This is a genomic window from Pseudomonas sp. MLB6B (genome assembly GCF_054508135.1).
In genome coordinates, this window is the sequence record NZ_CP199313.1 from 2,501,147 (window position 1) to 2,612,188 (window position 111,042).

The window sequence follows — 111,042 nt, forward strand, 5'->3', positions numbered from 1 at the left end:
GGCGTTCCAGCAGCGCGGCGGCGCGGGCATGGCGCACGTCGGCGGCAAGACCGGCATAGATCGCCGGCATCTCGACGTTTTCCTGGGCCGAGCCGGAGGGGATCAGGTGGTAGCCCTGGAACACGAAACCGAAGGCTTCGCGGCGCAGCCAGGCCAGCTCATCGACGTTCAGCTCGGCCACGTCCTTGCCGGCGAAGTGGTAGCTGCCCGAGGTGGGCCGGTCGAGGCAGCCGAGCACGTTCATCAGGGTCGACTTGCCCGAGCCGGAGCTGCCGACGATGGCGACGAATTCGCCGGGGTGGATGCTCAGGCTGACGCCTCGCAATACCTCGACTTCGGGGGCGTCGACGCCGCCGTAGACCTTGCGGATATCACGCAGCTCGATCAGAGGCAGGCTCATTCAACCTCCACTGGCGGTGCTGCCGATCACCAGGCGCTCACCCTCGCGCAGGCCGTCGAGCACCTGGGTGCGCAGCCGATCGCTCAGGCCCACGCGCACTTCGCGCCGCTCCAGCGTGCCGTCGTCGCGCAGTACCTGGGCCAGGCGCAGGTGTTCGTCGTCGGTGCTGTCCAGTGCCGCGGACGGCGCAGTCAGCACCTGTCGGGCCTGGCCGGCGACGAAGAACACCTGGGTGGTCATCTCGGCCATCAGCGCGCCGTCGGGGTTGTCGACGTCGAGCAACACGGTGTACTGCACCACCTGGCTGCCGGTAGTGCCCGAGCCGATGCTGGCCGGGCTGCCGCCACCCTGGCTGGTCTGTTCGAGCGGGCGCGGCGGGATCGGCAGGATCTGCCGCACGGTGCTGGTCCAACGGCGCTTGCCGCCGGCCAGGGTGGTGAAGTAGGCGCTCATGCCGGCCTTGACCTGGCCGATGTCGGCTTCGGACACCTGCGCCCACACGGTCATCGGCGACAGCCGGGCGATGCGCAGGATCAGCGGCGTCTGCTGCTGGGCGTTGAGGGTCTGGCCCAGGCGCGCATCGAGGGCGACCACGGTGCCGTCCATGGGCGCGTAGATGCGCGTGTAGCCGAGTTCGGCCTGGTCGCTGCGCAGGCTGGCTTCGGCCTGGCGGATCTGGGCCTGGAACTTGTCGATCCGCGCCTGGGTGATCTTGAGCTGGGCCTGGGCCGCCTGCACGTCTTCGGCGCGGGTGGCACCGGTGCGGGCCAGGTCCTGCTGGCGCCGGAACTGCTGCTGGGCGAGTTCGAACTGGGCGCGCTGTTCGGCCAGTTCGGCCTTGAGGTTGTCGATGGAAAAGCGCCCGGCATCGACCCGCGCCTGCTGCGTGGACGGGTCGAGCTCGACCAGCAGTTGGCCCTTGTGCACCACATCGCCGACTTCCACCGCCAAGGTGCGGATCTGCCCCGAGGCCTGGGCGCCGACGTCCACGTAGCGCCGCGGCTGCAAGGTGCCGAGCGCGGTCACGCTGCTTTCGATGTCGCCACGGGTCACCGCCACGCTGTTGGGAACCGGCTGCCCCAGCGGCAGCTTGGCCCAGGCGGCCAGGCAGGCCAGAGCCAGCAGGCCGGTGGCGGCCAGCAACAGCGTACGACGGGGGGTGGAGGAGCGTTTCATGGGGGGGCATCCAACCGAGGGCCGAAGACGCGCGCCGTGGAGTGGCGCGCGCGAGTCCCCCATTGAACGAAGTGATGCAGGGGAGATTTAGCAGGGGGGAGGGCAGGGATCCAGGGCTGATGGGCCGGCATGGCCCCCTGAAAACCTGGGGTTCGAAATCGCTGCATCGAGCGATTGGCGTTGAGTGGCGCCTGCCTGGGCGATCTCGCCCGAACGGACCCGGCTGATGCCTGCTCCCACAGACTCCGATCGGCCCGCACGACTGACGACCGTCGAGGGCACCGGCGGCCACCTCGGCCAAGGCTTTTGCTATCCTGCGGCGCTTGTCGAACCGCGGAACCTGCCCCATGCCTGCCACTGCTCCCGCCCGTGCGGCGCTCTTGAACCGCAGCGATCACCGCACCTTAGGCTTGGCGGCCTTGGGTGGCGCGCTGGAGATCTACGACTTCATCATCTTCGTGTTCTTTGCCCTGACCCTCAGCCAGCTGTTCTTCCCGCCGGACATGCCCGAATGGCTGCGCCTGCTGCAAAGCTTCGGCATCTTCGTCACCGGCTACCTGGCACGACCCCTGGGCGGCATCCTGATGGCGCACTTCGCCGACCATCTCGGGCGCAAGCGCATGTTCAACCTGAGCATCCTGCTGATGGCCTTGCCGTGCCTGCTGATCGGGTTGCTGCCGACCTACGCCGACATCGGCTATGCCGCGCCTCTGCTGCTGCTCGCTCTGCGCGTGCTGCAAGGCGCCGCCGTGGGCGGCGAGGTACCCAGCGCCTGGACCTTCGTCGCCGAGCATGCCCCAGCGCGGCGGCGCGGCTACGCCTTGGGCTTCCTCCAGGCCGGGCTGACCTTCGGCTATCTGCTGGGAGCGCTGGTGGCCACGCTGCTGGCCAGGCTCTACAGCCCGGAGCAGATTCTCGACCATGCCTGGCGCTACCCCTTCCTGCTCGGCGGGCTGTTCGGCGTGCTGGGGTTGTGGTTGCGCCGCTGGCTGAGCGAGACCCCGGTGTTTCTCGCCATGCGCGCGCGCGATGCTGCGCCTGTGGCCTTTCCGCTGCGCCAGGTGCTGAGCGAGCACCGCCGGGCGTTGATCCCCGCCGCGCTACTGACCTGTGTGCTGACCTCGGCGGTGGTGGTGCTGGTGGTGGTCACGCCTACGGTGATGCAGAAGAGCTTCGCCATCGGCGCGGGCGAGACCTTTGCCCTGAGCAGCGTCGGTATCGTCTTCCTGAACCTCGGCTGCGTACTAGCCGGCCTGCTGGTGGACCGCATCGGTGCCTGGCGCGCGCTGGCGATCTACAGCCTGTTGCTGCCGCTGGGCATCGGCGGCTTGTATGCGAGCCTGGTGGGGCAGTGGGGGCCGCTGTGGCTGGCCTATGCGTTGGCGGGATTGTCGTGCGGGGTGGTGGGGGTGGTGCCGTCGGTGATGGTCGGCCTGTTCCCGACCGCGATCCGTGTGTCCGGCATTTCCTTCACCTACAACCTCAGCTACGCGCTGTGGGCCAGCACCACGCCGCTTGCGTTGATCGCCCTGATGCCGTGGAGCCCATGGGTCGGTGTGGGGTTCTGTGCGGTGATGGGGGCGGTAGGGGTGGCGACGGCGCTGTACTTCGCCGAGCGCCAGCCACTGCGCTTCGCCACGGACTGCGCCTCGGCCTGAAGCGGGGCGGACGCCAGATACGAAAAACCCCTGACCGAAAGGCAGGGGTTTTTTGATTGCAAGGCGGGTTACATGTTCGGGTAGGTCGGCCCACCGGCCCCTTCGGGCGTCACCCAGGTGATGTTCTGCGCCGGGTCCTTGATGTCGCAGGTCTTGCAGTGCACGCAGTTCTGCGCGTTGATCTGGAAGCGCTTGCTGCCGTCTTCCTGGGTCACCACTTCGTACACCCCGGCCGGGCAATAGCGCTGTGCGGGTTCGTCGTACAGCGGCAGGTTGCTGGCGATGGGGATGTTCGGGTCGGTCAACTTGAGGTGGCAGGGCTGCTCTTCCTCGTGGTTGGTGCCGGAGATGAACACCGAGCTGAGCTTGTCGAAGCTGAGCTTGCCGTCAGGCTTGGGGTAGTCGATTTTCTTCGATTCGGCGGCGAGCTTCAGGCAGGCGTAGTCCGGCTTGGTGTCGCGCAGGGTGAAGGGCAGCTTGCCGGCGAACCAGTTCTGCTCGACGTAGTTGAAGGCGGCGCCGAACAGCGGGCCGAACTTGTGCATGGCCGGGCCGAAGTTGCGGCTGGCGTACAGCTCGTCGTAGAGCCAGCTGGCCTTGAACGACTCGACGTAACCGGTGAGCGCATCGCCGCCTTCACTGCCGGCGAGCAGCGCTTGGGCCACCGCGTCGGCGGCGAGCATGCCCGATTTCATCGCCGTGTGGCTGCCCTTGATCTTGGCCACGTTCATGGTGCCCAGGTCGCAGCCGATCAGCGCGCCACCGGCGAAGACCATCTTGGGCAGCGAGTTCAGGCCGCCTTTGGCCAGCGCACGTGCGCCGTAGCTGATGCGCTTGCCGCCTTCGAGGTACTGGCTGATGACCGGGTGGTGCTTGAGCCGCTGGAACTCGTCGAACGGCGAAAGGTAGGGGTTGGCGTAGGAAAGGTCGACGATCAGGCCGACCACCACCTGGTTGTTTTCCAGGTGATACAGGAACGAGCCACCGGTGTTGTCGTTGGCCACCACGTTCAGCGGCCAGCCGGCAGTGTGCAGCACCAGGCCTTGCTGATGCTTGCTCGGGTCGATTTCCCAGATTTCCTTGAGGCCGATGCCGTAATGCTGGACGTCGGATTCGCTGGCCAGGTCGAAGCGCTTGATCAGCTGCTTGCCGATGTGGCCGCGGCAGCCTTCGGCGAACAGCGTGTACTTGGCGCGCAGCTCCATGCCGGGGGTATAGAGCCCGTCCTTGGGTTGACCTTCGCGGTCGACCCCCAGGTCGCCGGTGACGATGCCGCGCACCACGCCGCTGTCGTCGATCAGCGCTTCCTGGGCGGCGAAGCCGGGGTAGATCTCCACGCCCAGGTTCTCGGCCTGCTGCGCCAGCCAGCGGCACAGGTTGCCCAGGGAAATGATGTAGTTGCCCTGGTTGTGCATGGTCTTGGGCACGAACAGATCGGGCACCTTGATGGCGCTTTCGGCGTCTTTGAGCACGTAGATGTCGTCGCGCTTGACGGCGGTGTTGAGCGGCGCCCCCAGGGCCTGCCAGTCGGGGAACAGCTCTTCGAGCGCCCGCGGTTCGAAGACCGCGCCGGAGAGAATGTGGGCACCGACCTCGGAGCCTTTCTCGACCACGCAGACGCTGATTTCGCTACCGGTTTCGGCGGCCTTCTGCTTCAGGCGGCAGGCGGCGGACAGCCCCGCCGGGCCAGCGCCGACGATGACGACGTCGAATTCCATGTATTCGCGTTCCACTGTTCTCTCCTACTCATCAAGGCATTTCGCGGGGCTTGTCGGGTATCGATGCAATCGACCGCAGCTATCTTGGCTGTAGCTTCTGGAATGACTGACTACATCGTTTTGTCGTGGCCGGCATTATATCTACACCACCTCGGCGGTCCAATACAAACGTTTGTTTGAATTTGCCGCAGCCCTGTAAATACCTAGGGGCAGGGCTGGAAACTGGCCGATTTGGCGTATTGACCGAAGGGGGTGTTGCAGTCAAGATACGAGCGCTTTTACGCTCGCCACGGGCTGTCCGTCGGGCGCAGGAGCACCTCTAAAAACCCGGCGCCAGGCAGGGTTTTCCGGCCATCGAGCGTGTTGTAGTGAAGTCTACACGCCACCACCGAAAATGACCCGCGGGTTTTGTCCCGCCGTTGCACGCACGCTGACCGCGTCACGCTTGATTTCGCTGGCGCCGAAACGTTTTTCAGAGGTGCCCTTGTACCCACGCGCATTCGCCGGGCCGGTCCCGAGCGACATTCTTTTCACCGGAGAGTAACGAGGAATCCATGAAGGTTCTTGTAGCTGTCAAACGAGTGGTCGACTACAACGTCAAGGTTCGCGTCAAGGCGGACAACTCCGGCGTCGACCTTGCAAACGTCAAGATGTCCATGAACCCCTTCTGCGAAATCGCCGTGGAAGAAGCCGTGCGTCTGAAAGAGAAAGGCGTGGTCACCGAGATCGTCGCCGTCGCCGTAGGCCCGACTGCAGCCCAGGAGCAGTTGCGCACCGCGCTGGCGCTGGGCGCCGACCGCGCCATCCTGGTCGAGGTGGCCGACGAGCTGAACTCGCTGGCCGTGGCCAAGACGCTCAAGGCCATCGTCGACAAGGAACAGCCCCAGCTGGTGATCCTCGGCAAGCAAGCCATCGACAGCGACAACAACCAGACCGGTCAGATGCTGGCCGCGTTGACTGGCTTCGCTCAGGGCACCTTCGCCTCCAAGGTGGAAGTGCAGGGCGACAAGCTCAACGTCATCCGTGAGATCGACGGCGGCCTGCAGACCGTTTCCCTGAGCCTGCCTGCCGTGGTCACCACCGACCTGCGCCTGAACGAGCCGCGCTACGCGTCGCTGCCCAACATCATGAAGGCCAAGAAGAAGCCGCTGGAAACCCTCACTCCGGATGCGCTGGGCGTCGCCATCACTTCCACCACCAAGACCGTCAAGGTCGAGGCCCCGGCGGCCCGCGGCGCCGGCATCATGGTCAAGTCGGTGGCCGAACTGGTCGAGAAACTGAAGAACGAGGCGAAGGTAATCTAATGACTATCCTGGTTATCGCTGAACATGAAGCCGGCGTCATCGCCCCGGCGACCCTGAACACCCTCGCTGCGGCCGGCAAGATCGGCGGCGACGTGCACCTGCTGGTGGCTGGCGAAAACGTTGGCACCCTCGCCGAAGCGGCTGCCAAGATCGCCGGCGTCGGCAAGGTGCTGGTGGCCGACAACGCCGCCTACGCCCACGCCCTGCCGGAAAACGTCGCGCCGCTGATCGTCGAACTGGCGGCCAATTACAGCCACGTGCTGGCCCCGGCCACCACCAACGGCAAGAACATCCTGCCGCGGGTCGCTGCGCTGCTGGACGTCGACCAGATCTCCGAGATCATCGCGGTGGAATCGGCCGACACCTTCAAGCGTCCGATCTACGCCGGCAACGCCATCGCCACCGTGCAGTCCACGGCGTCGGTCAAGGTCATCACCGTGCGCACCACTGGTTTCGACCCGGTCGCCAGCGAAGGCGGTTCGGCGGGCGTCGAAGCCATCTCGGCGGCGCACGATGCCGGCAAGTCGTCGTTCGTCAGCGAAGAGCTGGCCAAGTCCGACCGCCCCGAGCTGACGGCTGCCAAGATCGTCATTTCCGGCGGTCGCGGCCTGCAGAACGGCGACAACTTCAAGCACCTGTACAGCCTGGCCGACAAGCTCGGCGCAGCGGTCGGCGCTTCGCGTGCGGCCGTCGACGCGGGTTATGTGCCCAACGACATGCAGGTCGGCCAGACCGGCAAGATCGTCGCGCCACAGTTGTACATCGCCGTAGGCATCTCCGGTGCCATCCAGCACCTGGCCGGCATGAAAGACTCCAAGGTGATCGTCGCGATCAACAAGGACGAAGAGGCGCCGATCTTCCAGGTCGCTGACTATGGCCTGGCTGCGGACCTGTTCGAAGCGCTGCCCGAGTTGGAAAAGCTGGTCTGATCCAGCCGCTTCCCTTATAAAGAAGCCCGGCCCTCACCTTGAGGGCCGGGCTTTTTTTGGGACTTTTTCCGGTTCAGGAGCGGTGCATGGCGGTAAGGAGCAGGGTGAAGGGCAGCCTTCTGGCATTGATGATGTGCGCCCCTGTGGCGCTGGCCGCAGGCAAGTGCGAACGCCTGGTCGCGACCGGCAGCCCCGACGCACCGCCTTACTCCTGGCAAGACCCGGCTGACCCGCAGCACCTGATCGGCGCCAACGTCGACCTGTTGCGCCAAGCGGCCAAGGCACTCGGCATCAGCGTGCAGGTGCTGCATGCGGGCCGGCGCGAGCAGGCGCTGGAAGAAGTGCGCAGCGGCCGCATGGACCTGCTGCTCGATGCGCCGCTGCAAGTCGAACAGCTCACGGCCCTGGACTACGTGCATCCGCCCCTGCAACTGAACGAATACCGGGTCTGGACCCGTACCGATGCCGACCTCGTGTACGAAGGCGTGGCGGACTTGGCCCACTATCAGGGCAGCGTCTCGGCCAAGGCGCGCCTGACGCCGGCCTTCGAGGCCTTCGCCAAGGCCAATTTGAAACTCGCCCCTTCGCAGAACCTCACTCAGGCTTTCCAGAAGCTGGTGTTGGGCCAGGTCGACTACGTGCTGGCCGGCCACTACGCGGGCATGGCCATGGCCCAGAGCCTGGGCGTGGGTAACGACATCGAGGCCCGTGGACTGCCCGTGGACCGGCCAGGGCTTTACGTGGCGCTGTCACACAATTCGGCCTGTAATGAGCCGTGGTTGCGCGGACAGCTGGCGAAAAAACTGACAGAATTGCCCATTTCCGGCGTCTCCGAAACCGTGCTGCAACGCAATGTCGAACGTTGGAAGACGCAGATGCAGCCCATGCCGGATGCCCCCAAACCGTAGGAACCGTCGTTTGAGAATTTCCACCTTGACCTTCGCCGTGGCCGTGCTCGGCCTAGGCGGTTGCGCCAGCGATCCGGCGCCCATCGAACAGCTGCGCTTGTCCGAACAAGCGCTGGAACAGGCCAAAGCGGTCGGCGCCAGCGACGAAGTCGTCGAGTTCACCCTTGCTCAGGACAAGCTCGAAAGGGCCCGTGGCAACATGCTGGCACAACAGTTTCGCGACGCGCGTCTGCGCGCCGAGCAGGCCGAGCTCGACGCACGCCTGGCCGAAGCGCGCGTGCTGACGCAAAAGAGCGAAGCGCAACTGGCCACCGTGCAGACTCGCGTCGACCGACTGCGCAAGCAGCTGGCGGTGCAGCCATGAGCCGCGCACAGGCGATGTTGCTGGCGGTAGTGGCCGCCGCAGGCTTGCAGGGTTGCGTCAGCCAGCGCAGCGAACAGGCCTTGAGCGAGGCTTCGGCCACCTTCCAGGCGGTCAAGGACGATGCCGACGTACTGCGCAGCGCACCGCGCGACGTGATCCGCGCCGGAGAATCCCTGGGTCGGGCCGAGCGCTTGTCGAGCTATATCGGCACTGGCAGCGACGTGCGCCATTACGCCTATCTCAGCCAGCGCTACAGTGAAATCGCCCGCGAACACAGCCGTCTGGCGCTGAACCAGGAACGCCTGGCCAAGCTCGACCTGGAGCGTCAGCGGCTGCAACTGGCGCTGCGCGAAGCCAAGCTCGACAGCGTGCAGCAGCAGGGTAAATGGCTGGAAACGCAGATCGCCGCGATGGCCTCCGAGCAGGATGGCCGTGGTTTGGTCATGACCTTGAGCGACGTGCTGTTCGACACCGGCCGTGCGGAACTGAAGAACGCCGCCAGCCGTACCGTGCTCAAGCTGGTGCAGTTCCTGCAACTCAACCCGCGCCGCGTGGTGCGCATCGAGGGCTATACCGACAGCACCGGCCCGAGCGAGGACAACCTGGCGCTGTCGCGCGATCGCGCCCAGGCGGTGGCCGACATGCTGGTCGACCTCGGGGTCGACGAGCGACGCATCGAAGTGCAGGGTTATGGCGACCAGTACCCGGTCGAGGCCAATGCCTCCGAGCGCGGTCGTGCTCAGAACCGGCGGGTGGAAATCGTCTTTTCCGATGCCAAGGGCAACCTCGCTCCGGCGCGCTGAACGCCAACCCTCCCATGCCTCGGTCGCTACCGCATGCTTGCGGTACGGTGGCGACGAGGCACCGCTCAATGCCGCCGTTCGAGATCGAGCTTGTTTTCCAGCCGGTCCAGGTGCAGGTGCATCAACTCCAGCGCAGCCTCCGCATCGCCACGCTCGATGGTGTCGATGAGTGCGGCATGTTCTGCCCAGGCGCAGTGGTCGCAGCACGGTGATTCGTAGCGGGCGATGATCAACGAAGTCATGGGCACCAGTCCGTTGAGAAAGCGCGCCAGAGGCGCGTTGTCGGCCATCTGCGCCAACTTCAGGTGAAATTCGCCGCCCAGGCGAATGGCTGCGCAGCGTTCGCCGCGCTCGTGGTGCTGGCGTTCGCGCGCCACCAACTGGCGCAGTTGGCGGATCTGCGCCGGCTTGGCGCGTTGGGTGGCCAGGCCGATCAGCGTGGTTTCGGCCAGCCGCCTGGCGCTGAGCACCTGTTGCGCCTGCTGCGGATCGGGCGCGGCCAAGTGCGCCGTGTGACTGGGGCGCTGCACGATCACCTGCTGGTCGGACAGCCGACCCAAGACACGGCGGATCACCGTACGGCTGACACCGAAGGCATTGCTCAAGGCCTGCTCGGGCAGCAGGCTGCCCGCTGGCAGGCGTTGCTCGAGAATGGCATCGAACAGGCGTGGGTAGATCTGCTCGGCAGACAACCGTTTCTCATTGCCCAGCAGCAGGGTAGGCAGGCGGGGGGCGGCGTGGGCACCGGCGGGCATGGTCGCTCTCCAAGGTCAGGGGGACGGGGTGTCGTCCGGTATGTTCAGTTCGATGCCCATGCGCTGGCCTTCCTGGAGGATGTGTCGACGCATCTGGGCACTGGCCTGGGCGCTGTTCTTTTCGCGGATGGCGCGCACCACCGCTTCGTTCTCGGTCAGCCGCGCGGCCAAGTGTTCGGGCGATTTGCGCAACATGTCGGCGCTTTGTTTGAGGGCGTTGCTGGTCTGCTGCACCACGCTCTGGAAGATCGGGTTGGTGGTCAATGCGAACAGGGCCTGGTGAAACGCGATGTAGGCCGAAACGCAGGCTTCGCTGTCTTGGGCGTCCAGCGCTTCGCGCATGTCCATCAGGGTCAGGCGCAACTGGCCAATGTCCTGGCTGTTGGCCGATTGTGCCACCAGCCCGACGATGAACGGCTCGAGGGTGTAGCGCAGTTGCAGTACATCGGCCAGGCTCGCAGCGGCGACGTGTTCGCCCGCCTGGCTCAGCACGTCGGCATCGACGTCCAGCACCAGCACGCCTTTGCCCGGCAATGAGCGCAACAGGCCCAGGGTTTCGAGCACCGTCACCGCTTCGCGCAGGCTCGGCCGGCTGATGCCCAGTTGCTCGGCCAGTTCGCGCTGGCCAGGCAGCATTTCGCCACGGCGCCATTGGCCACGGGCCAGGGCCTGACGCAGTTTTTCCACTACAGCATTGACCACGGTCGATGAGCTGATCACAGGTGGCTCTCCGGGTGTGGGTGCATCTTGGCTCCTCGCACGCCGGCGCTTGACGCCGGCGGCTTTGTCGGTCGTGCTATTGATGTGCGGTACCTGGCTTGCGGGCCGCCAGCGCGAACCCGGGTTTGCCGGCGAGCACGTTGTTGGCGCGCTCCAGGTCGATGTCTTTCTCCCAGCGGGCGATGGCGACGGTGGCCACGCAGTTGCCGATCAGGTTGGTCAGCGCGCGGCCGATACCCATGAACCAGTCCACCGCCAGCACCAGCACCAGGCCCACCACCGGAATCGCCGGGACGGCGGTGAGGGTGGCGGCGAGAATCACCAGGGCCGAGCCTGGGATGCCATGGGCGCCCTTTGAGGTCACCAACGATACCAGCAGGATGGTCAGCAGGTCGGCCATGGCCAGCGGCGTGCCGGTGGCGTTGGCGATGAATACGATCGCCAGGGTCAGGTAGATCGAGAAACCATCGAGGTTGAACGAGTAACCGGTGGGGATGACCAGGCCCACGGTGGAGCTGCCGATGCCCAGGTGCTCGAGTTTACGCATGATCTGTGGCAGCACGGCATCGGACGAGGCGGTGCCGAGCACGATGGTCAGCTCTTCGCGCAGGTACTTGATCAGCGGAATCAGCTTGAGCCCCGACACGCGCATCACCGTGCCCAGGACGATCAGCACGAAGCCCGCGCAGGTCAGGTAGAACAGGGCCACCAGGCCACCCAGGTGCTGCAGCGATTCCAGACCGTATTTGCTGGTGGTGAAGGCGATGGCGCCGAACACGCCGATCGGCGCCAGGCGCACGATCATGCCCATGATGCGGAACACCACATGGCTGAGTTCGTTGATCAGGCGGGAAATGCCTGCGGCCGGCTCGCCGACCAGGTTCAGGGCGCTGCCGAACAGTACCGAGAACAGCAGCACTTGCAGGATGTTGTTGTCGGCGAAGGCGCCCACTACCGATGTGGGGATCAGGTCCATGAGGAAGGCGGCGGTGCCATGGATATGTTGCCCGCGCTCGGCCAGGCCGTTGGCGTCGGCGCTGGACAGTTGGTCCAGATGAATGTTGGCGCCGGTGCCGATGCCGCTGGTGAAGGCGAACACCAGGCCGATGATCAGCGCCAGGGTGGTCAGCACTTCGAAATAGATCACCGATTTCAGGCCGATCCGGCCGACTTTCTTCAGATCGCCCGCGCCGGAAATGCCGCTGACCACCACGCAGAAGACGATAACGCCGATCAACATCTTGATCAGCTTGATGAAGCCATCGCCCAGGGGTTTGAGTTGCAGGGAAACTTCGGGGAAGCTGAGGCCGCAGATCACGCCAAGGGCGAGGCCTAGCACGACTTGCAGGAAGATCGAGCGCGAGCACCATTTGAGCATGGGGGAAGTCTCTTGGTCGGTGTCCTTGCCTCAGGGGCGTGAAGGGCCAATGAGCGCGGACTTAATTATTGTGGTCTTACCGGTTTGTCCAGTGCGCGCCCACTCTACGCCCGATTTTTTCTGCTTTGCAAGGTGTTTCAGTGTCACCGGTCTGACCAGTTGAGGCGTCTGTTTTGGTCGATGGCTCTAGCAAAAGGGCTGGAGCGCTTTTGCCAAGACGAAAAAAAACGGCAGGCCCTAGGGCGCTGCCGTTCTTCAAGGTGCGGCTACCGCTTACTTGTGCAGCTCTTCGGCGGCGAACAGCGTGTTCTCCAGCAGGCAGGCGCGGGTCATGGGGCCTACACCACCCGGTACCGGGGTGATCCAGCCGGCGCGGGGCAGGGCAGTTTCGTACACCACATCGCCCACCAGGCGGCCGTCTTCCTGCCGGTTGATGCCGACGTCGATGACGATGGCACCGGGTTTGATCCATTCGCCCTTGACCAGGCCTGCTTTGCCTGCGGCCACCACCAGCAGATCGGCGCGGCCGACATGGCCTGGCAGGTCCTGGGTGAAACGGTGGCAAACGGTGATGGTGCAACCGGCCAACAACAATTCCATGGCCATGGGTCGGCCGACGATATTGGATGCCCCGACGATCACGGCATTCATGCCGTACAGGTTCTGACCGGTGCTTTCCAGCAGGGTCATGATGCCCTTGGGAGTGCATGGGCGCAGCAGGGGAATGCGCTGCGCCAGACGACCGACGTTGTAGGGGTGGAAGCCGTCGACGTCTTTGTCCGGACGAATGCGCTCGAGCAGTACCGAAGCATCCAAATGGGCCGGCAGCGGCAGCTGCAGCAGGATGCCGTCAATGCTGGCGTCATCGTTGAGGCGGTCGATCAGCGCGGTGAGGTCCTGCTGGTTCGTGCTGCCCGGCAAGTCGAACGCCTGGGAGATGAAGCCAACCTCTTCGCAGTCCTTGCGCTTGTGCGAGACATAGACTTGGGAGGCGGGGTCGGAGCCGACCAGGATCACCGCCAGGCCTGGCGTGCGCAGGCCCTGCTGGCGGCGCTCAACGACACGTTGGGCGATCTGCTTGCGCAAGTTGGCGGCGATCGCCTTGCCATCGATAAGGTGTGCAGTCATAGACGCGTGTTTAACCATCAAAGGAGAACATATGAGGGGCGGCATTCTCGCACGACACAAGGCAGCGGCAAAAGGCGCGTGGTCGGGCAAATGCCCTAAGCCCTTAAATAGGCTAAATTTTTTTTGAAAAAACAGTTGACGACTTTCGGGTGCGTCTATAACATTCGTCGCACTTGTCGGGCAGAGCCTAGCACTGGTTAGCAAGGTCAGGCAGAATAAGCGGATTTGTTGGCTTGTTCGGTACGGCTAAAGTTGATTTGCAATCCTACCAGAAAGCAGATTGAATATGCGCCCGTAGCTCAGCTGGATAGAGCATCCGCCTTCTAAGCGGATGGTCGCAGGTTCGAGTCCTGCCGGGTGCGCCACTAAGGCAGCTTTGGCAAGCAAGTGAAGTTCAATGCAGTAAGGTTTCAGCGTAACACCGCAATATGGTGGGCGTAGCTCAGTTGGTAGAGCGCCGGATTGTGATTCCGGTTGTCGTGGGTTCGATTCCCATCGTCCACCCCATATTCTTCGAAGGCGCCTCGATTGCATAATCCGGCGCCTTTGTTATACCTGTTGCATGCGGACGTGGTGAAATTGGTAGACACACTGGATTTAGGTTCCAGCGGCGCAAGCTGTAAGAGTTCGAGTCTCTTCGTCCGCACCATCTTTTGAATCAAGGGGTTATGAGTCGCCTCAATGGCGCTCCTCCTTGATTTTCTGCGTTGTTTTGCAAGCGAAACGTGACACTGGTGTTCACGGGCCTGCTTTGCCTCTTTAATGCGCGTCCTCTAGCTTTCCATCCCTAGTGCATCCATCGCGCCGTTATGGTCACGATCGGGTGCTCGCGCAAGCGCCTGGCTTTATTTCCTCAGAAAGCGCAATTCAGGTACTGCTCACGTGCAGCGTGCCTGTGCCATAAAGCGTGCATCGTGAAGTCGTCGATTTCTGCTTTGTCATATGCTCAGTTGCGTGCTGCCCGATCTGTAGCGAGCGACCTGAGCGCCGGTTCGCTTACGATGAGGCATCAGGGTTGGTCGATAGGGCCTAAATAAGGAGCTTGTCTTGAGAAAAGCATTGCTGGTCGTCGCGTCGCTCTTCGTTGCCTCCTCGGCATGCGCTGAAATCCTGACCCCGGAACCCTCGAGAGCGTGCGTGCTGCTAGAGGACGTAGGTTTGAAAGCTGGCGAGTGGGGGGATGAGAACGGCGATGGCTCGTCGGGCTGTGCCAGTGCATACCAAGACATCGGTAATGCTGCGGCGGGCATGGCGAATCAACTGGCGTACTACGCTGCCGGCCCAGGCGACGCTGTGATCGAGGTATGGCTGGCCATGGATTACAACCAACCCACCGATGCATCATCCGGCACGGCGGCACTTGTGGCGGCTGCGCAAAAGCTGGCACAGCGTGCGCTTGGCGCCAGCCTTTCGGACGCCGCTGCGGCGTTGATCGAAGGCGGGCAGCCTGGGATCGAGCGCGTAGGGAGGGGCTCGGTAGAGGTGGTTCGCGAAGATTGGCCGAATGACCAGGGCTATCAAGTCAACGTCGTAATGCGTTAGACGGGCCGTGGCCAGTGCGCAGTCTGCCGTAAAAGATTGTGGCGCCGACTGCTGGTCGTGCATACCTTGCGCAGGCTGTTTCGTCGCCTCCTTCTTTCTATATAGAAAGAGCGGCTCGTCAGCCCTTGAATTCCCGCAAATCCACCCCATCTTCCTCGGCTAACAAGCTGCGCTCGTTCCTTTATCTATGAGTTCGACGCACAGCGCGCCCATCTCACTGGCAGAGGAACGCTCCATGATTGCCAAGGAAGACCGTCAGACCGTAGCGCTGCAGCGCTTCGCCGAAGCCAATCCGCAATTGCTCGAAGAGATCGCTGCCCTGGATGCGCGCGAGCAGGCCCAGCAAATTCAGTGGGCGTTCGAGGATGAAGCCCAGGCCCAGGGCCTGCAAGCCTGGGAGTTGGCGTTGCAATTGGTCGCCGATTCGCCCGAAGCATTGGCCGGCATGCGCCTGGAAACCCATCAGGAAGTGGCCGAGGCGCTAGGTCTGGAGTGGGAAGAATACTGCCATTTCAACGAGCTCGACCCCGTCGCTCCCTGAAGATTGAGAGTGCTCGCCACTTGGTGAACGGTATGCGTATTCATGTGCAGGTGCGGAGCCACAGCGCGCCGCATGCTGAGGTTTAGGTGGGCCTGACGCCGGAGCGTCAGGCCTTTGTCGAGAAAACATTCGGCGCTTGTTTCCGTCGTCTGGAGTGGGGTGACTTCTAGCGCATGAGTCACTAGAATGTTCGCCCTTGATTCTGGAGTCGGGCTATCGCCGGCTAACGTCTGTGCAACGAGGAATATCCATGCAAGTTTCTGTTGAAAACACTTCTGCTCTCGAGCGCCGCATGACCATCGCCGTTCCGGCCGAGCGCGTCGAGAACGAAGTCAACAAGCGTCTGCAACAGACTGCCAAGCGCGCCAAGGTCCCAGGCTTCCGCCCTGGCAAAGTGCCAATGAGCGTCATCCGTCAGCGCTACGAAGGCTCCGCCCGCGAAGAGGCTTTCGGTCAGTTGGTCCAGTCGGCCTTCTACGAAGCCCTTACCGAGCAGAAGTTGAACCCTGCTGGCGCGCCTTCGGTAGAGCCGAAGTCGTTCGAAAAGGGCGGTAACCTCGAGTTCGTCGCTACGTTCGAAGTCTACCCAGAGTTCAACGTGGCCGGTCTGGAGTCGATCAGCGTCGAGCGCCTGAGCGCCGAAGTGGCTGACGCCGACCTGGACAACATGCTGGAAGTGCTGCGCAAGCAGAACGTGCGTTTCGAAGCGGTCGAGCGCGAAGCGCAGAACGACGACCAAGTCACCATCGACTTCGTCGGCAAGATCGACGGTGAAGAATTCCAGGGCGGTTCGGCCAAAGGCACTCAGCTGGTGCTGGGCTCGGGCCGTATGATCCCAGGCTTCGAAGACGGCCTGGTAGGCGCCAAAGCCGGTGAAGAGCGCGTCGTCAACGTGACCTTCCCAGAGGACTACCAGAACCTCGAGCTGGCCAACAAGGCTGCCGAGTTCACCATCACCGTCAATGCCGTGGCTGCACCGCAACTGCCTGAACTGAACGAAGCGTTCTTCGCTCAGTTCGGCATCAAGGAATCGTCGCTGGAAGGTTTCCGCACCGAAGTTCGCAAGAACATGGAGCGCGAACTGCGTCAGGCGATCAAGGCCAAGGTCAAAACCCAGGTCATGGACGGTCTGCTGGCCGCCAACCCGATCGAAGTGCCGAAGGCGCTGCTGGAAGATGAAGTCAACCGTCTGCGCGTGCAAGCGGTTCAGCAGTTCGGTGGCAACATCAAGCCAGACCAACTGCCGGCCGAGCTGTTCGAAGAGCAAGCCAAGCGCCGCGTGGCACTGGGTTTGATCATCGCCGAAGTGGTCAAGCAGTTCGACCTCAAGCCGGACGCCGCCAAAGTCAGCGAAATGATCGAAGAGATGGCCTCGGCCTACCAAGAGCCTGAGCAAGTCATCGCTTGGTACAACAAGAACGAGCAGCAGATGAACGAAGTGCGCTCGGTTGTGCTGGAAGAGCAAGTTGTAGATACTGTCCTGCAGAAAGCGACTGTGACCGACAAGTCGGTCTCGTACGAAGAGGCGGTAAAGCCAGCGCAGGCACCTGCGGCTGAGTAATACGGCAAGTTCGTAAGAAACCTCCACAAGCCAGCCTTCGCGCTGGCTTGTGCGTATTCAAGCCATGACTATTTGGGAGTGAGTGCAGGACATGTCCCGCAATTCTTATATTCAGCAGAGCTCTGACATCCAAGCCGCCGGTGGCTTGGTCCCGATGGTTATCGAGCAGTCCGCCCGTGGCGAGCGTGCCTATGACATCTACTCGCGCCTTTTGAAGGAGCGGGTGATCTTCCTGGTAGGTCCCGTCGAGGACTACATGGCCAATCTGGTCGTGGCGCAAATGCTGTTCCTCGAAGCGGAAAATCCTGACAAGGATATCCATCTCTACATCAACTCGCCGGGCGGCTCGGTAACGGCAGGCATGTCGATCTACGACACCATGCAGTTCGTCAAGCCCGACGTGTCCACCATCTGCATGGGGCAGGCCTGCAGCATGGGCGCCTTCCTGTTGGCCGCTGGTGCCAAGGGCAAGCGTCACTGCCTGCCGAACTCGCGTGTCATGATCCACCAGCCACTGGGCGGTTTCCAGGGGCAGGCGACCGACATCGAGATCCATGCTCAGGAAATCCTCAGCATCAAGGCGCGCCTGAACGAGTTGCTGGCCTACCACACCGGCCAAGACCTCGAAACCATCAAGCGCGATACCGAGCGTGACAACTTCATGAGCGCCTCGCGCGCTGCCGAGTACGGCCTGGTCGACTCGGTGTACGACAAGCGGCAACTGGTTTCCTGATCGTAGGGCCAGAGCAGGCAGGCGCCCCATGCGCCTGCCTGTGGACTTGAAAAAGACCGCAATTGCCTTCATCTTGTGTTGCAAGCCTACCCGGATTGGATCGATCGAATGACTGACACCCGTAACGGCGAGGACAGCGGCAAATTGCTCTATTGCTCCTTCTGCGGCAAAAGCCAGCACGAAGTGCGCAAATTGATTGCCGGGCCCTCGGTATTTATCTGCGACGAGTGCGTCGACCTGTGCAACGACATCATCCGCGAGGAGGTGCAAGAAGCCCAGGCCGAGAGCAGCGCGCACAAACTGCCTTCGCCGAAAGAAATCAGCGGCATTCTTGACCAGTACGTCATCGGTCAGGAACGTGCCAAGAAGGTGCTTGCCGTAGCGGTGTACAACCACTACAAGCGCCTGAATCAGCGCGACAAGAAGGGCGACGAGGTCGAACTCGGCAAAAGCAACATCCTGCTGATCGGGCCAACCGGCTCCGGCAAGACCCTGCTCGCCGAAACGCTCGCGCGCCTGCTGAACGTGCCGTTCACCATCGCCGACGCCACCACCCTGACCGAAGCCGGTTATGTGGGTGAGGACGTCGAGAACATTATTCAAAAGTTATTGCAGAAGTGCGATTACGATGTCGAAAAAGCCCAGATGGGCATCGTCTACATCGACGAGATCGACAAGATCTCGCGCAAATCTGATAACCCATCCATCACCCGTGATGTCTCGGGCGAGGGCGTGCAGCAGGCGCTGTTGAAGTTGATCGAAGGCACCGTGGCTTCGGTACCACCGCAAGGTGGCCGCAAGCACCCGCAGCAGGAATTCTTGCAGGTCGACACGCGCAACATCCTGTTCATCTGTGGTGGTGCGTTCTCGGGCCTTGAAAAAGTCATCCAGAATCGTTCGACCAAAGGTGGCATCGGCTTCGGTGCTCAGGTGCGCAGCAAGGAAGAAGGCAAGAAGGTTGGCGAATCCCTGCGTGAAGTCGAACCGGACGATCTCGTCAAGTTTGGCCTGATCCCCGAATTCGTAGGCCGTCTGCCCGTGCTGGCTACCCTCGACGAGCTCGACGAGGCGGCGCTGGTGCAGATTCTCACCGAGCCGAAGAACGCCCTCACCAAGCAGTATGCCAAGCTGTTCGAGATGGAAAGCGTCGACCTCGAGTTCCGCAGCGATGCGCTCAAGGCCGTGGCTCACAAGGCCCTGGAGCGCAAGACCGGTGCCCGCGGTCTGCGTTCAATCCTCGAAGGCATCCTGCTCGATACCATGTACGACATTCCTTCGCAGAAGGACGTCAGCAAGGTGGTCATCGACGAAAGCGTCATCGAAGGCAGCTCCAAGCCGTTGTTGATCTACGAGAACAACGAGCCGCAAGCTAAGGCCGCACCCGACGCTTGAGTCGAGTGCGAGTCGAATGCGACACCGGAAGGGGCCTTAGGGCCCCTTTCTGCATTTACTGGCGCGAACGCTTGTAATTTTGCGGACCTACCCCCACATTAGCCCCAAGCACTATTTCCACGGTTTCCGGCCACTGGGCCGCTGTAGAGGCGAAATCATGAAGACCACCCTCGACTTGCCTCTTTTGCCATTGCGCGATGTCGTCGTATACCCGCACATGGTCATCCCGCTGTTTGTGGGGCGCGAAAAGTCCATCGAAGCCCTCGAGGCGGCGATGGCGGGCGAAAAGCAGATCCTCCTGCTAGCCCAGAAAAATCCTGCTGACGACGATCCTGGCGAAGACGCGCTATACCGCGTCGGCACCGTCGCTACCGTATTGCAGTTGCTCAAGTTGCCCGACGGTACCGTCAAGGTGTTGGTCGAAGGGGAACAGCGCGGCGCGGTAGAACACTTCGCCGAAGTCGATGGGCACATCCGTGCCGAAGTCACCCTGATCGATGAAGTCGACGCCGCCGAGCGCGAGTCGGAAGTGTTCGTGCGCACGCTGTTGTCGCAGTTCGAGCAATACGTGCAGCTGGGCAAAAAAGTCCCGGCCGAGGTGTTGTCCTCGCTCAACAGCATCGATGAGCCGGGCCGTCTGGTCGATACCATGGCCGCCCATATGGCGCTGAAGATCGAGCAGAAGCAGGAAATTCTCGAAATCATCGATCTACCCGAGCGTGTCGAGCACGTGTTGGCACTGCTCGACGGCGAGATAGATCTGTTGCAGGTCGAAAAGCGCATCCGCGGTCGCGTCAAGAAGCAGATGGAACGCAGCCAGCGCGAGTACTACCTGAACGAGCAGATGAAGGCCATCCAGAAGGAACTCGGCGATGGCGACGAAGGGCACAACGAGGTCGAAGAGCTGAAAAAGCGCATCGAAGCGGCAGGCTTGCCCAAAGATGCCTTGACCAAGGCTCAGGCCGAGCTGAACAAGCTCAAACAGATGTCGCCGATGTCGGCCGAGGCTACCGTGGTGCGCTCGTACCTCGATTGGCTGGTGCAAGTGCCTTGGCAAGCTCAGAGCAAAGTGCGTCTGGACTTGAGCAAGGCCGAGGAAATCCTCGATGCCGACCACTACGGCCTTGAAGAGGTCAAGGAACGCATCCTCGAATACCTCGCCGTGCAGAAGCGCGTGAAGAAGATTCGCGGCCCTGTGCTGTGCCTGGTCGGGCCGCCAGGTGTGGGCAAGACTTCCCTGGCCGAGTCCATCGCCGCTGCGACCAATCGCAAGTTCGTGCGTATGGCGCTGGGTGGCGTGCGCGACGAGGCTGAGATCCGCGGCCATCGCCGTACCTACATTGGCTCGATGCCAGGCCGCCTGATCCAGAAAATGACCAAGGTGGGCGTACGTAACCCGCTGTTCTTGCTCGACGAAATCGACAAGATGGGCAGCGACATGCGTGGCGATCCGGCGTCGGCGCTGCTCGAAGTGCTCGATCCCGAGCAGAACCACAACTTCAACGACCATTACCTGGAAGTCGATTACGACCTGTCCGACGTGATGTTCCTCTGCACGTCCAACTCGATGAACATCCCGCCAGCGCTGCTGGACCGGATGGAGATCATCCGTCTGCCGGGCTACACCGAAGACGAAAAGATCAACATCGCGGTCAAGTACCTGACGGTCAAGCAGATCAAGGCCAACGGCCTGAAGAAGACCGAGCTGGAAATCGACGTCAGCGCCATCCGCGACATCATCCGCTACTACACTCGCGAAGCTGGTGTGCGTGGGCTGGAGCGGCAGATCGCCAAGGTCTGCCGCAAGGTGGTCAAGGAGCATGCCGGACAGAAGCAGTTCCACGTCAAGGTCACGGGCGAGCAGCTTGAGCATCTCTTGGGTGTACGCAAATTCCGTTATGGCCTGGCCGAGCAGCAAGATCAGATCGGTCAAGTGACGGGTCTGGCCTGGACTCAGGTCGGGGGCGAGCTGCTGACCATCGAGTCGGTGGTGATTCCAGGCAAAGGGCAGTTGATCAAGACTGGCTCGCTGGGCGATGTCATGGTCGAATCGATTACCGCCGCGCAGACCGTGGTGCGCAGCAGGGCGCGCAGTCTGGGCATTCCCGCCGACTTCCATGAAAAGCACGACGTGCACATCCACATGCCCGAGGGCGCCACGCCCAAGGACGGTCCAAGCGCCGGTATCGGCATGTGCACGGCGCTGGTGTCGGCGCTGACGCAGATTCCAGTGCGTGCCGATGTGGCCATGACGGGTGAAATCACCCTGCGCGGCCAGGTGCTTGCCATCGGTGGTTTGAAAGAGAAACTGCTGGCCGCGCATCGTGGGGGGATCAAGACCGTCATCATTCCAGAGGAAAATGTCCGCGATTTGAAAGAGATTCCTGAAAATATCAAACAGGATCTGCACATCAAACCGGTCAAATGGATTGACGAAGTGCTGCAAATTGCGCTGCAATACGCGCCCGAGCCCTTGCCAGACGTGGCTCCGGAGCCTGTCGCCAAAGATGAGAAGCGCGACAGCGATGCCAAGGAAAGAATTAGCACGCACTAGTACGTACTTCCCTGGGTGGCCTTTCTTGACAATTTTTTCGGGGCCTTGCTATAAAGCGCCTCGCGAGTGTCACCAGGCCACCCAGTGCTCGTTTATGTAAGCTTTGTTACATACTTAGAAACAAACTCAATTAGAGAAATTAAGGGGACTTACAGTGAACAAGTCGGAACTGATTGACGCTATCGCCGCTTCTGCTGACATTTCGAAAGCTACCGCTGGCAAGGCGCTGGACGCCGTCATCGAGTCGGTCACCGGTGCCCTGAAGCAAGGTGATGACGTCGTGTTGGTCGGTTTTGGCACCTTCGGTGTCAAAGAGCGTGCCGCACGCATCGGCCGTAACCCGCAGACTGGAGCCGAGATCAAGATCGCCGCTGCCAAGGTGCCAGGCTTCAAAGCTGGCAAAGGCCTGAAAGACGCCGTCAACTAAGTCGTCTTTTTCAGCCGGCCCTGGCAGTACCGGGGCCGACCGCGTGACGGCGGGAGATACAGTTCCCACCGGGCACGCCCGCTTTGAGAAGGCGCATCCACAGGATGCGCCTTTCTTATATCTGGACTCTACCCACGCTCCGCGGTTGTTTACGCAGTGGTACAACCGTTTCTGGGGGACGCATGCTGCAGAATATCAGGGACAATTCACAGGGTTGGATTGCCAAAACCATCATCGGTCTCATTGTGGTACTGATGGCGTTGACCGGCTTCGAAGCCATTTTCCAAGCGGCCAGTCACAGTCAGGATGCTGCCAAGGTCAACGGCGAGACCATCAGCCAAAACGAGCTGAGCCAAGCCGTGGACATGCAGCGCCGTCAGTTGATGCAACAGCTGGGCAAGGATTTCGATCCCGCGCGCCTGGACGAAAAGATGCTGCGCGAAGAAGCCCTCAAAGGCTTGATCGAGCGCAAGCTGCTGCTCGATGGCGCCAAAGACGCCAAGTTCGCCTTCTCCGAGGCGGCGCTGGATCAAGTGATCCTGCAAACACCCGAATTTCAGGTCGACGGCAAGTTCAGCGCCGAGCGTTTCGATCAGGTCATTCGCCAACTGGGCTACGGTCGTCTGCAATTCCGTGAAATGCTGGGTCAGGAAATGCTCATCGGCCAACTGCGCACCGGCCTTGCCGGCAGCAGTTTCGTGACTGACAAGCAGGTGGAAGCCTTCGCCCGCCTGGAGAAGCAGACCCGCGACTTCGCATCGCTGACTTTCAAGGCTGACCCGTCCGCCGTCCAGGTCAGCGACGAAGAAGTCAAGGCCCATTATGACCGGCACGCCAAAGAGTTTATGACCCCGGACCAGGTCGTCATCAACTACATCGAGCTGAACAAGTCGGACTTCTTCGCTCAGGTCGACGTCAGCGACGATGCGCTGCAAGCGCAGTACGAGAAGGAAACGGCCAACCTGGCCGAGCAGCGGCATGCCGCGCACATCCTCATCGAAGTCAACGACAAGACTACCGATGCTCAGGCCAAGGCCCGCATCGAGGAAATCCAGCAACGCCTGAGCAAAGGTGAAGACTTCGCCGCGCTGGCCAAGGAGTTCTCGCAGGATCCAGGCTCGGCCGCTACCGGTGGCGACCTCGGCTTCGCGGCGCCTGGCGTCTACGATCCGAGCTTCGAAGACGCGCTGTACAAGCTGAACCAGGACCAGGTGTCGGCACCGGTGCGCACCGAGTTCGGTTACCACTTGATCAAGCTGTTGGGTGTGCAGGCGCCTGAGGTGCCGAGCTTCGCCAGCCTCAAGCCCAAGCTGACCCGCGACTTGAAGACTCAGCAGGTCGAACAGCGCTTCGTCGAAGCGACCAAGCAGCTCGAAGACGCGGCATTCGAATCTTCCGATCTGGCGCAGCCTGCGCAAGACCTGAAGCTGAAAGTGCAGACCTCGGCACCGTTCGGCCGCGAAGGCGGCGAGGGCATCACGGCCAACCGCGCCGTCGTGCAGGCAGCCTTCAGCGAAGAGGTGCTGGAAGAGGGTGCCAACAGCACCGCGCTTGAACTCGACCCCGAAACCATCGTCGTGCTGCGCGTCAAGGAGCACCGCAAGCCTGAGCAGTTGCCGCTCGAGGCCGTGGCCCAGAGCATTCGCCAGCACCTGGCCAAAGACAAGGCGACCGCCGCGCTTAAGGCCAAGGCCGACAAGCTGGTAGCCGACCTAGAGAACGGTTCGGTTGCAGCCGATGCCGCCCATGAAGGCCAAGCCTGGAAAGTGCAGGAAGCCGTAACCCGCAGCCAGGAAGGGATCGACCCGGTCGAGTTGCAAGCCGTGTTCCGCATGGCCAAGCCCCAAGCCAAAGGCAAGCCGGTCTACGGCAGCGTGGTGCTCAAGGACGGCAGCTTGGTCGTGGTCAAGCTCAAGGGCGTCAACGAAGGCGCCGCAGCCACCGAGGAAGAGAAGCAGCAGATCGCCCGCTACCTCGCTTCGCGTGCAGGCCAGCAGGACTTCGCCGCTTACCGCAAGCAGCTGGAAGCCAATGCCGACGTAACGCGGTACTAAGCATTACCCGGTAAAACGAAACAGGCCGCGCAATGCGGCCTGTCTCGTTTCTGCCGAGGGCTCAGGGATGCTCGCGCTCATAGCTGTCCAGAGTGTCGCGGGCAATTTCCCGGCCCAAGGCGATCAGCTCCGGTGCCTTGTAGAACTCGAAGAAGCGGCAGACCCGCTTGGGCACGTTGACCAGTACATCGGGCGGATAACCGGCGATCTTGTACTGTGCCAACGAGGTCTGCATCACTTCGAAGCTCTGGTTGATCAGATCGAGCAAGGAGGCCGGCCCCACGTTGTCGATGATGAAAGACCCTGCCGCCGACTTGGGCGCACCGCTGACTTGCGGTGCGGCAGCGGGTTGTTGACCCTCCGGGTCGGCCTCGCTTAACCAAGGGTTGGCCTTGGCGGCGCGCTGGGCGGCGATCTTCCGATCGATGCGCAACAGTTTCTCGGCGGGCGTGCGGCGAAACGGCAGATGCGAGCCCAGCGAGTCGATCAGAGCGTCGAAACGCATCTTGAAGGCAGGCGGACGCTCGATCACCGGTAACTGGTAATGGCTCTGGTTGGTCGCGTTGAGATTGACCGCAACGATCAGGTCGCAGTGGCTGGAGACCACCGGCACGATGGGCAATGGATTGAGAATGCCGCCGTCGACCAGTACGCGATTGCCTTGCTGTACCGGCGTGAACAGGCTGGGAATGGCCGCCGAAGCGCGCATGGCCTGGTGCAGGCACCCTTCCTGGAACCAGATTTCCTGCTGGTGGGTAAGGTCGGCCGCTACGGCGGTGTAAGGGATCCGCAGTTGTTCGATGTTGATCTCGCCGACGAGCTTGCGGATGTGCCCGAACACTTTGTCGCCACGGATCGCGCCCAGGCGGAAACTGACATCGACCAACCGCAAGACGTCCAGGTAGTCCAGGCTTTCGATCCATCGGCGGTAATCGTCGAGTTTTCTTGCCGCATAGATGCCGCCGATCACGGCGCCCATCGAGCAGCCGGCGACGCAGGCGATCTCGTAACCGCGCCGTTCGATCTCCTCGATCACGCCAATGTGCGCATAACCACGCGCGCCACCCGAACCCAGTACCAGTGCCACTCGTTTACGCATGAGCATCCCTCGCTTGGTGTCCATGCGCGCCACAATGAACCACGGCGCGAAGGGATTCAATCGCGGCGCCGGCCACTGGCGGTAGGTACGGCACTTTCACCGTCCGTTGCCGTCGAACAGGCACTGCGTCCCCACCTATGAGGTTCACCTGATGAAAGCCTGGATCTGCCTTCCACTGATCGCTCTGGCGCTGGCCGGCTGCGCGGGCAAGACCGCCTACCGTGAAAGTTGTGGCATCCAGCTCGATGCCGCCTGGAAAGAGCTGGACCTGGCCAAGGCAGAAGGCTTTGCCGGCACCATCAGCTATTCCAAGGCGCTGTCGCTGCTGACCGGCGCCAAGACCCAGCAACAGTTCGAGCGCTTCGAAGGTTGTTCGAACAAGGCCGAGAAGGCACGTTTCTACATTCGCGAATCCCGCGCCGGCCGCTGATCGAGGAAACTGCCCATGTCCGCCATGCTCGATCACCTGGTGACCCAACTGTTTTCCCTGCACGTGCGGTTGATGGCCTGTCGGGAACGGCTGGCGGCCAACACCGACAGCGAGGCCTTGCACGATCTGCGCACCAGCACTAGACGGTTGCGCAGCTTGATTCGGCCTGTGCGCGAAGTGCCGGCGATCGCGCAATTGGAGGATGCCGCGCGTGCGCTAGGGCGCCTCACCACGCCGCTGCGTGACCGTGAAGTGTTGGCTGCGCATTTGCTTGAGCAAGGGCACTCGCTAGCCGGTCAGCCGTCGCCTGCCGAGCAGGAGCAAACCTTCGCCAAAGTGGCCGACAGCGCTGAACTGAGGCGACTGTTGACCGTACTCGATGCGGCGCCGGCACTGCTGCGCGTGGCACGGCGCGACAAGCTGTTGCCCAAGCCAGGCATGCAGGTGGAAAAGCGTCTTCGCAAGCAATGGCGCAAACTGCGTGATGCCCTCGAAGACCCGGCACACGACCGCCATCGCCTGCGTCTATTGATCAAGCGAGTGCGCTATGGCGACGAGGCCTTCCCGCAGCTCGACCATGCGGGCAGGAAACTGCGCGCGTTGCTCAAGCGCGCACAAGGCGATCTGGGCGATTGGCACGACCGATTGCAGTGGCTGTTACAGGCCGAACACGATCGGACATTGGCGCCGTTCGCCGAGCGTTGGCAGCGCGAGTTGCACCGTTTCGAAGGCAAGGCCGATGCGACCCTGGAGCAGCTCGGGGCCGCTTTGGCACGACGCCGACACTAGTGACTGGCGACACGGCGGCCCAGCAGGCGACCGCCCGCGACCATGACCAAGACGCCGATGGCCAGCTGGCTGACATCGAACGCGAACACACCCGACAGCACGAGCAGCGCGCCCGGTACCAGCAGCAACGCCGCCAGCAGTTGCAGCATGTGTTCAGGAGTAGGGTGGGCCAGGTTTGACGAGGTGCGTCGCGTCTGGTCGAGCAAAACGTTCAGGCATCTGTTCATGGGGCATTCCTCTCGGCTACCCCATGAGCCTAGTGGCCTACGGCCAAGACAGCCAATCAAGGCTGGCTATGGTGGTCATAGGGCCAACTGGCCTATCGCCTGATTCAGCTGCCCGGCCAGGGTCGCCAAGTCGCGGCTGGTGGTGGCCGAGCCCAAGGTCTGCTGCACGGTGTCTTCGGTTACGTCGCGAATGCTGACGATCGCCCGGTTCATTTCTTCTGCCACCTGGCTCTGCTGTGCGGCCGCCACAGCGATCTGCGTATTGCTTTCACGCATCTGCGCCACGGCCGTGGTGATCTCGGCCAGGGCCTCGCCGGCCTCCCGGGCCTGGCGCACGCAATCGTCGGCCTTGAGCGAGCTTTCGTGCATGAAGTCGACGGCGTCGCGTGTGCCGCTGTGCAGGGTGGAGACCATGCCGGTGATCTCGTCGGTCGAGCTTTGTACACGCTTGGCCAGGTTGCGCACCTCATCGGCCACCACGGCGAAGCCTCGACCCAGGTCGCCTGCCCGTGCCGCTTCGATGGCGGCGTTCAAGGCCAGGAGGTTGGTCTGTTCGGCGATGCTGTGGATGACACCGACCACGCCGGTGATCTTCTGACTGTCGTCGGCCAGTTGGCGGATCATTTCTGCGGTCTGCTGCACGCCACTGGACAGGCCGGCGATGGACAGTTGCACACGGCTGACCACCTGCTGCCCACTGCCCGCCAGGGTGTCGGCGGTCTGCGACAGGTCGCGGGTGGCGCCGGCGTGCTGGGCGATATGGTGCACCGTGGCGGTCATTTCGTTGATCGCGGTGGCCGCCTGGTCGGTTTCGCTCTGCTGCCCGAGCATGCCGTTGCGGACCTCGTTCATGCTGGCGGCCAACTGTGCGGCACCGGCGTCGAGCTGCGCCGCCGATTGCGCCACGGTACCGACCACACGGTGGTAGGTCGCCTGCATGGCGTTGAACGCGGCCGCCATCTGACCGACCTCGTCACCACTGGCAAGGGGCACCCGGGCCGACAAATCGCCGGTTTTCTCCACCTGCAGCATGACGTTCCTGAGCGTGTTGAGCTGACGCAGCAGGAAGCGGATCAGCAATTGCGAAGCGCCCAGCATGAGCAGCATCAGTATCAGCACGCACACGGCGTAATGGCCGAAACGATCGAAGAACACTTGGCTGAAACCGGGCGACGGGGCGAAGACGGCCAACTGGGTGTCGCCCAGACGGATCACTTGGGCGCCGTTGACCGGCATGGCATCAAGGCGCAGGCCCTCGGGCAGATCGACCCAGCCCTGGGCATCGCGCAGGCTCGGCAGCTCGTTGCCTTCGAGGCGGGGCGTCTGCCCCACTTGCCATGTCAGGAGATGGGGCGAGGCGGGTAGCGCTTGGCCTGCGGGCCAATGGGCCAGCAGCGCTGCCTGCGTCTGGGCCTGGGCGCGACTGGTGTCGCGCCTGGCCTGCTGTTCCAGACCCAGGGCATAGAGCACCAGCAGCAGGGTCGTGAAAAAGGCCACCGCGTTGACGGCCCAGAATTTGTACTTGAGTGAAACGTTGCTAAGCCAGGCACCCATGTGAGGTTTTCTCTGAAATATGCGGAAACAGCATTGGCAAGGTGCCAGCATTCTGTACGCGCGCGTCAGAGCATTCGTTGATGCTTGTCAAGGAATCTCGGGTAAACCGAAGAAGGTTCGCGCACAGGCAGTGGTGTGCGCTGCGGTGTGCTCGGGGCTTTCGCTTCGATGGCGCGCTACTTCTTCGAGCACGCTTGGCAGGTAGGCGGGCTCGTTACGTCCGCTTTTGGGTTTGGGCCGCAAAGTACGGGGCAGGAGGTAGGGTGCATCGCTTTCCAGCATCAGACGGCCTTGGGGAATGTTGCCGACCAGTTCATGCAGGTGGGTTCCGCGCCGTTCGTCGCAAATCCAGCCTGTGATGCCGATGTGCAGATCGAGATCCAAATAACTGAACAAGGCCTCGCGCTCACCCGTGAAGCAGTGCACCACGGCCGCACTCAATTGGTCGCGGAACGTCTTGAGAATGGCCAGCAGTCGCAGGTTGGCGTCACGCTCGTGAAGGAACACCGGCAGGCCGCTTTCGACCGCCAGCGCCAGCTGCGCTTCCAGGGCTTTTTCCTGCTGCGGGCGAGGCGAAAAGTCGCGGTTGAAATCCAGCCCGCATTCGCCTACGGCGCGCACCCTGGGCTGGGCCAGCAAATCGCGCAAGCGCTGCTCGCTGGAGGCCTGCCAACTGCTGGCATCGTGGGGATGCACCCCTGCCGTGGAGAACAGCACTTGGGCCTGCTGGTCGAGGGTTTCGCACAGTTCCAGGGCCTGTTCGCTGCCTTCGAGACTGGTGCCGGTCAGCACCATTTGTACCACTCCAGCCTCGCGCGCACGTTCGACGACGGCGGCCTGCTGGGCCTGGAAGCTGCTGTTGGTCAGGTTGACGCCGATGTCGATCAGTTGCATGGTGTTGCCTCGTCTCAAGGGCAGGCCAGCATAGCAAAGCCGATCGCAGAGGAAATATTCCCAGAACCTCAATGGCTTGCAAGGGTCTGTTGATGTCAGTTGTCAACCAGGCACCTCACCAGAGTGTGCCGTTCAATTGGACATACCACGTGATTGCACGCACCTTGTTCACGGTTCTGCTGCTGGCTGGGCTTCTAGGCGCGGGGCCGGCCGACGCGCGTCTGGCCGGCCCCGCGCAAGCGGGCCATACCCACCCGGCCAAGGACCTGGCGGACATCCGCAAGACCAAGGTGCTGCGGGTGCTGGTCAACCAGAGCCGCAACAGTTCGGGCACCGTGAAGGGTGAGCCGGTCGGCGTCGAGTATCACCGCCTGCGGGCGCTCGAGTACTTCCTCAATACGCAAAAGGGCGTCACCCAGCAGGTGCACGTCAAGCTGATTCCCAAAGCCAAGGGTCAACTGCCCGGTGCGTTATTGCGCGGCGAGGGCGACATCGCCGCGCCTGGGGAGTTGTTCGAAGCACAAGCCGTACGACAGTTGGCGTCCAGTGCGCCAGTGGTCGACCGGGTGGCGCTGGTGCTGGTCGGGCGCAAAGGTGCGCGCAGCGTGGCCAGGGCCGAGCAGCTGTCGGGGCGCACCGTGGCGCTGGTCAATGCCAGCGCCGCCGGGGCGGCGATCGAGGCGCTCAACCAGCAGTTGGCCCTGCGCAAGCGAGCGCCGGTCAAGATCGAGTGGGTCGACCCAACCCTGGCCGTCGAGGACGTGCTGGAAATGGTCCAGGCCGGCGTCTACCCCCTGACCGTGGTCGAACGGCCCATCGCCGAGCGTTGGGCGCGGGTACTGCCCAAGCTGCGGCTCGATACCCGCGTGCAGTTGGGCAAGCCCCAGGCGGTGCGCTGGTACGTACGGCGCGACACGCCAGCGTTGCAGGACGCCATCAACCGCTTCCTTGCCGGCTACCAGGCGCCAGCCAACCAGAATGCCGTGTTCGAGCGTATCTATCGCAGCCAGTACCGTATGCACAACCCACTGGCCAATCGGCCACGCCAACGGCTGGAGGCGGTGCGTACCGTTCTGCAGCGCCATGGCGCCAACCAGCAGATCGATTGGTTGAACCTCGCGGCACTGGCCTATAAGGAATCGACCCTCGACCCCAAAGCGCGTGGTGGCGGCGGCGCCCATGGTCTGATGCAGATCACGCCTTCGGCTGCGCAACGTGTCGGCGTCAGCAATATCCAGACGGTCGATGGCAACGTGCAGGCCGGCGCGCGCTACCTGGCGCTGATCCGCCGCAAGTTCTTCTCCAGTCCCGCACTCAACGACCGTGAACGCATGGCGTTCGTGTTGGCCGCCTACAACCTCGGCCCCGAACGGGTTCAGGCCATGCGCACCGAAGCGCGGCGGCGCGGCCTGAACCCCAATCAATGGTTCTTCCAGACCGAGCGGGTGGCGATGGAGCAAGTGGGGATGGGGCCGGTGAACTTCGTCAACAGCGTCAACAAGTACTTCCTGGCATTCGACCGCGAACGATTGGCACTGGAAGGTACGCGCAGACGCTAACGTTGTTGGCGCACGTCGTACGTAACGCAGTGCTTGTATCTTGCCGCCCAAGCCCCTAGCATGGCCCTTGCGCCGATTTAAACAGCTACTTGCGGGGCGCGCGACGGCCCTCTGCAAGGCCGCCGAAATACCGCTAAAGCGCTGGTTCGGTGACGCCTCCCACCGCTGCCCAGCGGGATTCGCGAGGCGGAGATCTACCCATGAGTTGTCCACGTACCAGTGTCTGCCTGAGCCCTTTGGCCGTCGAGCCCACGGCGCGCACTCCCCGAATTCTGCTGGGCGGTTCCCACCAGCCGACCTTGCTGCGCCATCTCGAAGGTCTGTCTCGGCGCAAAGGCCAGGCTCGGGCATTTCTCATCCAGTTCGCCGACATCCATGAGCAAGCCGACCTGGCACGCTACGGCAACGATCGTTTCGACCTGGCCGTGATCCAGGCGCCGACTGCGGCTATGGCCGACCAGGTCATTGCCCAGCTCACCCGCATTGCCCGACAAGGGCTGATCACCCGTCGCTGAGGCGCTTCCATTCCACCCAGCTTGCAACCACCGAGTGCGCCTGCGTGGCCGTTCGCGTGGCGTGAGGAGAGGGCTGTTGAGCACCAACATCATCACCACCGAAGGGCATCAGGCACTCAAGCAGGAGCTCGACCATCTGTGGCGTGTGTACCGTCCGGAGATCACCCAGAAGGTGGCATGGGCCGCTTCGCTGGGCGATCGCAGCGAAAATGCCGATTACCAATACAACAAGAAACTGTTGCGCGAAATCGACCGGCGTGTGCGCTACCTGCGAAAGCGCTTGGAAGACGTACGGGTCGTAGCCTATGCCGCCGAACAGGAGGGCAAGGTGTTTTTCGGCGCTTGGGTGGAAGTGGAGAACGACGAGGGCGACCTCATGACCTTCCGCATCGTCGGCTATGACGAGATCTACGGCCGCAACGACTACATTTCCATCGACTCACCCATGGCCCGTGCCCTGCTGAAGAAACAGGTAGGTGACGAGGCGGTGGTGCAGACGCCGACCGGCGAGGCGTCCTGGTACGTCAACAGGATCTGGTACCTGCCGGTCGGCCACTAGGCCTCAACCTTCGCGCAACACTGTCAGCGGACTGGCGTTCAGCGCGCGGCGCGTGCCTAGCATGCCGGCACCGCCTACCAGCACTGCCCCTACGACCGGCAGCACCAGCAACCAGGGGTGCGGGCTCCAGGTAAGGGCGAAGGCGTAGCGGTACAGCACCCACGTCACCAGTTCGCAGCCCAGCGCGGCCAGCACGCCGCTGGCCGCGCCAAGCAAGCCGAACTCGATGCGTCGAGTGCGCACCAGCAACGATCTGGACGCGCCCAAGGCGCGCAGCAGGGCGCCTTGGCGAATACGTTCGTCGAGTGTGGCTTGCAGCCCGGCGAAGAGCACCGCCAAGCCCGCCGCGAGCACGAACAGCAGCACGTATTCGACCGCCAGGGTCACTTGCGCGAGGATGCTGCGCAGTTGGCTCAGCAACGCATCGACTTGCAGGATGGTAGCGGCGGGGAATGCCCGCGACAGCGTCACCACGTCTTTGTCGTGCCCGGCCGGCAGGTAGAAGCTGGTCAGGTAGGTAGTTGGCAAGCCTTGCAGGGTACCCGGTCGGAAGATCATGTAGAAGTTCGGCTGGAAGCTGTCCCAGTGCACGGTACGCAAACTGCTGACCTTGGCCGAGTGCTGCTGGTCGCCGATGTCGAAGGTCAGTTCGTCGCCAAGCTTGAGGCCCAGGCTGGCGGCGAGCTCGGCTTCGACCGAGACATCGGGCGTCGTTACGTCGGGCGTCGCCACGTCGGGCGTGCCCTGCGGCGGCTGCGCACCCTGCCACCACCGGCCTTCGCTGAGCGCGTTGCCGGAGGGCAGCTCGGCGGCCCAGGTCAGGCTCAGGTCGCGCTGCACGGCGCGTTCGCCCGTGGAATCCTTGGTCACCACTTGGTTCACTGGCTGGCCGTTGATCGCAACCAAGCGGCCAGGCGTGACCGGATACAGCGGCGCCGAGTGTGCGCCGATGGCGTGCAACTGCTGGGCGAAGGGCTCGCGCTGGTCGGGCAGGATGTTCAGGGCGAAATGGTTCGGTGCGTCGGCGGGCAGTTGAGCTTGCCAGGTGTCGAGCAGCTCACCGCGCAACAGCGCCACCAAGCCCATGGCCAGCAGGATCAAGCCGAACGCCAGAGCTTGCCCGGCTGCGGCCAGCGGGTAGCGCAGCAACTGCCCCAAGCCCAGGCGCCAGGTCAGCGGCGCACCGGCCAAGGCACGGCGCAGGCTGCGTAGGCCCAGCAACAACAAGCCCCCTAGCACTGCAGCAGCGATCAGCCCGCCGCCCAGCAAGGCGAAGGTCAAGAGCAAGTCGAGGCTCAACCGCCACATGATCAAGCCAAGTGCCAGCAACGCAGCGCCATAGACCAACCAGCTGCTGGGCGGCACGGGCAACAGGTCGCGGCGCAGCACGCGAAGCGGCGGCACCCGACCAAGGGCCGCGAGCGGCGGCAAGGCGAAACCGGCCAACGCCACCAGGCCCGTAGCGATGCCGGCCAGGGCCGGCTCGATCCCGCCGGGCGGCAAGGTGCTTGGCAGCAAGCCCTCGAGCAGTTGGAACAGCCCCAGTTGTGCCAGCCAACCGAGCCCGGCGCCGACCAGTGCAGCGACCAGTCCCAGCATCGCCAGTTGCAGGCAGTACAGTCCCAACGCTTGGCGCCGCGACAAACCCAGGCAGCGCAGCAGGGCGCTGGCGTCCAGTCGGCGCGCGGCATAGCGGCTGGCCGACAAGGCCACGGCGACACCCGCCAGCAGCACCGCCACGAGGCTGGCCATGTTCAGATAACGCTCGGCCTTGCCCAGAGCACCGCCGATCTGTCGGTTGCCATCGCGGGTATCGAGCAGGCGCTGGTTGGCGGCCAGGTGTTGTTCGACGCCTTTACGGTAAGCCGCCAGCGCCTGTGGCTCGCCACGCCAGAGGTCGCGATAGCTGACCCGGCTGCCGGGCTGGATGACGCCGGTAGACGCCAGGTCCGCAAGGTTCATCAACACCCGCGGCGTAAGGCTGTAGAAATTGTTGGCACGGTCGGGCTCATAGGTGAGCACCCGTGCTAGGCGCAAGGTCTTCTGGCCGACGTCGATGCTGTCGCCGATCTGCATGCCCAGCGCGACCAACAGACGCGGCTCGACCCAGGCCTCGCCCGGTCCGGGGCCGCCACCGGGCGACTCGGCCCCGTAAGCGGCGGGCGCGCTGCGGATTTCGCCGCGCAGCGGGTATTGCGTATCGGCGGCCTTGACGCTGGATAGCTGAATGCCCTGATCGCCACCCACCACACTGGTGAATTCGACCACCCGGGCATGGGTCAGGCCCAGCGCCACGCCGTAGTCGATCTGCTCGGCGCGGGCAGGGGAGCTGCCTTGCAGCACCAGGTCCGCACCCAGAAACTCCGTGGCCCGCAATTGCATGGCACCGTTCAGCCGCGCGCCGAAATAACCGATGGCGGTACTGGCAGCCACCGCCACCAGCACCGAGAAAAATAGCACGCGCACTTCGCTGGCCCGTGCATCGCGGCGCAGTTGGCGACCGGCAAGGGCCAGCAGGGCGGAAAAATTGAGTCGGCTCATCAAGGCTCCAGCGGCGCGACCAGGCGGCCGGCATCCAGGCGGATCGAATGCCGGCAGCGTTTGGCCAGGCGGTCGTCGTGGGTCACCAGCACCAGGGTGGTGCCGCGCTCCTGATTGAGTTCGAACAGCAGGTCGCTGATGCGCTCGCCGGTCAGGCTGTCGAGGTTGCCCGTAGGCTCGTCGGCGAACAGCACCGAGGGTTGCGCTGCGAAGGCGCGGGCGATGGCCACGCGCTGCTGCTCGCCGCCCGACAGCTGGCGCGGCGTGTGGGTCAGGCGTTGGCTCAGGCCGACCCGCGCGAGCAGCTCGCTGGCCACGTCCCGCGCATCGCGCCGGCCTTCGAGTTCGAGCGGCAGCATGACGTTTTCCAAGGCATTGAGGCTGTCGAGCAACTGGAAGGATTGGAAGACGAAGCCCACGTGTTCGGCACGCACCTGCGCGCGCTGGTCTTCGTCGAGCGGGGAGAGGTCTTTGCCGGCGAGGATGACGGTGCCCGCGCTGGGACGGTCGAGCCCGGCCAGCAGGCCGAGCAGGGTCGACTTGCCCGATCCCGAGGCACCGACGATGGCCAGGCTGTCGCCAGCGTTGAGGCTCAAGGTCAGCGGATGGAGAATGGTCAGGTCGCCTTCCGCGCTGGGGACCACTTTGCTAAGGTTCTGCGCAACGAGAATGCTGGGGCCCATGGAGAATCCAATGCGAATGTGGTGGTTGAGTGCCGGTCTGGCCCTGTGTTGTCTGGCGCAGACCGCGGTAGCGGGAACGGTGCTGGTGGTGGGCGATAGTATCAGTGCCGGTTTCGGCCTGAACACTGGCCAGGGCTGGGTGAATTTGTTGCAAAAACGCCTCGAGCAAGAGGGAAATGTCACCCAAGTGGTCAACGCGTCGATCAGTGGCGATACCAGTGCTGGCGGCCGCGCGCGCCTGCCCGCGTTGCTCAAGGCCCATAAGCCGGATCTGGTGGTGGTGGAGCTGGGCGGCAATGACGGCTTGCGTGGCCAAGCACCGGATCAATTGCAACAAAATCTTGCCTCGATGATCGACCAGGCCCGCGACAGCGGCGCCAAGGTCGCGCTATTGGGCATGCGCCTGCCACCCAACTATGGCGTGCGTTACACGACGGCCTTCGCCAACGTCTATACCGACCTGGCAAAAGCCAAAGACGTTCCACTGGTGCCGTTCTTCCTCGAAGGCGTCGGCGGCGTGCCGCAACTGATGCAGGCCGACGGCATCCATCCTGCGCAGGGCGCGCAGCAACGGCTGCTGGAAAATGCCTGGCCGGTGATCGAACCCTTGCTCTGACGCTTTAATCGGGGGCGGCTTTCGGCTAATGTTGCGCCCCCCGTTTCGAGTGCCACCCATGCCACGCCCCGCCTGGTCCCTGTACGCCTACCAACTGATCGAACCCGACGAGCAACTCGATCTGTTCGCCTGCCAGGAAGTGCGTGTCCACCTCGTTACCCGTCAACTGGAGCTTGGCGCGCCTGCCGACCGCACTTTGTGTGGCGGGTTGTTGCCGGCACAGCCGCGCTGGTCGACGGTCGAGCCGGGCGTCTACCGCGATACCCGCCTGTGCCAATTGTGCCGGGCCATTCTCGATGCCCAGCGGCGCGGCACGCGGCCGGTCTGGCCGGAACTCTAAAGGCCTTTGGTCATCTACCACAGGTGCCGGCGGCACGCGCCTCCCGCTTGTAGGAACGCGCGTGTACAATCGGCGGACTTGAACCCCGTTCGTTAAGGATTCACCGGATGTCGCCGCGTTTGCCTCGCGTTACCCGTTGCCTGTCTCTGGCTGCCCTGTTGCTCGCAGGCCCGGCCGTTGCGCTGGAACTGCCGTTGCCGTCACCGGGTGAGGACGTCGTCGGCCAGGTGCGCACCATCACCGCCAAGTACGAAGACACCTTCGCCGACATCGCCACGGCCAACGACCTGGGCTATCTGGAAATGGTCGCCGCCAACCCCGGCGTCGACCCCTGGCTGCCTGGGGCCGGTACCGAAATCATCCTGCCCACCCGCTACGTACTGCCGCCAGGTCCCCGCGAAGGCGTGGTGATCAACTTGGCCGAGTACCGTCTGTACTACTACCCGAAGAACGAACCGGTGGTATACACCTTCCCACTTGGCATCGGTCGGGAAGGGTGGGGCTCTCCCATCGCCAACACCAAGATCATCGCCAAGACGCCCAACCCGACCTGGACTCCGCCAGCGTCCATCCGTGCCGAACATGCCGCCGACGGTGACATCCTGCCGGCCGTGGTGCCCGCGGGACCGGACAACCCGTTGGGGCCTTTCAAGTTCACCTTGGGTGTGCCGGGTTACCTGATTCATGGCTCGAACAAGAAATTCGGCATCGGCATGCGCACCAGCCACGGCTGTTTCCGCATGCTCAACAACAATGTGTTGCAACTGTCGGAACTGGTGCCGGTGGGCACTTCGGTGCGGATCATCAACGAGCCCTATAAGTTCGGCCTCAGCGGTGGCAAGGTCTACCTCGAAGCGCATACGCCTCTGGACGAAAGCGGCAACCCATCGGTAGTCGACAAGCACACGGCCGTGATCAATGCTTTGCTCAAGCGTGAAGATCTGGCCAACAACCTGCGTATGAACTGGGACATGGTGCGCGATGTAGTGGCCGCCGAAGACGGCATGCCTGTGGAAATCGCAGTACCCAATGCCACCTCTGGGACGGCGCCGGTGGTTTCGGGCTTGCCGCCCGAGCTGCAGTGAGCGTCCTGTAGTTGAAAGTACCCGCCTCGTGCGGGTTTTTTCATGCCAAACGCCACGTTCGTTACAGGCAACAAAAAAGCCGACCCTGGATGGGATCGGCTTAGTAATAATCCGTGAGGATTATTATTTGCGGCTGGCTTTGTCCAGCATGCGCAGAGCGCGCTCGTTGGCTTCGTCAGCGGTCTGCTGAGCCTTCTGAGCAGCGGCCAGTGCGTCGTCAGCCTTGCGGTAGGCTTCGTCGGCACGGGCTTGAGCGCGCGCTGCTGCGTCTTCGGTAGCGGTCAGACGAGCTTCGGTTTCTTTGGTGACGCTGCTGCTGCAACCGGTAGCCAGGATTGCGGCCAGGGCCAGGCCAGAGAGTTTCAGAACGTTGTTCATCGTGTTCCCCTTCAAGGACGTTATATCTATTAAGTAGCCATCTCTCGAATGAGAAACTGGCCGGCGTACATAGTACCCATTACTTGTAGTAAGTAAACTGACTGAACGCAAGAAGCTCGAAAAAATCCGTGCGCCGGCGCCTGACTTAATGGGGATGAGCCCATTGTCACGTCTCCCCTGTGACAACGCCGATCGCGCACTAGTGCAATAACTTTTTCGTGGAACTAAGAATGACTTTTTGTGTCTTCGTGCGTCTATGTCCTTTGAACATTCGCACGCTGCCATGGGAGTCTTTACCTGACACCGAACTGTCTTTTTAGTGTGCGCCGCTTGAGTAACCCGACACGCAGCGCCTACTATCGACAAGTTGCACGGTGTAGAACGATGGCACGCAGCCCAGGGGCGCACGCATAGCCGCCCGGCCAGACGATCGTTCTGCAGCTACCACCCCGATAAGGCGAGGGTCTGCCTCAAGACCTGCAAGGAGTTGTGATGAGCGAAGCGCTGACCATCCACCATGACCAAGCCGGTCATCAATTCGAGACCAATGTGGACGGTCACCGTGCCTACCTGACGTATATGGATCTGGGTAAGCAAACGCTGGACATCTATCGCACCTTCGTTCCCAACGCCCTGCGTGGGCGGGGCATCGCTGCTGCCCTGACCGAGCAGGCGCTGGCCTACGCCGCGCAAATGGGCTACACCGTCATCCCGTCGTGCTCCTATGTCGAGCGCTACATGGAGCGGCAACAGCGCCATGCCAACGAGGCCTGAAACGACTGCGGACTGAATCGCCACCATTGAAAACGCCGGGCATCGCCCGGCGTTTTCGTACACGCAATCCGTGTCAGCTGCGCTTGCGTTTAGGCAGCACGTGCTTGAGCTTCGCATGCATGCTGCGCAAGGCTTTCTCGGTGGTTTCCCAGTCGATGCAGGCGTCGGTCACCGACACGCCGTATTGCAGGTCTTCGAGGTTTTTCGGGATGGACTGCGCGCCCCAGTTCAGGTGGCTTTCCACCATCAGGCCGATGATCGACTGGTTGCCTTCCAGAATCTGGTTAGCCACGTTGTCCATCACCAGAGGTTGCAGTGCCGGGTCCTTGTTGGAGTTGGCATGGCTGCAATCGACCATGATGTTCGGCTTGATCTTGGCCTTGGCCAGATCCTGTTCGCACAGCGCGACGCTGACCGAATCGTAGTTGGGCTTGCCGTTGCCGCCGCGCAGCACCACATGCCCATAGGCGTTGCCCTTGGTGGTGACGATCGACACGCCGCCTTGCTGGTTGATACCCAGGAAGCGGTGGGGTTTGGACACCGATTGCAGGGCATTGATGGCGACGGTGAGACCGCCATCGGTACCGTTCTTGAAGCCGACCGCCGAGGACAGGCCAGAGGCCATTTCCCGGTGGGTCTGGGATTCGGTGGTACGTGCGCCGATGGCCGACCAGCTGATCAGGTCTTGCAGGTACTGCGGGGAGATCGGGTCCAGCGCTTCGGTGGCGGTGGGCAGACCTTGCTCGGCGAGGTCCAGCAGCAGTTGGCGACCGATGTGCAGGCCGTCCTGGATCTTGAACGAGTCGTCCAGGTACGGATCGTTGATCAGGCCTTTCCAGCCTACGGTGGTGCGCGGCTTCTCGAAATACACCCGCATGACCAGGTACAGCGTGTCGGACACTTCCTCGGCCAGCGCCTTCAGGCGTTCGGCGTAGGCGTGTGCGGCCTTGAGGTCATGGATGGAGCAGGGGCCGACGACGACGAACAGGCGATGGTCCTTGCCGTCGAGAATGTTGCGCACCACTTCGCGACCCTTGGTCACGGTGTCCAGGGCCTTGCTGCTGAGGGGAATCTCTTTTTTCAACTGATCGGGGGTGATCAGGGTGTCGTTGGAGGCGACGTTCAAGTCATCGATCGGTAAATCAGCCATCGTGTTACTCGTCAGGTCACGGGTGCTGGCCGCCAGCGACCCCGTGCGGCCCAGCAGCAGATTGTTCGCAACGGGGAAGGGCAGAACCTTAGCGCGTTAAAGGGGCCTGCGACAATGGGCAAACCCCGAGGCTATTGGGGTTTTTGCCCATTGGTCGGCAGCGCTGCCGGCGTTTGGCATGGGTGGACCTCGAAACTCGGCGACCGTGTGTGGCAAGATCGGTGGCCCGACACAAGCCTTCTGGAGCGCCGCATGACCTCTACCCCCGTACGCGTCGGCATCATCGGCAGCGGTGCCATCGGTGGCTTTTATGGCCTGATGCTGGCGCGTGCCGGCTTCGACGTGCATTTTCTGCTGCGCGGCGACTATGCCCACGTACGTGACCAGGGCATGACCCTCGACAGCGCCCTGCATGGCACCTTCACCCTGAAGGTGCGCGCCTATGAGGATGCCGCCGCCTTGCCGCCCTGTGACTGGTTGCTGGTCGGCGCCAAGGCCACCAGCAACGCCGAGCTGGCCCCGCTGATCGCCCAAGCGGCTGCGCCGGGTGCCAAGGTGATCCTGCTGCAGAACGGCTTGGGCGTCGAAGAGCAACTTCGCCCGATGCTGCGTGACGACATGCACCTGCTGGGCGGATTGTGCTTCGTCTGCGTCAGCCGCCAGGCACCTGGATTCGTTCGACACCAGGCGCTGGGGGCGGTGAACGTGGGCTACCACAGCGGCCCGGCCAGCGGCGACCAAGCCATGGTGGTGGTCGAAGCCGCCGCGCAATTGTTCCACGCGGCAGGTCTGGACTCCCAGGCGATGGAGGATCTGGGCCTGGCGCGCTGGCAGAAGCTGGTGTGGAACGTGCCTTACAATGGCCTGTCGGTCCTGCTGGGCGCCAGTACCACGCCGCTGATGGCTGACCCTGACAGCCGCGCCTTGATCCAGGCATTGATGCGTGAAGTCGTGCAGGGTGCCCAGGCCTGCGGGCACGACCTGGACGACAGCTTTGCCGCGCATCTGCTGCGGGTCACCGAACAGATGCCTGACTACTGGCCGAGCATGCACCACGACCACGCCCAGCAGCGCCCTCTTGAGTTGCAGGCCATCTACGGCGAACCGCTCGCCCGCGCCCGGGAAGCCGGTTGCTTGTTGCCGCGCATGGAGGCTTTGTACCAGGCCCTGGCGTTCATCGATCGCAGCAATCGCGCGGGCTGAGCCGGCGCCTGGCACGGCCGACAGCGGGGCGCTTGCACGAAGCGCTGCGACCGCGCAAGGCGCTGCTAAGCTCAACCTTGCGCTGCCGCCTGGCAGCCGAGGAGGTCGGATGATCCGTTCCCTGCTGTACGCCAGCGACCTGGGCGTGTACGCGCCATTCGTCATGCACCACGCGCTAGCCCTGGCGCGTACCTTCGATGCCGATCTGTATGTGGTCCATGCCGTCGAGCCCATGGGCCAGTTCGCCGAATCCTTGCTGCAAAGCTACCTGGACGCACGCACCCTCGACCAGTTGCACAGCCAGGGTGTCAGCGCGGTGCTGGCCAACATCGAACGACGGGTGCTGGAGAACTTTCGCGAGGAACTGGGCGAGGCGGCTGATCTGGCAGTCATCAAGGCCGTGCGCGTGCGTCAGGGCGATCCGGCGCAGGTGGTTCTCGATCAGGTCGAGTGCCTGCAAGCCGACCTGCTGGTGTTCGGCAGCCACAGTCACGGTGCGGGCGTGGATGTGCCGATTGGCCGCACGGCCGTACGGTTGCTGCAATTGGCCCAGGTGCCGGTTTATATGGTTCCGCTTTCGCCCCACTTGGGGCGTAGGAAAGTTTGAACGATGCCGGTCAGAAATTTACCTGTCGCTAGGGCGAAAAAGTTCTAGATTTATTTGCTTGACCACTCATATAGTTATAACCCGTGCCGCTCGCCGCTGACTTACGCCGATTCGAGGTATACCTATGAAGCTCCAACAACTGCGCTACATCTGGGAAGTGGCGCACCACGACCTCAACGTATCGGCTACGGCGCAGAGCCTCTATACCTCGCAGCCCGGCATCAGCAAGCAGATCCGCCTGCTCGAGGACGAACTGGGCGTCGAAGTCTTCGCCCGCAGCGGCAAGCACCTGACGCGCGTCACTCCGGCGGGCGAGCGCATCATCACCACCGCAGGCGAAATCCTGCGCAAGGTCGAAAGCATCAAGCAGATCGCCCAGGAGTTCTCCAACGAGAAAAAGGGCACGCTGTCCATCGCCACCACCCACACCCAGGCACGCTATGCCTTGCCTCCGGTCATCAGCAACTTCATCAAGCAGTACCCCGAAGTGGCCCTGCACATGCATCAGGGTTCGCCCATGCAGATCGCCGAAATGGCCGCGGACGGTACCGTCGACTTCGCCATCGCCACCGAGGCGTTGGAGCTGTTCAACGATCTGATCATGATGCCGTGCTACAAGTGGAACCGTTGCGTGGTGGTGCCCCAGGGCCACGCCTTGACCAAGCTGCCCAAGCTCACGCTCGAAGCCTTGGCCGAATACCCTATCGTCACCTATGTGTTCGGCTTCACCGGCCGTTCGAAGCTCGACGAAGCGTTCAATCACCGCGGCCTGATTCCCAAAGTGGTGTTCACCGCCGCCGACGCCGACGTCATCAAGACGTACGTACGCTTGGGGCTAGGCGTAGGTATCGTGGCCGGCATGGCGGTCGATGCCAAACTCGACAGCGACCTGGTGGCGCTCGATGCCAGCGAGCTGTTCGAACCGAGCATCACCAAGATCGGCTTCCGCCGCGGTACCTTCCTGCGCGGTTTCATGTGCGACTTCATCGAGAAGTTCGCGCCGCACCTGACTCGCGAAGTGATGGCCAAGGCTATCCAGTGCCATAACAAGCAGGAGCTCGAGGCACTGTTCGAAGGCGTGGAACTGCCGGTGCATTGAGCCGGCTTGGAGCGCCGGCCAGGCGCTCCGGTGATCGCCGGACCCTTACGAAGGTCAAGCCTTGGTGATGAGGTTGCCGGCGTGCAGCCCGCATTCCTTTTGCGTGGACTCTTCCCACCACCACCGTCCTTCACGCTCGTGCTGGCGTGGCAAGACCGGGCGGGTGCAGGGTTCGCAGCCGATGCTGATGAATCCGCGCTCGTGCAGGCTGTTGTAGGGCAGCTCAAGCATGCGGATGTAACCCCAGACTTCTTCGCTGGTCATCTGCGCCAAGGGGTTGAATTTATACAGTGGCCGCTCGGGCGTGGAAAATGCGCCGTCGATTTCCAGCACCGGCACTTGGCTACGGGTACCTGGGCTCTGATCACGGCGCTGGCCAGTGGCCCAGGCGCGCACGGTCGACAATTTGCGCCGCAGCGGTTCGATCTTGCGGATGCCGCAGCATTCGCCATGGCCGTCGCGGTAGAAGCTGAACAAGCCCTTTTCCTTGACGAAGGCGTCGAGCCGGTCACGGTCCGGGCTGAGCAGTTCGATGGGCAGGTTGTATTGCTCGCGGACCTGCTCGATGAAGCGGTAGGTCTCGGGGTGCAGGCGCCCGGTGTCGAGGCTGAATACCTTGACCTGCTTGTTGAGTTTCCAGGCCATGTCCACCAGCACCACGTCCTCGGCACCGCTGAAGGAGATCCACAGGTCGTCGCCGAAATGTTCGAAGGCGAGCTTGAGGATGTCTTGCGGGGACTTGCTGGCATAGGTCGCGGCCAGGGCGGCGACGTCGAAAGGTTGGCTCATCAGGCGGTTTCCATCGTGAAAGTGGCGCTGGGCGCTCGTAGTGGGTCGATGGTAACAAAAAACCGCAGACCGGCGAGGCGAGCGGATGCCTGGCTGCACATCGCGAGGCATTCGTGCGAGAGGGCACGAAACAGTCATTGTCGACCTTTGGGCGCTACAACCCTTGCAACGTCTCCATCAGCACCCGCACCTTGGCGATCGATTCCTCGTACTCCGCCTGCCAGTCCGAATCGGCCACCACCGCGCCGCCGCCCCAGCAACTGACCTGGCCGTCCTTGATCAGCACGCTGCGAATGGCGATGGAACTGTCCATCTCGCCGCGCACGTCCAGGTAGAGCAGGGAGCCGCAATACAACGCCCGGCGATGGGGTTCCAGCTCGTCGATGATCTGCATGGCGCGAATCTTCGGTGCGCCGGTGATCGAACCGCCGGGGAAGCTGCCCGCGATCAGGTCCAGGGCATCGTTGCCCGGCGCCAGGCGGCCGGTGACGCTGCTCACCAAGTGATGGACGTTGGGATAGCTCTCCAGGCTGAAAAGCTCCGGCACTCGCACCGAGCCGATCTCGCAGCTGCGTCCCAAGTCGTTGCGCAGCAGGTCGACGATCATCAAGTTTTCCGAGCGGTCTTTGGGGCTTGCCAGCAGCTCGCGGGCGTTGGCGGCGTCTTGCTCCGGGGCGCTGGCGCGCGGGCGGGTGCCCTTGATCGGCCGGGTTTCCACCTGTTTGCCACGCACCTGGATGAAGCGCTCGGGGGAAAAGCTCAACAGCGCCGTGCCATCGGCCAGTTGCATGAAACCCGAGAACGGCGTGGGGCACGCGCTGCGCAGCGCCTGGTAGGCGTGCCAGGGATCGCCCGCACAAGGTGCGCGAAAGCGTTGCGTCAGGTTGATCTGGTAGCAGTCACCGGCCTGGATGTAGGTCTGCACACGGTCGAAGGCCTGGCGGTACTGCTGGCGGTCGAGGTCGCCACGCATCGGTGCCAGCAGGCGAAAACCAGTATGCTGCGGCGCCGCGCCGGTGTCGAACAGGCGCACCAGGCGAGCGCGCTCGGGCGCTTCGAGCTGGGGGTGGAAGACCAGCTGGCTGGTACGCAAACGGTGGTCGCTGATCAGTGCCCAGCCATACAGGCCCAGGTGCGCATCGGGAAGGCCGAGGTCGTCCACGGCGCAGGCGGGCAGTGGCTCCAGGCGGCGGCCGAAGTCGTAGCTCAGGTAGCCGATCAGCCCGCCCGCGAAGGGCAGCTCGCAGCCCGCGGGCAGGGTCGCCTCGCCCAAGCCACGCAAGGCCTCGCGCAGGCGCCGCAGGTACGCCGTGCCGGGTTCGTCGGCAGGCGCTTGCAGCTGTTGCAGCGGCCAGGCGCTGAGCAGGTCGAAGCGGCCGCGCTCGGCGCCTGGTCGGGCGCTGTCGAGCAGGACGGCGCCAGGTGCCTCGCGCACGTGGGCGAAATACACGGCAGGGTCGGTCTGATAGGGCAGGGGGTGGAGCGTACAGGTCGGCATCAGTCAGGGCAGTGATGGCAAAGCGAGGAGGGCGATTGTAGTCCGCTGTGGGAAGGGCGCCTAGGCTCTATATGAAAAGCCTTGGGGCGACGCTTAGGCAGGGAGAATGCCGACAGTATGGGGTCAGACGCTGCGGTTGATTCGGGCGGGACGTCCCTATTGGACGTCACCCTCCCTCGACGCACGCCTGTCGAGACTTGTGCAATGCACCAAGGCGCTGGACATGCTCCCGGCGCGCTGGCGCCGCGCCCAGAGCGCGTTCCCCTTCGAGACTGCGGCCAGTGCCGGGCGAACCCGACCCTGCTCAATACGCCGGCACGTGCCCGAACAGGTTCTGCGCGACCTTCACGCGCTGCTCGGCGTCTTCGCTCACCCCGTCCTTGGCCAGGGCTTCGAGGTGGGCCTCGATGGCGTGGGTGCGCTGGGTCAGGCCGCAGTCGTTGGCGATCTGGATGTTCAGGCCCGGGCGGGCGTTGAGCTCCAGGATCAGCGGGCCTTTGTCCTGGTCCAGCACCATGTCCACGCCGATGTAGCCCAGGCCGCACAGCTCGTAGCAACTGGCGGCCAGCTTCATGAAGCCGTCCCAGGTCGGCAGTTGCACACCGTCGACCGAGTTGGTGGTGTCGGGGTGCTTGCTGATGATGCGGTTCAGCCAGGTGCCGCGCAGGGTGACGCCGGTGGCCAGGTCCACGCCCACGCCGATGGCGCCCTGGTGCAGGTTGGCCTTGCCGCCGGACTGCCGGGTCGGCAGGCGCAACATGGCCATCACCGGGTAGCCCATCAGCACGATGATGCGGATGTCCGGTACGCCTTCGTAACTGATGCTCTTGAAGATCTGGTCGGGGGTGACGCGGTACTCGATCAGCGCGCGGTCGCGGTGCCCGCCCAGCGAGTACAAGCCGGTGAGGATGCTCGACACCTGGTGCTCGATCTCTTCGTGGCTGATGATCTTGCCCGACACCGTGCGGTAGCGGTCCTCGAAGCGGTCGGCAACCACCAGGATGCCGTCGCCACCGGCGCCCTGCGCCGGCTTGATGACGAAATCGCTGCGCCCGCCGATGATCTCGTGCAGCGTGTCGATCTGCTTCTCGGTCTCGATGATGCCGTACATCTCCGGCACATGGATGCCAGCGGCCAGGGCCCGTTCCTTGGTGATGATCTTGTCGTCCACCACCGGGTACAGGCTGCGCTTGTTGTACTTGAGCACATAGTCGGCGTTGCGCCGGTTGATGCCCATGATGCCCCGCGCCTCCAGGGCCTTCCAGGTCTTGATCAGTCCGAACATCAGCCGTCAGCCTTTTTCAGGAACGCCTTGAAGCGCACGAGCTCGGTCAGGCGGTAGCCGCGGTAGCGACCCATCGCCAGCATGAAGCCCACCAGGATCAACAGCACGGCCGGGAAGGTGAAGACGAAGTACACCAGCTCCGGCACCATCATCAGCAGGTGCGCCAGGGACGCAGCGAACAGCGTGCCGATGGCGACCTTCATGGCATGGCCGCCGCCACGCTCTTCCCAGGTGATCGACAGCCGCTCGATGGTCATGGTCAGAATCACCATTGGGAACAGCGCCACGGACAGCCCGCGCTCGAGGCCCAACTTGTGGCTGAACAGACTGATGGCGGCGATCAGCACCACGACGAAGGTCAGCACCACCGACAGACGCGGCAGCATCTGCAGCTTGAGGTGCTCCAGGTACGAGCGCAGCGACAGGCCCAGCGCGGTGATCACCGTGAACAGCGCGATGCCGAAGCCCAACTGCGTTTCGCGGAAGGCCAGGGCGATCAGCACCGGGGTGAAGGTGCCCAGGGTCTGGATGCCGATCAGGTTGCGCAGCACCAGGATCACCAGCACGCCGATGGGAATCATGACCATGATCATGAAAGTCTGCTGGGTTTGCAGCGGCAGGCTGTACAGCGAGTATTCGAGGAAGTCGGCGTCGGTGTTCTCGTCGGTCAGCTTGGCCAGGCGGATGGCGTTCATCTCGCTGTTGTTCAGGCTGAAGGTGACGTTGGCGCGCTTGCCGCCATCGACGGTGACCAGGTTGTCGTCGCCGCTCCACCACATCAGGCGGTCGCTGGGCAGGCCCTGTTCGCCGGTGTCGGGGTTGAAGTACAGCCAGTCGCTGCCGTTGAAGCTGCGCAGCCACAGTTCAGGGGTTTGCGGGGTGTCCGCCACCAGGCGGATGGTGTGCACCTTTTCCATCGGCACGTGGGCGATGGACAGCAGCAGGTCGATGACCTTGGCCTTGTTCAGCGCCGAGGTGTCGCCGGCCAGCAGCAGTTTGACGTTGTCGTCGTTGAGGTTGTTGACCCGCTTGATGGTCTCGCCGACGAAGGTTTCGACGTCGGCAGAATGCTGGCGGATCGGCGCCATCAAAGCTTCGGCGGCGACCTTCTCCGGCCCTTCGACGGCCAGGCTGTCGCGGAAGGTCGGGCCTTTGATCTTGGCCTTTTCGGCGCTGTAGCGCTTGGTCAGCACCAGACGGTAATAAAGGGTCTGGTTGCCGCTGGCACGGCGTGCCGACCAGGTCACCTTGCGGTTGCCGTCGGCGCGGTTGACGCTCACGCCATAGTTGTTGGAGATGAAGCTCTCGTTGAGGCTGACGTAATCGCGATTGAGCGGCGGCACGAACATCTGCACCTTGACCGGGTCCTTGGAGCTGGCCACGAACTCGACCTTGGCGTCGATGTTCCACAGGTCGTCGGTCTCGTCTTCGGTCACCGGAATGCCGAGGAAGAAAATCTGATAGGCCGTGACCATGATGCCCAGCAGCACCAGGACGGTGATGAGGACTTTCAGGTGAAGGGTAAGAGAACGCATCGGAATTACTCTGCGGTAGGAGCTTCGGGGGCACAGGCAGGTTTGCCGGCCGCGTATTTAAGGCTTGGATCGACCACGGCGCTGAAGTGCTTGAGCGCCTCGGAGCCGATCAACAGGGGAAACTGGAACGCGCTGCGGTCGGTGAGGTTGACCTCGATGGTGCGCTGCGTGCGGCCCATGCAGATCTCGAGTTCGATGACCGGACGTGCAGTGTAGGCCTTGCCCGATTCGCCGTCATAGTCGCCGGCGCGGCGCTTGATTTTGCTGACTCTGGCCAAGGGGCGCTCGATGGGGTGTTTGTGCGCGCTGTCGATGCCCAGGTAGAAACGTACCCAACTTTCACCGTCGCGCTTGAAGCGCTTGATGTCGCGAGCGCTGAGCGAGGCGGTCTTGGCGCCAGTGTCGAGCTTGGCGGCCACTTCCAGATCGAGACCGCCCAGGCGGGCGTACTCGTTCAGACCGTACACGGTCTTGTCCGCCGCCTGGACGAAGGCGGGCAGCAGAAGCAGGCAGAGCAGCGATAGAACGGGTGTGGGTTTCATAATCCTGGCGCAGTACGGTGCGAAGTTGAGGCGGACGGCGTGCAGCGGCTGCCTGCGCATCCTCGTTCAGCTGCCATCGCGCTCGAGGCGCGGCAGGCAGGCTGGGCCTGCACCGCCAAGCGGCGCGGCAGTCTACCACGCCGAGGTGTGGACGCCAGCGGGCGGCGTTCTGACAGCGAAGCGGGAAGGGAGTTTCTCTTGAATGTGATTGTCGACAATCCCGGTTTTTTACATTGACCATTGGCTAGTTAATGGCTAGCTTTGCCGTTAACAGCTTTCAAGGTGTCGACAATAATGCAAGCGACCGCCGTATCCGCGCAGACCACCGTCGACGAGGGCGAAACCCTCTCCGAGCACGTGTTCCGGCGTATCCAAACTGCAATCATCCAGGGCGACATCGCCCCCGGCAGCAAGATCTCCGAACCCGAACTGGCCCGCACCTACGGCATCAGCCGAGGCCCGTTGCGCGAAGCCATCCACCGCCTCGAAGGCCAGCGTCTGGTGGTGCGCGTGCCGCATGTCGGTGCCCGCGTGGTGTCGCTGAGCACCCAGGAGCTGATCGAGCTGTACCAGATTCGCGAGTCCCTGGAAGGCATGGCCTGCCGGCTGGCCGCCGAACGCATGAGCGCCGAGCAGATCCAGGCCCTGCGCCAGGTGCTCGACACCCACGAGCAGGACGCCGCGTTCCAGGCGGGGCTGGGCTACTACCAGCAGGAAGGCGACTACGATTTCCACTACCGGATCATCCACGGCAGCGGCAACCAGACCTTAGTACAGATGCTCTGCGGCGAGCTGTACCAACTGGTGCGCATGTACCGCATCCAGTTCTCCACCACGCCCAACCGCCCGCATCAGGCCTTCGCCGAACACCACCGCATTCTCGATGCCATCGAAGCCGGCGACGGCGAACTGGCCGAGCTGTTGATGCGCCGCCACATCGGCGCATCGCGCCGCAACATCGAGCGCCATGCCCTGGCCGCCGAGTCTTCCAGTACCCGAGGTGATCAATGAGCAGCACACGTACCCCCGGCCAACGCTTTCGCGACGCAGTCGCCGCCGAGCATCCCCTGCAAGTAGTCGGCACCATCAACGCCAACCATGCCCTGCTGGCCAAGCGCGCCGGCTTCAAAGCCGTCTACCTGTCAGGCGGCGGCGTGGCGGCCGGCTCGCTGGGCCTGCCGGATCTGGGCATCAGCGGCCTGGACGATGTGCTGACCGACGTGCGGCGCATCACCGACGTCTGCGATTTGCCGCTGCTGGTGGACATCGACACCGGCTTCGGCGCCTCGGCCTTCAACGTGGCGCGCACCGTGCGTTCGATGCAGAAGTTCGGCGCCGCTGCGGTGCACATCGAGGACCAGGTGGGCGCCAAGCGCTGCGGCCATCGGCCGAACAAGGCCATCGTCACGCAGCAGGAGATGGTCGACCGCATCAAGGCCGCCGTGGACGCGCGTCTGGACGACAGCTTCGTGATCATGGCGCGCACCGACGCACTGGCCGTCGAAGGCCTGGACGCCGCGCTGGACCGCGCCGCCGCCTGTGTCGAAGCCGGCGCCGACATGATCTTCCCCGAGGCCATCACCGAACTGCCCATGTACCGGACCTTCGTCGACCGCGTCGGCGTGCCGGTGCTGGCCAACATCACCGAATTCGGCGCCACGCCGCTGTTCACCACCGAGCAGTTGGCCTCGGCCGACGTGTCGCTGGTGCTGTACCCGCTGTCGGCCTTCCGCGCCATGAACAAGGCCGCCGAAAACGTCTACGCCGCGCTGCGCCGCGACGGCACCCAACAGCAGGTGCTGGACACCATGCAGACACGCATGGAGCTGTACGACGCCATCGGCTACCACGCCTTCGAGCAACATCTGGACGCGCTTTTTTCCCAGGAGAAGAGCTGACACCCGCTACACCTGACAAGCCGATGACTCCCTGACAATTTCAATAAAAGGAGCAACACCATGGCCGAAGCAAAAGTATTGAGTGGCGCAGGCCTGCGTGGCCAGGTCGCCGGGCAGACCGCGCTGTCCACCGTGGGCCAGGCCGGCGCCGGGCTGACCTACCGCGGCTACGACGTGCGCGATCTCGCCGCCCATGCCGAATTCGAAGAAGTGGCCTACCTGCTGCTCTATGGCGAACTGCCCAGCGCCGCCCAGCTGGACGAATACAAGACCACGCTCAAGGGCCTGCGCAATTTGCCCCAGGCGCTCAAGGACGTACTCGAACGCATTCCCCGCGACACCCACCCCATGGATGTGATGCGCACCGGCTGCTCGATGCTCGGTACCCTGGAGCCGGAACTGACCTTCGGCGCCCAGCACGACCGCACCGACCGCCTGCTGGCGCTGTTCCCGGCCATCGTCTGCTATTGGTACCGCTTCAGCCACCATGGCGTGCGCATCGACTGTGACAGCGACCAGAGCACCCTCGGCGGCCACTTCCTGGCGTTGCTGCACGGCAAGCCGCCCAGCGAGCTGCACGTCAAGGTGATGAACGTCTCGCTGATCCTCTACGCCGAACACGAATTCAACGCCTCCACCTTCACCGCACGGGTTTGCGCCTCGACCCTCTCGGACCTGTACTCGTGCATCACCGCCGCCATCGGCTCGCTGCGCGGGCCACTGCACGGCGGCGCCAACGAGGCGGCCATGGAGCTGATCGAACGCTTCGCCAGCCCGCAGGAGGCCACCGCCGGGCTGTTGGCCATGCTCGAGCGCAAGGACAAGATCATGGGCTTCGGCCATGCCATCTACAAAGAGTCCGACCCGCGCAACGAGGTCATCAAGGGCTGGGCCGCCCAGCTCGCCGAAGAGGCGGGCGACCGCGTGCTGTATCCGGTGTCCGAAGCGATCGACAAGACCATGTGGGAACAGAAGCGCCTGTTCCCCAATGCCGACTTCTACCACGCCTCGGCGTACCACTTCATGGGCATTCCGACCAAGCTGTTCACGCCCATCTTCGTTTGCTCGCGCCTGACCGGCTGGGCCGCGCACGTGTTCGAGCAACGCGAGAACAACCGCATCATCCGCCCCAGCGCCGAATACACCGGGGTAGCGCAGCGCCCGTACGTGCCGCTCGACCAGCGTTGAATGCTGCACCGGGGGCCTGAACGCCCCCGGTGGCCGCAGGTGGCACCCGATGACCGTGATAGAGCCCATAACGATATGAACACAGCCTACCGAACCCCTTTGCCCGGCACCGAACTGGACTATTTCGATGCGCGCGCGGCCGTCGAGGCCTTGCAGCCGGGTGCCTACGCCGGTTTGCCCTACACCTCGCGGGTGCTGGCGGAAAACCTGGTGCGCCGCTGCGACCCGGCGACCCTCGACGCCTGCCTCGGGCAACTGATCGAGCGCAAGCGCGACCTCGACTTTCCCTGGTACCCGGCCCGCGTGGTGTGCCACGACATCCTCGGCCAGACCGCGCTGGTGGACCTGGCCGGCCTGCGCGACGCCATCGCCGACAAGGGCGGCGACCCGGCCCAGGTCAACCCGGTGGTGCCGGTGCAGCTGATCGTCGACCATTCGCTGGCGGTGGAATGCGGTGGCTACGACCCGCAGGCCTTCGAGAAGAACCGCGCCATCGAAGACCGCCGCAACGAAGACCGCTTCCACTTCATCGACTGGACCAAGCAGGCGTTCAAGAACGTCGAAGTGATCCCGCCGGGCAACGGCATCATGCACCAGATCAACCTGGAGAAAATGTCGCCGGTGATCCACAGCGACGCAGGCGTGGCCTACCCCGACACTTGCGTGGGCACCGACAGCCACACCCCGCACGTCGACGCCTTGGGCGTGATCGCCATCGGCGTGGGCGGCCTGGAGGCGGAGAACGTCATGCTCGGCCGCGCCTCGTGGATGCGCCTGCCGGAAATCGTCGGCGTCGAACTGCGCGGTCGCCTGGCGCCCAACATCACCGCCACCGACCTGGTCCTGGCCCTGACCGAGTTCCTGCGCCAGCAGAAGGTGGTCGGCGCCTACCTGGAATTCCACGGCGAGGGCGCCCGCGCATTGACCCTCGGCGACCGCGCGACCATTTCCAACATGGCCCCCGAATACGGCGCCACCGCCGCCATGTTCGCAATCGACGAGCAGACCCTCGACTACCTGCGCCTCACTGGCCGCGAAGCGCAGCAGGTGCAACTCGTGGAGACCTACGCCAAGGTCGCCGGCCTGTGGGCGGACGATCTGGCGGGCGCCCACTACGAGCGCGTGCTCGACTTCGACCTGGGCAGCGTGGTGCGCAACCTGGCCGGCCCCTCCAACCCCCACGCCCGTGTCGCCACCCGCGACCTCGCCGCGCGTGGCATCGCCGGCGCCTGGGACGACGTGCCGGGGCAGATGCCCGATGGCGCGGTGATCATCGCTGCCATCACCAGTTGCACCAACACCAGCAATCCACGCAACGTCATCGCCGCCGGCCTGCTGGCGCGCAACGCCAACCGCCTCGGGCTGACGCGCAAGCCCTGGGTCAAGTCGTCGCTGGCGCCGGGTTCGCGCGCGGTGCAGCTGTATTTGCAGGAGGCGGGGCTGGAGCGGGAGCTGGAGCAGTTGGGCTTCGGCATCGTCGCCTTCGCCTGCACCACCTGCAACGGCATGTCCGGCGCTCTCGACCCGCAGATCCAGCAGGAGATCATCGACCGGGACCTGTACGCCACGGCGGTGCTGTCGGGTAACCGCAACTTCGACGGGCGCATCCACCCCTACGCCAAGCAGGCGTTCCTCGCCTCGCCGCCGCTGGTGGTGGCCTATGCCCTGGCCGGCACCATCCGTTTCGATATCGAGAAGGACGTGCTGGGCGTGGTCGATGGCCGCGAGATTCGCCTGATGGACCTCTGGCCGAGCGACGCCGAGGTCGATGCCATGGTCAAGGCGGCGGTCAAGCCCGAGCAGTTCCGCCAGGTGTACATCCCCATGTTCGCCCTTGAGGCGGACAGCGGGCCGAAGGTGCCACCGCTCTACGACTGGCGCCCCATGAGCACCTACATCCGTCGCCCGCCGTATTGGGAAGGCGCCCTGGCCGGCGTCCGCAGCCTGACCGGCATGCGCCCGCTGGCGGTGCTGCCGGACAACATCACCACCGACCACCTGTCGCCGTCCAACGCGATCATGCGCGACAGCGCTGCCGGCGAATATCTGGCGCTGATGGGCGTGCCGGAAGAAGACTTCAACTCTTACGCCACCCACCGCGGCGACCATCTGACCGCGCAGCGCGCCACCTTCGCCAACCCCAAGCTGTTCAACGAGATGGTCCGCGATGCCGACGGCAAGGTGCGCCAGGGCTCGTTGGCGCGCCTGGAGCCGGAAGGGCAGGTGGTGCGCATGTGGGAGGCCATCGAAACCTACATGGCGCGCAAGCAGCCGCTGATTATCGTCGCCGGTGGCGACTACGGCCAGGGCTCGTCCCGCGATTGGGCGGCCAAAGGCGTGCGCCTGGCGGGGGTGGAAGCCATCGTCGCCGAGGGTTTCGAGCGCATCCACCGCACCAACCTGGTGGGCATGGGCGTGCTGCCGCTGGAGTTCCACCCCGGCACCACCCGCCACACCCTGGCGCTCGACGGCAGCGAAACCTACGACGTGGTCGGCCCGCGCACGCCGCGCGCCACCCTGACGTTGGTCATCACCCGGCGCGACGGCGAGCGCGTGGAAGTGCCGGTGACCTGCCGGTTGGACACCGGCGAGGAAGCGTCGATCTACGAGGCCGGTGGCGTACTGCAGCGCTTTGCCCAGGATTTCCTGGAGGCGGCTGTCTGATTCGACGGGTCGGCCCTGTGTCCCCGCAGGGCTGGCCGTAGACAACCAGTGGTCAGGCGGGCCGGCGATAGGTTGGTGTGTCGCTCAGGATTTGGCAGAACGGTGCCTGACGCGATTGGCCCGTCGCCACAACGGGGTCGATCGATTGGCAATCCCGATCTGATACGCCGGCAGGCTGTAGCTCCGCTTGGTCCAGGGTTGCCAGCCTCCGCATGACTCAACCTGCCAGCGCCCCTACGGCAGCGCTGGCCCACAGGAATCCACCATGGCACATGCAGCACAACTTAAGATCGCCGCCACCTACATGCGTGGCGGCACCAGCAAGGGCGTGTTCTTCCGCCTGGCCGACCTGCCGGAAGCTGCGCGGGTGCCTGGCGCCGCGCGCGACGCCTTGCTGCTGCGCGTCATCGGCAGCCCCGACCCTTACGGCAAGCAGATCGACGGCATGGGCGGTGCCACGTCCAGCACCAGCAAGGCGGTGATCCTGGCGCCCAGCCAGCGCGAAGGCCACGATGTCGACTACCTGTTCGGCCAGGTGGCCATCGACCGGGCGTTCGTCGACTGGAGCGGCAATTGCGGGAATCTGTCGGCGGCGGTCGGCGCGTTCGCCATCGCCAGCGGTTTCGTCGAAGCGGCGCGCATTCCCCAGGATGGCGTGGCCATCGTGCGCATCTGGCAGGCCAACATCGGCAAGACCATCGTCGCCCATGTGCCGATCAGCGCGGGCGAGGTGCAGGAAACCGGCGACTTCGAACTCGACGGTGTGACGTTCCCGGCGGCCGAAGTGCAACTGGAGTTTCTCGACCCGGCGGCCGACGAAGAAGGCGAGGGCGGAGCGATGTTCCCGACCGGCAATCTGGTCGACACCCTTGAAGTGCCAGGCATAGGCAGCCTGCAGGCGACGCTGATCGACGCCGGCATTCCGACCATCTTCGTCAACGCCGCCGACCTCGGCTACACCGGCAGCGAACTGCAGGACGCGATCAACGGCGACCCTGCCGCGCTGGCGCGCTTCGAAACCTTGCGCGCCCACGGCGCCTTGCGCATGGGGCTGATCGGCCAGCTGGAGGAGGCCGCGAACCGTCAGCACACGCCCAAGGTGGCTTTCGTTGCACCTCCTGCGAGTTATACGGCGTCCAGCGGCAAAGCCGTACAGGCCGAAGACATCGACCTGCTGGTGCGGGCCTTGTCCATGGGTAAACTGCACCACGCCATGATGGGCACCGCAGCGGTGGCCATCGGCACGGCAGCGGCGATTCCCGGCACGCTGGTCAATCGGGCGGCAGGGGGCGGCGTGCGCAGCGCGGTCCGCTTCGGCCATCCGTCCGGCAGCTTGCGCGTGGGGGCCGAAGCGCGGCAGGTGGACGGACAGTGGACCGTGACCAAGGCCCTGATGAGCCGCAGCGCACGGGTGCTGATGGAAGGGTGGGTGCGGGTGCCGGTGTAGGTGCCTACGGTCTTTCGCCTATCACTGGTCTTGACTTGGGCAATGCGCTGGTGCCGGGCCCGGGGGATTGTGGCTGTTGGGGCGGCGGTGCCGCCCATCGCGGCTAAAGCCGCTCCAACACCGAACACCGAACACCGAACACCGAACACCGAACACCGAACACCGAACACCGAACACCGAACACCGAACACTGGCCAGTAGCCCTGATTCAGGCCCGCGTTGATGCCAGGCCTAAAGGGCTGTGACTGTTGGCCGGCGTTGCCGGCCATCGCGACTAAAGTCGTTCCAACACCGAACTCTGTGGGAGCGGCTTCAGCCGCGATGGGCGGCAACGCCGCCCCAATGGGCCCTAGCACTTTCCAACAAAAATCACCCAACACCTGCATCCAAAAACGGCGTTGTCGCGCATCGCGATGGCTCGAAACACCGAACCGGCCGCGCCTATACCGGCAGCTCGATGTTCACGTGGGTCCAGCCTGCCTCGCTCTCCATCCAGATACGCCCACCGTGGGCCTGCACGATCGACCGGGTGATGGCCAGCCCCAGCCCGGCATGTTCGCGCCCCCCGTCGCTGCGCGCGGCATCGGCGCGGTAGAAGCGATCGAACAGGCGCGGCAGCACCTCAGGCGCGACGCCCGGCCCGGTATTGGCGACGCACAAGCGCACGCCGGGCGCCAGGGTCACACGGATTTCGCCACCTGCGGGGGTGAAGCGCAGGGCATTGTCGAGCAGGTTGGACAACGCCCGGCGCAGCATCTGGCGGTCCCCGTCCAGCGCTGCCTGGCCCTCGCGGCCCAGGTGCACGCCGGCGTCCTCGGCCAGCACCGCGTAGTACTCCAGCAGGGCATCGACCTCGTCTTCCAGTCGCAACGGCTGCTGCCCCGGCACCAGCAGGCCATGGTCGGCCTTGGCCAGGAACAGCATGTCGTTGACCATCTGCGCCATGCGCTGCAATTCGTCGAGGTTGCCGTGCAACGCCTCGCGATACTGCTCCAGGCTGCGCGGGCGGGTGAGGGTGACCTGGGTGTGGGTGAGCAGGTTCGACAGGGGCGTGCGCAGCTCGTGGGCGATGTCGGCGGAGAACGCCGACAGGCGTTGGAAAGCGTCGTCCAGGCGCTGCAGCATGGCGTTGACCGCGGTGGCCAGCTCGGCCAGCTCGTCCGGCAGCGCGTGGGCCGGCAGGCGCGTGGTCAGCGAGCGCGCCGACACGCTGGCGGCCACCTTGCCCATCTGCCGCAGCGGTCGCAGGCCGCGGCGCACCGCCCAGGCGCCGAGCAGCGCCGTGGCCAGGGCCGAGAGGCCGACGGTCAGCCAGATCAACTGCTGCATGCGTTGCAGAAAGTGCTGGTGGTGAGTGATGTCCAGGTACAGGGTCAGGCGCGGCGATTGCGGATCTTCGCTGCGCAGCGGCGCTTCCAGGCTGCGATAGTCGACCCCGCTCGCATGCTGGGTGGCCAGGCCCGGACCCGCAGGCGCCGGCGGCAGACCGGCGCGGCTGACGAACCAAGTGTCGCCCTGCACGCTGCGAATGCGCAGCGCCAGGTCGGCCTGATGGCCCAGCTCGGCACGCAGCTCGGTCAGGCGCGCGGGCAGGTCGCCGGCCGTTTGCAGGCCCGACAGTTGCTGGCGCCACTGCGACAATCGCCCCGCCAGCAACTGCTGGTCGAGTTCGATGAAGTGGCCGGCGCTGGCCTGGCTGAACGACAGCCCGGCGATCAACGACACCGTGGCGGTGCAGGCGGCGAACAGCAACCCAAGGCGCGTGCCGAGCGACAGGCGCAGCTTCATTCCAGGCGCTCCTCGAGCACGTAGCCCATGCCGCGGACGGTGTGGATCAGCTTGGTGGCGTGGGCGTCGTCGATCTTCAAGCGCAAGCGACGGATCGCCACTTCGATGACGTTGGTGTCGCTGTCGAAGTTCATGTCCCACACCTGCGAGGCGATCAGCGACTTGGGCAGCACCTCGCCCTGGCGGCGCAGGAGCAGTTCCAGCAGGGCGAATTCCTTGGCGGTGAGGTCGAGGCGTCGGTCGGCGCGCTCGACCCGGCGGCGGATCAGGTCCAGGCGCAGGTCGGCGACGCTCAGGGAAGTGTCTTGGGTAGCGCCACCGCCACGGCGCAGCAGGCTGCGCACCCGCGCCAGCAGCTCGGCGAAGGCGAAGGGCTTGACCAGGTAATCGTCGGCGCCTAGTTCCAGACCGCGCACGCGGTCCTGCACGTTGTCGCGGGCGGTGAGGAACAGCACCGGCGTATCGAGGCGGGCCTCGCGCACGCGCTGCACGATCTGCCAGCCATCGCGCCCTGGCAGCATCACGTCGAGCAGCAAAAGGTCGTAGTCGCCGGTCAGCGCTAGGTGCAGGCCAGTGTCGCCGTCGCTGGCAAGCTCGGTGGCGAAGCCCGCTTCGCGTAGGCCCTGGCACAGGTACTGGCCGGTCTTGGCCTGGTCTTCGACGATCAATAGTTTCATGGCGCAGGGTTTCCCGGGGCAGTCGCGGCGGGGCAAGGATACGTCAGGCGGGCGCGGCGCGGCCAAGCTGACAGCTTTGTAATCTGCGTGTCAGGTGCCCGCCAGCGTCGGGCGGGTAGGGTGGCAGCATCGCGTTCCGCCGTCATTGGAGTACCCATGAAACCGCTGTTGCTCACCGCTGCTCTGTCGTTGCTCAGCTTGCCAGCCCTGGCCGATACCTTCGCCTTCGGCCAACCGGCGCCGGCCGCCCAGGCCGACCGCACCGTCGAGGTGCTGCTCAAGGACATCGCCTTCGAACCTTCCAGCCTGCAGGTCAAGGCAGGTGAGACCGTGCGCTTCGTGCTGATCAACCAAGGCAAACTGCCCCACGAATTCAACCTGGGCGACAAGGCCATGCACGTCGAACATCAGAAAGAGATGCTGGCGATGCAGGCGCAGACCTTCTCCGGGGCCGGCCAGCAAGGCGGCGGCCACGACGCCATGCAGCATGGCCATGGCGCCCATGCGCATGGTGCGGGTAATACCGTACTGGTGCAGCCAGGCCAACGTGCAGAGTTGACCTGGACCTTCAGCGCCTCGACGCCCATCGAGTTCGCCTGCAACGTACCGGGGCATTACCAGGCAGGAATGGTGGGGCCGCTGACCATCGAGTGAGGCGCAAGGTGTGGGCAGCGCCTCGAACCCGATACAGACCTGCGTTGCCAGCAGCGATATCGGGCGTAGGCGCTGAAGTCGCCGGCCGCCAAATGGGCCGCAGGGTGGTGGGGCAGCGTTGCGAGCCAGCATGAACCTGCTGTGTCGTGCGGAGCTGCCTCAGTCACGGCCGGTCGGGCCAGCTGCCGGCCGGGATGAAACCCGGTAGAATCGCCCGCATTTGACTCTGCAGGCAGCTTCCCCCATGCACCCTTCCGCCGAACACTCGCCGCTGGGCAAGTCCAGCGAATATATCGCCACCTACACCCCCTCGCTGCTGTTCCCCATCCCGCGCCTGGCCAAATGGACCGAACTCGGCGTCAGCGCCCAGAACCTGCCGTGGCAGGGCTTGGACTACTGGAACTGCTTCGAGCTGTCGTGGCTGCTGCCCTCGGGCAAGCCGGTGGTCGCCATCGGCGAATTCGCCATTCCGGCCGACTCGCCGAACATCATCGAGTCCAAGTCGTTCAAGCTCTACCTCAACTCGCTGAACCAGACCGCCTTCACCACCAGCGATGAACTGCGTGCCTGCCTGGTGAACGACCTTTCCGCCGCCGCCGGCAAACCGGTCGCCGTGCGCGTGCGCACACTGGCCGAAGTCGAAGAGGAGGGCACCACTGCCTTGCCGGGCCGGTGCATCGACGGGTTGGACGTGACCATCGACAGCTACGACCACCCACAACCCGACCTACTGCGCTGCGACTCCGAGCGCATCGTGGAAGAGACGCTGCACAGCCACCTGCTCAAATCCAATTGCCCGGTCACCAGCCAGCCGGACTGGGGCAGCGTGGTGGTGGACTACCACGGCTCGGCCCTGGACCACGCCAGCCTGCTGACGTACCTGGTGAGTTTCCGCCAGCACTCGGACTTCCACGAGCAGTGTGTGGAGCGCATCTATCTGGACTTGAAGAAACTGCTGAACCCGCAGCGCCTGACCGTCTATGCGCGCTATGTGCGCCGCGGCGGGTTGGACATCAATCCGTACCGCAGCAGCGAGGCCATCGCGCCGCGCAACCTGCGATTGGTGCGTCAGTAACCCTTGGCCAAGGCGCTGGCTGCATAGGCTACAAGGCCTGGGTGTGGCGCCTGCGCCATTTCACCCTGGCCCTACCGATGTAGGCCGCCGGAGCGGCCGCTGCCTCAGATGCCCATGCTATGCAACGAGTTGGCGATGCTGCGCAGGGTTGCGGTGAGGTCTGGATGCTCGGCTTCGAAACGTTCGATGGCCAGGTTCACACCATCGACCACGTTGTTGTCGGCCGTCGCTTCTTCGAGTTTGAGCTGGGCTTCGACTTCGCGCGCTTCTTCGTGCAGGTTGGCGACTTCCTGCTCGGACAGCGGCACATTGCGATCCAGCTGTTCGCGCAGGCTGTTCAGACGCGCTTGCAGTTCGGGGGCGGACATGGGGGCACTCCTTCAATGACGTAAGGCATGGACCTACGCAATTGGTCAAAGGTTTCTGACCTACAGGCAAGCGTAATCCACCCAACGCCCTTTCGCCTGCCCAGGGCATCGTTGTGCACTTGATCGCAAAGCTGTTCATCGGCAGCGGAGGTCTTATACTGGCGCCTTGTCAGGCACCCGCGTTCCAGCGCGTGCCGCCGTGAACCCCTCGATGGAGAAGCATTATGCGTAGGACCGGCGTGATTGATCGCGTCACCCAGGCCTGTATCTGTGCCAGCTTGCTGCTGGCGCCGATCACGGCGACTCAGGCCGCCACCGAGGACGATCCCTGGGAAGCCGTCAACCGGCCGATCTTCAAGTTCAACGACGTGCTGGACACCTATGCCCTCAAGCCCTTGGCCAAAGGCTACCAGGCCATCACCCCGCAGTTCGTGGAAGACGGCATCCACAACGTGTTCAGCAACCTAGGCGATGTCACCAACCTGGCCAACGACGTGCTGCAGCTCAAGTACCACGCCGCCGGTGTGGACACGGCGCGCCTGATCGTCAACACCACCTTTGGCCTGGGCGGCCTGATCGACGTCGGTACCCACATGGGTCTGACCCGCAACGACGAAGACTTCGGCCAGACCTTGGGCTATTGGGGCGTGCCGAGCGGCCCGTACGTGGTCATCCCGCTGCTGGGGCCGAGCACCGTGCGCGACGGCCTGGCGCGCTACCCGGACACCTACACCAAGCCGTATCGCTACATCGACCACGTCCCGACCCGTAACACCGTCTTCGCGGCTGACGTGATCGACACCCGCGCGCAGCTGTTGTCGGCGGAGAAGCTGATCAGCGGCGACAAGTACATCTTCATCCGCAACGCCTATCTGCAGAACCGCGAGTTCCGCGTCAAGGATGGCGAAGTCGAAGACGACTTCTGATACGCCCGTGCAGCGAGCCGCCGACCTACCGTGCGGCTCAGCGCATTTCCAGGATGCGCAGCCCCAGCTTCTGCTCCCCATCGGGCTGGTCGGCGATCCACACCACTTCCGTGCTCGCTTGCAGGCCCTTGAGCGCGGCATGTTCCGATTCGATGCGCACTTCGATGCGGTCACCCACCTGAAAATGCTGCGGGGCTTGCACCTGCATGCCGCTGCTCGACAAGTCGAGGCACACGGCAGCGATCACTTCGCCCGCATGCAACAGGCTGGCGGCCGTATCGACCCGCATACGGATGAAATCGCGTTTCTCGCTGTAGTTCGGGGGCGTCTGTGACATGGGGCAACCTTCCATCCGGTAGGGCTTGGGAACTTTCTTATAACTCCCGGCGATTTCGCCTGTAAAGTGCGGGAACGTCGCGCCTGCCGTGCTTGAAACGCCTGGCGGATGGGAGTACCGTCTGCGCCTTACAGGGCACTTCTACCCTGGGCAGCCCGCGAGCCCCTCGCACCCTTGTCCAGCGTGAGTGGCCAGAGAGAATTCCAGTAGTCGACTGCCCGCCACCTTGCAGCGCTACGCCAACCTATTTCTGGCGCCGTTCGCCCACATGCAGAAAACCAGTGCAACGCTGCTGATCATCGATGACGACGACGTAGTGCGCGAGAGCCTCGCCGCCTATCTCGAAGACAGCGGCTTCCGCGTGCTCCAGGCCAACAACGGCCAGCTCGGCCTGCAAACCTTCGAACAGCAGACCCCGGATCTCGTCATCTGCGACCTGCGCATGCCGCACATGGGCGGGCTGGAGCTGATCCGCACGCTCAACGAACGCGCGCCACAGTTGCCGGTCATCGTGGTCTCCGGGGCAGGTGTGATGAGCGATGCCGTCGAGGCCCTGCGCCTGGGCGCCGCCGACTACCTGATCAAGCCGCTGGAAGACCTCGCCGTGCTCGAGCACTCGGTGCACCGTGCCCTGGAGCGTGCGCGCCTGCAGCAGGAAAACCAGCGCTATCGGGAAAAGCTGGAAGCGACCAACCGCGAACTTCAAGCCAGCCTGAGCCTGTTGCAGGAAGACCAGACCGCCGGCCGCCAAGTGCAGATGAACATGCTGCCGCACAGCCCGTGGAGCGCGTCGGATTTCGCCTTCGAACACCAGATCATTCCGTCGCTGTATTTGTCGGGCGATTTCGTCGACTACTTCCGTGTCGACGAAAAGCGCATCGCCTTCTACCTGGCCGACGTGTCCGGGCATGGCGCTTCGTCGGCCTTCGTCACCGTGCTGCTCAAGTTCATGACCACGCGCCTGTTGTTCGAATTCAAGCGCAACAGCGCCTTGCGCGACTTCAAGCCGTCCGACGTGCTGGGCCACATCAACCGTGGCCTGATCAACTGCAAGCTGGGCAAGCACGTGACCATGGTCGGCGGCGTGATCGACGAAGACACGGGCCTGCTGACCTACGCCGTCGGCGGCCACCTGCCGCTGCCGGTGTTGTACACCCCTGGCCAGGCGCGCTATCTGGCAGGGCGCGGTCTGCCGGTGGGCCTGTTCGAAGAGGCGAGCTATCAGGACCACGTCGTGGAGCTGCCGCCGCAGTTCAGCCTTACCCTGCTGTCGGACGGCATCCTGGACCTGTTGCCAGGAAGTACCCTGAAAGAGAAAGAAGCTGGCTTGCCCGAGGTGGTCAAGGCAGCGGGCGGCAGCCTGGATGGCCTGCGCCGACGATTCGGATTGTCTACGCTTGGGGAGATGCCGGATGATATCGCCCTCTTGGTGCTGAGCAGGAACCTGCAATGAGTACTGGAAGAATCCAGTTTGCCGAAGAAACCGGCACCTTCGTGCTGAAGTTCGTCGGTGAAGTGCGTCTGACCTTGTGCACGGCCTTGGATGCCACCATCGAGAAAATCTTCAGTTCGTTGAGTTTCTCCAACATCGTCATCGACCTGACCGAAACCGAAAGCATGGACAGCACCACCCTGGGGTTGCTGGCCAAGCTGTCGATTCTCTCGCGCCAGAAGGTCGGCCTTCTGCCGACCGTGGTCACCACGCACCCTGACATTTCGCGGCTGTTGCAGTCGATGGGTTTCGATCAGGTGTTCAACATTGTCGATCACCCACTGCCGTGCCCGGAATGCCTGGACGAGCTGCCGCCGCAGGACCAGAGCGAAGACCTGGTGCGCGCCAAGGTGCTCGAAGCGCACCGCATCCTGATGGGCTTGAACGACTCCAACCGCGAGGCGTTCCGCGACCTGGTCAATGCGCTGGAGCGTAGCTGACCGGCGCCTGGCGCTCGGTTTTCAGTCCTTTCAACACTTGGTTCACCTGGCTGGACACGATAAACGCCCACCGGTGTACGCCCCCGTACCCTCCAGTTTTCCGTAGACGGCGTCTACTCACGCTGAGATTCACCTCGCGCGCGTCTTGCTCGAAGTCCCGCTAGCCCCTGGCGACGTGCTATCGGCCGCAGGTCTTCGAGCACTGCGGCCCATGTCCTGGCGCTCAGGCACTCGAAGCGACGGCGCCGCTGCCCGAGAGGGCGCGAGCAACGCGTGGCATGCTGGAAAAACCACTCACACAGGTTGAAGGATTTTGCCATTGCTCCGCTGCGGGGCCACGGCCGATCCTCTTGCGCGACACGCCCAACAACAATAAACAGGTGCCGTGATGCGTGACTATCAATCCGCAGTACTGGACTTCGACTATCGACGCGCCGCCGAGGCTGACTTGCAGGGCACGCTCGACGCGCTCAATGCCTGCGTCGAATGTTGCGATCGCCATGCCGAGCAGAACACCATCGCGCTGTACTACGAAGCCCAGGACGGCAGCGCGGCGCAGTACACCTATGCCGAGCTCGAGGAACAGGCCGCCCGCTTCGGCAACCTGCTGCGCGAGCAGGGGGTAAAGCCGGGCGACCGGGTGGCGGGCCTGCTGCCGCGCACGGTCGAACTGCTGGTGGTAGTGCTCGGCACCTGGCGCGTTGGCGCGGTCTACCAGCCGCTGTTCACCGCCTTCGGGCCCAAGGCGATCGAGCAGCGCCTGGCCTGCTCGGGCGCCCGCTGGATCGTCACCGACCTGCACAACCGCCCCAAGCTCGATGAGATCGCTGCCTTGCCTGGGGTATTGCTGGTGGGCGGCACGGACGCCGATCCGCATCTGGACTTCTGGGCCAGTCTCTCCCGGCAAAGCACGACGTGCGAGCCTCTGTTGCAGCCAGCCACCGCGCCGTTCCTGCTGATGTGCACCTCCGGCACCACGGGGCCGGCCAAGCCGCTGGAAGTACCGCTGAGCGCCATCCTGTCGTTCAAACGCTACATGCGCGATGCCATCGGCCTTGAGCCCGGCGAGCCGTTCTGGAACCTGGCCGACCCCGGCTGGGCGTATGGCCTTTACTACGCCGTCATTGGGCCATTGGCCTGCGGGCACGCCACGCTGTTTTACAACGGGTCGTTCTCGGTGGAGAGCACCTGCCGGGTGATCGACAAATATGCCATCGGCAACCTGGCCGGCTCGCCCACCGCGTATCGCCTGTTGATCGCGGCGCAGTCGCAGTTCGCCGAGGGCGTGCGCGGGCGTCTGAGACGGGTCAGCAGCGCGGGCGAGCCGCTCAATCCGCAGGTGATCCGCTGGTTCGCCGAACAGCTGGGGGTGGTCATCCACGACCACTACGGGCAAACCGAACTCGGCATGGTGCTGTGCAACCACCATGGCCTGGATCATCCTGTGCGCGAAGGCTCGGCCGGCTACGCCTCGCCGGGCTACCGCGTGGTGGTGCTGGACGACGCCCAGCGCGAGCTGCCCGCCGGCCAGCCGGGCACACTGGCCATCGACCGCGAACGCTCGCCGGCATGCTGGTTTCGCGGCTACTTCGGCATGGCCACCAAGGCCTTCGCCGGGCGTTATTACCTCAGCGGTGACGTGGTCGAGCTCAACGACGACGGCAGTATCAGTTTCGTCGGGCGCGACGACGATGTGATCACCACCTCCGGTTACCGAGTGGGCCCGTTCGATGTGGAGAGCGCGCTCATCGAACACCCCGCCGTGGTCGAAGCGGCCGTCGTCGGCAAGCCCGATCCGCAGCGCACGGAAATCATCAAAGCCTTCGTGGTCCTCGCCCCGGACCACTTGCCCAGCCCCGAGCTGGCCGAAGCGCTCCGCCTGCATGTGCGGCATCGTCTCGCCGCCCATGCCTATCCACGGGAGATCGAGTTCACCGAGCAGTTGCCCAAGACCCCCAGCGGCAAAGTGCAGCGCTTCATCCTGCGCAACCAGGAAATTGCCAAGCAGCGTGTTGTCGATGCGTGAGGGGCGCGCATTGGAGGTGAGATGGGTTTCAGGAAGCTACTTGCCCCTGCCGGAGGGGCTGGATCTGCATGTTCAGCCAGCAGTGCCGGTGCCGTGCCTCAAACGCCACTCTTGCCCACGAACTCCGTCTTCGCCGTGCCATCCGCATTCAACTGGTACACCCGCGCCGGCCGGCCATTCTCATCGAAGAACACCTGCCCCAGCCCTGCGCTGTTCCACAGCCTTTCCCCCGCCTGACGATTGCTCGGCGTACGCGGCTCGACCTGCATCTTGCGCCGCTTGGTGAGACCGTTCAGCGGCGAGTTCGGTGCATACAACCAGCGATTCAACCGATCCAGCACATCCAGCAAGCGCTTGGGAAACTGGTTCTTGATGCCGCTGCTGGTCACCTGCCACAAATGCGGGCTGCGCTGGCGATCGCGGATCAGCACCTCGTAGACGAACGAGTAATGCACGTCGCCCGACAGAATCACGTAATGCCCCGGCGTGCGCGAATGGCGAAAGATGTTGAGGATGGTCTGCGCGCCTTCGCGGTGCGCCATCCAGTTCTCCGCATCGACCAGCAGCGGATAGCCCAGCCAGCTGAATACCCGCTGCACCGTCTCGATCAGCTTCACCCCGAAGATCGGCGCGGGCGAGACGATTACCGCCGAGGGGTGGTCCAGCAGCGCCTGCTGCAACTCGCATAAACCTTCCCAATCCAGCAGACCCGAGGGTTTGTGCGGGTGGTCCTCGTTGCGCCAGCGCCGCGTGCGGGTGTCGAGCACCAGCAGCGGCGGGTCGCTGGCGATCTGGTAGTGCCAGCCCTGGAAGTGCAGCAGGCGGTCGATCAATGCATCGTGCAGCGCAGCGTCGAGGGTCGAGCCACTGTGCAGCAACTTGTTGGCGCCTTCGACCAACGGCCCGCAACGCTGCGGATCATTGCCCCAGCCTTGGCACAGCAGGTAGCCCAGCAGCGCATTGCCGATGATCCGCCGTGAGAACGGGTGGCCGTAAGCGGTCTGCTCCCACAGCGCCGACAGGTTCCAGTCGTCGGTGATGTCGTGGTCGTCGAAGATCATCAGGCAGCTCAGGTGCGCCATGACCCGCGCCACCCGGTCGAGCCCGCGGCTGAAGGCGTGCACGTGCGGCAGCTCGTCGCTGTAGCGCTGCCGATGCTCTTCGCTGAGGCCTGCCGGCATGCGCAATTCGATCAACGACCACGGCACTGGCGACCACACCAGCAAATACATCGCCATCACCTCGGCGAAGCTGACCAGGTGGTTGTCGGCGTTGCTGGACGAAAAGATCGGCTTGCGCTTGCCGCCGAAGAAGCGTCGCTTCAGGCCCTCGTTGCCAGGGGTGCTCGGCAGCAGCTCCGCACGCCGGTAGTAGCTGGAAACATCGCCATGCAGCGCCTGGCTGTGCTCGATCCGCGCGCCATCCAGCACTTCATCGAACAGCCCCAGGCGCTCGATCAGCTGATGGATGGCCTGCAACATCGGCCCGGCCACATCGTCCACGTACACCTGGTCCCCGGTCATCAACAGCGCGGCTGGACGTTGCTGCGGCTCGGTGCAGGCCAGCAGCAGATCGTCGGCGCACAGCAGACCGTCGTTGGCCGGGTGGTGCGGCTTGCGGCACGAGCCGTGCAGCAACTGGTCGAAACGCCCGCGTAGCACCAGGTTCGGCATCGACTGGCCGGGGTAGAGCAAGTGCGCCGCCCAGTCCCGCACGCCCCCCAGGCCCGGCACCTGCACGTCGTAGGCGAGCAGGGTGTCGACCGGCAGCGGCGTGTCGAAGGTGACCTCCAGCAAATGCACGAACGCGTGCTGCCCGATTGGCACCAGGGTGCAGATGGTCTCGCAGGGGTATCCCGGCAGGTGGACGACAGGCGCCAGCGCACGGGTCGCCACCAGCCAGATCGCCAGGCGCCGAGGTTCCAGCCGCCGCAGCACGGGGCCGGCGAGGATGCATGGGAGGGGAGGAGTCATTGCGCTATCGACTGCGGGGAGAAAGAAGAAGGGCGCTTACGCGCTGGAGGCCAAAAGTGCGCCGACGCCGCATGAGGGCACCGGCGCACCCTAACCATCACTGCGCCATGAGCGCTTCGAGTTTTTCCTGATCGCGGGCGAACTGACGAATACCTTCGGCAAGCTTCTCGGTGCTCATCGCGTCTTCGTTCAAGGCCCAGCGGAACTGGCTTTCGCTCAGTTGCTGCTTGGCTTCGCCGGCATTGCCCGGCTTGAGCACGCGCGGCAGTTCGCCTTCGTCTTCGCTGAGCTTTTGCAACAGTTCCGGGCTGATGGTCAGGCGATCGCAGCCGGCCAGTTGCTCGATCTGATTGATGTTGCGGAAGCTCGCGCCCATGACCACGGTGTCGTAGCCATTGGTCTTGTAGTAGTCGTAGATACGCGCCACCGACTGCACGCCCGGATCGTCGGCGCCGGTGTATTCCTTGCCGGTGCTCTTCTTGTACCAGTCGTAGATACGGCCCACGAACGGCGAGATCAGGAACACCCCGGCATCGGCACAGGCTTGCGCCTGGGCAAAGGAGAACAGCAGGGTGAGGTTGGTCTGGATGCCATCCTTCTCCAGCTTCTCGGCGGCACGAATGCCTTCCCAGGTGGAGGCCAGCTTGATCAGCACGCGTTCGCGGCCCACACCGGCCTTGTCGTACAGATCGATCAGGTGGTGCGCTTTCTTCAACAGCGCCGGCTCGTCGAACGACAGGCGGGCATCCACTTCAGTGGAGATGCGCCCTGGGATCTCTTTGAGCAGCCCGCTGCCCACGCTGACCGAAAACTGATCGCAGGCCGCTTGGACGTTGCCTTTCGCGTCGCTTTTGACCTTGCCCAGCAGCTCCGCATAGCCTTCCAGGCCGGAGGCCTTGAGCAGCAGCGAAGGGTTGGTGGTGGCATCTTCCGGCTTGAGCCGAATGATGGCTTCCAGGTCGCCGGTGTCGGCGACCACGGTGGTGAACTGTTTGAGTTGTTCCAGCTTGGAGGTCATGACGTGCTCTTTCCTTTGCGAGTTCTCGACAGTACCCGACGGTCGGGCTCCGCTCAAGGCGGGTAGGACAAGTCGGATCGGACTGTAGGCTTCGAGTCGGCGCCTCCCCGCTGGTTCAGTTCAACGCCCCTGCAACAGCTCAGCGGCCTGATCCAGCACCGCCAACGGCTCGGGATGCTTGTGGATGTCCGACGACAGCAACTGACGGAATCGCCGTGCGCCCGGGAAACCTTGGCCCAGCCCAAGGATGTGCCGCGTCACGTGATGCATGGCACCGCCGCTTTCCAGATGCGCGACGATGTACGGCCGCAACTGCGCCAAGGCTTCGGCGCGGCTGATCACCGGCGCGGTGCTGCCGAACAGCTGCTGGTCGACCTCGGCCAGCAGGTAGGGGTTGTGGTACGCCTCGCGACCCAGCATCACCCCGTCGAAGGTCTGCAAGTGCGCCTGGCATTCTTCCAGCGTCTTGATCCCGCCGTTGAGCACGATCTCCAGGTCCGGGAAGTCGGCCTTGAGCTGTGCGGCGACGTCATAGCGCAGCGGCGGCACCTCACGGTTCTCCTTGGGCGACAGGCCTTCGAGGATGGCGATGCGCGCATGCACGGTGAAGCTGCGGCAACCGGCATCGCGCACCTGACCGACGAAGTCGCACAGCTCGGCGTAGCTGTCGCGGCCGTTGATGCCGATGCGGTGCTTGACGGTGATCGGCGTTGAGACGGCGTCGCGCATGGCTTTGACGCAGTCGGCCACCAGGGCCGGATGTGCCATGAGGCAGGCGCCGATCATGTTGTTCTGCACGCGGTCGCTGGGGCAGCCGACGTTGAGGTTGACCTCGTCGTAGTGGGCGGCTTGGGCGAGTTTGGCGCAGGCGGCGAGGTCGGCGGGGACGCTGCCGCCGAGTTGGAGGGCCAGGGGGTGTTCGGTGGGGTCGTGGCGCAGGAAACGGTCGGGGTCGCTGTGGAGGAGGGCACCGGTGGTGACCATTTCGGTGTAGAGGAGGGTGTGTTTGGAGAGGATGCGCAGGAAGAAGCGGCAGTGGCGGTCTGTCCAGTCCATCATGGGGGCGACGCTGAAGCGGCGGGAGGGTTCAGGGCTTTGGGCTTCTGGGTTTGAAGCTGGTTTTGCAGGAGATTCGTTCAACGTGTTCTGTACCGATTTTCGTGGGATAAGGCGTTTTTGAATGGGATTGGTGCGATGTACCAATCTTAAAAGGACGTGTACCAATTCCCTATAGCAACCATTCGGACGCGCAAAAAGGCTGATGGTATACCCAGTTATCTGGTCCAGATTCGTATCAGCCGCGACAAGACGACAGTCTACCAAGAGAGCCAGGTCTTCGCCCGCAAGCAGGGGGCGCAGCCGTGGGCCAAGCGTCGGGAAACTGAGCTGTCAGAGCCAGGCGCAATCGAGCGTGCTAAGCGTCAGGGGCTGACGGTCAGGCACATGATCGAGCGCTATCTGATGAAAGCTGAGAAGGCCGGCTTCTTGGTGAGAGCAACCGGCGCATGCCAACGCTACCAGCGCGGTCCATTGGGCAAGGTGGTCGATGCAGGTATCTCGCAGAAGTGCAGGTCGACTATGCGTGGTGGCGCATGAGTTTCAAGGGTGGAGCAGTTAGGCCGAAAGCTGCTGGCAATGTCTTCGATATACCGAGGGTAGCGAGCGTGTCAGAGCATCGAGACTGGAACTCGATGCGGCGGTACGCGCATTGGCGCGGGCGCAGAAATCGTCATATAGGGTGGGCTTAGTTGGAGTATTGTCCAGGCGCTAGTCAAGCTGGAAGGACAGTAAGCGTCTGGCCGACGCACCTTGCGGATAGAAAAATTTTGCCTTCCGCTTGGGTGATGGAGCCTACTTACCGGGGTAGGCTCCACCCTCTTGATATCCTACGATTCGACACCGCTATCCAGTAGCGTCGTTCCGTAGGAGTTGTCCACCACGCATAGCCACTTTTCTGAAAATTGACGAAACACGTAGGTCGCCCTACGCAAAATCTCAGTTTTCACTCCCGTCTTGTCCGTGGCTTGTAGCCGGGTCTCCATGATAACGAGAGCTACATCACCCCCTTGTATAACCTGCATCTCCCCCTGTGTGACAACGATGCTGTTATTGAAATGCTCCGCAATGGCGACAAAAGCTCGGCGGATGCTTTCTTTGCCTGCGACGGTCAATCCTGGTTTGACCACGAGACTGGCATCATCCGCATAAAACTTCATTAGCTCGTCGAAGTCTTCGGCTGTGATGGCTCGATCAGCGGCCTCGATTGTCTCTTTGAGGGTTCGGGTAAGTGCGTCCATTCCTGCGCTCCTGAAGTAGCCTCAGAGGAGGAATGAAAAGCCCCGCTGCTGAGGCGGGGTTTGGCAAATCGTGCGCAGTCCCACCACCTAGGTGAAGGTGGTAATAATTGAATTTGCGCACTGGAAACGGTAACTGTTCATGGCATGAATCTGCCGCATAAAGACAAGAAAATCAACTGATACGATGCTGTGTTGACACCGTTCACCACTATGCTGGTCGCCACTGATCGGGTAACAATTGATCAATCTCATTGGCTCGCTGCGTCGGTAGGCGCGTCAACACATCCTTGAGATAGGCATACGGATCATGCCCATTCATGCGCGCCGACTGGATCAGGCTCATGATTGCAGCCGCCCGCTTGCCACTGCGCAGCGACCCGGCAAACAACCAGTTCGAGCGACCGAGTGCCCATGGCCGTATCTGGTTCTCGACTTGGTTGTTGTCGATGGGCACGGCCCCATCCTCCAGGTAGCGCGTCAGCGCTACCCAGCGTTTCAGGCTGTAATCGAGGGCTTGGCCGTGGCTGATCCGTTGGGCACCAGATCGCGCTGGGCCAACATCCAGTCATGCAGTGTCTTGCTGATCGGTACCGCCATTTCCTAACGTATTCGCCAACGGTCTTCGTCGCTCATATCCCGAGCCTGGCGTTCAACCTCGTACAAACCGCCAATCGAGTGCAGCGCCTGTTCGGCCAGCTGACTTTTGTTCGCGACATGCAGGTCGAAGAACTTGCGGCGAGCATGAGCCATACAGCCGATTTCAGTGATGCCTTGCTCAAAACCGGCTTTGTAGCCAGCGAAGTCATCGCAAGCCAGCTTGCCGTTCCAGTCGCCCAGGAAGTTGCGCGCATGTTCGCCTGCACGGCTTGGACTGAAGTCGTAAACCACCGCATTAAGCGCCGGAAACGGCGTCGTGCTGTAGGCCCAGACATAGGCTCGGTGAGTTTTCTTCTCGCCCGGCGCAAGCATTTGCACCGGTGTTTCATCGGCATGAATCACGCCCTGGCTCAGCACCGCTTCACGCAGTGCATCGACCAGTGGTTGGAGTCGCACACCAGTTTGTCCAACCCACTGGGCCAAGGTCGAGCGAGCGATGGCCAGCCCGGCGCGCCCAAAGATTTTCTCCTGCCGGTACAGCGGCAAGTGATCGGCAAACTTGGCCACCATGACGTGGGCCAGCAGGCCTGCGGTCGGGATACCTTTGTCGATAACCTGCGCCGGCACAGGCGCCTGGATCAGTGTTTCGCACTGACGGCAGGCCCATTTGCCACGCACATGTTGCTCGACGGTAAATACACCCGGTGTGTAATCCAGCTTCTCACTGACGTCTTCGCCGATGCGTTGAAGTTGGCAGCCACAGGCGCACTGGGTGTTTTCGGGTTCGTGACGAATCACCGTGCGTGGAAACTGCGGCGGCAATGGCGCACGTTTCGGGGATCGCCGTGGTTCGGCCTGTGGCGCAGCTGGAAGGAGCTGTTTTAGCTCGGCTTCGATAGCCTCAAGGTCTGTGTCGAGCAAGTCATCCAGCAAGCTGCTTTGCGCCGGGCTGATTTGCTCGCTGCGCTTGGCAAACTTGTGGCGTTTGAGCAGGGCGATTTCGTAAGTGAGCTGTTCAATGACAGTTTGATCGTTCTGGATCTTCCTGCTCATCGCCTCGACCTGGGACTGCAACTGCAACGCCTGCGCCGCCAAGGCACGAAGCTGTTCCGTGGTCATTTGGTCGAGGTTGGGCGAGAAAGTCATGTCACCGATTGTGCCAGAGCAGGCACGTGACGACGACACGTAGACCGGCCAAATGCACGGCGGTTACAGCATGCTGATCACACCGCCTGCACCGACGCGCTGCCACGGCAGGCCGAGCACCAACGCCTGAAGTTGTTCGCTGTCGAGTTCGACCTCGCCGCCGTGGCGAATGCCGGGCCAGTAGAACTTGCCTTGGTTCAGTCGTCGCGCTGCAAGCCAGACGCCCACGCCGTCGTGCACCAGCACTTTCATTCGATTAGCCCGGCGATTGGCGAACAGATAGGCGCAGTGCGGCTTCGCCGCACCGAACACCGCGATCACTCGGGCTAATGCGGTTTCGGTACCAGCGCGCATGTCCATCGGCTCGGTAGCCAGCCAGATCGTATCGATGCGGATCATTGAGCGACAGCCCGGATAAATTGCGCACAGCCCTCGGGATCTGAGGTCGGCCATTTCACCGTGATCACTTGCCCGGCCATGGCTAACTCAATGATCACTGACGCTTCAGTTGGCCGTTTACGGGCAGCCTTCAGTGGCACAAAGGCCGGTAGCGAAGTTGTCGCGGACTGGTCTCGATAGAGCGGCAGCCATTTGCGGATGACGTTGGCGTTGATGCCGTGGCTGATGGCGACACTGGACACGGTTGCGCCAGGTTGCAGGCATTCCTGAACGACCTGGGCTTTGAAAGGCTTCGGATAAGAGCTTCGTTGGCGCATGGAGATCCTGGCGATAAGGGTGATCGCGTCCGCTTAAAAATACGCGGACACCATCGCCCTTAAAGCTGGAGTTCGGAAGGTGAGTTCGCCGGACGCTTACGAAGGACAGACTGCATAGCGGGCTTATTCAGGCGTGCGCCATCATGGCTGGCAGCTTTCGGCCAAAAAAAGCCATTAGACTGGGCCTTTCGGCTTTTTCCGGCCCCCTATGTCCAAGAGCAAAACTTTTCTTAGCGGGCGGATGAGGGCGGCCGATGCAGCTTGGTTTCCCAGTCTTCTAGAGGCGGCGTCACTTCGAAAGAGGGGTCGCAGTATGACCTTAAGTAGTCAGTGGCTCTCGCTTGGGCGTAAGTGAAATTTAACACGTTGCCTTCACTGTCCATTTCTATGACATTCGCGAATATCGCAAAAACCATCTCAATCGCACTCGGCTCAGCGCCATAGAGGTCGAGGTATTCCACGTTTTTAAGCATGTGGTGGCTTCCACTTGCCATAAAATACGCGAATGTTCGAAGTGCTCCACTGAAATCATTACTTAGCTTTTTCATGTGCATGCTCTTTTAAAAATGTCCTGAATTCAACGGTTTCACATGCGGACATCTGCATTTTTCCCGTGTTATCGTAGCTGGGAAAGTCTCAAATCTGCCAGAGTTGTACTTTTAATTTTGCACAAATACCTGCTCACTGAATCACCCAGAGTTTCGTATGTACAGTCCCGGAATGAGGCGGTGCGGACTGACAGTGAATCGCCCTGGGCTTTTCGTCCAGGCTTCCCAGATCACCTTGAACGGCGTGCGCCATCGCAAAGCCTTGAGTGCCTGGCGAAGTTGTACACCATTATGGAAGCCTGTGCATGTGCCTTTAGTGGGGCGAAGCCTGGGTAGTGGAAGGACTGGATAGTGGCGTCTTTGATCGTACGGTTCATGTGCTCGACTTGGCCGTTGGTCCATGCGTGGTAGCCCCTCCGAGCATCCTGCTTAATGGTTCTTATCCGCCACTTGGCGACAGTTTTCACGTTCAACCGGTAACGGACGGCAAGCCTTCGATTCGACTATTTCGACGCTTGGAGTTCGGCTCGAATTCGTGGCGTCGTGCGCGCTGAATCATGGAGACGTCCCTCCAAAATGCATCCTGCTACTGGGGGTTAAAGATGCACCATGACTTTCTGGGACTGAACGCCTAGCACGTTCTGCCCCTATCGCCGCCTCAATGAGAGAAACTCAAGCTCAAGTCCGAAACCGCGCCACCATCTGATTCAAATTAATCGCCAACTGAGACAACTCCCCACTGGCAATCAACGTCTGCCGCGTCCCCTCGCTGCTCTGCAGCGCCAGGTCACGAATGCTGACCAAAGCCCGATCCACCTCACGCGCAACATAAGCCTGCTCTTCAGAAGCCGTCGCAATCTGCTGATTCCGGTCATCGATCATCTGCGCAGCGTGGGTAATCACCTGCAACGACTGCCCAGCATCGTCTGTCGTGCCTTGAGTGGTGCTCACCTCACGCAAGCTGTCACCCATGGCCGTCACCACAGCGGTACTGCGCGCCTGGATCGAAGCGATCATCCCCTCAATCTCGCCTGTAGAAGTTTGTGTACGGTGCGCCAACGCACGCACTTCATCGGCCACCACCGCAAAGCCGCGGCCTTGCTCGCCCGCACGCGCAGCTTCAATGGCAGCATTCAAGGCCAACAGATTGGTCTGTTCGGCAATGGCGCCGATCACACCCAACACCTTGCTGATCTCCTGGGTTTGCCCGGCCAATTGCTGCACCTGCTCAGCGGTGAGGTCGACGCGGTCTTTGAGGCTGCGCATGGCCACCAGGGTTTGCGTGACCTTCTGGTTACCCATCTCAGCCGCGATGGTCGATTCTTTGGCCGCTTGCGAGGTGGAAGTGGCGTTGCGCGCCACCTCGTCGACGGCCGTGCTCATCTGGTTCACTGCTGTCGCGGCTTGTTCGATCTCGCCGTTCTGCTGGTGCAGGGTGCGATTGGCGCTTTCGGTGATGGCGGTCATCTCGACGGCGGCGGCGCTCAACTGCGTCGAGGCGTCCGAAATTTCGCTTATGGTCGTGCGCAAGTTGCCCTGCATAGCGTTCAGCGCCGTCATCAGCCGGCTGGCCTCGTCGACACCCACTACCGTCACCGCCGCACGCAAATCAGCTCTGACAATGTTTTCGGCCATCGATAGCGACGCGGCAAGCGGTACCACGATGCTGCGGGTGAGCAGCACGGCCAGCACGATGGTGAGCAACAGCGCTGCGGCCACCATTACGGCGATCACTTCGGTGCTGTTGATGTACACGTCAGTCGTCTGGGCGCCCGCAGCGGCAGCGCCTTCCGCATTGTGTTCGCGCAGGCGGGTAAGCTCGGTCTGGTAGGCCTCGGCATGCGCCTTTTGCTCGTTGTTGGCGTAGGCTACCGCTTGGTCATGGTCAGTGGCTTCCACGGTCACGATGTGCGCCAAGCCATCCAGAAACGTCGCCATACGCGCGGCAGCCGCTTCGAAGGTTTGTCGTTCCTGTTTGTCGGAGACCAGAGGTTGGCGATAGCAGTTTGTGCGGTCGTTGAGGATGTCGCGGGCGTTGTTCAGTTGGTCGATGGCGGTTGTACGGTCCTCTGGCCGGGTAGCGGCCAGCAGGCGAATGCCCTCCAGCCGCGCCTTCAGCACCGCGATCTGGATATCGTCAGTGGTTTGGGTGCTGGCCAGCCAGTTACTTCGATGTCCTGTTCGGTGACGCGCAACTTGCCAAGTTGCAGGTAAATGAACCCACCCAAGGCGACTAGCAGCAGGGTGATCAGGCCGAAACGCAGAGAGGCCCGAGGAGCGATGTTGAGTGAGAGAAGATTCATGGGCGCGGTTCCGGCAGTGGGCTCGCTTACGGAGCCTATACCGGGTTACCGGCGGATCGAGCGGGAGCATGATAGGAGGGAATGGGAGTTTGTTCGGAGGCCTCAGTTGGGCTTGGATCAAATGAGAAACTTGGGTTAGGAGCACGATGGCATGCGACGTTTACCAGCATACCTAGAATCGTTGATCTGCAAAATTTAGGAATTTTCCGACAAGGAGGACACGGCAATGAGCTCATCTGTCACCGAGTTTGAAAACGTCATAAGGTGGGCAAGAATGCTTGCAGATGATGCAAATCGGGAGGGTCTTGAGGATCTCATCAAGATAGTACTGAGGCCTGTACAAGCCGATCATATGCGCGCAGCGTTGATTCGACCCAAGCATTGTGCTCCCGAATCTCTCTCATGGATCCGCAGCATGGGCGGCCTCTGGCAAATACCGACAGCTGAGGGCACGTTGCTTTCGCATGTAACCAAGTATGGGCGCCAAACCGTCGATAAAAGCCATACGGTGCGTCTCTGGCGAGATGTGGTGCTTCCAACGATATGGAGTAGCTCAAGCATCGAGAGCAGCTTGGGCGCCATCGGTCCTGGCCGTTCCTGTGGCCGATTCACTCAGGACTCGAACCACCGCGTCACGCTTATGATCCCGCTCGGCATCGGCTGGGTGTCTGGAGGCAACCACTCTATCACTCAGGGTATTCTGTCGGGCGAGGGTGAGATTGTTCCCGATGAAGTTATCGATGTGTCATCTGCCATAGACGCAGTTCGATATGACGGTGAATGCTGGGTCTGTATGAGTTCCGGTCTACGTACCGAGGGGCCACTTTATCGCGAATTCGGATGGGTATGGGAGATCGCCCGCTTGCTCAGCAAACGCCCTAACGCTTCTGCTGATTGAGTGTCGGTATCGATGCAGTCTGTGCGATAGCAGCGGTGCTTTTAGATGATCAATCTCTAGCGATCCTGACGACTTTTAGAAGCCAGTGCCTGCATCAGCCTCAGCGAATCTCCAACTGGCATTTCACTATTAGCAGCGTTCTGCAAGAGGATGAAAAAGTGAACCACGAACTCTGGCAAGAACCTGACGGCTGCCAGACTTTTTGCCTGGCGGGTGCTCGCGGTGAGCGCGCGCGAGCGCTGATGCAGCCTGGAGCGAAGCTGATCTGGGAGGTCGAAGCTGAAAGCTATTTCGAGGCCATGACTCTCTACTATGCGTATATGCAATGGGGCGAGTACCTGAGTGATTTTCCTGAGCAAGACATGATCCCCTACGAAGAGCGGGGCTGGGATTGAATACCTGACCGCGTCCACAGCCTTTTCCGCATCATTGGAAAGTCAGAATTTTCCTATTCCTTGTAGTCCATTTCCCAAAGATACTCCTCCAGCCATCAATCTCTTGCGGTCAATTTCCATAGGTCCTAGTCTCCCGCCCCGTCGCCTCCTATAGGCGACCGGTTGTGACAGGCCGAGAGAAAAAGGACCGTACGAGCCATGTGTTATGGTGGCTGTGCGTGGGGCACCTCGTGTGCGCCGGTTTTTCCTTATTTCTCCGGTCTGTCAACCCGCGTACAGCCGCCACCCTTTTGTTTGACAGCGAAAGCGTGGCGGGTCCGTTAAAGAATAAGGAGCTCGCATGCTGAAAATTGTCCCAGACCCGCCGCCCACTATCTCGTTAGCCATTCAGCGCACTGCCCTGTTGTGCAGACCTTTCCCAGCTTCTTTCTCTCGTTACACCCCCCAATGTCCACCTGAATCTCGAAGCTCGCAAACGTTTGCCAAGCGATAGGCATCGAACGCTGATCGGCTGGTAACCGAAAACGCCACCGTGCATTCAGAGCGTGGCGCCCTGATGGCCGGCTTGGCGCAGGCCATCAAGGCATGGAGGAGGGGGAGTCATTTGTGAGCAGTCATTCTTCGAAGTGTGCCAAAGCAAAAACCGAATCTATTGGATCAGCCACCTTCGGCGAAGGAGCCAAGGGCAACAGCAGCCACCGGCTTTTCCGAGTCGAACCAGGCCATGACCAGGATTATTTGCTGGAACAAGCCAATGTGCTGATGAACTGCGTGTACAAACTCACACGTGAAGCGAGCCTGGAGCCGGATGAATCCTTGATCGTTGCCGCTCACTTTTTGAGTGGGATGACGAAGGCTTTGGTCGAGGACATCGCGATAGCGCGGATGATTGCTCCGGCTGACTGCAGTTAGCAGGTAGTACCGACCTGAGGTGCTTACAGGTGATGCCGGCTTGCCTAATGTTCACTGCACGCCTTTGGCAAAGCCGAAACGAAACCGAGAAAGGCTCACGGGCAAAACGGGCAATACAGGTTATCCAGGAAGTCCTCAGTCTCGATCCCTTTATCCAACACTTGCACCACCACCGTTCCATGCCGTTTGCATTCCAGCATCTGGCCCGCGCCGCTGTGGGTGGGCGGTTGGTCGTTGAATTCGTTGTTACCGCACCATGGGCATTTGCTGATGGGAGCGTCGGTTTGGGCGAGGATGGCGAGGGTCCAGCCGCAGCCGGGGCAGGTGAGGCGGTTGAGGGGTTGGGCGGGGGTGGGGGTTGGCATGGGGGAGGGCCTGGTTGGGGGAGGTTTTGGATTTGGTCATATCTCGGCTTGTGGGGGAAGTGCGGGTTATGTGAGTTGCGGATTTGTGGGCATATGGGCTGGTTTGCTGAGGGTTTGTAGTGTTGGTGGTGGCGTTGTTTATTAACAGGTGATGGGATGGTGGCTGGGGTGGGGCTGCATTGCAGCCCATCGCGGCTGAAGCCGCTCCCACAGGGTCCAGCGTAAGACGGGGCGCTTTGGCTGAACTTCGTGGGTAGAGTATCTATCCGAAGTTGAACCCTCTAGGCCACGCCCCGCGATAGCAAATCGAAGGAGATCTCGATGTCCAGCAACCGCGCCGACAGCAACACCCAACTCGCAGCCATCTTCGATCAGCTCCTGGCGCTGCGCGAAAGCGTTCATGAACTGCATGTCACGGAGCAAGAGCGCGCTATCACTTTGCGCGGCCATCAGACTGTGGACGACAACGAAGCCCTGGACCTCGCATTCGCCAAGCTGCAAACCGACATCGCGGGTATCGAAGAAGGTCTGGCAACCATTGCGGAGGCTATGGGCGATATCCCAAAGCTCTGAGCTATCGGCACCCGTCAACGCACCCGTCCGTCAGCTCCTCCGTACATCCTTCGGCATTAACCACCGCTCCCACCGTCCCAACCACCTGACCTCGAAACCCGAACGCTAGGCTCCAATCAAAACGCTCAAGGCTCAAGGCTCAAGGCTCAAGGCTCAAGGCTCAAGGCTCGAAGCTCAAAGTCCCATCCCACCCCCCGACAGGAGTCGACCGTGCCCACCACCGCCGCCAAGCCCTCCCTACGCCGCGCCATCACCGGCCCCATGCTGTACCTCTTCATCCTCGGCGACGTCCTCGGCGCAGGTGTCTACGCTCTCGCCGGTACCATCGCAGGCGAAGTGGGTGGGGCAATCTGGGTACCGCTGCTGATCGCGCTGTTCTTCGCCATGCTCACCGCCGGCTCCTACGCCGAGCTGGTGACCAAATACCCGCACGCCGGTGCGGCGTCGGTGTTCGCGGAGAAGGCCTTCAAGTCGCCGCTGCTGTCGTTCCTGGTCGGCTTCAGCATGCTCGCGGCGGCCGTCACCAGCGCGGCGGGGTTGTCGCTGGCGTTCGCCGGGGATTACCTGAGCGCCTTCATCGATGTCTCGCCGTACCTGGCCGCCACCGTCTTCCTCGTCGCCATCGCCGCGCTCAATGCGCGGGGCATCAAGGAGTCCCTGGGGGCGAACCTGGTGATGACGCTCATCGAGCTGTCGGGCCTGCTGCTGGTGGTGGTCGCCGCGGCCTGGTATTTCCGCACGGGCGATGCGGACCTGGGCCGCACCCTGACGTTCAAACCGGGCATCAACCCGATGCTCGCCGTACTCGGCGCAGCGTTGCTGGCGTTCTATTCCTTCGTGGGTTTCGAGACGTCCGCCAACCTGGCCGAGGAAATCAAGGACGTGCGCACCATCTACCCACGCGCCTTGTTCGCCGCGCTGCTCACGGCGGGCGTGGTGTACATGGCGGTGGGGGTGGCGGCGTCGAGCGTATTGCCGACCGACAAACTCGTCGCCACCTCGGCGCCGCTGCTGGAAGTGGTGCGCGAGTCGGGGCTGAACATTCCGCCCATGCTGTTCGCCTTCATCGCCTTGGTGGCGGTCGCCAACGGCGCGCTGCTGTCCATGATCATGGCCAGCCGGCTCACCTATGGCATGGCCAACCTGCGACTGCTGCCGGGCGTGCTGGGCGCGGTGCTGCCAGGGCGGCGCACACCGTGGATGGCAATCGTCGCGACCACGCTGGTGGCGATTGCACTGACGCTCACCGGCACCTTGGCCACTTTGGCGCAGACGGTGGTGCTGCTGTTGCTGTTCGTGTTCCTCAGCACCAACGTCGCGGTGTTGGTGCTGCGCCGTGATGCCGTGGCGGAGGAGCACTTCCGCGTACCGACCTTGGTGCCGGTGCTCGCAATTCTGTCGTGTCTGTTGCTGCTCAGCCAACAAGGCTGGGATACCTGGCTGCGGGCGGGTGGGTTGATGGTGCTGGGGGTGTTGCTTTATCTGTGCACGCGGGGTCAGCGGCGATTGACAGGCAGCACTGACTGAAGGGGCTCGCCAACGGTCGATCCGTTGGCGTCGAGCGAGTCGGCCCGTCGACAATGATCGGTATGAGGCAAAGTCCCTTTCCTACAGACCGACTCGCTCGGCATCCGCCTTCCGCTAGGCACGACGGCAAACGCATTACGCGTCAGTAGCCTGCCAGTACGGTTGTGATCACCCCGGTCGCGATCGCCACCAGCACATAGTCGCCATTGACGTGCAGCCAGCGATGCTCGGGTGGCGGGGCGGAGAGGTGGCGGGCGCGCCAATCGGTGACCCAGTAGCGGTCGTCGCGGAAGCGCGGCTCCACGACATGCCCGCGCCGCCATTCCTGATGTGGGATCGGCAGGCCGGCTTGCGGGCGGAAGTTGGCGTCGCGGTAGGCCGGGTGGCCGCCACGGCCAGGGTGTGGCTGGGCGCGGTCGGGGTGGGCCTGCGGGTGTCCCGGCTGCGGGCCAGGCGGTTGCGCACGGCCTTGCTGCGGCCCCCCACGATGATCGCCCGGACCACCTTCCGGCCCGCCGCCCGGTTGGGCGAAGCTGGCCAGCGGCATGCCCAGCATCAGCACTGCGCACAATGCAGTCAGGTTCTTTTTCATCGGATGTTCCTTTCATAGTTCAAGGGCGCCGCCTGGGTCCGGCTCGTTGCCTGGCGGCGAGCGAAGCACGGTGGGGGCTCGGGAAATATGACCACGGCTTTGCGTCAGCTGCCGACAGCAAGAGGTAAAGAACGGGTAAAGCCCAGGCAGAAGGCACCTTGCAGCCGCGTTGAACTTTCCGCCCGCGCAAGCTCCAAAAATGGATCTGACCAGGCACGTCGGCGATGGCCGTTCCAGGCCATGTCCGCTATCCGAAAACTTCTCAAGGATGTCCCCCATGAGCGACCGCCCCATCTACTCCGCCGACGGCCAGAGCGCCGCGTTCCAGACCGCCGTCAGCAACGCCCAAGCCACTTTCAGGTTCTTCTGGCGCGAATTGTCGTGGGAGGCGCGGCGTATCGTTCCGGCGCTGGAAGTGGCTGCCGTGAAGATGTCCTTCCCGGTCGACAGCGACGATCCGGAGGCGCCCAGCGTCGAGAACATGTGGCTGAGCGAAGTCGATTTCGACGGTACGTCCATCAGTGGCGTGCTGCTCAATGCCTCGGAATGGATCACCGAGTACGCCGAATCGGAGTGGGTGACGCTGCCGTTCTCGAGCCTCAACGACTGGATGTACGTGAGCCAGGGCGAAGTCTGTGGCGGCTTCACAATCGATGTGCTGCGCAGCGAGATGTCCGACCAGGAACGCGCCGAGCACGATGCGGCCTGGGGCCTGGATTTCGGCGAGCCTGGCTCGGTCCGTTTAGTGCCGGCCGCCGAGGGCCAGGCGGAGGCCGTCGTGTCTCGCGGGCTCGACACGCCCTACGACCATCAGGTGCTCGAAGCGCTGGACGCAGGTGACCATCCCATGGCGGTGAACATGCAGGAGAAGGTGGAAGAAGGCCTGCGCCAGTACCCCAGCATGATCACCGAAGCCGACGAAGCCGGCTGGCTGTTGCTGCACCACCAGGCATTGGCAGGCAATTACCCGGTGGTACGCAGCCTGTTGCAGCACGGCGCCGACGCCTCGGCACGCACCGACGGCGGACAGACGGCGGCGCAGTTGGCGCAGGAGGCCGGGTGGGGCAGGGTGGCGCGCCTGTTGCGCGGCGAGGCCTGAGGCACGGCCCGTGGGCGGTCATGCCCTGGCGCAGGATACCCCCTGCGCTGACTAGACCGCTCCAACGCAAGACCCTCAGCCCTGCGGCGCCCGCTCGAACAACTGCGTCGCCAAGTCCCGAATCCGCTGCGACCAGGCCACCTTCGCCACCCACTCGGGCGGCATGCCCGACACGCCATACAGCGCACCGGCCAGTTGCCCGGCCGTGGCCGCCACGCTGTCGGCGTCGTCGGCGAGGTTGGCGGCCAGCAGCACCGCGTCGCGGAAGTTGTCCGTGTGCCACACCGCCCACAGGGCTGCTTCCAAGGTGTCGATCACATACCCGGACGAGCGGATCTGCTCGCGGGCCTTGTCTTTGTACTCACCGGCATTGATCAGCAACGGGCGCGCCGACAGCGCACAGACCAGAGGTGTCAGTGCTTCGTGCTTGTCCGCGCCGTTCAAGGCCAAGTGCAACTGAGCGCCGAACAACTGGCAGCACTGCACTGCTTCTTCGGCGCGATGGGTGACTTCGCTCTGCGCCGCGCTGCCCTGCCAGGTGGCCGGCAGCGAGTGGCGGTGGAAGATCGCGGTGGGCGCCAGGCGGATCAACGAGCCGTTGCCGGCGCTGGAGGCTTCGCGGTTGCCGGGCCAATCGCGGCCCTGTGCCTGCCAGCCGTGCAAGGCGTCGCGGGTGGCGTTGCCGATGTCGAAGCAGCGGCCGTTGGCGCTGTTTTCGCCGCGTTGGTACCAGCGCAGCAGGCCTTCGGCGTAGGTGGCGTAATCGAAGCGGCCTTGGCTGAGGTAGGTATCGGCCAGGGCCAGGGCCATGCTGGTGTCGTCGGTCCATTCGCCCGGCTTGAGCTGGAAGGGGCCGCCGCCGACCATGTCCTGCACATGGCCGCGGTCGCGGGGCTGGAACTCAAGCGTGGTGCCCACGGCATCGGCGATGGCCAGGCCCAGCAGGGCACCCTGGGCACGGTCCAGGGCCTGGGCGTCGTTCAGCGTGCAACGGCGGGTGGCAAGGTTGTGATGAGCATCGCTGGGGAGCAAGTGCTGGTAGCGTGAAACGTGAGCGTTCAAGGTGTCTTGAGGGCTGCGCAGATCGATCATGGGCGTCCTTTCCTGGCGGGTGATTGCAGATTCGCCGCGGCATTGGGTAGGCCAGGGCGGCGCAAAGTGTCGGTGTCGAGTGAGTTTCGCATCGACCGATGCCAGGAGAGGTGGGGGCGATGGGTGAGCTTTTCCAGGTCAACGCCGTCCCATGCCGTTTTTCGCCCCCATTATCCTCACCCTGACATGCTGCGGCCATTGGGTCGTTGAAGCGTTCGTAGACGGCCGGATAAACGCCACTACGCTCGGCGAAGCACGACGGCTTGACCTGTCCCACCTGGGTTTCATCGCGCTCACGCTCGGCCTGCAAGGTCACTCGCCCTGGCGCGCTGCGGCCATCTGGTCGTTGAAGCGTGCGAAGAACGCCGGGTAATCCTCCCCCCGCTCGGCGTAGCGCAATGGCTTGACCCGCTCCACCAGAATTTCGTCCGCCTCGGGTGCGTGCTGGAAGATGCCCATCACCTCGTCGATGAACTCGCGCAGCGCCATCGCCTGCGGGTCGTTGGCCTGGCGTTCGCCCATCAGCCCGGTCTGCACGTAGGGCGGCGCCAGCTCGTGCACGCGCACGGCGGTGTCCTTGAGCTGATAGCGCAGCGACTGGCTGTAGGAATGCACGGCCGCCTTGGTCGCGCAGTAGCTCGGCGTCAGCGCCAGGGGCATGAAGGCCAGCCCCGACGAGACCGTGACGATGGCGGCGTGGGGCTGCTTGAGAAAGTGCGGCAGCAGCCAGCTATCCAGGCGGATCGGCCCTAGCAAGTTGGTGGCCACCGTGGCCTCCAGTTCGCTGGCGCCGCCTGTGGTCAGCGATTCGCCGCGCATGATGCCGGCGGCGTGGATCACGGCATTGAGCCGGGGGTAGTCGGCGATCAGGCGTTCGGCCACGCGCTGGGTGTCGTGCGCGTCGCTGACGTCGAGCACCTGGTAGCGCAGTCCGGGGTTGGCCGCGACCTCGCGCTGCAGCAGCGCTTCGCGGCGCCCGGCGATGATCACCTCGTTGCCCAGCGCCAGGAAGGCTTTCGCCAGTTCCAGGCCGATGCCGCTGCCGCCGCCTGTGACCAGAAGGGTATTGCCTGTGGTGTGCATGTCGAGCCTCGCGATGTGGAGTGGGTCGCTCGTCGTCAAGCGACATGCATTACCCTAGGCCGCTGGCGCGCCGTACGGAAGTAGGCGCCGGAAAGTGCCGTACTTACCCCGAGGAAACCATGGCCATCGACGATCCCACCCAGCCCGCCCGGCGCAGCCCCACCTGGCCCCACGGCGACGACAAGGTCGACCCGGAACTGGACCGCCTGGTGCGCGAGATCATCGGCCGAGTCGCCGACAAGTGGACCATGCTGGTGATCGAGGCGCTCGCCGAACGGGGCTGCCTGCGCTTCACCCAACTGGCGGCGCAGGTCGGCAACGTCAGCCAGAAGATGCTGACCAAGACCGTACGGCAGATGGAGGCCGATGGGCTGCTGGTGCGTACCGTCTACCCGGTGGTGCCGCCGAAGGTGGAATACCGCCTGACGGAAATGGGCATGAGCCTGGGGGAAGCGTTTTGCGGGGTGTGGCTGTGGGCCGAGCGCCATCGGCAGACGATCGAGGCGTCGCGGGCGGCCTACGAGGCGCAGGCCAAGGCGCAGGACGATGGGCTGGAGGGATAGGCCCCTCGACCCGCGCCTTGCGTGAGCTAATCCAGGCGATCTCAGTCTTCGCCGCGCAACTCCCGTTCGACGTCCGTCAGCGTCTGGTTCAAGGCATCGGCCTCGGTCCGCGTGACCGTGCCGTTGCGCGCTTGCAGATTGCCCGCGCGGGTCTGCACTTCGCCTACCGAAACGTGCAGTCGCTCGGCCTGTTGCGGGGACAGGGCGTTGGCTCGCGCCTGCTTGTCGATCCACAGGTTGAGCGATACGGCCCGGTCTTGCAGGTAGTCGTTGTCGCTCTGCAGGGCATCGTGCGTGCAGGCGGGGAGGGCCAGGCAGCAGAGGGTGAGCAGGGTAGCGGGCATGAGCGCTTTGCGCATGGCAAGATCCTGTAAAAAAGGGAGCGTCGGTGAGCGCGGTGATGAGCAGCAGGTCATGATCCCTGCCAGCCTGGTGATGAAGCAGCGTCCTTATAGGCATTGGCTAGGCGTAATGCCAGTGCCGTCCATCGGTGTGCTGCCTCGTCAGGTCATGGCGTGTTGATCGCCCGCCGAGTGCTACTTGCCAAGTTTCCCTCAGCACGTCTGCGCGCAAGGCCTTGCCCTCAGCTTCCAGCCACTGAGCAGCGCCAGCCCGAGCAGCCCGGCCAGGTAAAGCTGCGCAGCGCCCACCAGCCCCATCCTCGGCACCAGCACACTGAGCAACAGCGCCGGCACGCAGAACGCCAGGTAGCTGAGCACATAGAAGGCCGCCAGCAAGCCGGCGCGCTGGTCAGGCTCGGCCAGGGGCAGCAGGCTGCGCGTGGCGCCCAGAAAGCCGCTGCCAAAGCCGATGCCGGTCACCACCGTGCCGACCATCAACAGCGTCAGTTGCCCACTGAGCACCGCCAGCCAAAGCAGGATCGGCCCCACTGCCAAGGCCAGGCTGCCCAGCCGCAGCAAGCGCTCGGCGGGCCAGTGCCGCAGGCCATGCAGGCAAGCGGCACCGCTGAGGGTCAGGCCTGCCACCGCCACGGCGCCCAGCAGCACCGACGTCGTGCCGCTTACCGCCTTGGCCAGGCCCGGCATCAACGACAGATAGAACCCACCCGTGGCCCACACGGCCAACTCCAGCGGCAACACGCGCCAGAGCATGGTGCGGGCCTGGGGCGGCACCGACAGTCGCGGTCGCAGCGCCGCCAGGGTACCGGGCCGACGCGGCAACAGGTCCGGTACGCCGAGCAGGCACAGGGCAAGCAGCCCGAACGTTCCGAGAAACACCTCATAGGTCAGCTGCAACGGCAGCGGCGCATAGGTGACCAACAGGCCGCAACCCACTGCGCCCGCGGCCATGCCGAGCAAGGGGGCAAGGCTGTTGAGCCAAGGACCGCGTTGTTGATCGCTGTCCAACAGCGCCGCGCCCAAGGCGCTGGTGGCAAGACCGGTCGCGACCCCTTGCACGGCCCTGGCAGCGATCAAGTCGTTGAGCCCGTGGGCCTGGTGGAACAGTAGCAGCGAACCGATCTCCATCAGCACGGCGCCCAGCACCACCGAGCGCCGCCCCAAGTGATCTGACAGACGACCGCCGACCAACAGCGCGGCAAGCAGTCCGAAGGCGTAGATGGCGAAGACCCAGGTCAGCCAGAAGGTGGAGAACCCCCAGGCCTGCTGGTAGCTGGCGTACAGCGGCGTCGGCGCGCTGGAGGCGGCCATGAAGGTGAAGAGCAGGGCACCGAACACGCCCAGGCGGGCCTGGGTGCCGAATGGAGAAGGTTTCAAAGTCAGGGCTCACTAAAGCTAATTTATTGCGTTAGAGCTTATAGCGAGCTTTTCATAAAAGCAATTTCTTAGCTTTTGTATTCGGTTATGATGCGCGCCATGACCATCAAACACTCCCGACCCGGTGGCCGTAGCGCCCGGGTGCAGCAGGCCATTCATGAGGCCGTCCAAGCGCTGCTCGACGAGCAACCGCGCGATTCGCTGACCGTTCCGCTGATCGCGGCGCGCGCCGGTGTCACCCCTTCGACCCTCTACCGCCGCTGGGGCAAGCTGTCCAACCTGCTGGCCGACGTCGACCTGCAACGCCTCCAGCCCGACGAGCCGCCCGAAGACACCGGCAGCCTGGCAGGCGACCTGGCCTGCTGGCTGGAACGCTATGTCGACGACCTGGTGTCGTTGCCCGGCCAGACCATGCTCCGCGACGCGATCATGGCCACCGAAGTGGGCTGCACCGTGCGTTGCACCGAGCCCACGCGCGAGCGACTCGAGATGCTGCGCGAACGCGCCCTGGTGCGCAACGAGCCTACGCCGTCGATCGACACGCTCATGGACGGGCTGGTGGCGCCGCTGATCTTCAGAACGCTGTTCGGCGGGGAGCGGCCCGATGCCGAGCTTCAGCGGCAGTTGCTCGACCAGGTCCTGGCACGTGCGCATGGGGCCTGAGGCGAGCGTTGCGTAGGGACGACATGCTGACGTGCCAAGGCTCTGCTGCCGTCCTGGCGCACGCAGGGTTGAGACGCATACATATCTAGCCACTGCGTGATACCTGCGTCCTTACAGTCGAGTGCGGCAAGCGGCAGAACCGCCGCCCATGCCGAGCACCCACCGTCTCTCGACTGGAGCACAGCCCATGCACATCACCGAACGGCAATTGCAACGCATCCTCCCCAACGCCGGCCCTCGTGCCGGCGTTTTCGTGTCTGGCATAGACACCACGCTAGGCACCTATTCCATCACCACACCCCTGCGCATCGCCGCCTTTCTCGCCCAGGTCGGGCATGAGTCCGGGCAACTGCGCTACGTGCGCGAACTGGGCAACGACGCCTATTGCGCCAAGTACGACACCGGTCGCCTGGCCGAGCGCCTGGGCAATACCCCCGAGGCCGACGGCGACGGGCAACTGTACCGCGGTCGCGGGCTGATCCAGGTCACCGGCCGCGCCAATTACCAGGCCTGCAGCAAAGCCCTGTTCGGTGACGGACGCCTGCTCGAGGCCCCCGACGCGCTGGAGCAACCGCTCTACGCCGCGCTGTCGGCCGGTTGGTTCTGGCACCGCGCCGGGCTCAATGAGCTGGCCGACCAGGTGACCTGCGCCGAGGATGCCATGTTCGAGAAGATCACCCGCAAGATCAACGGCGGCACCAATGGCCTGGCGGACCGCCAGGCGTTGTACCGGCGTGCGCTCGACGTGCTGGGTTGATGCCGCCCACCGCTCGCGCACAGGCCGCCCGTGGGGCGTCCTGGCGAGCGGTATCCACCAGCGCGGTCAGCAGGCGGTCCGGCCTTCGGCGCGCGTGGGAAACCCCTGCTGTAGACACATATTGCAACCGAGTCACTGTTGCCCGCCGAACAGTCGATCAACAACGTTGTGCCTGAAACGGCATCCATACTGTTCGAAAAAAATCCAAGTCATTGATTCATAGCGCTATTCCACCTGGCACGAATCCTGTTGCAAGCCTTGCACCCGCACCCACCAAGGGTGCCCGGCTAACCGACCAGGAGCTGCCATGCCCCGCGAAATCTGTTTGAACGCCTTCGAGATGAACTGCGTGGGCCACCAGTCGCCCGGCCTGTGGCGCCACCCCAAGGACCGCGCTTGGCAGTACAAGGACCTCGACTACTGGACCGACCTGGCCAAGCTGCTGGAGCGCGGCAAGTTCGACGGTCTGTTCATCGCCGACGTGATCGGCATCTACGACGTGCTCGGCGGCAATGGCGACGCCGCCATCCGCCAGGCCACCCAGGTGCCGGTCAACGACCCACTGGCGCTGATCACGCCCATGGCGCTGGTGACCGAGCACCTGGGCTTCGGTCTCACCGCCTCGCTGACCTTCGAGCACCCGTACCCCTTCGCCCGCCGCCTCTCGACCCTGGACCACCTGACCAAGGGCCGCATCGGTTGGAACATCGTCACCTCCTACCTCGACAGCGGCGCGCGCAACCTCGGGCAGAAGGCCCTGAGCGACCACGACGCACGCTATGACTTCGCCGACGAATACCTGGAAGTCCTGTACAAGCTGTTCGAGGGCAGTTGGGAGGAGGGCGCGGTGCTGCGCGACCGCGAGCGCGGCATCTTCAGCGACCCGAGCAAGGTTCACGAGATCCGCCACCACGGCAAACACTTCCAGGTGCCCGACATCCACCTGTGCGAGCCGTCGCCGCAACGCACCCCGGTGCTGTACCAGGCCGGTGCCTCCAGCCGCGGCAAGGATTTCGCCGCCGGCCACGCCGAATGCGTGTTCGTCGCCGCGCCCTCGAAGGTGACCCTGAAAAAGACCGTGGCCGACATTCGTCGCCGCGCCGCCGAGGGCGGGCGCGATCCGCGCAAGGTGCTGATCTTCAACCTGCAGACGGTGATCGTCGACGAGACCGACGCCAAGGCCCAGGCCAAGTGGCAGGAACTGAAGGGCTACAGCAGCTACGAAGGCGCGCTGGCGCTGATCTCCGGCTGGACCGGGATCGACTTCGCGCAGTACCGGCCCGACCAGGTGCTCAAGCACATCCACACCAACGCCATTCAGTCAGCGGTGGAAACCTTTTCCACGGCCGATCCGGACAAGCAGTGGACGGTGCAGGAGCTGGCCGACTGGGTTGGCATCGGCGGCTTCGGCCCGCTCATCGTCGGCAGCCCGCAGACCGTTGCCGACGAGTTGCAGGCCTGGGTCGAGGACACCGATGTGAACGGTTTCAACTTCGCCTATGCCCTGGCCCACGAAACCTTCCGCGACGTGGTCGAGCTGCTGGTGCCCGAGTTGCAGAAGCGTGGCGTGTACAAGACCGAATACCGCGCTGGCACGCTGCGCGAGAAGCTGTTCGGCGACGGCCCGCGCCTGCCCGATAGCCACCCGGCGGCCGGCTATCGCGACCTCGGCCGGCACCGTGCCGCCACCCGCCCCAGCCAGGCCGAGCCGGCCTGAGCCGGAGCGCACCTGCGATGGGCGGCAAAGCCGCCCTGTTCACGACAGTGCTCCGAACCGCCTGAAGCTGATCGAAGCCTGCCGCCTCACCCCTGCTTGGCACCCCCACCGATCTGCCACACGTACGGCGGCTCGGCACCGTTGACGTGCCAGTCGCCGACGATGCGTTCCTTGTAGACCACCGGGTTGTGCGACGCCGCAGTGCGCGCATTGCGCCAATGGCGGTCGAGCTGCTTGCCGGTGCTGGTGGTCGAGGCGCCCAGCGCATTGAACAGGTCGCTGGTGGCGCGCAGCACCAGGTCCACGACCGCCACCTGGGCCTGCGCCGATTCCAGCTCGGCGGTGACGTTGGCCTCGCGCTCGGCCGCTGCGTCGTGGCCCAGGCGCGCCAGGTACGCCTGCTGCAAGGCCTCGGCGGCGCGCAGCGTGGCGGCCTCGGCGGCATACACCAGACCGCTGGCCTTGCCGATCACCTGCAACACCTGGGCGTCCTGGCTCACCGCTTCGGCGTTGCCATGGCTGAACACGCGCTTGCGGGTGCGGGTTTCGGTGCTGAAGTCGCGCACCGCCGCACGCCCCGAGCCGACGATGACCGCCAGCAGCACCAGTTGGTAGAAGGCGGTCTGGTATTTGAAGCGGGTAGAGAAGTCGATGATGTTGTCTTCCTCCACCACTGCGTTGGTCAGTACCGAGGTGCCGCTGCCGGTGGTGCGCTGGCCGAAGCCGTCCCAATCGTCGCTCAAGGTGATGCCCGGCTGCTTGGCGCGGACCGCAGCGATGACGTCGGCGCCGGTGTCGTCGCGGCGGGCGAAGAGGTCGATCCAGTCCGAGAAGATACTGCCGGTGCTGTAGTACTTGGTGCCGTTGACCACCCATTGCTCACCCTGGCGCGATACCCGGGTGATGACGTCGCCGATTTTCACTGCGCCGATTTCGGTCCAGGCGCAGCCCACCAGATCGCCCGCGACGAAACGTTCGAACCAGACGTCCTGGGCGCTGCTGGCGTGGGCGTTGAGACGGTCTTCGACGAAGGCGAAATGCCCGCGCAGGGCTTGCGGCAGGTTGGAATCGGCTTCGGCCAGCTCGATCAGCAACTGGAACAACTGCTCTAGCGAAGCGCCGGCACCGCCATGCTCCACGGGCACGCGCACGGCGCCAAAGCCGGCCTCCTTCAGCCAGCGGATCGGCTCGAAGGGCAGGGTGCGCGTGCGCTCGCGCTCGAGGCTGCCTTCGGCGATACGTGCGAACAGCGGCCGAAAGCGTGCGGCAAGGGCGTGGTAGTCAGTGCCGGTGGACAGGTGGGGGACATGGGCTTGAGCGGTCATCGTGGTGTTCCTCGAGTAGATGCGAATGCAGACGGCAACTGCTTCGCAAACTCCGTGCCTCACCAAAAAAACCATATGGATCAGAGGCTTGCATATTTTTGGCAGGTGCCTGCTGTGGCACCTCCAACAACCTGTTGAACGGCTGTTGGTGGCGGGACACCAGCGCCGCGTCGCTTGGCTGTTGCTCGGCGGTCAGCGCTTCGACAATCTGCGGCCTACGAAGCAGTCGACACGTCGTTCCTTCTCGTAAGCCATTGATTCAGAAGACCTCCATCGCTTGGCACGGTTGCTGCTCCTACCCCTGGCACAGCCCACAAGGGCAGGAGGAGCACGCATGAGCACAAACGCAATCAAGGTCGTGGTGGTGTCGGGCAGCCTGCGCTCGCCGTCGCGCACCCATGGGCTGCTCGAGGCCCTGGTGCAGCGATTGCGCGGCAGGCGCACGCACCTGACGGTGCACTGGGTGCGCATCGCCGAACTGTCCGCCAGCCTGGCCGGTTCCCTGGAGCGCGACAGCGCCGCCCCGGCGTTGCAGCTGCACCTGCAAGCCATCGAGCAGGCCGACTTGCTGCTGGTCGGCTCGCCGGTCTACCGCGCTTCCTACACCGGCCTGTTCAAGCACTTGTTCGACCTGGTCGACCATCAGTCGCTCAAAGGCGTGCCGGTAGTGCTGGCCGCCACCGGCGGCAGCGAGCGCCATGCGCTGATGGTCGACCACCAACTGCGCCCGCTGTTCGCCTTCTTCCAGGCTCACACCTTGCCCTACGGCCTGTACGCCAACGTCGAGGCCTTCGACGACCAGCACCGCCTGGTCGATTCCGCACAGTTCGAACGCATCGAGCGGGTGCTCGACACCGTCGAGGCGTTCTTTCCCCTTCCGGTCGCCAGCGCGGCCTGACCCTACCGAGTGACAGGAGACTTCCTCATGAGCCAAGCGATCAGATTCGCCTACTGGGTGCCCAACGTCAGCGGCGGCCTGGTGGTCAGCAAGATCGAGCAACGCACCAGCTGGGACATCGACTACAACCGCAAGCTGGCGCAGATCGCCGAACGGGCGGGCTTCGACTACGCCCTGTCGCAGATCCGCTTCACCGCAGGCTATGGCGCCGACAACCAGCACGAGTCGGTGACCATCAGCCATGCGCTGCTGGCCGCCACCGAGAAGCTCAAGGTCATCGCCGCGATCCTGCCCGGTCCCTGGAGCCCGGCCTTGGCCGCCAAGCAGTTGGCGACCATCGACCAGTTCACCGCCGGGCGGGTGGCGGTCAACGTGGTGTCCGGCTGGTTCAAGGGCGAGTTCCGCGCCATCGGCGAACCGTGGCTGGACCACGACGAGCGCTACCGCCGTTCCGAAGAGTTCATCCGCGCCCTCAAGGGCATCTGGACCCAGGACAACTTCAGCTTCCACGGCGACTTCTACCGCTTCCACGACTACACCCTCAAACCCAAGCCGGTGCAGCGCCCGCACCCGGAAATCTTCCAGGGCGGCAGCTCGCGCGCCGCGCGCGACATGGCCTCGCGGGTGTCGGACTGGTATTTCACCAACGGCAACAGCGTCGAAGGGATCAAGGCCCAGGTCGACGACCTGCGGGCCAAAGCCGCCGCCAACGGCCATTCGGTAAAAGTGGGGGTGAACGCCTTCATCATCGCCCGCGACAGCGAAGAAGAGGCACGCGCGGTGCTGGCCGAGATCATCGCCAAGGCCGACCCCGAGGCAGTCAACGGCTTTGGCAGCGAAGCGAAGAACGCCGGCGCTTCCAGCCCGGAGGGCGAAGGCAATTGGGCCAAATCGACGTTCGAAGACCTGGTGCAATACAACGACGGCTTCAAGACCGACCTGATCGGCACGCCACGGCAGATCGCCGAGCGCATCGTCGCGCTCAAGGCCGTGGGCGTGGACCTGATCCTGTCGGGCTTCCTGCATTTTCAGGAAGAAGTGGCGTACTTCGGCGAGCACGTGCTGCCGCTGGTGCGCGAGCTGGAGCAGGCCCAGGCCGTCACCCAGGCGGCGTGACGCAAGCAGGCCTGCGTGGGGCGTGGCGACAGCGTCGGGCTGGCTTGCGGCACGGCGGCCCGCCTGCTTGACGCTCCAGCCCGGCGCCGAGCGCTGCGGGCCGGCTCAGTGGCTGGGGGCTGTGTCCATAAGGGGCACGTTCATAACGACGCGTTCATATCGAAAGCTGCAAGGCCCGTTCCGCATGCGCCTGGTCCTGCACGCGACGGCGGTTGACCACCAGCTCGCCAATGGCGATCAGCCGCGCACGGGTGATGTTGCGGCTCAGACCCAGCAAGCTGGCGGTATGCACCTGATTGCAGTGGCAGAAACGGTAGGCGCTGCGCAGCAGGCTGTCTTCGACTTTCTCGTGCAGGCCGCCGGCCTGTTCTTCGAACAGCCGCTGGAAGGCGCGCAGCAGCTGTTCTTCGGCGTTTTCCGCAGGGGCCGCCGGCGCCTGGGCCTGGCGCTCGATGCGCAGGTGCGACAGGCGCAGGTCGTCGTCCTGCACCAAGCCGTTGCGGCACACCAGCAGGGTGTGGTGGATGACGTTTTCCAGTTCGCGGATGTTGCCCGGCCAGTCGTAGCTCAACAGCTTGCGCTCGGCCTCGCCGCTCAGGCGCACGTCGCCGTAGCCCAGGCGATTGCAATAGGTTTTGATGAAGTGGCGGGTCAGCGGCAGGATGTCGCCCGGCCGTTCGCGCAGCGGATAGAGCTGCAGGCTGACCACGTTGAGGCGGTAGTAGAGGTCTTCGCGGAAGTTGCCGGCGCCGATGGCCTTGTCCAGTTGCACGTTGGTGGCGGCGACCACGCGCACGTCGATGGGCAGGCTCTTGCGCGAGCCCAGGCGCACCACTTCGCGTTCCTGTAGCACGCGCAACAGCTTGACCTGGATGGCCATGGGCAGGTCGCCGATCTCGTCGAGGAACAGCGTGCCGCCGTTGGCCTCTTCGAACCAGCCGGCCTTGGCCCCCAACGCGCCGGTGAAGGCGCCTTTCTCATGGCCGAACAGCTCGGCCTCGACCAGCGATTCGGAGAATGCGCCGCAGTTGACCGCAATGAACGGTCCGTTGCGCCGCGCGCTCAGGTTGTGGATGTGGCGTGCGACCAGCTCCTTGCCCGTGCCGGTCTCGCCGATGATCAGGACACTGGCCTCGCTGGGGGCGACCTGTTGCAAATGGGCGAGCAGCGCCTGTGAGCGCGGGTCTTCGAACACCTGTGCGGTGGCCCGGATCGAGGTGGCCAGGGAGGGGGACGGGGGCAGGGTCAGCAGTTGCATGGGAATCCCTATGAGTAGAAGGAAGGGGTAGGCCGTGTCTGGTTCAGCGCCCAGTCGCCCAGCTCGTGGAGCTTGTAGTCCAGCGGGTCGTGCAGGCTCTGGGTGCGCAGGTTGCGCCAGTAGCGGTCCAGGCGCAGCGAGGCGTGGGTAGCGCGGGCGCCGGTGACCTCGAACAGGCGGTTGCAGATGTCCAGCCCGGTGCGCGCCGCCGCGACCTTGGCCGTGGCGATGGCCAGCGCCAGTTGCGCACGTTCTTCGACGCCCAGCGCCTGCTCCTTGTGCCAGGCCTGGTCGAGCAGGGCGGCGGCGCGTTCCACCAGCAAGCGCACGCCTTCCAGGGCCACCCAGAATTCGCCGTAGTGGCGCAGGATGTACGGGTCTTCGCTGGCGTGCCGGGCGTTGGAACGAAACCACGGGCGGCCTTCCTTGAGGGTGTATTGCCGCGCTTCCTCCAGGGCGCCTTCGGTGATGCCGAGGAAGATGTGCGCGAAGTGCAGCTGGGCGATCAGCGGGCGCAGGCCGGCGAAGGGCGTACTCAAGGGGCCCGGGTCGAGGAGCATTTCGTTTTCTTCCACGCGCACCCGCTCGAAGGTGGCGCTGCCGCTGTCGGTCTGGCGCTGACCGATGTTGTTCCAGTCACCGTGCAGGGTGATGCCGGTGCGGCCCGTAGGGATGGCGGCGATCAGCAACTTGCCGCCGGCGCTCTCATCCACCGCCGAGGCGATCAGCATCTGTGAGTCGCTGGCCCCGGAGCAGAAGCTTTTCTTGCCGGAAAATTCGTACCAGCCGTCGAAGCGCTTGAGCACCGTGCGGGTGTCCAGCGGGTTGAGGGCGTTGCCCCAGAACCAGTGCTGGCGGGCGGACTGCTCGAACCAGGGCTGCCACTGGTCTGGGCGCGAGAACAGGCGCACGGTGGCCAGCATCAGGTGGTGGAAGCCGAAGACGTGGGCGACCGAGCTGTCCACCTTGGCGAACTCGCGCACCACGCCCAAGGTTTCGCTCCAGCTGGCGCCCAACCCACCGAAGCGGGTGGGAATGCTCAGCGCCAGCAGGCCGCTGTGGCGGATGGCGTCGCGTTGCGCCTTGGGCGTGCCGCCCGCTTCGTCGCGCTCCACGGCGGTTTCGGCGAAGGTTACGGCCAGGCGGCGCGCGGTCTGCATCGGGTCGAGCACGGTGGGCTGGGTGTGGGTCTTCATGCGATGTCCTTCGCGGGCGGGGCGTCCTGGCAATGGCCAATGGTGCTCATGTGTGCTTCGCGCACTGCGGCGTGCGGGGGCGGCGCCAGAGTGGGCGAAGGGCGAGCGGTGGGGTGCTGTGACGAGCTGTTCATGCGGGATTTCCCTGCGGCAGGGTGAAGTGCGTGGGGTATCGCTTGGTTGGCTGCGTACCGAGGGCTATGTCGTCGGGTTGGCTTTCGTGGAATTCGCGTTGCTGCAGCGACGACGGCCCAAGTGTTTGCGAATGGGCAGTAAGCGGCTGTGTGCTGTTGGGCAACGGCTCACCCGGCAAACGGCGGGGCACATGGGATGAATTTGAGGCGTGGTACATCGGCGAACCGCAACACAGTGGGTGTCGGGACTTTATAGAGGCATGAGGAATATTTAAAAAATAATAAAAAATCCTATTTATATTTCTTTAAAGAATAAAAAAGCGATTGTGGTGTTGTTCGTGCAACAGTCGTCCGCTTAGACATGCCGACAGGCACAGGTAGATTCGCGACCCATGCCCGTCATTGGCGTGCATTTCACCGCTTCGTTGCGCTCTGCCACAGCACGGGCCAGTCCCGCTCATTCAGCCCCGTGCAAGCGGACATCTGCGCCGCGCGGCTCAACACGAAGCGAGCGCCGTCGTAGCGCCAGCGTGCCGCAACCCCGCAGCCGCCCATGCCCGAGGCCAGGGCCAGACTCGTCAACTCGCCGGTCGCCGGGTCGAATGCCACGCTGCCGTTGGGCGCGAGGTCGGGCAGGTTGGCGACGCGCTCGAACGGCGCGGCATACGCCTGCTCGGGGTGCGCCAGCGGCGTCAGGTACAGGTTGTAGGCGCAGTTGTAGGCGCCGCACCCTGTGCGCACGATGAGCAGCGCTTCACGGGTGCTCAACCCATGCACTTCGCCCTTGGGTTCGTCGCCGTCCACCAGGCCCTGTCGCCAGTCCGCGCGCGTGGCGGCCATCGCCGTCTTGAGCACCTGCTCGGCCTGTGTCTCGTCCAGTGCCGCAGGAGCGCTCCAAACGGGTATCGCGGGGGCCACAGGTGCCGCAGGCACTTTGCTGGCGGGCGCGTCACCCGGCTTGGCGAGGGCGGTGACGGTGCCCACTCGGCCTTGGACGTCGTCGATCAGCAACAGGGCTGCGCGCATGCCGTTCAGTGACGCAGACGTTGGGCCGTCCGGGGTGTCGAACGTTAGCGCACTCGCGTTGCGCATGGCCTCGATGGAGGCGAGCGCGTCGCTGCCGCTGGCGCTGCGCAGTTCGGGCACTTCCGATATGTCGTCGGCTGAGCCTTGGTGTGGCCGCAGAGGGATGGACACGGGCTTGGCGTCGATCCGCGGATCGCCGTAGATCGCGTTGTAGCTGAACACGCTGACCCGCAGCGCGCCATCCGGGCCGGCTTCGCGGACGATGCGCAACGGAAAGGACAGCGCATCGGCTTCGGCGCTGGCGGGCCGGGTGGAGATGGCGGTGCAGGTACGCAGGTTGTCACAGGTGACGTTCCAGTCCTTGAGGTCGCGCGACAGGGGCAGGGTATCGGCGGCATGGCTGGCGCAGGCGATCAGGCAGGGCAACAGGGCGAGGAGACGGCGCATGGCAGGCAGATGACCGAATGTGAAGAGGAGTGCGGATTAGCGCACGGATGGAGGGGGCAAACCCCAGTCGTGGGCGCTGTACACAATAGAAAAGCCCACACGCACAGCTAATCGATCTGTATGAGCGGTGCCGGCCCGGCGATCATCCAACGTTGCATCGACCCCAATCGCCACAAAGGAACGTTTCCGACATGCGCTCGCTGAGCAGATACTTCGCCTTCGGCACCTTGCTCTACCTGGTGTCCAGCCCAACCCTCGTAGTGGCAGCGCCCGACGCGAGCTGTGGCGATGCGCGCCCGGTGTTCGCCTGCGAGCTCAAGGGCGGCGGCACCCTGGCGCTGTGCGCCCAGCCCCTGCAAGGGCCGCTCACCGGCCTGCAATACCGCTTCGCCCGCCATGGCCGCACGGAGTTGGAGTACCCGCGCGGCGGCTACTCGCTCAAGGATTTCAAGGCCAACCACTACATCCGCTACCAGGTGGACCACCAGCAGATCAGGTTCACCTCGGGCACCTACAGCTACAACGTCTACAGCCGCTACGAGGGCGATGGCGGGCAGGGCGAGGTGAACATCGCCGGGGTGGCGGTCCTGGATTCGTCGGACCGTACGGTGGCCGACAAACAGTGCGCACGCGTTACCGTGGACCAGTTCAGCGAAGTGCTCGACCAAGTGCCCTGCGATCCGGACGATGCGCTAGGTTGCCCTTGAGGCCGCGAGCCTGCGCGCACCGATCGCTGCGACGGCGCAGTCAGTACAGGTGCGCCACGCGCGTCTCGTCCAGCGCTCCTTGCCTGACCAGGGCCTGCAATTGCGCCTTGATCGCCGAGCGCCGTTCCTGGGGCGTGACGGCGTCCCTGAGTCCGTAGGCGCAATCGCACCATGCGGCGATTGTGTCCAGCCATCGCGCCCGATGCGCGGGCTCGTCCACCCACCGGTCGAGGAGATAGCCGACCTGTTGCCAACCGGCCAACAACGCCAGGAGTCGTTGCCGGCGTCCAGGTGCGAGCAGGTGCCACTGCCGGTCCAGCAGGGCGCGGACCGCAGGCTCCAGCGTGGCCCATGGGAAGGTGTTCAGGCGGCTGACGAGCGCGTCGAACACGCGCTCGGAAGGGTCGTCCGCCGCCGCCAACCAGGTGGCCACGGGTCGCTCGCCTGGCGACTGCACCGCCGCCAGGCGCACCGACCAGCCCGCAGCATGCATTGCCGCGTGCCACCACCCGGCAGGCACTTCCATCTTCAATTCGCGCGCCAACCCCAGTACGCCCAGCCAATGCGCCTTGGCCACGGGGGGTGGCCCTTCGAACCGTTGCGCCAGCACGGCTGGCGCATCCACTGCGTAGCGCGCACACGCCCACAGCGCCAGATTGCGCACTCCGCCGGAGCTATGCAGCAACGCGTCTTGCAGCAGGCCCTGTGGGGCTGGCACCACGGGTAATACCACCCGCAACAGACGTACGCGCAGTTTGGCCGATGCCTTGGGCAAGGCGCCAAGCAGCAGTCGGTGGGCCTGCGCGGTGGCGAGCCCTGCGCAAGCATCGACCGCTGCCAGGCGCACCAGCGGCTCGCGATGGACCAAGGCCTCATGCAGCAGCGCGTACGGCTCGCTGGCCGCCTCCAGCAACACACCGAACAGGTAGCACGCCGCCTTGCCCTGTTGCGTGAGAAAGCTTGCGTGGACTTCGTCGCGTGCTTCGGGCGCCTGCAGCAGTGCGCGCAAGGCCGCCAGGGTCGCGCTGTGGTCGACCCGCTGACGCGTCGCCAGTGCCATCAGCGGTCGCAGCGCGAACAGCAGCGCTGCCAACTGCCCAGGCTCGAGGTACGTCTGCACACCGGCCCTTGCCGCGTCGCGCACCTGTGGAACCCAGTCGTTCAAACGCTCGACCAGCGCCACCAACGCCTCGCCGGACGGGCGTTCGGACAGGGCTTTCACCGCACGCTCGCGGACGTAGCCGGAGGGATGCCGGCTGGCTTCCAGCCAAGTGCCAGTCGTGGACATGGGCGGGGGTTGCTCAGGAGCGGTGTCAGGAACGGCGTGGGGCGCTGGCGCGCGTGCGGTCACCAGCAGTTTCTTGAAGGGATCGAGCCAGCTGCGCAGGGTCATCGGCAGGGGCCTCCTTGGCGCTTTTTAGAAGGATGATGCCTGGCCACGGCCAGGTTCGGACAAGCGCGAGACGTGCGCCGTTTCAGGCTTGGCGGGATGGTCCTCCAGCCTACCAGCGTACGTTGCCGGATGGCCCATCCTGGGGCGAGGGCAACTATACCCATCCATCGCCGTCACCGTGCAACGGGCGCCACCCCGCAAATAAATGAACTCCTTTTCGCGCACCTCTCTCCATTCATAAACCCCACGAGACACGCGTGCGATGCTTCCACACAGCCAGCAGGGCCACGGCCCGATCACCTTCGTTCTGATGCACTTCCTCGGCGGTTCCCACCGCACCTGGGGCCCTACGATTCCCTTTCTCGACCGCGAACACACCTGCGTCGCGTTGAACACACCCGGCTTCGGCGATGCCCACGGCATCGGCGGCTATTCGGTCGAAGCGATGGCCGACCAGGTCGACGCCAGCATCCGCGAGCTCGGCGTTCAGCGCTGCATTCTCGTTGGCCATTCGATGACCGGCAAAGTGGCCGTGGTCCTGGCCTCGCGCCGTCCCGACTACCTGCACGGTTTGGTGTTGGTGGCGCCTTCGCCGCCCGGCCCGCAGCCGATGAGCGATGAAGACCGCGCCCAGCAGCGTGCCTACACCGCGTCGCGCAAGGAAGCGGAAGCCTTCGTCGACGATTCCAGCTACCACCGCCTGCCAGAACCGCTGCGCGAAGTGGCCATCGCCGACGCGCAAGCGGTGAACCTCGACGCCTGGCGCGCCTGGGTCGACCACGGCAGCCGCGAGGACTGGCAGCCGCGCATCGGCAGCCTGCCGTACCCGGTGCTGCTGGTCTGCGGCGCAGACGATGCGCAGGTGCCGGGCGCCGCTGAACAGCAGCGCACGACGCTGTCGCACTTTTCCGACAGCGCTTTGCTGACGCTTCCGGGCGCCGGGCACCTGATGCCCTTGCAAACGCCCCTCGCATTGGCCAAGCCGATGCTCGAATTCGCTCACCGTATCGCTGCTCGTATCCCTGAAGGAGATCGTTGATGGACTTAGGCTTGAAGAACCGTGTGGCATTGATCAGTGGCGCGGGTGGGGGCATTGGTCTGGCGACTGCGCGCCTGCTGGCCGAAGAGGGCGTGAAGCTGGTGTTGACCGATCTGGATCAGGACAAGCTCAAAGAGGCCACGGCAGACGTCGCCGGCGAGCCGTTACTGGTGGCGGCGGACATGACCGATCAGGCCGCGGTCGACGACCTGGTGAAACAGGCCGAAGCCCGTTTCGGTCAGGTCGACATCGTGGTGCACACCGCCGGCGTGACTGGCGCCAAGGGTGACCCGCTGGAGGTGTCGGACGACGACTATCAAGAGGCCTGGGCCACCGACTTCTTCAGCGCCGTACGCGTCGCCCGCGCCACTGTACCGGCCATGCGCAAGCGCGGCTGGGGCCGCCTGGTGTGCATCACCTCGGAAAACGCCGTGCAACCCTATTGGGAAGAGGCCGTGTACAACGTGGCCAAGGCGGCGCTGGCGGCTTTCATCAAGAACCTGTCGTACAAGGAAGCAGCCCACGGCGTACTGTGCAACACCGTCGCGCCTGCCTTCATCGAGACCGGTATGACCAACGGCATGATGGAGCAGCGTGCGAAGGCGTTGGGCGTCAGCTTCGACGAGGCAGTGCAGAGCTTCCTGGAAGAAGAACGCCCCGGCATCGTCCAGAAGCGTCGCGGACAGCCCGAAGAAGTGGCGTCGGCCATCGCCTTGCTGGTGTCCGAGCGGGCGTCGTTCATCAACGGCAGCAACCTGCGCGTGGACGGCGGCTCGGTGCAGAGCGTGCAGAACTGACGCGGTTGGTTGGCGCCTCGCGAATGACGTGGTCTGAGCCAGTCAACGCTCGGCATTATTGAAAAGAGTGTGTCGTCGTTCGGCCCGAGCGTTCGAACGGCGACACCTCAATGCCTGTCAGCCAGCAATCGGGGCCGCTTTGCGGCCCATCGCGGCTAATCGGAGCGCCGAACCGGCCGCTCCCACAAGTTTTCGCCTCTCCTGTAGGAGCGGCTTCAGCCGCGATGGGCTGCAAAGCAGCCCTGATCAACCCGACTTCAGCTTGGCCGACCGGTACTGGCCGGCAACCCTCACTGCTTCCGATTCTGAATGTTTCAAAAGCGATTCAGCCGGTAAGCCTGCGTCATGGACGCATCCCCGTCGGCCGCCAATGCACCGATCCACTCTGCGGTAATCGCCGCCTGAGTCAGCCCCAGATGCTGATGCCCGAACGCCAGCAACACCCGGCCCTCGCACACCTTATCGATCACCGGCAACGAATCGGGCAGGGACGGTCGCATGCCCATCCATGGCGTGGCACCCTCGGCGCTCAGCCCCTGTCGGAACAGCCCTTCGCTCAGGCGATGCAGTTGCCAGGCGCGCTGCATGTTCGCCGGCGCCTGCAACCCGGCGAACTCCACCGTGCCGGCCAGGCGCAGGCCGCTATCCATGGGCGTCATGATGAATCGGCGCTCCAGCGAGGTGACGGCGAACGGCAGGCGCTGCCGTTCGTGGGGCAGCATCAAGTGGTAGCCGCGTTCGGTGTCCAGCGGCACGCGCTTGCCGGTCAGCGCAGCGGTCAGGTGCGCCGAGTGCGCGCCGCAGCAGAGCAGCACCTGGCGGGCGTGCAGCGGGCCGATGTCGCTGGTCAGGCTCACCCCGTCGCCGCGCAACTGCCCACCATCGACCCGCGCTTGGACGAAACGCACCCCTTGGGCTCGGGCCGCCTCGAACAACGCACACAGTACAACATAGGGATCGACGAAATGGCCGGTCTCGGGAAAGAACAAGCCACCGAGCAGCGCCGGATTCAACTGCGGCGCGGCGGCTTGCACGTCCTGCGCGGACCACAGCTGCACAGGCACCTGTTGCTGTTGCATCCGCGCCTTGAGCGCTAACAGCGCCTCACGCGACTGCGCCTGCTCGAACACCAGCAGCGAGCCGTCGCGATGGAACAGCCCACTGCGCCCGATCGAGGCCAGCAGGCGTTGCCAGGCCTGCAAACTGCCCTCGTTCAGCGCCCGGATACCGGCAACGCTGCGCCGGAACGGCGCGGGGCGCAGGTTGAGCAGCAGACGGGTGAACCAGGGCAGGGCCTGGGGCAGGTACTTCCAGTCCAGGCGCAGCGGCCCCATGGGGTCGAGCAACATGCGTGGCAGGCGCTTGAGGATCGACAGGTCGGCGATGGGGAACACCTGCTCGGTGGCCAGGTGCCCGGCATTGCCCCAGGACGCGCCCTGGCCGGGGGTCTGTCGGTCCACCAGCATTACCCGGCGGCCTTGCCGGGCCAATTGCAGAGCACAGGCCACGCCGATGATGCCGGCGCCGACCACGACGATATCGGTAGCAGGGGAGTGCTCCATGCTCAGTCTTCCCGCTTGCCGTCGAGCAGACGCCGCAGGCGCAGCGGGTTGCCGTGCCGGAGCGCCTGGGGCAGCAGCGTGTCGGGGAAATCCTGGTAGCACACCGGTCGCAGGAAACGCAGGATCGCCGCCGTGCCCACCGAGGTGGTGCGGGCATCGGAAGTGGCCGGGAACGGCCCGCCGTGGACCATGGCGTCGCACACTTCTACGCCGGTCGGCCAGCCGTTGATCAAGAGGCGACCGGCCTTGCGCTCGAGCGTCGGCAGCAGCGCGCGGGCCGCGTCGAGGTCGGCGTCGTCCAGATGCAGCGTGGCCGTCAGTTGGCCTTCCAAGTGCTCGGCCACTGCCTTCATCTGTGCGTCGCTGGCGCAGGCGACCACCAGCGACGCGGCGCCGAACACCTCGGCCTGCAAGGCCTTGTCGGCGAGGAAGGCCTGCGCGTCGGTAACGAACAACTGCGCCTGGCCCTGGTTGGCACTCTGCGTGGGCTGACCGCTCGCCGCCGTGGTGGCCTGGGCATGGGCGGCCAGGGTTTCGGTGCCGTGCCGGTAAGCGCTGGCGATGCCAGGGGTGAGCATGGTCTGCGCGGCGGCTTTGCCCAACCGCGCGCCGGCCGCTTCGACGAAGCGCTGCAAGGCCGGCCCCTGGCGGGCGATCACCAGCCCTGGGTTGGTGCAGAACTGGCCGGCGCCTTGGGTGAGCGAGGCGACGAAGCCCTGCGCCAGGCTTTCGCTACGCGCTTGCAGCGCCGCCTGGAACAGAAACACCGGGTTGATCGAACTCATCTCCGCATACACCGGAATCGGCTCCGGCCGCGCCTGGGCGGCTTGGCACAGCGCAAGGCCGCCGCTGCGCGAGCCGGTGAAACCGACGGCCTTGATCCGCGGGTCGCTGACCAACGCGATGCCCACCGCGTTGCCCACCCCATACAGCAGCGAGAACACGCCTTCCGGCAGGCCGCACCGCTGCACGGCGCGCGCCACCGCCTGGCCCACCAGCTCGCTGGTGCCGGGGTGGGCGCTGTGCGCCTTGACCACCACCGTACAGCCGGCGGCCAGCGCCGAGGCGGTGTCGCCGCCGGCCACCGAAAAGGCCAGCGGAAAGTTGCTGGCGCCGAACACCGCCACCGGCCCCAGGGCGATCTGCCGTTGGCGCAGGTCGGGGCGCGGCAGCGGTTGGCGTTCGGGTTGCGCCGGGTCGATGCGCACGTCGAGCCATTCGCCGGCACGCACCACGCGGGCGAAGAGGCGCAACTGGCCACAGGTGCGCGCGCGCTCGCCCTGGATGCGCGCCTGGGGCAGGCCGCTTTCGGCGACGGCGCGCTCGATCAGCGCGTCGCCGAGCGCTTCGATCTGCTCGGCGATGGCTTCGAGCAGGTGCGCGCGTTGCTCCAGTGAGGTCTCGCGCAGTGCGTCGAAGGCCGACTCGGCCAGGGCACAGGCCTGGGCCACCTGCGCCGCGTCGGCACCGGGGTAGGGCGGTTGCAGTGCCTGACCGCTAGCCGGATCGATGGCATGAAGGGGGGCTTGGGTGCCGGTGACCGATGTCTGGCCGATCAGCAGATTGCCGGTGAGGGTCATGGGGCGTCCTCGATCGTGGAAAGGGGCGATAGCGCTGCCGAGCGTGGCGCTCGCGATGCGAGGACGCGCCCGGCAGCCGCAGTCATCAGGCCAGGTTCTGCTCAGCCGACCAGCTGGCATACCAGCTGCGGAACAGCGCGTATTGCTGTTCGGCGTAGTTGCGTTGCGCATCGGTCAGGGCATCGGTCTCGTTGAAGTGCAGGGCGTATTCGCGGTCGCCGTTGAGCACCATCAGGTGCTTGTAGTACAGCACCAGGTCGCAGCCTTCATCGAACGACGAGAGCACGGCCAAGGCCGCTTCCAGCTCGCGTGCCAGACGCCGGGCGCGGGCGTCGCCCTTGGCCGCCTGCTTGCTCAGGCTCACCAGTTGCAGCACTTCGCGTGGCAGGGCGTTGCCGATGCCGGTGATGGCGCCAGTGGCGTTGCAGTTGACGAAGCCATGCACCACCTGGGTGTCGACGCCGACCATCAGCGTCACGGCGTCGTCCTGGGAGGTGATGTGCTCGGCGGCGTAGCGCAGGTCGGCGCCGCCGCCGAACTCTTTGAAGCCGATCAGGTTGGGGAATTCGCGACGCAGTTCGAAGAACAGGTCGGCACGGGTGGCGAAGCCGTAGTACGGGCTGTTGTAGATCACGGCGGGCAGGTTCGGCGCCGCGGCCAGGATCGCCGAGAAGTGGTGCTTTTGCGCGATCAGCGATGCGCCGCGGCTGAGCACCCGTGGAATCACCATCAGCCCGGCCGCGCCGACCTTGGCCGCGTGGGCGGCATGGGCCACGGCCTCACGGCTGTTCACCGCCCCGGTGCCGACGATGGTCGGAACGCCGGCCGCCACCAGCCGGGCCACGCCTTCCTGGCGTTCGGCCTCGCTCAGCAACGGCCAGTCGCCCATCGAGCCGCAGTACACCACGGCGCTCATGCCGGCATCGATCAGTTCGCGGCCCTTGCGCACCAGGGCGTCGAAGTCCGGCGTGCGGGCGGCGGTGCAGGGAGTCATGAGGGCGGGCATGGTGCCGTTGAAGATGTTGTGGGTCATGGTGTTAGCTCCTGTTCGGTTCGAGTCGAAAAACGCTGGGTTCAGATGCCCCAGGCGAAAGGGTCCTGTTCGTCGATCAGCAAGGTGCTGTCGGCGGTCATGTGGGCGCGGCCGGTGATGAATGGGCGGATGTGCTCGCCGTCGCGTTCGTAGCGGCCCTGGAATTGGCTGCCGGTGATGCTCGCCTGCACCCAGACCTCGCCCTCGGCCAGCGCGCCGTCGGCCGCCAGGCACGCCAGCTTGGCGCTGGTGCCGGTGCCGCAGGGAGAGCGGTCGTAGGCCTTGCCGGGGCACATGACGAAATTGCGGCTGTCGGCCTGGGGGTCGTCGGCGAACAGCTCGACATGGTCGATGGGCGCGCCCTGTTCGCCGGTGATGCCCTGAGCCTCCAAGGCTTTGAGCAAGGCCCAGGTGTAGTCGGTGAGGGCATCGCGGTTGTCCAGTGCGAGGCGCTGGCCATGCTCGCCGACCAGGAAGAACCAGTTGCCGCCCCAGGCGATGTCGCCGTGCACCACACCGTGGCCGGGCAGGTCGACGGCCACCTGCCGGCGGTAGCGGTAGGACGGCACGTTGCCGACGGTGACGCTGCCGTCGTCGTGCAGGGTGGCGCTGACCTGGCCGACCGGCGTGTCGATCAGGTGCACGCCGGGGGCGATCCGGCCCAGGTGCCGCAGCGAGGCGATGAGGCCGATGGTGCCGTGGCCGCACATGTTCAGATAGCCGGCGTTGTTGAAGAAGATCACGCCGCAGGTGGCGCCGGGCGAGACGGGCGGGCAGTACAGTGCGCCCACCAGCACGTCGTTGCCGCGTGGCTCCAGCAGGCAGGCGCGACGCCAGTGGTCGTGCCGTTCGCGCAGCTCGTCGCGTTGCTCGGCCATGTCGCGCCCCAGCAGCGCCGGGAAACCGTCGAGCACCAGGCGCGTGGGCTCGCCACCGGTGTGTGAATCGATGATGTGGATGGTCTTCATGGGCTTATCCGTCGGCAGAAGGTCAGGGGGCCAGCGCAGCGCTGCGCTGCCCGGTGGGGGCGTCGCTGGAGGCTTCGCTTTCGTCATCGCCTTCCAGTCGCACCAGGTGCGCCGGCACGCCGGTAGCCGCGCCCCAGTAGTAGATGCCCAGGGCACAGGCAGCCACGGCCAGGGTGTCGAGCGGATGGCCGAGCACGCCCAAGCCGCCGAAGCTGCCCAGCCACGACAGCAGAATGGTCACGGCGTAGAAGCCGATCAGCCAGGCCGACGAGCGCACCTGCTGGCCCAGCGACAGGTGCTGGGTGGGCACGAAACGGGCGCACAGCAGGTACAGCACGAACATCAGGATCTGCAGGGCCAGCAGCCACGACACGGTGTTCCAGCCCGACCAGTAGACGATCAGCGCGGCGATGATGAACGACAGCGGCCCGAGCACGCCCATGCCTTTAACTCGGAACGGGCGTGGCATGTCGGGAGCGTTGCGGCGCAGGGCGGCCACCGTCACCGGCGCCACGGCGTAGCTCAGCACCAGCGCGGCGGAGACCACGTTGATCAGCGCTTCCCACGAAGGGAACGGCAGGGTCCAGAACACCGCCAGGCCGAAGGTCAGCCACAGTGCCGGGCGCGGGATGCCCGACTGCTCGTCGATGCGGGTGAAATAGCGGAAGAAGGTGCCGGTCTGCGCCCAGCCGTAGACCACCCGCGGCGTGGCGTTCATATAGATGTTGCCGCAGCCGCTGGGCGAGATCACCGCATCGGCCACCACCAGGTAGGCCAACCAGCCCACGCCCAGTGCCAGGGCGATGTCGCGGTAGGGCAGGGCCAGTTCCTTGGACACCGCGGCCCAACCCTGGGTGAGCATTTCAGTCGGCACGCTGCCGAGAAACGCCAGTTGCAGCAGCGAATAGATCGCGGTCGACAGCAGCACCGAGAGGATCAGCGCGATGGGGATGGTGCGCTGCGGATTCTTCACTTCGCTGGCCACCGAGATGATCGGCGTCAGGCCCAGGTAGGCGAAGATCACGCCACCGGCCGACACCGCCATCTCCACGCCCGACAGGCCGAACGGGGCGAACCCTTGCACCGCGAAGTTTTCCGGTTTGAAGAAGGTGAACAGCACGCCGATCACCAGCAGCGGCACGATGAACTTGAACACGCTGACCAGGTTGTTGGCCTTGGCGAAGGTCTTCACGCTGCGGTAGTTGAGCACGAAGAACAGCCCGAGCAGCGCGAACTGCACCAGCCAGCCGAGCACCGTGGGGTCGCTGGAGCCGACCTTGGTCAGTTGCGGAAACCAGGCAGCCGCGTATTGGCGCGAGGCGACCACCTCGATGGCGATCAGGCTGGAAAAGGCGATCAGGGTGATGAAGCCCATCAGGTAGCCCAGCAGCGGGCCGTGGGAGTAGACCGGGTAGCGCACCACGCCACCGGCCCGCGGCAGCGCGGCGCCCAGTTCGCAGTAGACGATGCCGAGCAGCAGCACGGCGAAGCCGCCGAGAAACCATGAGAGAATGCCCGCCGGCCCGGCGATGGCCGACACATGGCTGGCCGCGAACAGCCAGCCCGAGCCGAAGATGGCGCCGAGGCCGATGAAGGTGAGGTCGAGCAACGACAGCTGTTTCTTGAATTTGCCTGACATGGGTTCGCCTTGTTGTTGGTTATTGGGTAGGCAGGTCTGATGTCACGAAAGGTGGCGCAGGGGCCGCGTTGTTGTAGGCGGTGGGCGGCTTGCGTAGGGCATAGCCTGAACCGATCAGGACGAGGGTTCTTGATGGTTTTCTGCAAGGGCCATGACGAAATCGGCACAGTCGCCACAAAGCGCTGGCGTGCGGCGAGGCCGCAGGGCTAGGCTCCAGGCCTCTTCGCACAAGGGTTCGAGAGATGACCGATACCCCCCTGGGCAGCCTGTTTCCCTACTTGGAGCACTGCCGCCCGGCCAGCCTCGAAGCCCTGCTCGCCGGGGTCTCGCTGCTGCTGCCGATCCTCGATGCCATCCCTAACGCGGCGATCTTCATCAAGGACCCCGCCGCCCGCTACGTGCTGGCCAACACCACCCTGGTGCAGCGCTGCGGGCTCAAGCGTTTGCAGCCGTTGCTGGGCAAGACCAGCGCCGAGGTCTTTCCGGCGCAACTCGGCCCCGGCTACACCGAGCAGGATCGCCGTGTGCTCAAGGACGGGCGGGTGCTGGAAGACCAACTGGAGCTGCACCTGTACGGCAGCCGCGAGCCCGGCTGGTGCCTGACCCACAAGCGACCGCTGTACGGCCAGGGCGGCGACATCATCGGCCTGGTGGGGATTTCCGTGGATCTGCAGTCGGCCGCCCACACCCACCCGGCCTACCAGCGGCTGGCGGCAGTGGACGAACACATCCGCCAGCACTTCCACCAGCCGATCAGCCTCAGCGAGCTGACCCGCATCGCCGGCATCTCGGTGGCCCAGCTGGAGCGCTACTGCAAACGCGTGTTCCATCTCACGCCGCGGCAGATGATCCACAAGGCGCGGCTGGAACAGGCCCACCGGCTGTTGCATTCGGACTTGCCGATCACCGAGGTGGCCTTGCGCTGCGGTTACACTGACCACAGCGCGTTCAGCCGGCAGTTCAAGCAATTGACGGGGTTTACGCCGCGCGAGTATCGCAAGGCGACGGAGGGGTGAAGGAGCGTAGCTGTGTAGACGCCCGGTTATTTGATTCTTAGCAGCAGCGGATTCTGGTAACGACTGCGGTACAGGTGTCTGTCGGCGTTGGCTTTGTAAAAAGACAATGCACTGCTGACAAGGCAACAGCACAGCAGCATCCCGCATAGCGTCTTGTAATGGGCGGAAGTAAGAGCCGGCGTTGTCTCGATGGAAAGCGCCAGAATGCCCATGGCCACACCCGAACCGGCCCGCAGGATTGCCCAAAGGCTGCTGCTGGCTTCCATCATCACGTTGTACAGGCGATCAAAACAAGCGTTGCGCTCATCGGTGTTGGAGCGGAAACAGCGCCTGACGATCGGCAGCAGTAAAAAGACCGGCAAGGTCCAAAAGGCGTATTTGATCAATGCCTCATTTGCCAGCAATGCGCTAACAATGGTGTCTAAGCCCTGTGGTGTCTTGCCGAATAGGTAAGTCGGTATTCCGACTATAAAGCAGGCTATTAACGCCTCTCTAGGAACGATCTTCAGTAAATCGACAGTGTCTATTCTGAAGTTTCTCGCGCGGTGCTGCATGACCATTCTCCTACCCCTGTCTTGGTGTCCATTGAGGTAGGAAAGCCTGCAGCATTCCTCAGCCCGCTGCCATCGGTTCGATGAGCATCGCATTGTCATTGCGCACATTGCCTACCGCACTCTCCACCGCATGCCAACGAAAATCCGTCGCCCGCCGACACCCGTCGCGCACGATCGCTTCGGCGCGCGCGGCCGAGGTGCTCGGGTCCAGCCATTCCCGGGCCAGGGTCGGGGTAAGGACCAGCGGCTTGCGGTCGTGCACGTCGAGCAGGCCTTCGTCGGCGGCGCCGGTGAGGATGACGAAACCGTCCCGCCCGCTGTGCTCGGCATCGTCCGAGACCTGTGCCAGCGCCGCGAAGAACAGCGGCTCGTCGTTGGCCGCATGGATGTAGTACGGCTGCTTGCGCTTGCCGCCGTCCGGGGCGGCGACCCATTCGAACCAGCCGTTGGCCGGCGCCAGCGCACGGCCGTGGGGCCAGAGCGATCTGAAGAAGCGCCCGGTAAGCACCGTTTCGCCGCGCGCGTTGATCGGCACCGGGCCTTTGCCGTTGGCCCAGTGCGGTGCCCAGCCCCAGGTCACGCGGTCGATGCTCAGGCCGTTTTCCACTTGGCGGATCAACTCGACCTTGCTGTGTGGTGCGACGTTGTAGCGGTCGATGGGCGCTTGGTCATAGCCGTTGACCACCGGCAGGTCGAGGTCGAGCTGGCGCAGGTAATGGTCCATGTCTTCGTACAGCGAGTAGCGTCCACACATCCTTCACCTCGGTGCGTTGGTCGGCGATGCCCGGCAGGGATCGACGGGGCAGGGGGGCACACGTATTTCTGTGCATGTGCAGTCTGTGCTGGCGCGCACGCCATGACCATCGCCTTGCGCAGCCCCCTGACAGGCGGCCTGCCGCGCCTGCCTCAAACCGGGCGACTCGCAGGTGTCCAGACGTGCGCCCTTCACTTGGCATATCGCTTCGCCCCGGCCACGCACGCCACCGCACCCAGCGTGACCGCCAACATCGCCCAACTGACATGCTCGTGCAGCAACACCGCCGCCAGTCCAAGGCCCATGAACGGTTGCAGCAGTTGCAGTTGGCCAACCGCCGCGATGCCACCTTGGACCAGCCCCCGGTACCAGAACACGAACCCGAGCAGCATGCTGAACAGCGACACGTAGGCAAAGCTGAACCACGCTGGCGCGCTGACCTCGGCGAAGCTGCCCAGCGCCGGAAAAGTAGCGAGGGTCAGCAGCAGCATCAGCGGCGCCGCCACCAACAGCGCCCAGCTGATCACCTGCCAGCCGCCCAGGGTGCGCGACAGACGCGCCCCCTCCGCATAGCCCAATCCGCACACGACCACTGCGGCCAGCATCAGCAGGTCGCCCACAACCGACGCTTGCGCGCCGTTGCTCGACGCATAGCCGACCACCAGCCCGGCACCGATCAGCGAGAACACCCAGAAGAGCGGCCGCGGTCGCTCGCCGCCGCGCAGCACGGCGAAGCCTGCGGTGCACAGCGGCAGCAGCCCGACGAAGACGATGGAGTGGGCGGAGGTGACATGCTGCAAGGCCAACGCCGTCAGCAACGGGAAACCGATCACCACGCCCAGCGCCGTCACCACCAATGACCCCACATCAGCGCGCCGGGGCAGCGGTTGCCGCAGCGCGAGCAGGAACAGCGCGCTGACCAGCGCGGCGATCGTCGCCCTGGCGCAGGTCAGGAAAGTGGGTTCGAAGGTGGCCACCGCCACCCGTGTGGCCGGCAGGGAGCCTGCGAAAATAGCCACGCCGATGAAGCCGTTGATCCATCCGCTCGTCGATTTTTCCATTGGCACGTCCTCGTTCAGGGCGGGCAGTACATCATCGGCAGGCTTACCAGGGCTAGGCACAGTCCACTACAATTCGGCCGAACTGTTATGCCTATCCATCCAAGACAGTTAGGGGTTCGATGAAACGTAGCGGCACGCGCATTCAAGCGGTCATGGGCGAAATCCAGTCCAAAGTCGCTTCCCGCACCTACAC

At 63.9% G+C, this 111,042-nt stretch carries 106 protein-coding genes, 3 tRNA genes and 4 pseudogenes (2 of these 113 only partly in view); 58 read left to right on the forward strand and 55 right to left on the reverse strand.

Translation table 11 applies throughout. The annotated features are described in order from the left end of the window. Together ACSMEV_RS11065 and ACSMEV_RS11070 are read right to left on the reverse strand one after the other, a co-directional pair. Positions 1–400, reverse strand: the beginning of a protein-coding gene (locus ACSMEV_RS11065) for a MacB family efflux pump subunit (protein ID WP_459205200.1). It extends 1,577 nt beyond the left edge of the window; the window shows 400 of its 1,977 coding nt (coding positions 1–400); the start codon lies at positions 398–400; its stop codon lies beyond the left edge, outside the window. Further along, positions 401–1,576 (reverse strand): efflux RND transporter periplasmic adaptor subunit, encoded by a 1,176-nt coding sequence (locus ACSMEV_RS11070; protein ID WP_459205201.1) that lies wholly within the window; start codon positions 1,574–1,576, stop codon positions 401–403. It abuts the gene before it with no gap. A 347-nt stretch (positions 1,577–1,923) separates the two neighbouring features. Between ACSMEV_RS11070 and ACSMEV_RS11075 the strand changes: the two genes are divergently transcribed. Beyond that, entirely contained in the window at positions 1,924–3,234 is a 1,311-nt protein-coding gene (locus ACSMEV_RS11075) for an MFS transporter (RefSeq protein ID WP_459205202.1), read from the forward strand. A 68-nt stretch (positions 3,235–3,302) separates the two neighbouring features. Here ACSMEV_RS11075 and ACSMEV_RS11080 read toward each other — a convergent pair whose 3' ends face one another. Then, positions 3,303–4,967 (reverse strand): electron transfer flavoprotein-ubiquinone oxidoreductase, encoded by a 1,665-nt coding sequence (locus ACSMEV_RS11080; RefSeq protein ID WP_459205203.1) that lies wholly within the window; start codon positions 4,965–4,967, stop codon positions 3,303–3,305. A 539-nt stretch (positions 4,968–5,506) separates the two neighbouring features. Between ACSMEV_RS11080 and ACSMEV_RS11085 the strand changes: the two genes are divergently transcribed. The 5 genes from ACSMEV_RS11085 (at position 5,507) to ACSMEV_RS11105 (ending at position 9,260) form a co-directional block, all read left to right on the forward strand. After that, the gene (locus tag ACSMEV_RS11085; protein WP_459205204.1) at positions 5,507–6,256 is read left to right on the forward strand and encodes an electron transfer flavoprotein subunit beta/FixA family protein; all 750 of its coding nucleotides are present in this window, start codon (positions 5,507–5,509) and stop codon (positions 6,254–6,256) included. Continuing rightward, complete coding sequence (locus tag ACSMEV_RS11090; protein WP_459205205.1) at positions 6,256–7,185, forward strand: electron transfer flavoprotein subunit alpha/FixB family protein; 930 nt, start codon at positions 6,256–6,258, stop codon at positions 7,183–7,185. The genes ACSMEV_RS11085 and ACSMEV_RS11090 overlap by 1 nt, the downstream gene beginning before the upstream one ends. Positions 7,186–7,271: 86 nt before the next feature. Continuing rightward, positions 7,272–8,093, forward strand: a complete 822-nt coding sequence (locus ACSMEV_RS11095) for a substrate-binding periplasmic protein (RefSeq protein WP_459205206.1) — start codon at positions 7,272–7,274, stop codon at positions 8,091–8,093. Then, a complete protein-coding gene (locus ACSMEV_RS11100) occupies positions 8,077–8,457 on the forward strand; it encodes a DUF4398 domain-containing protein (RefSeq protein ID WP_459205207.1) in 381 nt (126 codons plus the stop codon). Before ACSMEV_RS11095 ends, ACSMEV_RS11100 begins: the two co-directional genes overlap by 17 nt. After that, positions 8,454–9,260, forward strand: a complete 807-nt coding sequence (locus tag ACSMEV_RS11105) for an OmpA family protein (protein ID WP_459205208.1) — start codon at positions 8,454–8,456, stop codon at positions 9,258–9,260. The genes ACSMEV_RS11100 and ACSMEV_RS11105 overlap by 4 nt, the downstream gene beginning before the upstream one ends. Positions 9,261–9,325: 65 nt before the next feature. Here ACSMEV_RS11105 and ACSMEV_RS11110 read toward each other — a convergent pair whose 3' ends face one another. From ACSMEV_RS11110 to folD, 4 genes are all read right to left on the reverse strand, one after another. Further along, the gene (locus ACSMEV_RS11110; RefSeq protein WP_459205209.1) at positions 9,326–10,015 is read right to left on the reverse strand and encodes a GntR family transcriptional regulator; all 690 of its coding nucleotides are present in this window, start codon (positions 10,013–10,015) and stop codon (positions 9,326–9,328) included. A 15-nt stretch (positions 10,016–10,030) separates the two neighbouring features. Further along, positions 10,031–10,735 carry a FadR/GntR family transcriptional regulator gene (locus tag ACSMEV_RS11115; protein WP_459205210.1) on the reverse strand — a complete coding sequence of 235 codons (705 nt, stop codon included), beginning with the start codon at positions 10,733–10,735 and terminating at the stop codon, positions 10,031–10,033. 76 nt (positions 10,736–10,811) lie between these two features. Beyond that, complete coding sequence (locus ACSMEV_RS11120; RefSeq protein WP_459205211.1) at positions 10,812–12,113, reverse strand: C4-dicarboxylate transporter DctA; 1,302 nt, start codon at positions 12,111–12,113, stop codon at positions 10,812–10,814. A gap of 273 nt (positions 12,114–12,386) precedes the next feature. Next, positions 12,387–13,241: a bifunctional methylenetetrahydrofolate dehydrogenase/methenyltetrahydrofolate cyclohydrolase FolD gene (gene folD / locus ACSMEV_RS11125; protein ID WP_296264082.1), complete on the reverse strand. Its 855-nt coding sequence runs from the start codon at positions 13,239–13,241 to the stop codon at positions 12,387–12,389. 288 nt (positions 13,242–13,529) lie between these two features. On the opposite strand from folD, the gene ACSMEV_RS11130 reads away from it, so the two are divergent. The 11 genes from ACSMEV_RS11130 (at position 13,530) to ACSMEV_RS11180 (ending at position 24,045) form a co-directional block, all read left to right on the forward strand. Next, positions 13,530–13,606 (forward strand) — tRNA-Arg (locus ACSMEV_RS11130). A gap of 66 nt (positions 13,607–13,672) precedes the next feature. Beyond that, positions 13,673–13,748: transfer RNA gene (locus ACSMEV_RS11135), tRNA-His, on the forward strand. A gap of 57 nt (positions 13,749–13,805) precedes the next feature. After that, positions 13,806–13,890 (forward strand) — tRNA-Leu (locus ACSMEV_RS11140). Between the two features lie 398 nt (positions 13,891–14,288). Continuing rightward, on the forward strand, positions 14,289–14,783 hold the full coding sequence (locus ACSMEV_RS11145; protein WP_459205212.1) for a hypothetical protein: 495 nt from the start codon (positions 14,289–14,291) through the stop codon (positions 14,781–14,783). A gap of 235 nt (positions 14,784–15,018) precedes the next feature. After that, positions 15,019–15,324 (forward strand): DUF6388 family protein, encoded by a 306-nt coding sequence (locus ACSMEV_RS11150; RefSeq protein WP_459205213.1) that lies wholly within the window; start codon positions 15,019–15,021, stop codon positions 15,322–15,324. 250 nt (positions 15,325–15,574) lie between these two features. Further along, a complete protein-coding gene (gene tig, locus ACSMEV_RS11155) occupies positions 15,575–16,885 on the forward strand; it encodes a trigger factor (RefSeq protein WP_459205214.1) in 1,311 nt (436 codons plus the stop codon). 91 nt (positions 16,886–16,976) lie between these two features. Then, positions 16,977–17,618, forward strand: coding sequence for an ATP-dependent Clp endopeptidase proteolytic subunit ClpP (gene clpP, locus ACSMEV_RS11160; protein ID WP_459205215.1), 642 nt, complete (start codon positions 16,977–16,979; stop codon positions 17,616–17,618). A gap of 108 nt (positions 17,619–17,726) precedes the next feature. Then, positions 17,727–19,010: an ATP-dependent Clp protease ATP-binding subunit ClpX gene (gene clpX, locus ACSMEV_RS11165; RefSeq protein WP_296264074.1), complete on the forward strand. Its 1,284-nt coding sequence runs from the start codon at positions 17,727–17,729 to the stop codon at positions 19,008–19,010. Between the two features lie 157 nt (positions 19,011–19,167). Next, the gene (gene lon, locus ACSMEV_RS11170) at positions 19,168–21,564 is read left to right on the forward strand and encodes an endopeptidase La (RefSeq protein WP_459205216.1); all 2,397 of its coding nucleotides are present in this window, start codon (positions 19,168–19,170) and stop codon (positions 21,562–21,564) included. 154 nt (positions 21,565–21,718) lie between these two features. Continuing rightward, positions 21,719–21,991, forward strand: coding sequence for a nucleoid-associated protein HU-beta (hupB, locus tag ACSMEV_RS11175; RefSeq protein WP_296264070.1), 273 nt, complete (start codon positions 21,719–21,721; stop codon positions 21,989–21,991). A gap of 182 nt (positions 21,992–22,173) precedes the next feature. After that, positions 22,174–24,045, forward strand: coding sequence for a SurA N-terminal domain-containing protein (locus tag ACSMEV_RS11180; RefSeq protein WP_459205217.1), 1,872 nt, complete (start codon positions 22,174–22,176; stop codon positions 24,043–24,045). Positions 24,046–24,106: 61 nt separating this feature from the next. Here ACSMEV_RS11180 and ACSMEV_RS11185 read toward each other — a convergent pair whose 3' ends face one another. Next, positions 24,107–25,144 carry a patatin-like phospholipase family protein gene (locus ACSMEV_RS11185; protein ID WP_459205218.1) on the reverse strand — a complete coding sequence of 346 codons (1,038 nt, stop codon included), beginning with the start codon at positions 25,142–25,144 and terminating at the stop codon, positions 24,107–24,109. 151 nt (positions 25,145–25,295) lie between these two features. Between ACSMEV_RS11185 and ACSMEV_RS11190 the strand changes: the two genes are divergently transcribed. Both ACSMEV_RS11190 and ACSMEV_RS11195 read left to right on the forward strand, forming a co-directional pair. Then, complete coding sequence (locus ACSMEV_RS11190; RefSeq protein ID WP_459205219.1) at positions 25,296–25,574, forward strand: hypothetical protein; 279 nt, start codon at positions 25,296–25,298, stop codon at positions 25,572–25,574. 15 nt (positions 25,575–25,589) lie between these two features. Then, the gene (locus ACSMEV_RS11195) at positions 25,590–26,363 is read left to right on the forward strand and encodes a CHAD domain-containing protein (protein ID WP_459205220.1); all 774 of its coding nucleotides are present in this window, start codon (positions 25,590–25,592) and stop codon (positions 26,361–26,363) included. On the opposite strand, the gene ACSMEV_RS11200 is transcribed toward ACSMEV_RS11195, so the two are convergent. The 4 genes and pseudogenes from ACSMEV_RS11200 to ACSMEV_RS11215 all read right to left on the reverse strand — a co-directional run bounded on the left by ACSMEV_RS11200 (position 26,360) and on the right by ACSMEV_RS11215 (position 29,038). Then, positions 26,360–26,590 (reverse strand): hypothetical protein, encoded by a 231-nt coding sequence (locus ACSMEV_RS11200; RefSeq protein WP_459205221.1) that lies wholly within the window; start codon positions 26,588–26,590, stop codon positions 26,360–26,362. The two genes, ACSMEV_RS11195 and ACSMEV_RS11200, sit on opposite strands and share 4 nt — an antisense overlap. Before the next feature lie 75 nt (positions 26,591–26,665). Further along, the gene (locus ACSMEV_RS11205) at positions 26,666–27,214 is read right to left on the reverse strand and encodes a methyl-accepting chemotaxis protein (RefSeq protein ID WP_409522265.1); all 549 of its coding nucleotides are present in this window, start codon (positions 27,212–27,214) and stop codon (positions 26,666–26,668) included. A gap of 318 nt (positions 27,215–27,532) precedes the next feature. Continuing rightward, positions 27,533–28,195, reverse strand: a pseudogene (locus ACSMEV_RS11210) (HAMP domain-containing protein); the annotation flags it as partial. Positions 28,196–28,231: 36 nt separating this feature from the next. Continuing rightward, positions 28,232–29,038: a TatD family hydrolase gene (locus ACSMEV_RS11215; protein ID WP_459205222.1), complete on the reverse strand. Its 807-nt coding sequence runs from the start codon at positions 29,036–29,038 to the stop codon at positions 28,232–28,234. Positions 29,039–29,190: 152 nt separating this feature from the next. Between ACSMEV_RS11215 and ACSMEV_RS11220 the strand changes: the two genes are divergently transcribed. The 3 genes from ACSMEV_RS11220 (at position 29,191) to greB (ending at position 31,671) form a co-directional block, all read left to right on the forward strand. Continuing rightward, entirely contained in the window at positions 29,191–30,597 is a 1,407-nt protein-coding gene (locus ACSMEV_RS11220) for an MltF family protein (RefSeq protein ID WP_459208328.1), read from the forward strand. 200 nt (positions 30,598–30,797) lie between these two features. After that, positions 30,798–31,112: a hypothetical protein gene (locus tag ACSMEV_RS11225; protein ID WP_459205223.1), complete on the forward strand. Its 315-nt coding sequence runs from the start codon at positions 30,798–30,800 to the stop codon at positions 31,110–31,112. Positions 31,113–31,188: 76 nt separating this feature from the next. Beyond that, positions 31,189–31,671, forward strand: a complete 483-nt coding sequence (gene greB, locus ACSMEV_RS11230) for a transcription elongation factor GreB (protein ID WP_459205224.1) — start codon at positions 31,189–31,191, stop codon at positions 31,669–31,671. Positions 31,672–31,674: 3 nt separating this feature from the next. On the opposite strand, the gene ACSMEV_RS11235 is transcribed toward greB, so the two are convergent. After that, complete coding sequence (locus tag ACSMEV_RS11235; RefSeq protein ID WP_459205225.1) at positions 31,675–34,212, reverse strand: ABC transporter permease; 2,538 nt, start codon at positions 34,210–34,212, stop codon at positions 31,675–31,677. Continuing rightward, the gene (locus ACSMEV_RS11240; protein ID WP_459205226.1) at positions 34,212–34,895 is read right to left on the reverse strand and encodes an ABC transporter ATP-binding protein; all 684 of its coding nucleotides are present in this window, start codon (positions 34,893–34,895) and stop codon (positions 34,212–34,214) included. The genes ACSMEV_RS11235 and ACSMEV_RS11240 overlap by 1 nt, the downstream gene beginning before the upstream one ends. A gap of 10 nt (positions 34,896–34,905) precedes the next feature. On the opposite strand from ACSMEV_RS11240, the gene ACSMEV_RS11245 reads away from it, so the two are divergent. The 3 genes from ACSMEV_RS11245 to ACSMEV_RS11255 all read left to right on the forward strand — a co-directional run bounded on the left by ACSMEV_RS11245 (position 34,906) and on the right by ACSMEV_RS11255 (position 36,936). Continuing rightward, on the forward strand, positions 34,906–35,511 hold the full coding sequence (locus tag ACSMEV_RS11245; RefSeq protein ID WP_459205227.1) for an arylesterase: 606 nt from the start codon (positions 34,906–34,908) through the stop codon (positions 35,509–35,511). Between the two features lie 58 nt (positions 35,512–35,569). After that, positions 35,570–35,851 carry a hypothetical protein gene (locus tag ACSMEV_RS11250; protein ID WP_296264049.1) on the forward strand — a complete coding sequence of 94 codons (282 nt, stop codon included), beginning with the start codon at positions 35,570–35,572 and terminating at the stop codon, positions 35,849–35,851. A gap of 107 nt (positions 35,852–35,958) precedes the next feature. Continuing rightward, positions 35,959–36,936: a L,D-transpeptidase family protein gene (locus ACSMEV_RS11255; protein WP_459205228.1), complete on the forward strand. Its 978-nt coding sequence runs from the start codon at positions 35,959–35,961 to the stop codon at positions 36,934–36,936. Between the two features lie 123 nt (positions 36,937–37,059). On the opposite strand, the gene ACSMEV_RS11260 is transcribed toward ACSMEV_RS11255, so the two are convergent. Then, on the reverse strand, positions 37,060–37,314 hold the full coding sequence (locus ACSMEV_RS11260) for an Lpp/OprI family alanine-zipper lipoprotein (RefSeq protein WP_459205229.1): 255 nt from the start codon (positions 37,312–37,314) through the stop codon (positions 37,060–37,062). 492 nt (positions 37,315–37,806) lie between these two features. Here ACSMEV_RS11260 and ACSMEV_RS11265 point away from each other — a divergent pair, with 492 nt between their 5' ends. Continuing rightward, positions 37,807–38,088, forward strand: a complete 282-nt coding sequence (locus ACSMEV_RS11265; RefSeq protein ID WP_459205230.1) for a GNAT family N-acetyltransferase — start codon at positions 37,807–37,809, stop codon at positions 38,086–38,088. A gap of 73 nt (positions 38,089–38,161) precedes the next feature. Here ACSMEV_RS11265 and ACSMEV_RS11270 read toward each other — a convergent pair whose 3' ends face one another. After that, positions 38,162–39,238 carry a 3-deoxy-7-phosphoheptulonate synthase gene (locus ACSMEV_RS11270; protein WP_459205231.1) on the reverse strand — a complete coding sequence of 359 codons (1,077 nt, stop codon included), beginning with the start codon at positions 39,236–39,238 and terminating at the stop codon, positions 38,162–38,164. Between the two features lie 252 nt (positions 39,239–39,490). Here ACSMEV_RS11270 and ACSMEV_RS11275 point away from each other — a divergent pair, with 252 nt between their 5' ends. The 3 genes from ACSMEV_RS11275 to cysB all read left to right on the forward strand — a co-directional run bounded on the left by ACSMEV_RS11275 (position 39,491) and on the right by cysB (position 42,147). Next, positions 39,491–40,441 carry a putative 2-dehydropantoate 2-reductase gene (locus ACSMEV_RS11275; RefSeq protein ID WP_459205232.1) on the forward strand — a complete coding sequence of 317 codons (951 nt, stop codon included), beginning with the start codon at positions 39,491–39,493 and terminating at the stop codon, positions 40,439–40,441. A gap of 109 nt (positions 40,442–40,550) precedes the next feature. Beyond that, positions 40,551–41,048, forward strand: coding sequence for a universal stress protein (locus tag ACSMEV_RS11280; RefSeq protein ID WP_459205233.1), 498 nt, complete (start codon positions 40,551–40,553; stop codon positions 41,046–41,048). 124 nt (positions 41,049–41,172) lie between these two features. Then, on the forward strand, positions 41,173–42,147 hold the full coding sequence (cysB, locus tag ACSMEV_RS11285) for an HTH-type transcriptional regulator CysB (protein WP_459205234.1): 975 nt from the start codon (positions 41,173–41,175) through the stop codon (positions 42,145–42,147). A gap of 54 nt (positions 42,148–42,201) precedes the next feature. Here cysB and ACSMEV_RS11290 read toward each other — a convergent pair whose 3' ends face one another. The 5 genes from ACSMEV_RS11290 to rloA all read right to left on the reverse strand — a co-directional run bounded on the left by ACSMEV_RS11290 (position 42,202) and on the right by rloA (position 47,796). Continuing rightward, positions 42,202–42,936 (reverse strand): phosphoadenylyl-sulfate reductase, encoded by a 735-nt coding sequence (locus tag ACSMEV_RS11290; protein ID WP_459205235.1) that lies wholly within the window; start codon positions 42,934–42,936, stop codon positions 42,202–42,204. A 154-nt stretch (positions 42,937–43,090) separates the two neighbouring features. Next, positions 43,091–44,434: an aminodeoxychorismate synthase component I gene (pabB, locus tag ACSMEV_RS11295; protein ID WP_459205236.1), complete on the reverse strand. Its 1,344-nt coding sequence runs from the start codon at positions 44,432–44,434 to the stop codon at positions 43,091–43,093. A gap of 304 nt (positions 44,435–44,738) precedes the next feature. Continuing rightward, positions 44,739–45,719: an alpha-L-glutamate ligase-like protein gene (locus ACSMEV_RS11300; protein WP_459205237.1), complete on the reverse strand. Its 981-nt coding sequence runs from the start codon at positions 45,717–45,719 to the stop codon at positions 44,739–44,741. Beyond that, positions 45,719–47,254, reverse strand: coding sequence for an osmotic stress tolerance membrane protein RloB (gene rloB / locus ACSMEV_RS11305; protein ID WP_459205238.1), 1,536 nt, complete (start codon positions 47,252–47,254; stop codon positions 45,719–45,721). The genes ACSMEV_RS11300 and rloB overlap by 1 nt, the downstream gene beginning before the upstream one ends. Positions 47,255–47,259: 5 nt before the next feature. Further along, positions 47,260–47,796: a retropepsin-like aspartic peptidase RloA gene (gene rloA / locus ACSMEV_RS11310; protein ID WP_459205239.1), complete on the reverse strand. Its 537-nt coding sequence runs from the start codon at positions 47,794–47,796 to the stop codon at positions 47,260–47,262. A 294-nt stretch (positions 47,797–48,090) separates the two neighbouring features. Here rloA and ACSMEV_RS11315 point away from each other — a divergent pair, with 294 nt between their 5' ends. The 5 genes from ACSMEV_RS11315 to prpF all read left to right on the forward strand — a co-directional run bounded on the left by ACSMEV_RS11315 (position 48,091) and on the right by prpF (position 54,993). After that, positions 48,091–48,807 (forward strand): GntR family transcriptional regulator, encoded by a 717-nt coding sequence (locus tag ACSMEV_RS11315; RefSeq protein WP_459205240.1) that lies wholly within the window; start codon positions 48,091–48,093, stop codon positions 48,805–48,807. Beyond that, positions 48,804–49,694, forward strand: coding sequence for a methylisocitrate lyase (prpB, locus tag ACSMEV_RS11320; RefSeq protein ID WP_459205241.1), 891 nt, complete (start codon positions 48,804–48,806; stop codon positions 49,692–49,694). Before ACSMEV_RS11315 ends, prpB begins: the two co-directional genes overlap by 4 nt. A 60-nt stretch (positions 49,695–49,754) precedes the next feature. Beyond that, positions 49,755–50,882, forward strand: coding sequence for a bifunctional 2-methylcitrate synthase/citrate synthase (prpC, locus tag ACSMEV_RS11325; protein WP_459205242.1), 1,128 nt, complete (start codon positions 49,755–49,757; stop codon positions 50,880–50,882). A gap of 75 nt (positions 50,883–50,957) precedes the next feature. Further along, positions 50,958–53,546 (forward strand): Fe/S-dependent 2-methylisocitrate dehydratase AcnD, encoded by a 2,589-nt coding sequence (gene acnD / locus ACSMEV_RS11330; RefSeq protein WP_459205243.1) that lies wholly within the window; start codon positions 50,958–50,960, stop codon positions 53,544–53,546. 265 nt (positions 53,547–53,811) lie between these two features. Continuing rightward, on the forward strand, positions 53,812–54,993 hold the full coding sequence (gene prpF, locus ACSMEV_RS11335) for a 2-methylaconitate cis-trans isomerase PrpF (RefSeq protein ID WP_459205244.1): 1,182 nt from the start codon (positions 53,812–53,814) through the stop codon (positions 54,991–54,993). 441 nt (positions 54,994–55,434) lie between these two features. Here the strand turns inward: prpF and ACSMEV_RS11340 are convergent, their stop codons facing one another. Then, positions 55,435–56,781 (reverse strand): heavy metal sensor histidine kinase, encoded by a 1,347-nt coding sequence (locus ACSMEV_RS11340; RefSeq protein WP_459205245.1) that lies wholly within the window; start codon positions 56,779–56,781, stop codon positions 55,435–55,437. Next, positions 56,778–57,458 (reverse strand): heavy metal response regulator transcription factor, encoded by a 681-nt coding sequence (locus tag ACSMEV_RS11345; RefSeq protein ID WP_459205246.1) that lies wholly within the window; start codon positions 57,456–57,458, stop codon positions 56,778–56,780. Before ACSMEV_RS11345 ends, ACSMEV_RS11340 begins: the two co-directional genes overlap by 4 nt. A gap of 156 nt (positions 57,459–57,614) precedes the next feature. Between ACSMEV_RS11345 and ACSMEV_RS11350 the strand changes: the two genes are divergently transcribed. Beyond that, positions 57,615–58,112 carry a cupredoxin domain-containing protein gene (locus tag ACSMEV_RS11350; protein WP_459205247.1) on the forward strand — a complete coding sequence of 166 codons (498 nt, stop codon included), beginning with the start codon at positions 57,615–57,617 and terminating at the stop codon, positions 58,110–58,112. 244 nt (positions 58,113–58,356) lie between these two features. Continuing rightward, positions 58,357–59,187, forward strand: a complete 831-nt coding sequence (queF, locus tag ACSMEV_RS11355) for an NADPH-dependent 7-cyano-7-deazaguanine reductase QueF (RefSeq protein WP_459205248.1) — start codon at positions 58,357–58,359, stop codon at positions 59,185–59,187. A gap of 104 nt (positions 59,188–59,291) precedes the next feature. On the opposite strand, the gene ACSMEV_RS11360 is transcribed toward queF, so the two are convergent. Continuing rightward, positions 59,292–59,555 (reverse strand): DUF4404 family protein, encoded by a 264-nt coding sequence (locus ACSMEV_RS11360; protein ID WP_459205249.1) that lies wholly within the window; start codon positions 59,553–59,555, stop codon positions 59,292–59,294. Positions 59,556–59,779: 224 nt separating this feature from the next. Between ACSMEV_RS11360 and ACSMEV_RS11365 the strand changes: the two genes are divergently transcribed. Continuing rightward, positions 59,780–60,481, forward strand: a complete 702-nt coding sequence (locus ACSMEV_RS11365; protein WP_459205250.1) for an MlaA family lipoprotein — start codon at positions 59,780–59,782, stop codon at positions 60,479–60,481. Between the two features lie 37 nt (positions 60,482–60,518). Here ACSMEV_RS11365 and ACSMEV_RS11370 read toward each other — a convergent pair whose 3' ends face one another. Next, positions 60,519–60,818: a PilZ domain-containing protein gene (locus ACSMEV_RS11370; RefSeq protein ID WP_459205251.1), complete on the reverse strand. Its 300-nt coding sequence runs from the start codon at positions 60,816–60,818 to the stop codon at positions 60,519–60,521. Positions 60,819–61,086: 268 nt separating this feature from the next. Here ACSMEV_RS11370 and rssB point away from each other — a divergent pair, with 268 nt between their 5' ends. From rssB to ACSMEV_RS11385, 3 genes are all read left to right on the forward strand, one after another. Continuing rightward, on the forward strand, positions 61,087–62,271 hold the full coding sequence (rssB, locus tag ACSMEV_RS11375; RefSeq protein WP_459208329.1) for a two-component system response regulator RssB: 1,185 nt from the start codon (positions 61,087–61,089) through the stop codon (positions 62,269–62,271). Further along, positions 62,268–62,750 (forward strand): anti-sigma factor antagonist RssC, encoded by a 483-nt coding sequence (gene rssC, locus ACSMEV_RS11380; protein WP_296264001.1) that lies wholly within the window; start codon positions 62,268–62,270, stop codon positions 62,748–62,750. Before rssB ends, rssC begins: the two co-directional genes overlap by 4 nt. A 388-nt stretch (positions 62,751–63,138) precedes the next feature. Beyond that, positions 63,139–64,776, forward strand: a complete 1,638-nt coding sequence (locus ACSMEV_RS11385) for an AMP-binding protein (protein WP_459205252.1) — start codon at positions 63,139–63,141, stop codon at positions 64,774–64,776. A gap of 98 nt (positions 64,777–64,874) precedes the next feature. Here the strand turns inward: ACSMEV_RS11385 and ACSMEV_RS11390 are convergent, their stop codons facing one another. From ACSMEV_RS11390 to dusA, 3 genes are all read right to left on the reverse strand, one after another. Then, positions 64,875–66,749, reverse strand: a complete 1,875-nt coding sequence (locus ACSMEV_RS11390) for an alkaline phosphatase D family protein (RefSeq protein ID WP_459205253.1) — start codon at positions 66,747–66,749, stop codon at positions 64,875–64,877. 97 nt (positions 66,750–66,846) lie between these two features. Continuing rightward, entirely contained in the window at positions 66,847–67,767 is a 921-nt protein-coding gene (gene tal, locus ACSMEV_RS11395) for a transaldolase (RefSeq protein WP_459205254.1), read from the reverse strand. Between the two features lie 120 nt (positions 67,768–67,887). Beyond that, positions 67,888–68,907 (reverse strand): tRNA dihydrouridine(20/20a) synthase DusA, encoded by a 1,020-nt coding sequence (dusA, locus tag ACSMEV_RS11400; protein ID WP_459205255.1) that lies wholly within the window; start codon positions 68,905–68,907, stop codon positions 67,888–67,890. Positions 68,908–68,982: 75 nt separating this feature from the next. Between dusA and ACSMEV_RS11405 the strand changes: the two genes are divergently transcribed. After that, positions 68,983–69,363 (forward strand): hypothetical protein, encoded by a 381-nt coding sequence (locus ACSMEV_RS11405; protein WP_459205256.1) that lies wholly within the window; start codon positions 68,983–68,985, stop codon positions 69,361–69,363. Between the two features lie 290 nt (positions 69,364–69,653). Here the strand turns inward: ACSMEV_RS11405 and ACSMEV_RS11410 are convergent, their stop codons facing one another. The 8 genes and pseudogenes from ACSMEV_RS11410 to ACSMEV_RS11445 all read right to left on the reverse strand — a co-directional run. Then, complete coding sequence (locus ACSMEV_RS11410; protein ID WP_459205257.1) at positions 69,654–70,064, reverse strand: YybH family protein; 411 nt, start codon at positions 70,062–70,064, stop codon at positions 69,654–69,656. 208 nt (positions 70,065–70,272) lie between these two features. Beyond that, a pseudogene (tnpC, locus tag ACSMEV_RS11415) lies at positions 70,273–71,807 on the reverse strand (IS66 family transposase). 63 nt (positions 71,808–71,870) lie between these two features. Then, positions 71,871–72,206: an IS66 family insertion sequence element accessory protein TnpB gene (gene tnpB / locus ACSMEV_RS11420; protein WP_459205258.1), complete on the reverse strand. Its 336-nt coding sequence runs from the start codon at positions 72,204–72,206 to the stop codon at positions 71,871–71,873. Next, positions 72,203–72,523: an IS66-like element accessory protein TnpA gene (gene tnpA, locus ACSMEV_RS11425; RefSeq protein WP_459205259.1), complete on the reverse strand. Its 321-nt coding sequence runs from the start codon at positions 72,521–72,523 to the stop codon at positions 72,203–72,205. Before tnpA ends, tnpB begins: the two co-directional genes overlap by 4 nt. 230 nt (positions 72,524–72,753) lie before the next feature. Continuing rightward, the gene (locus tag ACSMEV_RS11430; protein WP_459205260.1) at positions 72,754–73,071 is read right to left on the reverse strand and encodes a DUF7677 family protein; all 318 of its coding nucleotides are present in this window, start codon (positions 73,069–73,071) and stop codon (positions 72,754–72,756) included. Positions 73,072–73,212: 141 nt separating this feature from the next. After that, positions 73,213–73,481: pseudogene (locus ACSMEV_RS11435) on the reverse strand (integrase core domain-containing protein); the annotation flags it as partial. A gap of 268 nt (positions 73,482–73,749) precedes the next feature. Next, entirely contained in the window at positions 73,750–74,631 is an 882-nt protein-coding gene (locus ACSMEV_RS11440; RefSeq protein WP_459208330.1) for a methyl-accepting chemotaxis protein, read from the reverse strand. 21 nt (positions 74,632–74,652) lie between these two features. Then, a pseudogene (locus ACSMEV_RS11445) lies at positions 74,653–75,444 on the reverse strand (MCP four helix bundle domain-containing protein); the annotation flags it as partial. Between the two features lie 156 nt (positions 75,445–75,600). Here ACSMEV_RS11445 and ACSMEV_RS11450 point away from each other — a divergent pair. The 3 genes from ACSMEV_RS11450 (at position 75,601) to ACSMEV_RS11460 (ending at position 77,579) form a co-directional block, all read left to right on the forward strand. Next, positions 75,601–76,272, forward strand: a complete 672-nt coding sequence (locus ACSMEV_RS11450; protein ID WP_459205261.1) for a DUF6710 family protein — start codon at positions 75,601–75,603, stop codon at positions 76,270–76,272. Further along, positions 76,269–76,667 carry a hypothetical protein gene (locus tag ACSMEV_RS11455; protein WP_459205262.1) on the forward strand — a complete coding sequence of 133 codons (399 nt, stop codon included), beginning with the start codon at positions 76,269–76,271 and terminating at the stop codon, positions 76,665–76,667. The genes ACSMEV_RS11450 and ACSMEV_RS11455 overlap by 4 nt, the downstream gene beginning before the upstream one ends. 606 nt (positions 76,668–77,273) lie before the next feature. After that, positions 77,274–77,579 carry a DUF3077 domain-containing protein gene (locus ACSMEV_RS11460; protein ID WP_459205263.1) on the forward strand — a complete coding sequence of 102 codons (306 nt, stop codon included), beginning with the start codon at positions 77,274–77,276 and terminating at the stop codon, positions 77,577–77,579. A gap of 95 nt (positions 77,580–77,674) precedes the next feature. On the opposite strand, the gene ACSMEV_RS11465 is transcribed toward ACSMEV_RS11460, so the two are convergent. Then, a complete protein-coding gene (locus ACSMEV_RS11465) occupies positions 77,675–77,944 on the reverse strand; it encodes a hypothetical protein (protein ID WP_459205264.1) in 270 nt (89 codons plus the stop codon). Positions 77,945–78,265: 321 nt separating this feature from the next. Between ACSMEV_RS11465 and ACSMEV_RS11470 the strand changes: the two genes are divergently transcribed. Both ACSMEV_RS11470 and ACSMEV_RS11475 read left to right on the forward strand, forming a co-directional pair. Further along, a complete protein-coding gene (locus tag ACSMEV_RS11470; RefSeq protein ID WP_459205265.1) occupies positions 78,266–78,517 on the forward strand; it encodes a hypothetical protein in 252 nt (83 codons plus the stop codon). Between the two features lie 261 nt (positions 78,518–78,778). After that, positions 78,779–80,044, forward strand: a complete 1,266-nt coding sequence (locus tag ACSMEV_RS11475) for an APC family permease (RefSeq protein ID WP_459208331.1) — start codon at positions 78,779–78,781, stop codon at positions 80,042–80,044. Positions 80,045–80,186: 142 nt separating this feature from the next. Here the strand turns inward: ACSMEV_RS11475 and ACSMEV_RS11480 are convergent, their stop codons facing one another. Further along, entirely contained in the window at positions 80,187–80,636 is a 450-nt protein-coding gene (locus tag ACSMEV_RS11480) for an RcnB family protein (RefSeq protein WP_459205266.1), read from the reverse strand. Positions 80,637–80,913: 277 nt separating this feature from the next. Between ACSMEV_RS11480 and ACSMEV_RS11485 the strand changes: the two genes are divergently transcribed. Then, positions 80,914–81,735, forward strand: coding sequence for a DUF2314 domain-containing protein (locus ACSMEV_RS11485; RefSeq protein WP_459205267.1), 822 nt, complete (start codon positions 80,914–80,916; stop codon positions 81,733–81,735). A 75-nt stretch (positions 81,736–81,810) separates the two neighbouring features. Here ACSMEV_RS11485 and tri1 read toward each other — a convergent pair whose 3' ends face one another. Then, positions 81,811–82,827 carry an ADP-ribosylarginine hydrolase Tri1 gene (tri1, locus tag ACSMEV_RS11490; protein ID WP_459205268.1) on the reverse strand — a complete coding sequence of 339 codons (1,017 nt, stop codon included), beginning with the start codon at positions 82,825–82,827 and terminating at the stop codon, positions 81,811–81,813. 312 nt (positions 82,828–83,139) lie between these two features. Further along, positions 83,140–83,910 carry an SDR family oxidoreductase gene (locus ACSMEV_RS11495; RefSeq protein ID WP_459205269.1) on the reverse strand — a complete coding sequence of 257 codons (771 nt, stop codon included), beginning with the start codon at positions 83,908–83,910 and terminating at the stop codon, positions 83,140–83,142. 119 nt (positions 83,911–84,029) lie between these two features. Here ACSMEV_RS11495 and ACSMEV_RS11500 point away from each other — a divergent pair, with 119 nt between their 5' ends. Further along, a complete protein-coding gene (locus tag ACSMEV_RS11500) occupies positions 84,030–84,473 on the forward strand; it encodes a winged helix-turn-helix transcriptional regulator (protein WP_459205270.1) in 444 nt (147 codons plus the stop codon). A gap of 41 nt (positions 84,474–84,514) precedes the next feature. On the opposite strand, the gene ACSMEV_RS11505 is transcribed toward ACSMEV_RS11500, so the two are convergent. After that, positions 84,515–84,832, reverse strand: a complete 318-nt coding sequence (locus ACSMEV_RS11505) for a hypothetical protein (RefSeq protein WP_459205271.1) — start codon at positions 84,830–84,832, stop codon at positions 84,515–84,517. Positions 84,833–85,027: 195 nt separating this feature from the next. After that, positions 85,028–86,209 carry an MFS transporter gene (locus tag ACSMEV_RS11510; RefSeq protein ID WP_459205272.1) on the reverse strand — a complete coding sequence of 394 codons (1,182 nt, stop codon included), beginning with the start codon at positions 86,207–86,209 and terminating at the stop codon, positions 85,028–85,030. A 99-nt stretch (positions 86,210–86,308) separates the two neighbouring features. On the opposite strand from ACSMEV_RS11510, the gene ACSMEV_RS11515 reads away from it, so the two are divergent. The 3 genes from ACSMEV_RS11515 to ACSMEV_RS11525 all read left to right on the forward strand — a co-directional run bounded on the left by ACSMEV_RS11515 (position 86,309) and on the right by ACSMEV_RS11525 (position 89,346). Further along, a complete protein-coding gene (locus ACSMEV_RS11515; protein ID WP_459205273.1) occupies positions 86,309–86,872 on the forward strand; it encodes a TetR/AcrR family transcriptional regulator in 564 nt (187 codons plus the stop codon). Positions 86,873–87,059: 187 nt separating this feature from the next. Continuing rightward, the gene (locus ACSMEV_RS11520; RefSeq protein ID WP_459205274.1) at positions 87,060–87,629 is read left to right on the forward strand and encodes a glycoside hydrolase family 19 protein; all 570 of its coding nucleotides are present in this window, start codon (positions 87,060–87,062) and stop codon (positions 87,627–87,629) included. A 307-nt stretch (positions 87,630–87,936) separates the two neighbouring features. After that, positions 87,937–89,346 carry an LLM class flavin-dependent oxidoreductase gene (locus tag ACSMEV_RS11525; RefSeq protein WP_459205275.1) on the forward strand — a complete coding sequence of 470 codons (1,410 nt, stop codon included), beginning with the start codon at positions 87,937–87,939 and terminating at the stop codon, positions 89,344–89,346. 86 nt (positions 89,347–89,432) lie between these two features. Here the strand turns inward: ACSMEV_RS11525 and ACSMEV_RS11530 are convergent, their stop codons facing one another. Beyond that, positions 89,433–90,671, reverse strand: coding sequence for an acyl-CoA dehydrogenase family protein (locus ACSMEV_RS11530; protein WP_459205276.1), 1,239 nt, complete (start codon positions 90,669–90,671; stop codon positions 89,433–89,435). Positions 90,672–91,005: 334 nt separating this feature from the next. Between ACSMEV_RS11530 and msuE the strand changes: the two genes are divergently transcribed. Both msuE and sfnG read left to right on the forward strand, forming a co-directional pair. Further along, positions 91,006–91,569: an FMN reductase gene (msuE, locus tag ACSMEV_RS11535; protein ID WP_459205277.1), complete on the forward strand. Its 564-nt coding sequence runs from the start codon at positions 91,006–91,008 to the stop codon at positions 91,567–91,569. Positions 91,570–91,596: 27 nt separating this feature from the next. Beyond that, positions 91,597–92,685 (forward strand): dimethylsulfone monooxygenase SfnG, encoded by a 1,089-nt coding sequence (gene sfnG, locus ACSMEV_RS11540; protein WP_459205278.1) that lies wholly within the window; start codon positions 91,597–91,599, stop codon positions 92,683–92,685. Between the two features lie 154 nt (positions 92,686–92,839). On the opposite strand, the gene ACSMEV_RS11545 is transcribed toward sfnG, so the two are convergent. From ACSMEV_RS11545 to ACSMEV_RS11555, 3 genes are all read right to left on the reverse strand, one after another. Beyond that, a complete protein-coding gene (locus ACSMEV_RS11545; RefSeq protein ID WP_459205279.1) occupies positions 92,840–93,943 on the reverse strand; it encodes a sigma-54 interaction domain-containing protein in 1,104 nt (367 codons plus the stop codon). 8 nt (positions 93,944–93,951) lie between these two features. Then, positions 93,952–95,139 carry an acyl-CoA dehydrogenase family protein gene (locus tag ACSMEV_RS11550; RefSeq protein ID WP_459205280.1) on the reverse strand — a complete coding sequence of 396 codons (1,188 nt, stop codon included), beginning with the start codon at positions 95,137–95,139 and terminating at the stop codon, positions 93,952–93,954. 548 nt (positions 95,140–95,687) lie between these two features. Continuing rightward, positions 95,688–96,746: a DUF1176 domain-containing protein gene (locus ACSMEV_RS11555; protein WP_459205281.1), complete on the reverse strand. Its 1,059-nt coding sequence runs from the start codon at positions 96,744–96,746 to the stop codon at positions 95,688–95,690. Positions 96,747–96,937: 191 nt separating this feature from the next. Here ACSMEV_RS11555 and ACSMEV_RS11560 point away from each other — a divergent pair, with 191 nt between their 5' ends. Further along, positions 96,938–97,453, forward strand: coding sequence for a hypothetical protein (locus ACSMEV_RS11560; RefSeq protein ID WP_459205282.1), 516 nt, complete (start codon positions 96,938–96,940; stop codon positions 97,451–97,453). Positions 97,454–97,493: 40 nt separating this feature from the next. On the opposite strand, the gene ACSMEV_RS11565 is transcribed toward ACSMEV_RS11560, so the two are convergent. Continuing rightward, on the reverse strand, positions 97,494–98,846 hold the full coding sequence (locus ACSMEV_RS11565) for a PBS lyase (RefSeq protein ID WP_459205283.1): 1,353 nt from the start codon (positions 98,844–98,846) through the stop codon (positions 97,494–97,496). A gap of 262 nt (positions 98,847–99,108) precedes the next feature. Here ACSMEV_RS11565 and ACSMEV_RS11570 point away from each other — a divergent pair, with 262 nt between their 5' ends. Together ACSMEV_RS11570 and ACSMEV_RS11575 are read left to right on the forward strand one after the other, a co-directional pair. Then, positions 99,109–99,885, forward strand: a complete 777-nt coding sequence (locus ACSMEV_RS11570) for an alpha/beta fold hydrolase (RefSeq protein ID WP_459205284.1) — start codon at positions 99,109–99,111, stop codon at positions 99,883–99,885. Then, on the forward strand, positions 99,885–100,682 hold the full coding sequence (locus tag ACSMEV_RS11575; RefSeq protein ID WP_459205285.1) for an SDR family NAD(P)-dependent oxidoreductase: 798 nt from the start codon (positions 99,885–99,887) through the stop codon (positions 100,680–100,682). Before ACSMEV_RS11570 ends, ACSMEV_RS11575 begins: the two co-directional genes overlap by 1 nt. Before the next feature lie 314 nt (positions 100,683–100,996). Here ACSMEV_RS11575 and ACSMEV_RS11580 read toward each other — a convergent pair whose 3' ends face one another. The 5 genes from ACSMEV_RS11580 to ACSMEV_RS11600 form a co-directional block, all read right to left on the reverse strand. Then, positions 100,997–102,346 carry an NAD(P)/FAD-dependent oxidoreductase gene (locus tag ACSMEV_RS11580; protein WP_459205286.1) on the reverse strand — a complete coding sequence of 450 codons (1,350 nt, stop codon included), beginning with the start codon at positions 102,344–102,346 and terminating at the stop codon, positions 100,997–100,999. Continuing rightward, positions 102,247–103,824, reverse strand: a complete 1,578-nt coding sequence (locus ACSMEV_RS11585) for an aldehyde dehydrogenase (NADP(+)) (RefSeq protein WP_459205287.1) — start codon at positions 103,822–103,824, stop codon at positions 102,247–102,249. Before ACSMEV_RS11585 ends, ACSMEV_RS11580 begins: the two co-directional genes overlap by 100 nt. A gap of 85 nt (positions 103,825–103,909) precedes the next feature. Next, positions 103,910–104,857, reverse strand: coding sequence for a dihydrodipicolinate synthase family protein (locus tag ACSMEV_RS11590; RefSeq protein ID WP_459205288.1), 948 nt, complete (start codon positions 104,855–104,857; stop codon positions 103,910–103,912). Positions 104,858–104,898: 41 nt separating this feature from the next. Further along, on the reverse strand, positions 104,899–105,825 hold the full coding sequence (locus ACSMEV_RS11595; protein ID WP_459205289.1) for a 4-hydroxyproline epimerase: 927 nt from the start codon (positions 105,823–105,825) through the stop codon (positions 104,899–104,901). A gap of 22 nt (positions 105,826–105,847) precedes the next feature. Next, entirely contained in the window at positions 105,848–107,464 is a 1,617-nt protein-coding gene (locus ACSMEV_RS11600) for an APC family permease (protein WP_459205290.1), read from the reverse strand. Between the two features lie 242 nt (positions 107,465–107,706). Here ACSMEV_RS11600 and ACSMEV_RS11605 point away from each other — a divergent pair, with 242 nt between their 5' ends. Further along, positions 107,707–108,480 carry a PAS domain-containing protein gene (locus ACSMEV_RS11605; RefSeq protein ID WP_459205291.1) on the forward strand — a complete coding sequence of 258 codons (774 nt, stop codon included), beginning with the start codon at positions 107,707–107,709 and terminating at the stop codon, positions 108,478–108,480. 26 nt (positions 108,481–108,506) lie between these two features. On the opposite strand, the gene ACSMEV_RS11610 is transcribed toward ACSMEV_RS11605, so the two are convergent. The 3 genes from ACSMEV_RS11610 to ACSMEV_RS11620 all read right to left on the reverse strand — a co-directional run bounded on the left by ACSMEV_RS11610 (position 108,507) and on the right by ACSMEV_RS11620 (position 110,849). Further along, positions 108,507–109,034: a hypothetical protein gene (locus tag ACSMEV_RS11610; RefSeq protein WP_459205292.1), complete on the reverse strand. Its 528-nt coding sequence runs from the start codon at positions 109,032–109,034 to the stop codon at positions 108,507–108,509. Between the two features lie 58 nt (positions 109,035–109,092). Further along, entirely contained in the window at positions 109,093–109,788 is a 696-nt protein-coding gene (locus ACSMEV_RS11615; protein WP_459205293.1) for an SOS response-associated peptidase family protein, read from the reverse strand. 191 nt (positions 109,789–109,979) lie between these two features. Further along, positions 109,980–110,849, reverse strand: a complete 870-nt coding sequence (locus ACSMEV_RS11620; protein WP_459205294.1) for a DMT family transporter — start codon at positions 110,847–110,849, stop codon at positions 109,980–109,982. A 119-nt stretch (positions 110,850–110,968) separates the two neighbouring features. On the opposite strand from ACSMEV_RS11620, the gene ACSMEV_RS11625 reads away from it, so the two are divergent. Then, positions 110,969–111,042, forward strand: partial view of an aminotransferase-like domain-containing protein gene (locus ACSMEV_RS11625; RefSeq protein ID WP_459205295.1) — the beginning only. It continues 1,309 nt past the right edge of the window; the window shows 74 of its 1,383 coding nt (coding positions 1–74); its start codon is at positions 110,969–110,971; its stop codon lies off the right edge, out of view.

Coding starts and splice junctions, on each gene's coding strand:
- ACSMEV_RS11070 (WP_459205201.1), bottom strand. CDS start 1,576: ATGAAACGCTCCTCCACCCCCCGTCGTACGCTGTTGCTGGCCGCCACC.
- ACSMEV_RS11075 (WP_459205202.1), top strand. CDS start 1,924: ATGCCTGCCACTGCTCCCGCCCGTGCGGCGCTCTTGAACCGCAGCGAT.
- ACSMEV_RS11085 (WP_459205204.1), top strand. CDS start 5,507: ATGAAGGTTCTTGTAGCTGTCAAACGAGTGGTCGACTACAACGTCAAG.
- ACSMEV_RS11090 (WP_459205205.1), top strand. CDS start 6,256: ATGACTATCCTGGTTATCGCTGAACATGAAGCCGGCGTCATCGCCCCG.
- ACSMEV_RS11095 (WP_459205206.1), top strand. CDS start 7,272: ATGGCGGTAAGGAGCAGGGTGAAGGGCAGCCTTCTGGCATTGATGATG.
- ACSMEV_RS11100 (WP_459205207.1), top strand. CDS start 8,077: ATGCCCCCAAACCGTAGGAACCGTCGTTTGAGAATTTCCACCTTGACC.
- ACSMEV_RS11105 (WP_459205208.1), top strand. CDS start 8,454: ATGAGCCGCGCACAGGCGATGTTGCTGGCGGTAGTGGCCGCCGCAGGC.
- ACSMEV_RS11110 (WP_459205209.1), bottom strand. CDS start 10,015: ATGCCCGCCGGTGCCCACGCCGCCCCCCGCCTGCCTACCCTGCTGCTG.
- ACSMEV_RS11120 (WP_459205211.1), bottom strand. CDS start 12,113: ATGCTCAAATGGTGCTCGCGCTCGATCTTCCTGCAAGTCGTGCTAGGC.
- folD (WP_296264082.1), bottom strand. CDS start 13,241: ATGACTGCACACCTTATCGATGGCAAGGCGATCGCCGCCAACTTGCGC.
- ACSMEV_RS11150 (WP_459205213.1), top strand. CDS start 15,019: ATGATTGCCAAGGAAGACCGTCAGACCGTAGCGCTGCAGCGCTTCGCC.
- tig (WP_459205214.1), top strand. CDS start 15,575: ATGCAAGTTTCTGTTGAAAACACTTCTGCTCTCGAGCGCCGCATGACC.
- clpP (WP_459205215.1), top strand. CDS start 16,977: ATGTCCCGCAATTCTTATATTCAGCAGAGCTCTGACATCCAAGCCGCC.
- clpX (WP_296264074.1), top strand. CDS start 17,727: ATGACTGACACCCGTAACGGCGAGGACAGCGGCAAATTGCTCTATTGC.
- lon (WP_459205216.1), top strand. CDS start 19,168: ATGAAGACCACCCTCGACTTGCCTCTTTTGCCATTGCGCGATGTCGTC.
- ACSMEV_RS11180 (WP_459205217.1), top strand. CDS start 22,174: ATGCTGCAGAATATCAGGGACAATTCACAGGGTTGGATTGCCAAAACC.
- ACSMEV_RS11185 (WP_459205218.1), bottom strand. CDS start 25,144: ATGCGTAAACGAGTGGCACTGGTACTGGGTTCGGGTGGCGCGCGTGGT.
- ACSMEV_RS11190 (WP_459205219.1), top strand. CDS start 25,296: ATGAAAGCCTGGATCTGCCTTCCACTGATCGCTCTGGCGCTGGCCGGC.
- ACSMEV_RS11195 (WP_459205220.1), top strand. CDS start 25,590: ATGTCCGCCATGCTCGATCACCTGGTGACCCAACTGTTTTCCCTGCAC.
- ACSMEV_RS11200 (WP_459205221.1), bottom strand. CDS start 26,590: ATGAACAGATGCCTGAACGTTTTGCTCGACCAGACGCGACGCACCTCG.
- ACSMEV_RS11205 (WP_409522265.1), bottom strand. CDS start 27,214: ATGATCCGCCAACTGGCCGACGACAGTCAGAAGATCACCGGCGTGGTC.
- ACSMEV_RS11215 (WP_459205222.1), bottom strand. CDS start 29,038: ATGCAACTGATCGACATCGGCGTCAACCTGACCAACAGCAGCTTCCAG.
- ACSMEV_RS11225 (WP_459205223.1), top strand. CDS start 30,798: ATGAGTTGTCCACGTACCAGTGTCTGCCTGAGCCCTTTGGCCGTCGAG.
- ACSMEV_RS11235 (WP_459205225.1), bottom strand. CDS start 34,212: ATGAGCCGACTCAATTTTTCCGCCCTGCTGGCCCTTGCCGGTCGCCAA.
- ACSMEV_RS11240 (WP_459205226.1), bottom strand. CDS start 34,895: ATGGGCCCCAGCATTCTCGTTGCGCAGAACCTTAGCAAAGTGGTCCCC.
- ACSMEV_RS11245 (WP_459205227.1), top strand. CDS start 34,906: ATGCGAATGTGGTGGTTGAGTGCCGGTCTGGCCCTGTGTTGTCTGGCG.
- ACSMEV_RS11250 (WP_296264049.1), top strand. CDS start 35,570: ATGCCACGCCCCGCCTGGTCCCTGTACGCCTACCAACTGATCGAACCC.
- ACSMEV_RS11255 (WP_459205228.1), top strand. CDS start 35,959: ATGTCGCCGCGTTTGCCTCGCGTTACCCGTTGCCTGTCTCTGGCTGCC.
- ACSMEV_RS11260 (WP_459205229.1), bottom strand. CDS start 37,314: ATGAACAACGTTCTGAAACTCTCTGGCCTGGCCCTGGCCGCAATCCTG.
- ACSMEV_RS11265 (WP_459205230.1), top strand. CDS start 37,807: ATGAGCGAAGCGCTGACCATCCACCATGACCAAGCCGGTCATCAATTC.
- ACSMEV_RS11270 (WP_459205231.1), bottom strand. CDS start 39,238: ATGGCTGATTTACCGATCGATGACTTGAACGTCGCCTCCAACGACACC.
- ACSMEV_RS11275 (WP_459205232.1), top strand. CDS start 39,491: ATGACCTCTACCCCCGTACGCGTCGGCATCATCGGCAGCGGTGCCATC.
- ACSMEV_RS11280 (WP_459205233.1), top strand. CDS start 40,551: ATGATCCGTTCCCTGCTGTACGCCAGCGACCTGGGCGTGTACGCGCCA.
- cysB (WP_459205234.1), top strand. CDS start 41,173: ATGAAGCTCCAACAACTGCGCTACATCTGGGAAGTGGCGCACCACGAC.
- ACSMEV_RS11290 (WP_459205235.1), bottom strand. CDS start 42,936: ATGAGCCAACCTTTCGACGTCGCCGCCCTGGCCGCGACCTATGCCAGC.
- pabB (WP_459205236.1), bottom strand. CDS start 44,434: ATGCCGACCTGTACGCTCCACCCCCTGCCCTATCAGACCGACCCTGCC.
- ACSMEV_RS11300 (WP_459205237.1), bottom strand. CDS start 45,719: ATGTTCGGACTGATCAAGACCTGGAAGGCCCTGGAGGCGCGGGGCATC.
- rloB (WP_459205238.1), bottom strand. CDS start 47,254: ATGCGTTCTCTTACCCTTCACCTGAAAGTCCTCATCACCGTCCTGGTG.
- rloA (WP_459205239.1), bottom strand. CDS start 47,796: ATGAAACCCACACCCGTTCTATCGCTGCTCTGCCTGCTTCTGCTGCCC.
- ACSMEV_RS11315 (WP_459205240.1), top strand. CDS start 48,091: ATGCAAGCGACCGCCGTATCCGCGCAGACCACCGTCGACGAGGGCGAA.
- prpB (WP_459205241.1), top strand. CDS start 48,804: ATGAGCAGCACACGTACCCCCGGCCAACGCTTTCGCGACGCAGTCGCC.
- prpC (WP_459205242.1), top strand. CDS start 49,755: ATGGCCGAAGCAAAAGTATTGAGTGGCGCAGGCCTGCGTGGCCAGGTC.
- acnD (WP_459205243.1), top strand. CDS start 50,958: ATGAACACAGCCTACCGAACCCCTTTGCCCGGCACCGAACTGGACTAT.
- prpF (WP_459205244.1), top strand. CDS start 53,812: ATGGCACATGCAGCACAACTTAAGATCGCCGCCACCTACATGCGTGGC.
- ACSMEV_RS11340 (WP_459205245.1), bottom strand. CDS start 56,781: ATGAAGCTGCGCCTGTCGCTCGGCACGCGCCTTGGGTTGCTGTTCGCC.
- ACSMEV_RS11345 (WP_459205246.1), bottom strand. CDS start 57,458: ATGAAACTATTGATCGTCGAAGACCAGGCCAAGACCGGCCAGTACCTG.
- ACSMEV_RS11350 (WP_459205247.1), top strand. CDS start 57,615: ATGAAACCGCTGTTGCTCACCGCTGCTCTGTCGTTGCTCAGCTTGCCA.
- queF (WP_459205248.1), top strand. CDS start 58,357: ATGCACCCTTCCGCCGAACACTCGCCGCTGGGCAAGTCCAGCGAATAT.
- ACSMEV_RS11360 (WP_459205249.1), bottom strand. CDS start 59,555: ATGTCCGCCCCCGAACTGCAAGCGCGTCTGAACAGCCTGCGCGAACAG.
- ACSMEV_RS11365 (WP_459205250.1), top strand. CDS start 59,780: ATGCGTAGGACCGGCGTGATTGATCGCGTCACCCAGGCCTGTATCTGT.
- ACSMEV_RS11370 (WP_459205251.1), bottom strand. CDS start 60,818: ATGTCACAGACGCCCCCGAACTACAGCGAGAAACGCGATTTCATCCGT.
- rssB (WP_459208329.1), top strand. CDS start 61,087: ATGCAGAAAACCAGTGCAACGCTGCTGATCATCGATGACGACGACGTA.
- rssC (WP_296264001.1), top strand. CDS start 62,268: ATGAGTACTGGAAGAATCCAGTTTGCCGAAGAAACCGGCACCTTCGTG.
- ACSMEV_RS11385 (WP_459205252.1), top strand. CDS start 63,139: ATGCGTGACTATCAATCCGCAGTACTGGACTTCGACTATCGACGCGCC.
- ACSMEV_RS11390 (WP_459205253.1), bottom strand. CDS start 66,749: ATGACTCCTCCCCTCCCATGCATCCTCGCCGGCCCCGTGCTGCGGCGG.
- tal (WP_459205254.1), bottom strand. CDS start 67,767: ATGACCTCCAAGCTGGAACAACTCAAACAGTTCACCACCGTGGTCGCC.
- ACSMEV_RS11410 (WP_459205257.1), bottom strand. CDS start 70,064: ATGGACGCACTTACCCGAACCCTCAAAGAGACAATCGAGGCCGCTGAT.
- tnpB (WP_459205258.1), bottom strand. CDS start 72,206: ATGATCCGCATCGATACGATCTGGCTGGCTACCGAGCCGATGGACATG.
- tnpA (WP_459205259.1), bottom strand. CDS start 72,523: ATGCGCCAACGAAGCTCTTATCCGAAGCCTTTCAAAGCCCAGGTCGTT.
- ACSMEV_RS11430 (WP_459205260.1), bottom strand. CDS start 73,071: ATGAAAAAGCTAAGTAATGATTTCAGTGGAGCACTTCGAACATTCGCG.
- ACSMEV_RS11440 (WP_459208330.1), bottom strand. CDS start 74,631: ATGACGGCGCTGAACGCTATGCAGGGCAACTTGCGCACGACCATAAGC.
- ACSMEV_RS11450 (WP_459205261.1), top strand. CDS start 75,601: ATGAGCTCATCTGTCACCGAGTTTGAAAACGTCATAAGGTGGGCAAGA.
- ACSMEV_RS11465 (WP_459205264.1), bottom strand. CDS start 77,944: ATGCCAACCCCCACCCCCGCCCAACCCCTCAACCGCCTCACCTGCCCC.
- ACSMEV_RS11470 (WP_459205265.1), top strand. CDS start 78,266: ATGTCCAGCAACCGCGCCGACAGCAACACCCAACTCGCAGCCATCTTC.
- ACSMEV_RS11475 (WP_459208331.1), top strand. CDS start 78,779: ATGCTGTACCTCTTCATCCTCGGCGACGTCCTCGGCGCAGGTGTCTAC.
- ACSMEV_RS11480 (WP_459205266.1), bottom strand. CDS start 80,636: ATGAAAAAGAACCTGACTGCATTGTGCGCAGTGCTGATGCTGGGCATG.
- ACSMEV_RS11485 (WP_459205267.1), top strand. CDS start 80,914: ATGAGCGACCGCCCCATCTACTCCGCCGACGGCCAGAGCGCCGCGTTC.
- tri1 (WP_459205268.1), bottom strand. CDS start 82,827: ATGATCGATCTGCGCAGCCCTCAAGACACCTTGAACGCTCACGTTTCA.
- ACSMEV_RS11495 (WP_459205269.1), bottom strand. CDS start 83,910: ATGCACACCACAGGCAATACCCTTCTGGTCACAGGCGGCGGCAGCGGC.
- ACSMEV_RS11500 (WP_459205270.1), top strand. CDS start 84,030: ATGGCCATCGACGATCCCACCCAGCCCGCCCGGCGCAGCCCCACCTGG.
- ACSMEV_RS11505 (WP_459205271.1), bottom strand. CDS start 84,832: ATGCGCAAAGCGCTCATGCCCGCTACCCTGCTCACCCTCTGCTGCCTG.
- ACSMEV_RS11515 (WP_459205273.1), top strand. CDS start 86,309: ATGACCATCAAACACTCCCGACCCGGTGGCCGTAGCGCCCGGGTGCAG.
- ACSMEV_RS11520 (WP_459205274.1), top strand. CDS start 87,060: ATGCACATCACCGAACGGCAATTGCAACGCATCCTCCCCAACGCCGGC.
- ACSMEV_RS11525 (WP_459205275.1), top strand. CDS start 87,937: ATGCCCCGCGAAATCTGTTTGAACGCCTTCGAGATGAACTGCGTGGGC.
- ACSMEV_RS11530 (WP_459205276.1), bottom strand. CDS start 90,671: ATGACCGCTCAAGCCCATGTCCCCCACCTGTCCACCGGCACTGACTAC.
- msuE (WP_459205277.1), top strand. CDS start 91,006: ATGAGCACAAACGCAATCAAGGTCGTGGTGGTGTCGGGCAGCCTGCGC.
- sfnG (WP_459205278.1), top strand. CDS start 91,597: ATGAGCCAAGCGATCAGATTCGCCTACTGGGTGCCCAACGTCAGCGGC.
- ACSMEV_RS11545 (WP_459205279.1), bottom strand. CDS start 93,943: ATGCAACTGCTGACCCTGCCCCCGTCCCCCTCCCTGGCCACCTCGATC.
- ACSMEV_RS11550 (WP_459205280.1), bottom strand. CDS start 95,139: ATGAAGACCCACACCCAGCCCACCGTGCTCGACCCGATGCAGACCGCG.
- ACSMEV_RS11555 (WP_459205281.1), bottom strand. CDS start 96,746: ATGCGCCGTCTCCTCGCCCTGTTGCCCTGCCTGATCGCCTGCGCCAGC.
- ACSMEV_RS11560 (WP_459205282.1), top strand. CDS start 96,938: ATGCGCTCGCTGAGCAGATACTTCGCCTTCGGCACCTTGCTCTACCTG.
- ACSMEV_RS11565 (WP_459205283.1), bottom strand. CDS start 98,846: ATGACCCTGCGCAGCTGGCTCGATCCCTTCAAGAAACTGCTGGTGACC.
- ACSMEV_RS11570 (WP_459205284.1), top strand. CDS start 99,109: ATGCTTCCACACAGCCAGCAGGGCCACGGCCCGATCACCTTCGTTCTG.
- ACSMEV_RS11575 (WP_459205285.1), top strand. CDS start 99,885: ATGGACTTAGGCTTGAAGAACCGTGTGGCATTGATCAGTGGCGCGGGT.
- ACSMEV_RS11585 (WP_459205287.1), bottom strand. CDS start 103,824: ATGACCCTCACCGGCAATCTGCTGATCGGCCAGACATCGGTCACCGGC.
- ACSMEV_RS11590 (WP_459205288.1), bottom strand. CDS start 104,857: ATGACCCACAACATCTTCAACGGCACCATGCCCGCCCTCATGACTCCC.
- ACSMEV_RS11595 (WP_459205289.1), bottom strand. CDS start 105,825: ATGAAGACCATCCACATCATCGATTCACACACCGGTGGCGAGCCCACG.
- ACSMEV_RS11600 (WP_459205290.1), bottom strand. CDS start 107,464: ATGTCAGGCAAATTCAAGAAACAGCTGTCGTTGCTCGACCTCACCTTC.
- ACSMEV_RS11605 (WP_459205291.1), top strand. CDS start 107,707: ATGACCGATACCCCCCTGGGCAGCCTGTTTCCCTACTTGGAGCACTGC.
- ACSMEV_RS11610 (WP_459205292.1), bottom strand. CDS start 109,034: ATGCAGCACCGCGCGAGAAACTTCAGAATAGACACTGTCGATTTACTG.
- ACSMEV_RS11615 (WP_459205293.1), bottom strand. CDS start 109,788: ATGTGTGGACGCTACTCGCTGTACGAAGACATGGACCATTACCTGCGC.
- ACSMEV_RS11620 (WP_459205294.1), bottom strand. CDS start 110,849: ATGGAAAAATCGACGAGCGGATGGATCAACGGCTTCATCGGCGTGGCT.